Annotated in this window: 102 protein-coding genes and 7 pseudogenes (1 of these 109 only partly in view); 48 read left to right on the plus strand and 61 right to left on the minus strand. The window is 68.7% G+C overall.

Features of this window, described 5'->3' with window-relative positions; all coding sequences use genetic code 11:
- Together OG293_RS12290 and OG293_RS12295 are read right to left on the minus strand one after the other, a co-directional pair.
- Positions 1-316, minus strand: partial view of a glycosyltransferase gene (locus OG293_RS12290; protein WP_405998840.1) — the start only. The gene continues 878 nt to the left of window position 1, outside the view; the window shows 316 of its 1194 coding nt (coding positions 1-316); it begins with the start codon at positions 314-316; the stop codon falls past the left edge of the window.
- 62 nt (positions 317-378) lie between these two features.
- Positions 379-1473 carry a DUF3344 domain-containing protein gene (locus tag OG293_RS12295; RefSeq protein WP_405998841.1) on the minus strand — a complete coding sequence of 365 codons (1095 nt, stop codon included), beginning with the start codon at positions 1471-1473 and terminating at the stop codon, positions 379-381.
- 256 nt (positions 1474-1729) lie between these two features.
- On the opposite strand from OG293_RS12295, the gene OG293_RS12300 reads away from it, so the two are divergent.
- Both OG293_RS12300 and OG293_RS12305 read left to right on the plus strand, forming a co-directional pair.
- A complete protein-coding gene (locus OG293_RS12300) occupies positions 1730-1978 on the plus strand; it encodes a chaplin (RefSeq protein ID WP_405998842.1) in 249 nt (82 codons plus the stop codon).
- Between the two features lie 242 nt (positions 1979-2220).
- Positions 2221-2508 (plus strand): hypothetical protein, encoded by a 288-nt coding sequence (locus tag OG293_RS12305; protein ID WP_405998843.1) that lies wholly within the window; start codon positions 2221-2223, stop codon positions 2506-2508.
- Between the two features lie 180 nt (positions 2509-2688).
- On the opposite strand, the gene OG293_RS12310 is transcribed toward OG293_RS12305, so the two are convergent.
- A complete protein-coding gene (locus tag OG293_RS12310) occupies positions 2689-2928 on the minus strand; it encodes a chaplin (protein ID WP_405998844.1) in 240 nt (79 codons plus the stop codon).
- A gap of 233 nt (positions 2929-3161) precedes the next feature.
- On the opposite strand from OG293_RS12310, the gene OG293_RS12315 reads away from it, so the two are divergent.
- The gene (locus tag OG293_RS12315) at positions 3162-3572 is read left to right on the plus strand and encodes a rodlin (protein ID WP_405998845.1); all 411 of its coding nucleotides are present in this window, start codon (positions 3162-3164) and stop codon (positions 3570-3572) included.
- 117 nt (positions 3573-3689) lie between these two features.
- Here OG293_RS12315 and OG293_RS12320 read toward each other — a convergent pair whose 3' ends face one another.
- Complete coding sequence (locus tag OG293_RS12320) at positions 3690-4331, minus strand: vitamin K epoxide reductase family protein (protein ID WP_405998846.1); 642 nt, start codon at positions 4329-4331, stop codon at positions 3690-3692.
- Positions 4332-4742: 411 nt separating this feature from the next.
- Between OG293_RS12320 and OG293_RS12325 the strand changes: the two genes are divergently transcribed.
- The 3 genes from OG293_RS12325 to OG293_RS12335 all read left to right on the plus strand — a co-directional run bounded on the left by OG293_RS12325 (position 4743) and on the right by OG293_RS12335 (position 6703).
- The gene (locus OG293_RS12325; protein WP_405998847.1) at positions 4743-5153 is read left to right on the plus strand and encodes a rodlin; all 411 of its coding nucleotides are present in this window, start codon (positions 4743-4745) and stop codon (positions 5151-5153) included.
- 311 nt (positions 5154-5464) lie between these two features.
- Positions 5465-5698: a chaplin gene (locus tag OG293_RS12330; RefSeq protein WP_405998848.1), complete on the plus strand. Its 234-nt coding sequence runs from the start codon at positions 5465-5467 to the stop codon at positions 5696-5698.
- Positions 5699-6052: 354 nt separating this feature from the next.
- Positions 6053-6703, plus strand: a complete 651-nt coding sequence (locus tag OG293_RS12335; RefSeq protein WP_405998849.1) for a DUF4360 domain-containing protein — start codon at positions 6053-6055, stop codon at positions 6701-6703.
- A 181-nt stretch (positions 6704-6884) separates the two neighbouring features.
- Here the strand turns inward: OG293_RS12335 and OG293_RS12340 are convergent, their stop codons facing one another.
- Positions 6885-7340 carry a carboxymuconolactone decarboxylase family protein gene (locus OG293_RS12340; RefSeq protein ID WP_405998850.1) on the minus strand — a complete coding sequence of 152 codons (456 nt, stop codon included), beginning with the start codon at positions 7338-7340 and terminating at the stop codon, positions 6885-6887.
- Positions 7341-7492: 152 nt separating this feature from the next.
- Positions 7493-7696, minus strand: coding sequence for a hypothetical protein (locus OG293_RS12345; RefSeq protein ID WP_405998851.1), 204 nt, complete (start codon positions 7694-7696; stop codon positions 7493-7495).
- A gap of 241 nt (positions 7697-7937) precedes the next feature.
- Here OG293_RS12345 and OG293_RS12350 point away from each other — a divergent pair, with 241 nt between their 5' ends.
- The 4 genes and pseudogenes from OG293_RS12350 to OG293_RS12365 all read left to right on the plus strand — a co-directional run.
- A complete protein-coding gene (locus OG293_RS12350) occupies positions 7938-9149 on the plus strand; it encodes a pyridoxal phosphate-dependent aminotransferase (protein WP_405998852.1) in 1212 nt (403 codons plus the stop codon).
- 92 nt (positions 9150-9241) lie between these two features.
- Positions 9242-9637: a hypothetical protein gene (locus OG293_RS12355; protein ID WP_405998853.1), complete on the plus strand. Its 396-nt coding sequence runs from the start codon at positions 9242-9244 to the stop codon at positions 9635-9637.
- A 127-nt stretch (positions 9638-9764) separates the two neighbouring features.
- Positions 9765-10133: pseudogene (locus OG293_RS12360) on the plus strand (hypothetical protein); the annotation flags it as partial.
- Positions 10079-11184: pseudogene (locus OG293_RS12365) on the plus strand (substrate-binding domain-containing protein); the annotation flags it as partial. The pseudogenes OG293_RS12360 and OG293_RS12365, both read left to right, overlap by 55 nt.
- Positions 11185-11295: 111 nt before the next feature.
- Here the strand turns inward: OG293_RS12365 and OG293_RS12370 are convergent.
- Positions 11296-13119 (minus strand): phosphoenolpyruvate carboxykinase (GTP), encoded by a 1824-nt coding sequence (locus OG293_RS12370; RefSeq protein WP_405998854.1) that lies wholly within the window; start codon positions 13117-13119, stop codon positions 11296-11298.
- Positions 13120-13396: 277 nt separating this feature from the next.
- Between OG293_RS12370 and OG293_RS12375 the strand changes: the two genes are divergently transcribed.
- Together OG293_RS12375 and OG293_RS12380 are read left to right on the plus strand one after the other, a co-directional pair.
- Positions 13397-14074: a hemolysin III family protein gene (locus OG293_RS12375; protein WP_405998855.1), complete on the plus strand. Its 678-nt coding sequence runs from the start codon at positions 13397-13399 to the stop codon at positions 14072-14074.
- A gap of 252 nt (positions 14075-14326) precedes the next feature.
- The gene (locus OG293_RS12380; protein ID WP_405998856.1) at positions 14327-14962 is read left to right on the plus strand and encodes a TetR/AcrR family transcriptional regulator; all 636 of its coding nucleotides are present in this window, start codon (positions 14327-14329) and stop codon (positions 14960-14962) included.
- Between the two features lie 133 nt (positions 14963-15095).
- On the opposite strand, the gene OG293_RS12385 is transcribed toward OG293_RS12380, so the two are convergent.
- From OG293_RS12385 to OG293_RS12460, 16 genes are all read right to left on the minus strand, one after another.
- On the minus strand, positions 15096-17480 hold the full coding sequence (locus OG293_RS12385) for a galactose oxidase-like domain-containing protein (protein WP_406003572.1): 2385 nt from the start codon (positions 17478-17480) through the stop codon (positions 15096-15098).
- Between the two features lie 92 nt (positions 17481-17572).
- Complete coding sequence (locus OG293_RS12390) at positions 17573-18754, minus strand: glycosyltransferase (protein WP_405998857.1); 1182 nt, start codon at positions 18752-18754, stop codon at positions 17573-17575.
- Positions 18751-20430, minus strand: a complete 1680-nt coding sequence (locus OG293_RS12395) for an ArnT family glycosyltransferase (protein WP_405998858.1) — start codon at positions 20428-20430, stop codon at positions 18751-18753. The genes OG293_RS12390 and OG293_RS12395 overlap by 4 nt, the downstream gene beginning before the upstream one ends.
- Positions 20427-21689 carry a glycosyltransferase gene (locus OG293_RS12400; RefSeq protein ID WP_405998859.1) on the minus strand — a complete coding sequence of 421 codons (1263 nt, stop codon included), beginning with the start codon at positions 21687-21689 and terminating at the stop codon, positions 20427-20429. The genes OG293_RS12395 and OG293_RS12400 overlap by 4 nt, the downstream gene beginning before the upstream one ends.
- Positions 21690-21896: 207 nt before the next feature.
- A complete protein-coding gene (locus tag OG293_RS12405) occupies positions 21897-23906 on the minus strand; it encodes a thioredoxin domain-containing protein (protein WP_405998860.1) in 2010 nt (669 codons plus the stop codon).
- 157 nt (positions 23907-24063) lie between these two features.
- Positions 24064-24651 (minus strand): D-glycero-alpha-D-manno-heptose-1,7-bisphosphate 7-phosphatase, encoded by a 588-nt coding sequence (locus OG293_RS12410; RefSeq protein ID WP_405998861.1) that lies wholly within the window; start codon positions 24649-24651, stop codon positions 24064-24066.
- A gap of 135 nt (positions 24652-24786) precedes the next feature.
- A complete protein-coding gene (locus OG293_RS12415) occupies positions 24787-25665 on the minus strand; it encodes a sugar phosphate isomerase/epimerase family protein (RefSeq protein ID WP_405998862.1) in 879 nt (292 codons plus the stop codon).
- A gap of 47 nt (positions 25666-25712) precedes the next feature.
- Positions 25713-27158, minus strand: coding sequence for an FAD-dependent oxidoreductase (locus OG293_RS12420; RefSeq protein ID WP_405998863.1), 1446 nt, complete (start codon positions 27156-27158; stop codon positions 25713-25715).
- Positions 27159-27319: 161 nt separating this feature from the next.
- Positions 27320-28396 carry a GNAT family N-acetyltransferase gene (locus OG293_RS12425; RefSeq protein ID WP_405998864.1) on the minus strand — a complete coding sequence of 359 codons (1077 nt, stop codon included), beginning with the start codon at positions 28394-28396 and terminating at the stop codon, positions 27320-27322.
- A complete protein-coding gene (locus OG293_RS12430; RefSeq protein ID WP_405998865.1) occupies positions 28393-29640 on the minus strand; it encodes a DegT/DnrJ/EryC1/StrS family aminotransferase in 1248 nt (415 codons plus the stop codon). Before OG293_RS12430 ends, OG293_RS12425 begins: the two co-directional genes overlap by 4 nt.
- A gap of 32 nt (positions 29641-29672) precedes the next feature.
- The gene (locus OG293_RS12435) at positions 29673-30755 is read right to left on the minus strand and encodes a GNAT family N-acetyltransferase (protein WP_405998866.1); all 1083 of its coding nucleotides are present in this window, start codon (positions 30753-30755) and stop codon (positions 29673-29675) included.
- Positions 30752-31762, minus strand: coding sequence for a glycosyltransferase family 9 protein (locus OG293_RS12440; protein ID WP_405998867.1), 1011 nt, complete (start codon positions 31760-31762; stop codon positions 30752-30754). Before OG293_RS12440 ends, OG293_RS12435 begins: the two co-directional genes overlap by 4 nt.
- Before the next feature lie 326 nt (positions 31763-32088).
- Positions 32089-32655: a GNAT family N-acetyltransferase gene (locus tag OG293_RS12445; protein WP_405998868.1), complete on the minus strand. Its 567-nt coding sequence runs from the start codon at positions 32653-32655 to the stop codon at positions 32089-32091.
- Positions 32656-32720: 65 nt separating this feature from the next.
- Positions 32721-33686 carry an NAD-dependent epimerase/dehydratase family protein gene (locus OG293_RS12450; protein ID WP_405998869.1) on the minus strand — a complete coding sequence of 322 codons (966 nt, stop codon included), beginning with the start codon at positions 33684-33686 and terminating at the stop codon, positions 32721-32723.
- A 79-nt stretch (positions 33687-33765) separates the two neighbouring features.
- The gene (locus OG293_RS12455; protein WP_405998870.1) at positions 33766-35865 is read right to left on the minus strand and encodes a PfkB family carbohydrate kinase; all 2100 of its coding nucleotides are present in this window, start codon (positions 35863-35865) and stop codon (positions 33766-33768) included.
- Positions 35862-36293 (minus strand): VOC family protein, encoded by a 432-nt coding sequence (locus OG293_RS12460; RefSeq protein ID WP_405998871.1) that lies wholly within the window; start codon positions 36291-36293, stop codon positions 35862-35864. Before OG293_RS12460 ends, OG293_RS12455 begins: the two co-directional genes overlap by 4 nt.
- Before the next feature lie 1251 nt (positions 36294-37544).
- Here OG293_RS12460 and OG293_RS12465 point away from each other — a divergent pair.
- The 4 genes from OG293_RS12465 (at position 37545) to OG293_RS12480 (ending at position 41962) form a co-directional block, all read left to right on the plus strand.
- Positions 37545-39125: an FAD-dependent oxidoreductase gene (locus tag OG293_RS12465; RefSeq protein WP_405998872.1), complete on the plus strand. Its 1581-nt coding sequence runs from the start codon at positions 37545-37547 to the stop codon at positions 39123-39125.
- Positions 39125-39850 carry an SDR family NAD(P)-dependent oxidoreductase gene (locus tag OG293_RS12470; protein ID WP_405998873.1) on the plus strand — a complete coding sequence of 242 codons (726 nt, stop codon included), beginning with the start codon at positions 39125-39127 and terminating at the stop codon, positions 39848-39850. Before OG293_RS12465 ends, OG293_RS12470 begins: the two co-directional genes overlap by 1 nt.
- Before the next feature lie 908 nt (positions 39851-40758).
- Complete coding sequence (locus OG293_RS12475; RefSeq protein ID WP_405998874.1) at positions 40759-41598, plus strand: helix-turn-helix domain-containing protein; 840 nt, start codon at positions 40759-40761, stop codon at positions 41596-41598.
- Positions 41599-41779: 181 nt separating this feature from the next.
- A complete protein-coding gene (locus tag OG293_RS12480; RefSeq protein ID WP_405998875.1) occupies positions 41780-41962 on the plus strand; it encodes a hypothetical protein in 183 nt (60 codons plus the stop codon).
- Between the two features lie 115 nt (positions 41963-42077).
- Here OG293_RS12480 and OG293_RS12485 read toward each other — a convergent pair whose 3' ends face one another.
- Together OG293_RS12485 and OG293_RS12490 are read right to left on the minus strand one after the other, a co-directional pair.
- Positions 42078-42956, minus strand: coding sequence for a sterol desaturase family protein (locus tag OG293_RS12485; protein WP_406003573.1), 879 nt, complete (start codon positions 42954-42956; stop codon positions 42078-42080).
- A 493-nt stretch (positions 42957-43449) separates the two neighbouring features.
- Positions 43450-43578, minus strand: a complete 129-nt coding sequence (locus OG293_RS12490) for a hypothetical protein (protein ID WP_405998876.1) — start codon at positions 43576-43578, stop codon at positions 43450-43452.
- A gap of 83 nt (positions 43579-43661) precedes the next feature.
- Between OG293_RS12490 and OG293_RS12495 the strand changes: the two genes are divergently transcribed.
- The 3 genes and pseudogenes from OG293_RS12495 (at position 43662) to OG293_RS12505 (ending at position 46557) form a co-directional block, all read left to right on the plus strand.
- Entirely contained in the window at positions 43662-44858 is a 1197-nt protein-coding gene (locus OG293_RS12495; RefSeq protein WP_405998877.1) for a helix-turn-helix domain-containing protein, read from the plus strand.
- A gap of 282 nt (positions 44859-45140) precedes the next feature.
- Positions 45141-46114, plus strand: a pseudogene (locus OG293_RS12500) (IS5 family transposase).
- A gap of 68 nt (positions 46115-46182) precedes the next feature.
- Positions 46183-46557 (plus strand): hypothetical protein, encoded by a 375-nt coding sequence (locus tag OG293_RS12505; RefSeq protein WP_405998878.1) that lies wholly within the window; start codon positions 46183-46185, stop codon positions 46555-46557.
- A 502-nt stretch (positions 46558-47059) separates the two neighbouring features.
- Here OG293_RS12505 and OG293_RS12510 read toward each other — a convergent pair.
- Both OG293_RS12510 and OG293_RS12515 read right to left on the minus strand, forming a co-directional pair.
- Entirely contained in the window at positions 47060-47521 is a 462-nt protein-coding gene (locus tag OG293_RS12510) for a hypothetical protein (protein ID WP_234460750.1), read from the minus strand.
- Complete coding sequence (locus OG293_RS12515) at positions 47518-55104, minus strand: ricin-type beta-trefoil lectin domain protein (RefSeq protein ID WP_405998879.1); 7587 nt, start codon at positions 55102-55104, stop codon at positions 47518-47520. The genes OG293_RS12510 and OG293_RS12515 overlap by 4 nt, the downstream gene beginning before the upstream one ends.
- Positions 55105-55799: 695 nt before the next feature.
- Here OG293_RS12515 and OG293_RS12520 point away from each other — a divergent pair.
- Both OG293_RS12520 and OG293_RS12525 read left to right on the plus strand, forming a co-directional pair.
- A complete protein-coding gene (locus tag OG293_RS12520) occupies positions 55800-59273 on the plus strand; it encodes a hypothetical protein (protein ID WP_405998880.1) in 3474 nt (1157 codons plus the stop codon).
- Between the two features lie 284 nt (positions 59274-59557).
- Positions 59558-62791, plus strand: coding sequence for a tetratricopeptide repeat protein (locus tag OG293_RS12525; protein WP_405998881.1), 3234 nt, complete (start codon positions 59558-59560; stop codon positions 62789-62791).
- Between the two features lie 329 nt (positions 62792-63120).
- On the opposite strand, the gene OG293_RS12530 is transcribed toward OG293_RS12525, so the two are convergent.
- Together OG293_RS12530 and mca are read right to left on the minus strand one after the other, a co-directional pair.
- Complete coding sequence (locus OG293_RS12530; protein ID WP_405998882.1) at positions 63121-63378, minus strand: hypothetical protein; 258 nt, start codon at positions 63376-63378, stop codon at positions 63121-63123.
- On the minus strand, positions 63371-64252 hold the full coding sequence (mca, locus tag OG293_RS12535; protein ID WP_405998883.1) for a mycothiol conjugate amidase Mca: 882 nt from the start codon (positions 64250-64252) through the stop codon (positions 63371-63373). The genes OG293_RS12530 and mca overlap by 8 nt, the downstream gene beginning before the upstream one ends.
- 151 nt (positions 64253-64403) lie before the next feature.
- Between mca and OG293_RS12540 the strand changes: the two genes are divergently transcribed.
- Both OG293_RS12540 and greA read left to right on the plus strand, forming a co-directional pair.
- Positions 64404-64808, plus strand: coding sequence for a DUF4307 domain-containing protein (locus OG293_RS12540; protein ID WP_405998884.1), 405 nt, complete (start codon positions 64404-64406; stop codon positions 64806-64808).
- A 161-nt stretch (positions 64809-64969) separates the two neighbouring features.
- Positions 64970-65467, plus strand: a complete 498-nt coding sequence (gene greA / locus OG293_RS12545; protein ID WP_405998885.1) for a transcription elongation factor GreA — start codon at positions 64970-64972, stop codon at positions 65465-65467.
- Between the two features lie 120 nt (positions 65468-65587).
- On the opposite strand, the pseudogene OG293_RS12550 reads toward greA, so the two are convergent.
- Positions 65588-65725: pseudogene (locus OG293_RS12550) on the minus strand (ABC transporter permease); the annotation flags it as partial.
- A gap of 434 nt (positions 65726-66159) precedes the next feature.
- Here OG293_RS12550 and OG293_RS12555 point away from each other — a divergent pair.
- Positions 66160-66540: a hypothetical protein gene (locus OG293_RS12555; protein WP_405998886.1), complete on the plus strand. Its 381-nt coding sequence runs from the start codon at positions 66160-66162 to the stop codon at positions 66538-66540.
- A gap of 73 nt (positions 66541-66613) precedes the next feature.
- Here OG293_RS12555 and OG293_RS12560 read toward each other — a convergent pair.
- The 3 genes and pseudogenes from OG293_RS12560 to ilvA form a co-directional block, all read right to left on the minus strand.
- A pseudogene (locus OG293_RS12560) lies at positions 66614-66745 on the minus strand (ABC transporter permease); the annotation flags it as partial.
- Positions 66742-67119, minus strand: coding sequence for a hypothetical protein (locus OG293_RS12565; protein WP_405998887.1), 378 nt, complete (start codon positions 67117-67119; stop codon positions 66742-66744). The gene OG293_RS12565 and the pseudogene OG293_RS12560, both read right to left, overlap by 4 nt.
- A 173-nt stretch (positions 67120-67292) precedes the next feature.
- A complete protein-coding gene (gene ilvA / locus OG293_RS12570; protein WP_405998888.1) occupies positions 67293-68522 on the minus strand; it encodes a threonine ammonia-lyase in 1230 nt (409 codons plus the stop codon).
- Positions 68523-68669: 147 nt separating this feature from the next.
- Between ilvA and OG293_RS12575 the strand changes: the two genes are divergently transcribed.
- The 4 genes from OG293_RS12575 to OG293_RS12590 all read left to right on the plus strand — a co-directional run bounded on the left by OG293_RS12575 (position 68670) and on the right by OG293_RS12590 (position 70211).
- Positions 68670-69182 carry a MarR family winged helix-turn-helix transcriptional regulator gene (locus OG293_RS12575; RefSeq protein ID WP_405998889.1) on the plus strand — a complete coding sequence of 171 codons (513 nt, stop codon included), beginning with the start codon at positions 68670-68672 and terminating at the stop codon, positions 69180-69182.
- A 31-nt stretch (positions 69183-69213) separates the two neighbouring features.
- Complete coding sequence (locus OG293_RS12580; protein ID WP_405998890.1) at positions 69214-69687, plus strand: sigma factor-like helix-turn-helix DNA-binding protein; 474 nt, start codon at positions 69214-69216, stop codon at positions 69685-69687.
- Entirely contained in the window at positions 69684-69935 is a 252-nt protein-coding gene (locus OG293_RS12585; RefSeq protein ID WP_405998891.1) for a hypothetical protein, read from the plus strand. The genes OG293_RS12580 and OG293_RS12585 overlap by 4 nt, the downstream gene beginning before the upstream one ends.
- A gap of 84 nt (positions 69936-70019) precedes the next feature.
- The gene (locus tag OG293_RS12590) at positions 70020-70211 is read left to right on the plus strand and encodes a DUF1059 domain-containing protein (RefSeq protein WP_405998892.1); all 192 of its coding nucleotides are present in this window, start codon (positions 70020-70022) and stop codon (positions 70209-70211) included.
- Between the two features lie 216 nt (positions 70212-70427).
- Here OG293_RS12590 and OG293_RS12595 read toward each other — a convergent pair whose 3' ends face one another.
- Positions 70428-71582 (minus strand): cystathionine gamma-synthase, encoded by a 1155-nt coding sequence (locus OG293_RS12595; protein ID WP_405998893.1) that lies wholly within the window; start codon positions 71580-71582, stop codon positions 70428-70430.
- A gap of 407 nt (positions 71583-71989) precedes the next feature.
- On the opposite strand from OG293_RS12595, the gene OG293_RS12600 reads away from it, so the two are divergent.
- The 4 genes from OG293_RS12600 (at position 71990) to OG293_RS12615 (ending at position 77449) form a co-directional block, all read left to right on the plus strand.
- Positions 71990-73093 (plus strand): hypothetical protein, encoded by a 1104-nt coding sequence (locus OG293_RS12600; protein WP_405998894.1) that lies wholly within the window; start codon positions 71990-71992, stop codon positions 73091-73093.
- 297 nt (positions 73094-73390) lie between these two features.
- Positions 73391-74980: a M48 family metallopeptidase gene (locus OG293_RS12605; RefSeq protein WP_405998895.1), complete on the plus strand. Its 1590-nt coding sequence runs from the start codon at positions 73391-73393 to the stop codon at positions 74978-74980.
- A 491-nt stretch (positions 74981-75471) separates the two neighbouring features.
- Positions 75472-76137 carry a peptide-methionine (S)-S-oxide reductase MsrA gene (gene msrA / locus OG293_RS12610; RefSeq protein ID WP_405998896.1) on the plus strand — a complete coding sequence of 222 codons (666 nt, stop codon included), beginning with the start codon at positions 75472-75474 and terminating at the stop codon, positions 76135-76137.
- A gap of 385 nt (positions 76138-76522) precedes the next feature.
- Positions 76523-77449: a transposase family protein gene (locus OG293_RS12615; protein ID WP_405998897.1), complete on the plus strand. Its 927-nt coding sequence runs from the start codon at positions 76523-76525 to the stop codon at positions 77447-77449.
- Positions 77450-77524: 75 nt separating this feature from the next.
- Here OG293_RS12615 and OG293_RS12620 read toward each other — a convergent pair whose 3' ends face one another.
- Positions 77525-77851, minus strand: coding sequence for a GYD domain-containing protein (locus OG293_RS12620; RefSeq protein ID WP_406003574.1), 327 nt, complete (start codon positions 77849-77851; stop codon positions 77525-77527).
- Positions 77852-78343: 492 nt separating this feature from the next.
- Positions 78344-78901: a flavoprotein gene (locus tag OG293_RS12625; protein ID WP_405998898.1), complete on the minus strand. Its 558-nt coding sequence runs from the start codon at positions 78899-78901 to the stop codon at positions 78344-78346.
- Positions 78902-79032: 131 nt separating this feature from the next.
- Here OG293_RS12625 and OG293_RS12630 point away from each other — a divergent pair, with 131 nt between their 5' ends.
- Together OG293_RS12630 and OG293_RS12635 are read left to right on the plus strand one after the other, a co-directional pair.
- On the plus strand, positions 79033-80217 hold the full coding sequence (locus tag OG293_RS12630) for a helix-turn-helix domain-containing protein (RefSeq protein WP_405998899.1): 1185 nt from the start codon (positions 79033-79035) through the stop codon (positions 80215-80217).
- 113 nt (positions 80218-80330) lie between these two features.
- Complete coding sequence (locus OG293_RS12635) at positions 80331-80750, plus strand: ATP-binding protein (RefSeq protein ID WP_405998900.1); 420 nt, start codon at positions 80331-80333, stop codon at positions 80748-80750.
- 1151 nt (positions 80751-81901) lie between these two features.
- Here OG293_RS12635 and OG293_RS12640 read toward each other — a convergent pair.
- The 13 genes and pseudogenes from OG293_RS12640 to OG293_RS12700 all read right to left on the minus strand — a co-directional run bounded on the left by OG293_RS12640 (position 81902) and on the right by OG293_RS12700 (position 90298).
- Entirely contained in the window at positions 81902-83323 is a 1422-nt protein-coding gene (locus OG293_RS12640; protein ID WP_405998901.1) for a hypothetical protein, read from the minus strand.
- A gap of 356 nt (positions 83324-83679) precedes the next feature.
- Positions 83680-83925, minus strand: a pseudogene (locus OG293_RS12645) (gas vesicle protein K); the annotation flags it as partial.
- A gap of 74 nt (positions 83926-83999) precedes the next feature.
- Positions 84000-84269, minus strand: a complete 270-nt coding sequence (locus OG293_RS12650; protein ID WP_405998902.1) for a gas vesicle protein — start codon at positions 84267-84269, stop codon at positions 84000-84002.
- Positions 84266-85069 carry a GvpL/GvpF family gas vesicle protein gene (locus tag OG293_RS12655; protein ID WP_405998903.1) on the minus strand — a complete coding sequence of 268 codons (804 nt, stop codon included), beginning with the start codon at positions 85067-85069 and terminating at the stop codon, positions 84266-84268. The genes OG293_RS12650 and OG293_RS12655 overlap by 4 nt, the downstream gene beginning before the upstream one ends.
- Positions 85066-85470, minus strand: a complete 405-nt coding sequence (locus OG293_RS12660) for a gas vesicle protein (protein WP_405998904.1) — start codon at positions 85468-85470, stop codon at positions 85066-85068. The genes OG293_RS12655 and OG293_RS12660 overlap by 4 nt, the downstream gene beginning before the upstream one ends.
- Positions 85467-85871: a gas vesicle protein GvpO gene (gene gvpO / locus OG293_RS12665; RefSeq protein ID WP_405998905.1), complete on the minus strand. Its 405-nt coding sequence runs from the start codon at positions 85869-85871 to the stop codon at positions 85467-85469. The genes OG293_RS12660 and gvpO overlap by 4 nt, the downstream gene beginning before the upstream one ends.
- Positions 85872-85874: 3 nt before the next feature.
- On the minus strand, positions 85875-86126 hold the full coding sequence (locus OG293_RS12670; RefSeq protein ID WP_405998906.1) for a gas vesicle protein GvpG: 252 nt from the start codon (positions 86124-86126) through the stop codon (positions 85875-85877).
- Between the two features lie 2 nt (positions 86127-86128).
- A complete protein-coding gene (locus OG293_RS12675) occupies positions 86129-86935 on the minus strand; it encodes a GvpL/GvpF family gas vesicle protein (protein WP_405998907.1) in 807 nt (268 codons plus the stop codon).
- The gene (gvpJ, locus tag OG293_RS12680; RefSeq protein ID WP_405998908.1) at positions 86932-87381 is read right to left on the minus strand and encodes a gas vesicle protein GvpJ; all 450 of its coding nucleotides are present in this window, start codon (positions 87379-87381) and stop codon (positions 86932-86934) included. Before gvpJ ends, OG293_RS12675 begins: the two co-directional genes overlap by 4 nt.
- 6 nt (positions 87382-87387) lie before the next feature.
- Positions 87388-88476, minus strand: coding sequence for an SRPBCC family protein (locus OG293_RS12685; RefSeq protein WP_405998909.1), 1089 nt, complete (start codon positions 88474-88476; stop codon positions 87388-87390).
- A gap of 6 nt (positions 88477-88482) precedes the next feature.
- Positions 88483-88935 (minus strand): hypothetical protein, encoded by a 453-nt coding sequence (locus OG293_RS12690; RefSeq protein ID WP_405998910.1) that lies wholly within the window; start codon positions 88933-88935, stop codon positions 88483-88485.
- A gap of 629 nt (positions 88936-89564) precedes the next feature.
- Complete coding sequence (locus OG293_RS12695) at positions 89565-89867, minus strand: hypothetical protein (RefSeq protein WP_405998911.1); 303 nt, start codon at positions 89865-89867, stop codon at positions 89565-89567.
- Positions 89867-90298, minus strand: a complete 432-nt coding sequence (locus tag OG293_RS12700; RefSeq protein ID WP_405998912.1) for an ATP-binding protein — start codon at positions 90296-90298, stop codon at positions 89867-89869. The genes OG293_RS12695 and OG293_RS12700 overlap by 1 nt, the downstream gene beginning before the upstream one ends.
- A 121-nt stretch (positions 90299-90419) precedes the next feature.
- Here OG293_RS12700 and OG293_RS12705 point away from each other — a divergent pair, with 121 nt between their 5' ends.
- The gene (locus tag OG293_RS12705) at positions 90420-91799 is read left to right on the plus strand and encodes an XRE family transcriptional regulator (protein WP_405998913.1); all 1380 of its coding nucleotides are present in this window, start codon (positions 90420-90422) and stop codon (positions 91797-91799) included.
- On the opposite strand, the gene cutA is transcribed toward OG293_RS12705, so the two are convergent.
- The gene (gene cutA, locus OG293_RS12710; protein ID WP_405998914.1) at positions 91800-92120 is read right to left on the minus strand and encodes a divalent-cation tolerance protein CutA; all 321 of its coding nucleotides are present in this window, start codon (positions 92118-92120) and stop codon (positions 91800-91802) included.
- A 40-nt stretch (positions 92121-92160) separates the two neighbouring features.
- Here cutA and OG293_RS12715 point away from each other — a divergent pair.
- Positions 92161-92567, plus strand: a pseudogene (locus OG293_RS12715) (DUF4291 family protein); the annotation flags it as partial.
- Between the two features lie 248 nt (positions 92568-92815).
- The gene (locus tag OG293_RS12720) at positions 92816-94084 is read left to right on the plus strand and encodes a vanadium-dependent haloperoxidase (RefSeq protein WP_405998915.1); all 1269 of its coding nucleotides are present in this window, start codon (positions 92816-92818) and stop codon (positions 94082-94084) included.
- A gap of 232 nt (positions 94085-94316) precedes the next feature.
- On the opposite strand, the gene OG293_RS12725 is transcribed toward OG293_RS12720, so the two are convergent.
- Together OG293_RS12725 and OG293_RS12730 are read right to left on the minus strand one after the other, a co-directional pair.
- Positions 94317-94814 carry a hypothetical protein gene (locus OG293_RS12725; protein WP_405998916.1) on the minus strand — a complete coding sequence of 166 codons (498 nt, stop codon included), beginning with the start codon at positions 94812-94814 and terminating at the stop codon, positions 94317-94319.
- A 362-nt stretch (positions 94815-95176) separates the two neighbouring features.
- Positions 95177-95584 (minus strand): RidA family protein, encoded by a 408-nt coding sequence (locus OG293_RS12730; protein WP_405998917.1) that lies wholly within the window; start codon positions 95582-95584, stop codon positions 95177-95179.
- Positions 95585-95729: 145 nt separating this feature from the next.
- Here OG293_RS12730 and OG293_RS12735 point away from each other — a divergent pair, with 145 nt between their 5' ends.
- The gene (locus OG293_RS12735; protein WP_405998918.1) at positions 95730-96107 is read left to right on the plus strand and encodes a winged helix-turn-helix transcriptional regulator; all 378 of its coding nucleotides are present in this window, start codon (positions 95730-95732) and stop codon (positions 96105-96107) included.
- Between the two features lie 44 nt (positions 96108-96151).
- Here the strand turns inward: OG293_RS12735 and OG293_RS12740 are convergent, their stop codons facing one another.
- Positions 96152-96769, minus strand: coding sequence for a hypothetical protein (locus OG293_RS12740; protein WP_405998919.1), 618 nt, complete (start codon positions 96767-96769; stop codon positions 96152-96154).
- A 111-nt stretch (positions 96770-96880) separates the two neighbouring features.
- Here OG293_RS12740 and OG293_RS12745 point away from each other — a divergent pair, with 111 nt between their 5' ends.
- The 6 genes from OG293_RS12745 to OG293_RS12770 all read left to right on the plus strand — a co-directional run bounded on the left by OG293_RS12745 (position 96881) and on the right by OG293_RS12770 (position 101529).
- Positions 96881-97015 (plus strand): hypothetical protein, encoded by a 135-nt coding sequence (locus tag OG293_RS12745; RefSeq protein WP_405998920.1) that lies wholly within the window; start codon positions 96881-96883, stop codon positions 97013-97015.
- A 48-nt stretch (positions 97016-97063) separates the two neighbouring features.
- Entirely contained in the window at positions 97064-97669 is a 606-nt protein-coding gene (locus OG293_RS12750) for a toll/interleukin-1 receptor domain-containing protein (RefSeq protein WP_405998921.1), read from the plus strand.
- Between the two features lie 47 nt (positions 97670-97716).
- Positions 97717-98040 carry a hypothetical protein gene (locus OG293_RS12755; RefSeq protein WP_405998922.1) on the plus strand — a complete coding sequence of 108 codons (324 nt, stop codon included), beginning with the start codon at positions 97717-97719 and terminating at the stop codon, positions 98038-98040.
- 121 nt (positions 98041-98161) lie between these two features.
- Positions 98162-99580 carry a TIR domain-containing protein gene (locus tag OG293_RS12760; RefSeq protein ID WP_405998923.1) on the plus strand — a complete coding sequence of 473 codons (1419 nt, stop codon included), beginning with the start codon at positions 98162-98164 and terminating at the stop codon, positions 99578-99580.
- Between the two features lie 3 nt (positions 99581-99583).
- On the plus strand, positions 99584-100282 hold the full coding sequence (locus OG293_RS12765) for a hypothetical protein (RefSeq protein ID WP_405998924.1): 699 nt from the start codon (positions 99584-99586) through the stop codon (positions 100280-100282).
- The gene (locus OG293_RS12770; protein ID WP_405998925.1) at positions 100207-101529 is read left to right on the plus strand and encodes an SPFH domain-containing protein; all 1323 of its coding nucleotides are present in this window, start codon (positions 100207-100209) and stop codon (positions 101527-101529) included. Before OG293_RS12765 ends, OG293_RS12770 begins: the two co-directional genes overlap by 76 nt.
- A 243-nt stretch (positions 101530-101772) precedes the next feature.
- Here OG293_RS12770 and OG293_RS12775 read toward each other — a convergent pair whose 3' ends face one another.
- The gene (locus tag OG293_RS12775) at positions 101773-102243 is read right to left on the minus strand and encodes a hypothetical protein (RefSeq protein WP_405998926.1); all 471 of its coding nucleotides are present in this window, start codon (positions 102241-102243) and stop codon (positions 101773-101775) included.
- A gap of 689 nt (positions 102244-102932) precedes the next feature.
- Here OG293_RS12775 and OG293_RS12780 point away from each other — a divergent pair.
- From OG293_RS12780 to OG293_RS12790, 3 genes are all read left to right on the plus strand, one after another.
- Positions 102933-103745, plus strand: a complete 813-nt coding sequence (locus tag OG293_RS12780) for an intradiol ring-cleavage dioxygenase (RefSeq protein WP_405998927.1) — start codon at positions 102933-102935, stop codon at positions 103743-103745.
- 208 nt (positions 103746-103953) lie between these two features.
- Entirely contained in the window at positions 103954-104304 is a 351-nt protein-coding gene (locus OG293_RS12785; RefSeq protein WP_405998928.1) for a hypothetical protein, read from the plus strand.
- Positions 104305-104431: 127 nt separating this feature from the next.
- Positions 104432-105919, plus strand: a complete 1488-nt coding sequence (locus tag OG293_RS12790; protein WP_406003575.1) for a hypothetical protein — start codon at positions 104432-104434, stop codon at positions 105917-105919.
- A 144-nt stretch (positions 105920-106063) separates the two neighbouring features.
- Here OG293_RS12790 and OG293_RS12795 read toward each other — a convergent pair whose 3' ends face one another.
- From OG293_RS12795 to OG293_RS12805, 3 genes are all read right to left on the minus strand, one after another.
- Positions 106064-107068 carry a GNAT family N-acetyltransferase gene (locus OG293_RS12795; protein ID WP_405998929.1) on the minus strand — a complete coding sequence of 335 codons (1005 nt, stop codon included), beginning with the start codon at positions 107066-107068 and terminating at the stop codon, positions 106064-106066.
- A 219-nt stretch (positions 107069-107287) separates the two neighbouring features.
- On the minus strand, positions 107288-108550 hold the full coding sequence (locus tag OG293_RS12800) for an Ig-like domain-containing protein (RefSeq protein WP_405998930.1): 1263 nt from the start codon (positions 108548-108550) through the stop codon (positions 107288-107290).
- A gap of 215 nt (positions 108551-108765) precedes the next feature.
- Positions 108766-109128 carry a hypothetical protein gene (locus OG293_RS12805; protein WP_405998931.1) on the minus strand — a complete coding sequence of 121 codons (363 nt, stop codon included), beginning with the start codon at positions 109126-109128 and terminating at the stop codon, positions 108766-108768.
- A 107-nt stretch (positions 109129-109235) separates the two neighbouring features.
- Here OG293_RS12805 and OG293_RS12810 point away from each other — a divergent pair, with 107 nt between their 5' ends.
- The gene (locus OG293_RS12810) at positions 109236-109535 is read left to right on the plus strand and encodes a hypothetical protein (RefSeq protein WP_405998932.1); all 300 of its coding nucleotides are present in this window, start codon (positions 109236-109238) and stop codon (positions 109533-109535) included.
- A 75-nt stretch (positions 109536-109610) separates the two neighbouring features.
- On the opposite strand, the gene hutH is transcribed toward OG293_RS12810, so the two are convergent.
- The 4 genes from hutH to OG293_RS12830 form a co-directional block, all read right to left on the minus strand.
- A complete protein-coding gene (gene hutH, locus OG293_RS12815) occupies positions 109611-111152 on the minus strand; it encodes a histidine ammonia-lyase (protein ID WP_406003576.1) in 1542 nt (513 codons plus the stop codon).
- A gap of 340 nt (positions 111153-111492) precedes the next feature.
- Entirely contained in the window at positions 111493-112656 is a 1164-nt protein-coding gene (locus tag OG293_RS12820; RefSeq protein WP_405998933.1) for a diguanylate cyclase domain-containing protein, read from the minus strand.
- Positions 112657-112763: 107 nt separating this feature from the next.
- Positions 112764-113558, minus strand: a complete 795-nt coding sequence (locus OG293_RS12825) for an enoyl-CoA hydratase/isomerase family protein (RefSeq protein ID WP_405998934.1) — start codon at positions 113556-113558, stop codon at positions 112764-112766.
- A gap of 241 nt (positions 113559-113799) precedes the next feature.
- A complete protein-coding gene (locus OG293_RS12830) occupies positions 113800-114894 on the minus strand; it encodes an adenylate/guanylate cyclase domain-containing protein (protein WP_406003577.1) in 1095 nt (364 codons plus the stop codon).
- Positions 114895-115004 lie beyond the last annotated feature (110 nt).

Consider the following 115004-nt stretch of genomic DNA (forward strand, 5'->3'; position numbering starts at 1 on the left):
CGAGTCCGGCCTTGGCGCTGTGCGCATGTACGACATGGGGGCTGCTGCCGCGGATCAGCCGGGCGGCGGTGAGTGTCTCGGTGACCAGCCGGGGGCCCGGGGCCCGGCCCGCGTGCCAGGTGTGCACCGTGGCCCCGGCCGCCGCGGCGTCGGATGCGAGCACCCCGCCGGGCGGGCAGGCCACGACCGCACGGAAACCTTCGGCGACCTGGGCCCGGACCAGGTCGGTGACGACGCGTGCGACTCCCCCTTCCACCGGCTGGACCAGGTGAAAAACCGTCAGTTGGCTCGTCTCAGTCCAACTTCTTTGCAGCACGTGCGGCTCTCTTCGTACGTGGACTGTAGATCTGGCTCGGGCGAGCAGAGCGCCGTCGGAATTCAGCGGCGAGAGTCTGCCTGCATGAAGAGAACGCCGAGAAAGTATCCATGACTTTCGGCGTTGAACCGGAAGTTCAACGCACTGGCGCCGGCGGCCAGGGCGGGCTTGATGTCGAATACGTCGGAGTCGTATCCGAGCGTATTGAGATAGGCGGGTTGCCGTCTCATGGCCAGGCCTCCCGCGGTGGAAATGGTCGAATTCATCACGTCGTCGGCCGGGTTGACGCGGCCGGCGAGGGCGAGGGCTGTGCTGTTCCCGGCCCGCACGCTCACCGCGTCGCCCTGGGCGGCACGGTCGCCGTCGTACGACACCACTCCCGCACTGCCGGACGCGTTCGCGGGAATGCTGAGGCCTTTCAGGGTGATTTCCTGGCTCTTGCGCTTCGCGTCGAGGGTCTCGAAGCCGTCCCATACGGAGAGGTGCCGCAGGGGCTCTTCGCTGTTCTCGTACGCGACGACCAGGGTCCAGCCGCCCCACGAGCCAACCTTCGAATGCCCCTTCGCCACATTGACCTGGGCCACGGTGTAGAGGCCGGAACCGCTCCGGCGCACCAGCGGAGTGACATCGGCCGAGGCCTGGAAGGCATCGGCGCCGTCGGCGTTGCGATGGGCCACGAGCGTGTCGGCGAGGACCGCCTTGTACCGCCCGCGGGGCTCGGCGATCAGAACGCGGCCGTTGTCCTTGGGCGGCTTCTGCTCGCCGACGCGCAGATTGCCGCCCCAGTACAGACGGGCGTAGCGCACCGTTGAGTTCTTGGGCAGGACGAGCTCGGCACGGCTGGAGTTGTAGGTGTTGGGGTCGTGGTCGACGTCGACGTAGAGCATGTCGAAGTCGCTGTTGGCTCCCGCCGCGCCGGCGCGTACGGCGGAACACGTTCCGGCCGAGGCGGTTTTGGGGGACAGACAGGTGATCGCGGAGTTGGCGGCGCGGATGATCCCGCCGCGGTGGACAGCCTGATAGCGCTGGTTGAAGGGAATACGGGGCGACTCCGTGCGTCCCTGGGCGGCTGTGGCCACAAGTGGAGCGGCCGAAAGCGCCAGGCAGAACACAACTCCCAGGGCGCCCCGCGCAGCGAAGCCCGTCGACTTCGACATGTCTGGCTCTCCATGTTCGATCAACGTGACAAAACAGGAGTGCACTTTGTCAGAAAGCTAGTTGGAAATCACGTCAGACTCGCTTGTACCGCCATCCGGATGATGCGGTGCAGCCCCTGTGAGTGCTCTCGGTACGGCCCTTCGGACCATCGCGCGAGGCGTTAGGGGAATGACCCGACGAGTGACCGCGCACATCCATTGGGCCAACGGCTCGTTAAGCGAGTGCTCCAACTTTCCAACCGAAAGGAAAAGGCTGATGAAGAGCTTCGTCAAGGCCGGTGCCATTGCCGCCGCGGGCGCTGCCGCGATGATGAGTGCCGCGGGTGCGGCCTCCGCTCACGACAACGGCGCGTCGGCCGAGGGTGTCGCCGCGCACTCCCCTGGCGCCCTGAGCGGCAACGCCGTTCAGGTGCCGGTCAGCGTCCCGATCAACCTCTGTGGGAACAGCGTGGACATCGTCGGACTGCTCAACCCGGCCTTCGGCAACGTCTGCGTGAACCACTGAACTTCGCGTTGACTCCGTTCCGGTGCGGGGCCCGTCCCCGAGCGACGGACCCCGCACCGGACATCTCATATGTTCTTCACAAAGGCCGCTGGAACCAAGAGCAGCCGATATCGGAACCTCCGCTTGTACGCGCGGGCGTGGCGTGGAGATACGCCCGAAACCAGGGGTTTCTCCTGCGCTCAGGTCTCGTTACCCATGTCGAAGACGGCGAGAAACGCCGCCGGAGAAAGGGATGCGAAGAGATGAAGTACTCAAGGGTTGCTGCGATCGTTGCCGGCTCCGTGGTCGCGCTGGGGGCGGCGTCTCCCGCGATGGCCGCGCCGACGGCCATGGCTCCCATGAGCCTCAACGGGGGCCTGACCGACGCCCTCGGCTCGGCGCCGCTCCTCAACGGCAACCAGAACGTGGTGGGCGAGGCCACCCGCACCGCGACCGATCTGAACAACGTCAGGGGCGACGCACCGGAGGCGGTTCTGAAGACGGCGACCGGACTCACGCCCATGCTCGAGGGCGTCGAGTTCGGCGGCTGAACAGTCGGACCCGGGCAGCGCGGTAGGGAGAGGTGCGACCTCGTCGGTCGCGCCCCTCCCTTCCTCATGCCCTGCCGTGACGCTCCGCTTCCGGCGAGAAGACAAGGGAAACAAGGGAAGCCAAGAAGACAAAGGTGGCGCTGCCGGTGGGAACCGGCGGCGCCACCCGTACAGTCAATGTCAGGCGTTGACGCAGGCGTTGCCGAAGGTGGGGTTGAGCGCCGCGATGATGTTTACGGTGTTGCCGCAGAGGTTGACCGGCACGTGAACCGGGACCTGGACCAGGTTGCCCGACAGGAAGCCGGGGGAACCGACAGCGGCACCCTCGGCACCGGCGTCGGCGAACGCGGTACCAGCGGCGGACCCAGCAGCGAGACCAGCGGTGGCCAGGACCAGAGCGGCCTTCTTGGCAGTCTTCATGGGAAATAGCACCTTCTGTTCGATGTTCTGCCCAACGTTAGGGCTCACTCAGAGCGAAACGGATTTCCCGTGGAGATGACACGGGCGAGCTCGAAGGTGCCCCCCGTTCGGCTTAATAGCCCTACGAGCGGGCCGCTGTGGAGCCATCCGGGTGAACAGGGAGAACCAACCATCCGGCGCGACAGTTGTCCGGGCAGCCCTACCGCGGGCCTCCACAAACATAAGGACGGAACATGTTCAAGAAGGTTATGGCAACTGCGGCCCTTTCCCTGTCCGTCGCGGCCGCCGGCGCCGCCATGGCTCCGCAGGCTATGGCCATCGGCAACGACACGGACACGACCACGTTCAACGGCAACGGGTCCTCGCAGGTCTACGGCAACTCCCAGACCTTCGGCGACATGAGCCCGCAGATGGGTCTCGTCCAGGGCTCGCTGAACAAGCCCTGCATCGGCCTGCCCGCCAAGCTCAACGCCCAGTCCCTCGTGCACGGTTTGGCGATCGGCGTCCAGGACCTCCCGGTCCTGTCCGCCCCGCAGAACCAGCAGTGCGTCGAGAACTCGACCCAGGCCAAGGGCGACGAGCCGCTGTCGCACATCCTGAGCAACATCCCGGTGCTCTCGGGCAACGGTGCCGTCCGCAGCTGAGTATCGCCACCGGCCGGCGTAGCTCAGTCGGACAGCGAAGACCCCGGCGCCTCTCGCAGGCCGCCGGGGTCTTTGCGTGCACGGGACGCGTACGGAAGGCGTACGGACCGGGCCCGGTCAGCCGGTCCAGAAGTCCCACCAGCGGGTCAGGATCAGCATGCCGATGATGCCGATCCACAGCACCGGCGGCATCCAGTGGAACTCCATCAGGGTCCTGCGCAGACCCTCCGGGACCTTGATGGCCCGGTGCTTGATGTTGTGCCCCGTGACGTAACAGAACATGACGATGGTGGCGACCCAGGCCAGCGAACACCACAGGCACAGCGCGTTGATGTTGTACAGCGACTGGTACTGCAGCCAGGTACAGAACCCGACCCCGAACAGACAGCCCGCGTTCAGCCCCAGCCAGTACCAGCGCCGGTACCGCGCACCCGCGAGCAGCGCCACCCCGATCGCGATCACCATCGAGTACGCGACCAGACCCAGCAGCGGATTCGGGAACCCGAACGCCTGCGCCTGATCGCTCTTCATGATGTTCCCGCAGGACACCACCGGATTGAGACTGCACCCCGGAGTGAACGTCGGATCCTCGGCCAGCTTGATCTTGTCGATCGTGATCACCCACGAGGCCAGCAGCCCCGCCGCACCCGTGATCACCAGAAGGAACGCGAATGCGCGGTCGGCGCCGATTCCGCCCGGGATTGCCCTTCGACTTCTCTCCGGTGCGACGGACGCATGCCCGTTCGCCGTGATTGTCATATTGTTTTCACCGCTTCGATTGCGTGCTGGACTTTCCCATTGTGCACCTACTCGGAATTGCCCCGGACCTTCACTGTTCACTCGGCAGACGGGTGAATGCGGAGCCGGCCGGGTCAGGCCGAGTGGTGGAATGGAAACGCAGACCGTCCACGGGAACTGCCCCGGTTGCACGCCTCCAGCCGGCGGCGCATTGCGTCGTGGGGCAGTCGTGCTTCCTGTTGGCATGGCGCATCCGGGTGCGCTCGACGATCTGCTGTCGGCGGAGGGCCTCGAAGGCCCTCCGCCGAATGTGTGTATGGCCGCCCCGGAAACGGGTGCGGCATTCGGGTGAACGCGCGGAACCAAACCCGTCGGAAGGCAGTTGATCAGCCTGCTCCACGATCGATCGTTCACAGCGAAAAGGGACTTGAAGTGATCAAGAAGATTCTGGCGACTGCGGCCGTCACCGCTTCAATGGTGGGCGTCGGCGCCACCATGGCTCCCCAGGCCATGGCCATCGGGAACGACGAGGGCACGACGACGGTCAACGGCAACCACGCCGCCCAGATCTACGGCAACTCGTCGACCCACGGCAACATGAGCCCGCAGATGGCACTCGTCCAGGGCTCGCTGAACAAGCCCTGCATCGGCCTACCCGCCAAGGTCAACGCCCAGCACCTCCTGGGTCTCGCGGCGATCGGCGTCCAGGACGTCCCGATCCTGTCCGCCCCGCAGAACCAGCAGTGCGTCGAGAACTCGACCCAGGCCAAGGGCGACGAGCCGCTGTCGCACATCCTGAGCAACATCCCGGTGCTCTCGGGCAACGGCGCGGTCGGCAGCTGACCGAACCTGGCAGGCTCACCCCCGAGCGCGGCGCGCTCGGGGGTGAGCCCGTTCGGAGGGGGCCAAATGCCCACGAATTGAAAAGGGCGCCAGTACAGCAGGAAAAGATTTTTGGCAAGAAACTACTGGCGAGTTCAATAAAGCGACCGTGAGGCATCCGAGTGACTTCTCGAACGGGCGGCCATATTGAGGTTCCTTTGCGGGAATCACCTCGTTACTAGTCCCTGCAGAGGTGTTCTTGAACAGGAAACTGGCAGCGCAGGGCGACGGTCGCGCCTGCGTACGGCACCACTGCTGAAAGGATCACCAGAATGAAGCACATGAAGGCTGCAGCGATCATTGCCGGCGTCATCATGGCCCTGGGCAGCGCCGCCCCCGCCATGGCCGACGCGGAGGCGGAGGGTGCCGCCATCGGCTCCCCCGGCTTCTTGTCGGGCAACGTCGTCCAGGTCCCGATTAACGTGCCGATCAATGCCTGCGGCAACTCCATCAATGTGATCGCCCTGCTGAACCCGACCGGCGGCAACGCCTGCTACAACGACTGACTTCGGTTGCGAAACGGCCCCGAGGAGCACTCAAGTGCCCCTCGGGGCCGTTTTTGGCGTGAACTCGGCCATGCCCGGGCCCCGCTCGCGGAAGGCACCGGATGCCATCCGGCCATCGCCCTCCGGTTCGGGTGGAGCCCGCAGAAACGGGCCGCCGGAGCAAGTCGCAGTAATGAGCCGAGGTAAGCACGTAGGCCGATAACGGACCTAGCCAGCCTCTGAGTTGCTACCTACGATTCGAGTCGATCCGGCTCTTCGAACAGCCCGCGGAAATGTTTGAAGGGGTTGACCTGTCCAACGACAGCCATGACCTGTTGCCGGATGAACCCCTCACTTTTCCCCGATGGGAGAATCATGTCTCGTGCACTTTTCGCGGGCGGCGCGACAGTGGCAATTCTCGGTTCACTGCTGGCCGCTCAGAACGCCTCCGCCGGCATCGTCGCGCCGCCGGACAAAATCGTCATCGAGGTCGCGACCGTCAACGGTTCGGGCTGCCGTCCCGGATCCGCCGCGGTGGCCGTCTCCCCGGACAACACCGCCTTCACCGTGACCTACAGCGAGTACCTCGCGAAGGTAGGAGTGGGCGCGGGCCCCACCGACTACCGCAAGAACTGCCAGCTCAACCTGATCGTGCATGTCCCCCATGGCTTCACCTACGCGGTGGCCAGCGCCGACTACCGCGGCTTCGCGAGCCTGGTGAGCGGCGCCACCGCCATACAGAAAGCCTCGTACTACTTCCAGGGATCTCCGGACACCGCGTCCAGAAGTCATCCCTTCAGAGGTCCCATCGACGACAACTGGCAGGCGACGGACACCACCGACTGGGGCCAATTGGTATGGGCGCCGTGCGGTGTGAAGCGTAACTTCAACATCAACACCGAAGTACGCGTCAGTGCCGGGACCTCGGACCCGAAGAAGACCACCAGTTTCATGACGATGGACTCGACGGACACCGCCATCAACACGATCTACCGGCTCGCCTGGAAGGAATGCCCGGAGCCCTGAGCAAAGGCGGCCACCTGCCGCCGGCTCATTCCACAGCGGTCCGCCCGGTGCCCCCGCCGGGCGGACCGCGCCCTTCTGTCCCCGGACGCGTCCGCCGTCTCCTGGGACGCGTCCGCCCTCTCCTCGGACGCGTCCCGCGGGGCCCGACGACGCACGGCGCCGGGCCCCGCGAGCCGCCCGGCTACCAGCCCGCGCCCGCGAGCTGCCGGGTCGTGGCGTTGAGCCGGTTGAAGAGGTTGGTCGTCGCGATCATCAGGATCACGGCCGCGAGCTGCTGCTCGTCGTAGTGGTCGGCCGCGTCGTCCCAGATCTCGTCCGGGACCGCGTCCGGCCGGTCGGCCAGCCGGGTGGCCGCCTCCGTCAGCGCCAGCGCCGCGCGCTCGGCGTCGGTGAAGTACGGGCTCTCCCGCCAGGCAGCCACGGCGAACAGCCTCTCGTCACTCTCGCCGGACTTCCGGGCGCTGCGCACCCCGGAGTCGACACAGGAACTGCACCCGTTGATCTGGCTGGCCCGCAGATGGACCAGCTCCAGCGTGGACTCCGGAACTCCGCCCTTCCGGGTGGCCTTCAGGAGGTTGAGGATGGCGGGCATGGCGTCGGGAATGACGGTCGCGGGGTTGTTCATCCGTGCCTGCATGGCTGCTCTCCTTGGGATGTCGTCTTCACCGCTATGACTCATCCCGGCGCGAGAGTGTGACCGATCCGCGCCAACAAATCTGCGCCGTCCGCCAGTTCACCCGGAAACAGCAGGTCGGGCCCTCCTCGGCCGCCTTTCCTCGGCCGCCGTCCTCAGCCGAAGCTGACGAGGTTGAGCCAGACGTCGAGCAGCCGCCCGTCGCCGAGGATCCCGACGCCCTCGGCGCGCGGGTCCCGGCGTCCGTACACCACCAGCAGCAGATCGGTCAGTGGCCCGCGCACCGCGACCGCCGCCTTCTCGTGCGCGCGCCGCCAGCAGATCGGTCTGGGTGACGATTTCCGTGCAGTAGCGGCCATGGCTCAGCAGAGTCATACGGCTACGGTGGGCCGCGCCTTCGGCAAGGTGACGAGGACAACACCGGCCCGTTTCCTTCCGCGCCCGTCGCGCAATCCGCAGGCGTACGGACCGTCCCGGTGGCGCTTTCGAAGGGGAGAGGCGGCTCTCACCGGGCGAAGTCTCAAAACCGGACATATTTGCCAGGCTTCCGTGAAGGAAAAGACGAAGCGATCAGCGTTACACGCCCGTAAGCTCGCGGACATGCAGGTGATCCAGTCGACGAAGCTCGCCAACGTCTGTTACGAAATCCGGGGCCCGGTTCTCGAGGAGGCGATGCGGCTTGAGGCAGCGGGTCATCGCATCCTCAAGCTCAACACCGGCAACCCCGCCGCCTTCGGCTTCGAGTGCCCGCCCGAGATCCTGGAGGACATCCTCCGCAACCTCGGCGGCGCACACGGCTACGGCGACGCGAAGGGCCTGCTGTCGGCACGCCGTGCGGTGATGCAGCACTACCAGACCAAGGGCATCGACCTGGGCGTCGAGGACATCTACCTCGGCAACGGCGTCTCCGAGCTGATCCAGATGTCGATGCAGGCGCTGCTCGACGACGGCGACGAGGTGCTCGTACCGGCGCCGGACTATCCGCTGTGGACCGCGTCCGTGTCGCTCGCGGGCGGTACCGCCGTGCACTACCGGTGCGACGAGCAGTCCGACTGGATGCCGGACCTCACGGACATCGAGCGGAAGATCACCGATCGCACGAAGGCGATCGTGATCATCAATCCGAACAACCCCACGGGCGCGGTGTACGACGACGAGATGCTGCGCTCGCTCACCGAGATCGCCCGTCGGCACAATCTGATCGTCTGCTCCGACGAGATCTACGACAAGATCCTCTATGACGGCGCCACGCACACACCGACCGCCGCGATCGCCCCGGACCTGATGGTCCTCACCTTCAACGGGCTCTCCAAGAACTACCGCGTGGCGGGCTACCGCTCCGGCTGGATGGCCGTCTGCGGCCCCAAGGCGCACGCCACCTCGTACATCGAGGGTCTGACCATCCTGGCCAATATGCGCCTGTGCGCGAACATGCCCTCGCAGCACGCGGTCGCGACCGCCCTCGGCGGCCGGCAGTCGATCGAGGATCTGGTCCTGCCGGGCGGGCGGATCCTGGAGCAGCGGGACGTGGCGTACGACCTGCTGACCCGGATCCCGGGCGTGACCTGTGTGAAGCCGAAGGGCGCGCTGTATCTCTTCCCGCGGCTCGACCCGAAGGTCTACAAGGTCAAGGACGACCGGCAGATGGTGCTCGACCTGCTGCGCGCCGAGAAGATCATGGTCGTGCAGGGTACGGGCTTCAACTGGCCCGATCCCGATCACTTCCGGATCGTGACGCTGCCCGCGGCGAAGGACCTGGCGGACGCGGTGACCCGGATCGGGACGTTCCTGGACGGCTACAGCCAGCCGTGATCATTCCCCCTGGGAAGAGTCCCGACTTCACTCAACTTTAGACAGAATCTAAGCTAGGATGGTCTCCTGACGCACTGCAGGAGGCCATCCCCATGTACGAGCCGATCCGCACGCAACGCCGTGGGTCCGTCCACGCGGTGGCCGACGACGCCCAGTACCCGCACCGCAGCCGCGAGGAGGAGCTGGACATCCAGCTCGCCGGCCATCTGTCCGCACTGCTCGCCGTCACCGACGAGCTCGGCCTCGACGCCGCCGCCGAGCAGATCGCGGCCCAGGTAGCCCGGCTCCGCGGCGCCCCGCCGGCCCGGCACGCGGGCCTGAGCAGTGCCGCCCCCACCACCCTGCACCGCCGCGCGCACGCCCTCGCGGGCCGCGCCCTCGTCGTGGCGGCTTCCCGCGCCGATACGGCAGCCGCGATCCTCTCCGCCCAGCGGATGGACGCCCACACCGCCGCCCTGGCCGAACCGCGCCTGGTCGGCGCCCGCTGACGGCCCCGGTCCGCGGGCCGCACAGGCGCGCGGGCCGGGTGCCACCCACCTCGTCACCGAGTGGGTAATTCCGGTTGCGTTCTGGGATCACCCCTTCACCTTCCGTACATCCGACTCGGCCTGGAATGTGGGATTCCGCGAGCACGCTGCGCGTGTGAGACGCATCGTGGGAATCGTCCTGGCGGTGCTGCTGATCGGCGGAGTGGCAGCTGCCGTCGTCGCAGGCCGCGAGAGCCAGGACAAGAGCACGGCAACGAAGACCGTGCGAGGAGTGATCGGATCGGAGAAGGCGGAGTTCTTCGCCGATCCCGACGTGGTGAAGGCCCTTGCTGCCAAGGGATTCACCGTGAAGACGGAGACCTCCGGGTCCTGGGCCATGGAAGAACTGCCCCTGAAGGAGCAGGACTTCGCCTTTCCGTCGTCCAAGGCACCGGCCGACGAGCTGCGGCGGAAGTCGAAGTTCCAGGGCGGGCCCGTCCGCCCCTTCTGCTCGCCGACATGCGGCCCGTCCTCGACCGGGCGCACAAGGCCACCGGAGTCACCGTCAAGGCCACCTGGAGCGGCACGCTCGACGCCGTCGAACAGGTCGCGTCGGGGAAGGCCGACGGAAAGTACGACGCGGTGTGGCTGTCGTCCAACGACTATCTGCGGCTGCGGCCGGGCATCGCCAACAGGATCAGCAGCGAGACGCCCGTCATGACCTCGCCGGTCGCCATCGGTGTGAAGCCCCAGGCGGTCGCACGACTCGGCTGGAACCCCGGCCAGGTCACCTGGCCCCAGGTCCACCGGGCCGTCGCCGACAAGAAGCTCACCTACGGGATGACCGACCCGGCACGCTCCAACTCCGGCTTCTCCGCCCTGATCTCGGTCGCGTCCGGGCTCTCCGGCGCCCAGTCCGCCCTCACCGACGCCGATGTGAGCAGGGCGACCCCGAAGCTCAAGGAGTTCTTCGCCGGGCAGCGGCTCACGTCGGGCTCCTCCGGGTGGCTGGCCACCGCGTACACCCGGCGCGGCACCGTCGACGCGCTCGTCAACTACGAGTCCGTGCTGCTGTCCATGAACCGCGACAGTGGTGCCGGGCTCACCGTCATCCGCCCGCAGGACGGCGTCGTCACCGCCGACTACCCCTTCACGCTCCTCAACTCCGCTCCGCAGAGCGCCCGCGAGGCCGGGCGGACGCTCACCGAGTATCTGCGCACCCCGGCGGCGCAGCGGGCCATCACCGAGGGGACGCTGCGGCGGCCGGTGGTCGCGGGTGTGCGGCCCGCCGCGGTACTGGCCCCCGGCGTGCGGCGCGAACTGCCCTTCCCCGGCTCGCGGTCCGTCGCCGACGGACTGCTCGACGCGTACGAGAACAAGCTCCGCCGCCCCTCCCGCACCCGTCTATGTCCTCGACACCTCGGGCTCGATGAAGGGCGAGCGCCTCGAACGGCTCAAGGCCGCGCTCACCGAGCTGACCGAGGACTTCCCGGATGGCCGGCCCCGCCGCCGCTCTCGACGCCATCCGCGCCGACGCGGCAGCGCTGAGCGCCGACGGCGAGACCAGTCCGGCCCCGGAGCCGTGAGGGGGCTCCGGGGCCAAAGACGCGGCAGACCTCGGGTGACCCCACAGGTCAGGGCGGATGTCGTACGGGTCCGCCGCGACGTTTCTTCAGTGTTCAGCCGAGCCGGGCGACCAGCGCGCGGTACTCGTCCCACAGCTCCTTGGGCGTGTGCTCGCCGAAGGTGTTGAGGTGCTCGGGGACCAGCGCGGCCTCCTCGCGCCAGACGTCCTTGTCGACCTTGAGCAGGAAGTCGAGGTCCTCCTCGGACATCTCCAGCCCCTCGGTGTCGAGCGCCTCACGCGTCGGCAGGATGCCGATCGGCGTCTCGACGCCCTCGGCCCTGCCCGCCAGACGCTCCACGATCCACTTCAGGACTCGGCTGTTCTCGCCGAAGCCGGGCCACACGAACTTGCCCGCGTCGTTCTTGCGGAACCAGTTGACGTAGTAGATCTTCGGCAGCTTGGCCTGGTCGGCGTTCTTGCCGACCTTGATCCAGTGCGCCATGTAGTCGCCCATGTTGTAGCCGCAGAACGGCAGCATGGCGAACGGGTCGCGGCGCAGCTCGCCGACCTTGCCCTCGGCGGCGGCGGTCTTCTCGGAGGCGACGTTCGCGCCGAGGAAGACGCCGTGCTGCCAGTCGAAGGACTCGGTCACGAGCGGGACCGCGGAGGCGCGGCGCCCGCCGAAGAGGATCGCCGATATCGGCACGCCCTTCGGGTCCTCCCACTCCGGCGCGGCGATCGGGCACTGCGAGGCCGGGACGGTGAAGCGGGCGTTCGGGTGGGCCGCCGGGGTCTCGGACGCCGGGGTCCAGTCGTTGCCCTTCCAGTCCGTGAGGTGGGCCGGGGACTCCTCGGTCATGCCCTCCCACCAGATGTCGTTGTCGTCGGTGAGCGCGACATTGGTGAAGACGGCGTTGCCCCACAGGGTCTTCATGGCGTTGGCGTTGGTGTGCTCACCGGTGCCGGGCGCGACGCCGAAGAAGCCCGCCTCCGGGTTGATCGCGTACAGCCGGCCGTCCTCGCCGAAGCGCATCCAGGCGATGTCGTCGCCGATGGTCTCCACGGTCCAGCCGGAGATCGTGGGCTCCAGCATGGCGAGGTTGGTCTTGCCGCAGGCGGACGGGAAGGCCGCGGCGACGTACTTCGACTCGCCCTGCGGCGGGGTCAGCTTGAGGATCAGCATGTGCTCGGCGAGCCAGCCCTCGTCGCGGGCCATGACGGAGGCGATGCGCAGCGCGTAGCACTTCTTGCCGAGCAGGGCGTTGCCGCCGTAGCCGGAGCCGTACGACCAGATCTCGCGGGTCTCCGGGAAGTGCGAGATGTACTTGGTGCTGTTGCACGGCCACGGGACGTCCTGCTCGCCCTCGGCAAGCGGCGCGCCCAGGGTGTGCACGGCCTTGACGAAGAAGCCGTCGGAGCCGAGCTCGTCGAGGACGGGCTGTCCCATGCGCGTCATAGTGCGCATGGAGACGGCGACGTAGGCGGAGTCGGTGATCTCGACGCCGATCGCGGAGAGCGGCGAGCCCAGCGGGCCCATGCAGAACGGCACGACGTACATCGTGCGGCCGCGCATCGAGCCGCGGAAGATGCCCTGCTCACCGGCGAAGATCTCCTTCATCTCCGCGGGAGCCTTCCAGTGGTTCGTCGGGCCCGCGTCCTCCTCCTTCTCGGAGCAGATGAAGGTGCGGTCCTCGACACGGGCGACATCGCTCGGGTCGGACGCGGCGTAGTAGGAGTTCGGGCGCTTGATCGGGTCCAGCTTCTTGAACGTGCCCTTGGCGACGAGCTCCCCGCACAGGCGCTCGTACTCGGACTCTGATCCGTCACACCAGACGACGCTGTCCGGTTCCGTGATTGCTGCGATCTCGTCGACCCAGGAAACGAGCTCCTGGTGGTTGGTGGGGACGGTGCTGGGAGCCGCGATGTCGCGCGCCACGATCGCTCCTAAGTGAGGGATTTTGATGTTGTTGCCCCGTGGGGGCTGCGACCCGGATGCTTCGACTTTCTCTCTGGCGCTCATCCGGTGCCGACCACACTCATCTGATCATCCGTGCAGTATGCGCATATGTCCAGAGGGCCTCTCACGTGAGCATCGCCACTCACGGCCCGGTCCGCACCCCCGGGCACGCCCCCGGGCGCACTCCGGGTCGCGTCGGAGGGGGCGTGGGCAAGGACTCATCCGTTACCTACGGTTGCGTAGGTACCATCCCGTCATGACCTCTGCCGCGCCCGAAGCGACCGCCGAAGAACCCATGCCGCTGAAGCCGCGGCTGCGCGGTTGGCTGCATGCCGGAATGTTCCCTGCCGTACTGATCGCCGGGCTGGTCCTGACGGCCCTCGCACCCTCCGCGAAGGCCCGGATGGCCTGCGCCATCTACGTCCTGACGGCCTGCCTGCTCTTCGGCGTCAGCGGGCTTTACCACCGCGGCAACTGGGGCCCGCGCGGCGAAGCCGTGCTGCGCCGGCTCGATCACGCCAATATCTTTCTGATCATCGCGGGCACCTACACCCCGCTGACGATGCTCCTGCTCCCCGCCTCCACCGGCCGGACGCTGCTGTGGGCCGTGTGGGCCGCCGCCGTGGCGGGCATCGCCTTCCGGGTCTTCTGGGTGGGCGCGCCCCGCTGGCTCTACACCCCCTGCTACATCGCGATGGGCTGGGCGGCCGTCTTCTTCCTGCCCGACTTCATGCGCGCCGGCGGAATCGCGGTCCTCGTCCTGGTCATCGTCGGTGGGCTGCTCTACAGCGCCGGAGGCGTGATCTACGGAATGAAGCGCCCGAACCCCTCACCGCACTGGTTCGGCTTCCACGAGGTCTTCCACTCCCTGACGCTCGCGGCGTTCATCGTGCACTACGTGGGCATTTCCCTGGTGGCTTATCAGCACGCGTAACCCCTCCCCCGCACCCCAACCCGGCCGTGGCAACGACGCCACGGCCTTCTTCTTGAACGCCTCTACCTTTTGATTGTTACTGTCATTTAACACACACTATCGAATGAGGCTGCCATGACCGCCGCCGGTGAGCGGCGCGGTGGCCGTGCTGTCCGCGCTGCCCCTCGCGGCCCCGCTGCCGAACCCGCGCCCCACCGTCGGGGACGAGGTTGACGTGGCTGACGCCCCGGTCGATGCAGGACAATGACGCCCATGGCCGCCTCCGCACGCACCCCCTCGCGCGACGCCCTCACCGCGGCGCACCCCCAGCTCGGCCTGCGGGAGCGCAAGAAGCTCAGGACACGGATCGCGATCCGCCGGGCGACGTACGCGCTCATCGAGGAGCAGGGGTACGAGGCGACCACGATCGAGCAGATCGCAGAGGCGGCGGAGGTCTCGCCGTCCACGGTCTTCCGCTACTTCCCCACCAAGGAGGACATCGTCCTCACCGACGAGTACGACCCGGTCCTGGAGGCGGAGCTGCGGGCAAGGCCTGCCGACGAGCCGATGCTCGACTCCCTCAGGCATGTGGTGAAGACCGCGCTGAGCGAGCAGGCCGGCGAGGAGGGCGGACACGAGGAGATGCTGGTGCGCACCCGGCTGATGCTCGAAGTGCCCGCGGTGCGCTCGCGGATGATGGAGTCCATGTCGGTCACCGGCCGCCTGATGTGCCGGGCGATCGCCGAGCGCACCGGCCGGAACGAGGACGACCTCGAAGTGCGCGTGTACGCGATGGGAGTCATGGGCGCGCTGCTGGAGGCGACCATGTACTGGGCCGAGCGCGGCCACACGGACGATCTGGGCGCCTTGGTGGACCGGGCGCTGGCCATGTTCAAGGACACCCTCTGACGGCGGTGGGTGGGATGAGCGCGCGTACCCGGGCCGGTTGAGCCGCGGGACGAGCGGGTTCCGCGGTCACGGGCGCGGCCCTTCGGGTGCTGTCCTCGGCCGAGGGCGGCACCCGAAGGGCGGCGCACCCGCGTCACCTCGCCCCGTCGCCCTTTCCGCAGGCCACCCCGTCCCGGTTCGGATCCAGCCGCAGCGGATCGTCCCGCCCGTTCACCTTCAACCGCCCGTAGTCGTGCGCCGAGAGCCATCCGCACCGGGCGCCCGTCGTCGCCTTCACCGTCTTCGGGAAGACGGTCGGGACGCACACGCCCGCCGCGCCGTAGTGCCGGTCGCACCCCGCCACCGTCGGGCTCACCGGGGCCGAACTCCGCTTCTTCTGCGCCTTCTTCGGCGACGCGGCAGGCGCCTCGGAGAAGTCGTGGACGTGCGCCGACGGCGCGTCGGCCGCCATCGCCTCGGGCCCGCCCAGGTGCACCCACCGGGCCACCGAGGGAACCCCGTTCGCGTCGACGGCGAAGAGCATGTACCAGCCGGGCGGCGCGAGGTTCGGATTGCTGGTGACGTTGAGGTCGATCGTGTTGCCGTCGACGGTCATCGGCAGGTCCACGAAGCGCTGGTTGGGGTCGGAGGAGTGGGTGACCGCCGCCGGGCGGATCAGCTCCGCCTTCGCGACGGGCCGGTCGACGGTGATCCGCTGTGTGTCACCGTAGGTCCACCGCCCGTCGATCACCGAGGTGATGGACGGCCGGGCGCCCTTGAGGAGGTACGGCGGGGTGTAGACGGACACGTTGTGGTTGTACGTGCCGTTGCCCGGGTTGTCGCCGACGGACATCACGCGCCCGTCGGGCAGCAGGAACGACCCGGAGTGGTAGGTCCGCGGAATCGGGTCCGTCGCCAGGCCCTCCTGGTACGTATCGGTCACCGGGTCGAAGAACGACGCCTCGTACACCGGGTCGGCCCGGTCGTGCAGCCCGCCGCCCGTCTCCAGGACCTTGCCGTCCGGCAGCAGCACGGCGGAGACGAACATCTTCCCCTCGGCGCCCGTCTGCGGACGCCTGCCCTGGCCCTGGTCGACCTGGCCCTGCGGCAGCAACGGGCCGTGCACATAGGCCGGGTTGGGGGCCTTGAGGTCGATGATGTCGGTGAGGCGGTTCGCCGCCGGATTGGTCTCGTTGTTGCCGCCGCCCATCGTCAGCACCCGCTGGTCCTGCGCCGGCGGCAGCAGCACGCTCGCCGACTCGTCCCGCTGGTCCTTGTTCTGCAGTCCGGGCACATCGGTGATGGTGTTGGCGGTGTAGTCGTAGATCGAGGCACCGGAGCCCTGGGTGCCGTTGCCGAAGACATGGCTGCCGGAGTAGAAGAGGCGCCCGTCCTGCATCAGGATCATCGACGGATACAGGCCCCAGTACGACCAGGTCTGGTTGACCTCGTTCATCGGCAGCCACTTGTTCTGCGCCGCCGAGAACTTCTCGGCCGTCACATTGCCCGTCGAGTCCTCCTTCAGACCGCCGAAGGAGATGACATCGCCGTTGCCGAGGACCGTCGCGGACGGATACCAGTGGCCGCCGTTCATGTCGTTCGTCTTCGTGTACGCCTCGGTCGCCGGGTCGAAGATGTACGAGTCCTTCAGGCCCTGGTAGCCGATGCTGCCGTCCGCCGACGGATAGCCCTTGTTGCCGCTCATCACCAGGACCTTGCCGTCCTGGAGCTGCACATGGCCGGCGCAGAACATGTCCACGGGGGTGGGGATCGTACGGAAGTCGCCGGTCGCCGGGTCGTACACCGCCGAGGTGAAGGTGCCCGCCTCGAACTGCGCCTGGTCGTTGCCGGAGCCGGCGATGACGAGCACCTTCCCGTTGTGCAGCACCACGGAGTGCATGGAGCGCACCGGGTTCCGCACGGGCAGCACGTCCCAGCGGCCCTTGGCGCACTGCTCCGCGGTCGCCGTGCACTCGGGCTCGGGGGCGGGCGCGGTGACCTCTTCCATGACGTAGTCGTCGGTGGTCACGGAGCCTGTGCCGTAGACCGAGACTCCCCAGGTGATCCGGTCGGTACCGGGCGGAATCTCGGGTGTCCGCACCTCGACGCGCTCGTAACTCGCGCTCATCGGAAGAGTCTTGAGGTCCGTCCAGTACTGCCAGCCGGCTGTGGTGTCGTGCCGGAAGAGCGTGACGGACGTGTCGGGTGTGTCGCTCTTGTACCAGAGGGACAGGTCGTACTGACCGCCCGGCTTCACCTCGGGCGCACAGGTCGTGTCCTCGGTGATCATCGCCTTGCGGTCGCCGTCGACGCGACGGGTCAGGGAGACCTTCATCGCCGTACTGCCCGAATGGGCGTCGGCAACGGTCGCGAAGGTGAAGTCGTTGTCGCCCCAGCCGGACTTCTCCCAGCAGGCGGGCATGTCGCCCGTGGCGCCTGCCTGCTCGAAGCCCGGGTTGGTGATCAGGTTGGCACCCGCGGACGCGGGCTGGGGAGCCGCGACCAGCAGCGCCGCGGTCAGCGCGCCGACGGCGAGCATCGCGCGCCTGCGTCCGCGCCAGGTTCTCGGCGCCGCCACCGCCGGCGGTCCTTCGTCCGGTTCCAGGTCCCGTCCCACCGGTCTCATGGACATCAGACGGCTCCTTCCGCACGGGTCTTGCGACGCGGCAGATACACCAGCGCCTCCGTCGCAGCGAATCGCAGCACGAACGTGGTCAGCAGCGCCAGCGTGGTCGCGGGCAGCACCGCCATGTCCAGGCGGCCCACGAACAGCGCGATCAGCGGAATGCGCAGCAGCAGATCGGCATTGGCCAGCAGCGCGAAACGTCCCACCCGGTCCGCCCAGTGCCGGTGCCGGCGGCGGTCCCGGAAGAGCAGCGTCTCGATGAGCAGGAAGTTCCACACCACGCCGAACTGGTTGGCGAGGATCTCGGCCGGCAGATAGTGCATGCCGGCGCCGATCAGCAGATGCAGTCCGAGGAGGTTCGGCAGGAACCCGGTGAGACCGATGAGCCCGAAGGCGGCCATCCGCGCGAAGGGCGACGCCGTACGCAGCGAGGCCAGATGTGCCAGGAAGCGCAACCCCTCCTTCGCCGTCGACTTGGACTCGCCCGCGAACCGGTCCTGGAAGACGAACGGCACCTCCGCCACCGTCTCCGGGCGGCAGCGCACCGCCAGTTCAAGCAGGATCTTGTAGCCGAGCGGCTTCAGCGCCTTCGCCGTCACCGCACTGCGGCGGATCGCGAAGAAGCCGCTCATCGGGTCGCTGATACCCCGCAGCCGCAGCGGAAAGAGCGCCTTCGTCAGCCAGGTCGCCCCGCGTGAGACGGCGATGCGGTAGCCGCCGGCGAGGCCCGCCCGGCTGCCACCGCGTATGTAGCGGCTGGCGACGACGAGATCGGCGCCCGAACGCTCCCCCGCGGCGACCAGTTCGGGCACGAGCGCGGGCGGATGCTGGAGGTCGGCGTCCATGACGACGATCCAGTCGGAGCCCGCGCTGCGCAGGCCCTCGACGACCGCGCCGCCCAGTCCGCCGACCGGGGTCTCGCGGTGCAGTACGGCGACGGGGAACGGACAGTCCTGCGCGGCTCTGCGGATCACGTCCGGGGTGTCGTCCGTCGAGTCGTCGACGAAGACGACCTCACAGGGCAGCCGGGACGGCACGGACTCGGTGAGCCGGTGCAGCAGCTCACCCACGTTCTCGGACTCGTTGAAGGTCGGGATGATGATGGTGACGGCGCCCGGCTCGGCGAGCTGGGCGGTACTGAGTTCCGGGTCGCCGATTTCCTCGGCGCCGGTACGGGGTGTGGTCATCGCTGGCCTCCGGTGATCCGGCGTATCTCGATCCGGTCCTCGCCGCCGCCGAAGACGGCGACGGGCTTCGAATGCTCCAGCGCCGCCTTGACGTTGGGCAGGTCGACGGCGTCACGGCGGACGGTCGGGGACGAGACGACATAGTCGAGGTCCCGCCAGCCGCGCGGCATCGTCTTCGTCACGGCCGGGTCGAGGTCGGCCTTGTAGAACCAGATCGCACCGGTGCCGGGCTTGAAGCCGTCGTGCACGAGGTCCAGCCAGAGCGCGTCGTCGACAAGGACGCGGGTGGATGCGGGGTCCGCGACCTCGTTCTGCATCCAGGAGGCGGCGGCGCGATAGGGGGCGTTGGCGTCGACGGTGAGGGCGGCGCGATTGCCGTCGTACCAGTGCGGGACGACGTAGGCGGCTGCGCCGAGGGCGAGCAGCGCCGCGACTCCGTACCGAAGGCCCGTCGCGAGCTTCGGCCCCGCCCCCGGGACTCCGTCCCCTCCCCCGCGCCACCATCGCCGACCGGGCGACAAGGGGCGGCTCAACACCGCATGCGCGACGCTCGCCGCGCCCGCGGCCAGGACGATCGCCAGGAACGGAAGCGCCTGGATCACATACATCGCGGGCAGATACCCCGACGGGCGCATCGCCACCAGCGCCAGGATGGCCACCACCAGCGCCGGCCCGGCCAGTGCGCGGGCCGTGACCGACCAGCGCAGGGTCAGCAGGAGCAGGGCCGCGCCCGCGAGGCCGCCGAGCGGAAGCACCCGGTCGTAGTAGAGCCAGGACCGCAGGACACCGTGCGAACCGGAGCTCGTGTCGAAGATGGAGCCCGAGCCCTCGCGGCCCATCTGGAAGGTGATTCCGTCGATCAGCGACACATGGCCGGGACCCGGGAACAGCTCGTTGTTGAGGAGCGCGAACAGCGGATACGCCAGCCCGATCAGAGCGCACGCGGTGATCGCGCCGGTCACCGCGAACTTACGGGTGTCCCGATGGCTGTGCCGCCACATCGTCACCAGAAGCGCCGGCAGCACCACCAGCATCGTCTCCTTGGTGAGCACGGAGGTCGCCGCGGCAAGCCCGGCCCCGAAGTGGTGCCACAGATGACGGCTCGGCGACGCTGCCAGGCAGAACGCCAGCAGCATCCACATCACCGCGATGTTGTCGAGGAAGATCTCGCGCTGGAGCACGACCGACAGGGGCGAGAGCCCGAACAGCAGCATCGCGAGAGCGGCGGACCAGCGCGGCAGGAACAGCCTGCGGGCCAGGACATACAGCAGCACCGCGCACGCCGCGCCGACCAGCAGCATCGCGCAGCGCATCGTCGCCACGGTCATCGACTCGGGCACGATCAGGGACGGGAGCCAGGTGAGAGCGGCGATCTGGATCCAGCCGAGCGGCGGATGGTCGTACCAGTACGTGTAGTGCGCAAGGCCGTCGCCCTGCTGAACCGCCCAGGCCTGGGCGAGATAGGTGCCCTCGTCGTCGCTGAGCGTCGGGAAGTGGGTGATGTTCCAGCCCTGGACGACCAGGATCACCGCCAGCAGACCGAGGCAGAGCAGCAGATCAGGCCGGGAGCTGCGGAAACGCACGACGGGCCGGACATGGACGGCGGCCGGGACCACCGCGATGCGCGGTGCCGCCTCGGTGGCCGCCTCCTGCGCGGTGGGGAGTGTGGTGGTCACAGGTGGGCATCCTCTCGGGTCTCGGTGAGATGCGCGCCGACATGACTGGTCAGCTCCCACTCGTTGCGGCCCCGCTGCTCCCGCCAGACCGCGCGTATCGCCGCGCCCGCCAGGAGGACTTGGTAGAAGGGGCCGCCGACGATGAGCTTGAGGTAGTGCACGAAGCGGACCCGCATGCCGTACTGCTTGCCGAAGTCGTGCAGACCGACGATCTCGAAGACGAAGGTGACCATGGCCGTGATCAGCGGCAGGAAGGTCACGATGGCGATGCCGACCGGGACGTCGAGGAAGAGCGCGACGGCCGCGTTGAGCGGGATGATCACGCCCGAGAACGCCTGGAGGAAGGGCGTCATCAGGGTGTACCGCGCGAGCAACCGCTGTCCTCGGCCCGGGAGTTGCTTCCAGTCCTTCTTCCGGTAGACCTGGAGGAAGCCCTGGTTCCAGCGGGTGCGCTGTTTGAGCAGGCTCATCAGCGTGCCCGGGGTCTCCTCCCGGGTGACCATGTCGCTGTCGTATGCGACGACGACCTTCTTGCCGACGGACGAGAGGCGCACGCCCAGATCGCAGTCCTCGGCAAGGCAGTTCGGGTCCCAGCCGTCCGCGGCCCGCAGAACCGTCGTACGGACGAAGACGGTGTTGCCGCCGAGGGGGATGAAACCTTTCTGTGCGTGCAGATGCAGCCTGCTGCGGAACCAGAAGAAGTACTCCAGGCAGTTGCGCAGGCTGTACCAGCTGGAGTGGAAGTTGATCAGCTGCACGCCGCCCTGGACGACGTCCGCACCGGTGGAGGTGAAGGCATGGTCGACATGGGCGAGCAGTTCTGGGTGGACCTGGTCCTCGGCGTCGAAGACACCGACGATGTCACCGCGGCAGTGCGGCAGCGCGGTGTTGAGGGCCTTCGGCTTGTTCTTCACCTCGTGCGTGTCGGTGATGACCCGCACCCGGACCGGATCACGGGCCGCGGCGCGCTCGGCGACCGCCGCGGTCTCCGGATCGTCGTGCCCGACGATCACAATGATCTCGAAATTGGAGTGGCCGGACTCCAGCAGCCGCTCGATGGTGTGCTCCAGCACCGCCTGCTCGTGACGCGCGGGCAGCAACAGCGAGAACGACAGCCCGACACCGCCCTCGGGCCGGTCGAAACGGGTCGCCGCGAGCGTCTCCGGCGTCCGCCAGGCATGCATCTGCCACCACAGCGTGAAAGCCGCCATCCAGAACAGCGCCACGGAAATGGCAACGACAAACACCGATATCACCACGGACGGTCCCCCCTTGGACCCTGCGCCCCCGCGGCAGGACCCCCCTGGCCGGCAACGCGTTTGTGCAGCCCGGACAGCGCACTCCCCAGTGCCCGCGTCCGGCTGCTCCTCGTGCCGTGGACCATATATGCGGAAGATGAAATTCCGGTGCTCGCCCGATAAATGTGGCGTGTCACCGTCACTTGGCGCGTTTACCGCCCATGACCCTCACGTTCCGAGCTGCCGGGCGAGCTCCACCGGATCGGTCGTAGGCATCCGACAGGTGAAGTTGCGGCAGACGTACGCCGCCGGACGGTCGTCCACCGACGACCGCTCCCGCAGCAGCGGGAACTCCTCACCGTCCGGATCACCTACCGCGACCACCAGGCCTGGGGCCTGCGCCACCAGCGCCGTACGGTGCAGCTCCCGGGTCGCCGCGTCCCCCTCGGGCCCCACCACCGCCACCTCACGCGGCCCGTCGAGCAGCGCCTCGGCGACCGCCAGCCCCCAGCCGATGAAGCGCGGAGCCCGCGGGCCGAGCGCCTTGACCACACCCAACGCGCCCTCCGCGGCCGTCCGATGAGCCTGGGAACCCGTGTGCGCCGCATACGAAAGCAGCGCGCCGGCCGCCGCCGACCAGCCCGACGGCGTGGCGCTGTCCGTCGGATCCTGCGGACGCCGGATCAGCTGCTCGGCGTCGTGAGCGGTGTCGTACAGCGCGCCGCCCTCGGCGACGAACTGATCGAGGACGATGTCCAGCAGGAAGCCCGCGAACTCCAGCCACACCCCTTCGCCGGTCACCCCGGCGAGCGCCAGGAAACCCTCGGCGACATCCGCGTAGTCCTCAAGAACTCCCGCGTTGGCGCCGGCCTTGCCGTCCTTGGACGTACGGGCCAGCCGCGCACCGCTGTCCATGTGCAGCCGCACCAGCAGATCCGCGGCCTCGGTGGCCCGCTCGACGAGATCAGGACGGTCGAAGAACGCGCCGGTCTCCGCGAGCGCCGCAACGGCCAGACCGTTCCACGCGGCCACCACCTTGTCGTCCCGCCCCGGCCTGGGCCGCAGCGCCCGCGCGGCGAGCAGCCGCTCCTTGATCCCCGGATCGGCCTCGCCGTCCGGGAGTTGGAGCACCGAGGCGCCCTCCTCGAAGGTCCCCTCCTCGGTCACCCCGAACCACTCCGCGGCCCGCCGGCCGTCCTCCTCCCCGAGCACCTCACTCAGCTGCCCGGGCGTCCAGACGTAGAACGCGCCCTCGACGTGCCTGCCCGTACCGTCATCGCTGTCCGCATCGAGCGCCGAGGCGAACCCGCCCTCGGCCGTCCGCAGTTCGCGCACCATGAAGTCCGCGGTCTCCAGCGCGACCCGCCGGGCGAGCCCGGAGCCGGTGGCGCGCCACAGGTGCGCGTACACGCGGCAGAGCAGGGCGTTGTCGTAGAGCATCTTCTCGAAGTGGGGGACCACCCACGCACGGTCCACCGAGTACCGCGCGAATCCGCCGCCGAGCTGGTCGTAGATCCCGCCGCGGGCCATTGCCTCACAGGTGTCGGCGGCCATCTGCAGGGCTCCCTCGGCCCCCGTCCGCGCATGGTGGCGCAGCAGAAACTCGACGGCCATCGACGGCGGGAACTTGGGCGCGCCGCCGAATCCGCCGTGCCGCTCGTCGTACTCCCGGGTCAGCCCGAGCAGCGCTTGCGCGAGCTCCTCCTCACCGGGCACACCGACACCGCCGAAGGCGAGCGACCGTCCGGCCAGATCCCGGACGATCTTCCCCGCCACCTCGCCGACCTCGTCGCGCCGGTCGGCCCAGGCGCTGTGCACGCCTTCGAGCACCTGCCGGAAGGACGGCATGCCAGGGCGAGCCTCGGGCGGGAAGTAGGTGCCGAAGTAGAAGGGCTCCCCGTCCGGCGTCATGAACACGGACATGGGCCAGCCGCCCTGCCCAGTGGCGGCTTGCACGGCCTCCATGTAGACCGCGTCCACGTCGGGACGCTCCTCGCGGTCCACCTTGACGGACACGAAGTGCTCGTTCATGTACGCGGCGGTGTCGTCGTCCTCGAAGGACTCGTGCGCCATGACGTGACACCAGTGGCAGGCGCTGTAGCCGACGCTCAGGAGGACGGGCACGTCGCGCCGTCGGGCTTCTTCGAACGCGTCGGTCTCCCATGGCCACCAGTCAACGGGATTGTCCGCGTGCTGGAGGAGATACGGGGACGTGGCCTGCGCGAGTCGGTTGGGCATACCGCCATCCTTGCGTACCCACCTCCGCCCCGCCCATGCGCCACAGGGGCAGCACACAAACGGGGCTGAGGGGTGTCGGCTCAGTGCTCGCACGGCCGATACGGCAACTGGTTCGAAACGGCCTCATGCGGGACTCAGAGCCGACGACGAGGGCACCTCAATCCTCGTACGCGGGGATCTCGGAGCCCGCGATGGCGGTGAGTGCCTGGGCAGTCGTGGTCCGGTACAGGGTCGGCACGACACCGGCGAGGGGCTGTGGGCCGACGAGGGCGGTGCGGGTTCCGGCGCGGTGGCCGGCGTCGATGTCGCAGACGGAGTCGCCGACCATCCACGAGGAGGACAGGTCACAACCGAGATCACCGGCCGCCCGGTGGAGCATTCCCGGGGCGGGCTTGCGACACGAACAGGCGACGGAGAACCGCGGCAAAGTACCGCCCGGATAGTGCGGGCACAGGTAGATCCCGTCCAGCTGGACCTGGTGGCGGGCCAGGAGTTGCCGCAGCCTCTGGTGCATCGGCGCGATGGCGGCCTCGTCGATCAGGCCGTGGGCCAGTCCGCTCTGGTTGGTGACCACGATCAGGGCGAACCCATGGTGCTGGAGAGCGCGCAGCGGTGGCCCGATGCCCGCCTGGAGCGCCAGGTCCTCGGGGCGGGACGGATAGTGCCGGGGCTCGGTGAGGGTGCCATCGCGGTCGAGGAACACCGCTGGCCGCTGAACGGCGCCGGTGCGCTCCGGGCCGGTCATGCCGCTGCACGGGTGCCGACGGCGTGGAACGGTTCGGCCGCTCCCGATGAACGCGGTGGCTGGACGGAACGCACCCTCAGACCGCCTCCTTGGGTGCGCTGAGCGGTGGGGCATCGGTGAGGGGAATTCTCCGGTTCATCGGTGGGACGGCGCGTGAACTTTGATCATCTCGCGCAGGTACGCGGCTGCCCTGGCTGTCTCGGTCAGGAGAATCGACGGCACACAGTGTGGTTCGAGCGTCAGGTGCCCGTCGTACCCCGCGGTCGCAAGGCTTCCGATCAGCTCCGGCCAGTCCAGTTCCCCGGTGCCGAGAGGCGCCGTGTCATAGGCCCTGCCGTGATCGGTGTAGCGGATCCAGCCGTCGCGCGGGGTCTCCGCCACCGACGCTCGACGTACGTCTTTCACATGGGCGTAGCGCACCCACGGCAGGAGCAGGGGCAATGCGTCGCGGGCCGCGGAAACCGCAGCGCAGAGGAAGTTCGCGGCATCGAAGTTCAAGCCGAACCAGGGTGAGTCGACCCGAGCGAACAGCGCCGCCAGCGCTGCCGGCCGCCTGCTGATGTCGGACCCGGCCGGGTCCCATCCGAACGCGTCGAACTCGTTCTCCAGCACGATCACCACGTTCTCCGTCGCGGCGAGGTCGAGGACCGGTGCCAGCGCGCCGGCGTATGCCTCGATCGCACGCTCGTCGTCGACCAGCGGCGCGTGACCGAAGTAGGTGTTCACGCGGTTGCTACCGGTTCGTGCCGCTAGCGCGATCGCCTCGTGGAGGAGCGCGACGGAGTCCGCTTCGCCGGTACCGTAGAGCTGGCTGGGGGTCGACACGCAGGCTGTCCGCAGCCCGGCACGGTCCAGCTTGCGGAGTGCGGCGTCGACACCGTCGCGCAGGGCGTTTTTCGGGTACCAGAATTCCACCGCGTCGCACTGAGCGGACCTGGCCATTTCGATCAGTCCGTCCACGCCGTCGGTGTCCGTGAACTCGGTGCCGGAAACCGCGATCGACATTCCCTGCATCTGGATTCCCTCTCTGCTCGCTCTCTGCTCGCTGCCTCTGGTGCCTGTCACCCGGCGAGTGCCGCTCCCAACCGCTTGCTGAGCGCGAGCGTCGTCATCGACGGATTGGCCGCTCCGGTGCGTGGCATCACCGACGGCCCACACGCGTACAGACCCTTTACGGCGGTGAACTGGTGGTTCGCGTCGAGGACTTCACCGAAAGCCAGTGTCCCGGCTTCGTGTTGCTCGGAACCGAGCGGGAAGCTGTAGGTCAGTGGTGTCGGTCCGCGGAGCGCTGTCAGCCGATCGGCCAGGTCGGGCGAACCATGCCGCGTCGAGAACTGAAGCGGGTCGGCGGGAACGCCGAGGAGTCGCGCCGTTTCGGCCCACAGTTCGCCGAGCAGGTGTCGCTGCGTGGAGAGCACTGTCTCATCAGCCGCGTCGAACGGGGCGTGCACGGTCGTCGGCCAGGGCCATGCGCCGTGGCCGTCGCACCGCACCTGGCCGTACGGGCCGCGGCGCTGCTCGCCCATGGTCCAGCTGTCCAGGTTGATCGTGCCGTTCACCCCTTCGGTGAAGCGCACGAAGTGGTTGGACCGGGTACTGGCGGTACCGGTCCGGTGGTAGACGTGGCCCTGATGAGCGGCCACCCGGACGGCATCGGGAAGCCGTTCGGTAACGGTGAAGGCGACCGTGAAACCCTGTGAGATCTTGTCCACGAGTCCCGGCAGCTCACGCGGTGCGGCGGCGTCGGAGTCAGCCAGTGCCTGGATTGCCAGCCGGCTGTTGACGATCGTACCGGCGGCCAGCACCACCCGGTTCGCACGCAGGTCGCGCAGCTCACCGTCCTCGGTACGCACCAGCACGCCGGTCGCCCTGCCGTGCTCGACACGGACCCCCAGAACCTCATGGCCGGCGAGGATCGGCACGCGGCGCACCCTCGGGTCGCCGTCGTCGGCCCACCATGCCAACGGGCTGAAAGCGCTCCATTTTCCGGCGCGTTCCGTGCGGGTGGCGTGCGGCGTGCTGTCGAACTCCATTGCGCCAAGGGTCAGCCCGGGTGCTCCAGGGGGCTCGGCGCCCCAGCCGACCACGTCGTCGACGACCCGCTGGTACAGCGACGGCCCCCCGTCCCACGTCTCGGTCAGTTCGGTGACGATCGCTTCCGGCCAGTGCTCGCAGAGGGCCCAGCGCTCGATGGGCAGCAGTACGCCACCCCAGTAGAGCGAGCGGCCGCCGACCCGTCGACGCAGGCCGGCCAAGTCGCGGTAGACCCCGTCGGCTGTCCGATAGGGACGGCAGAAGTCGGGGTCGGTCTCCGGGCGCAGCCAGAGCTGGAGCGCTTCGGCCGATGAGTATTCGTTCTGGATGTGTGTGCGTCCCCGGTCAGGCCCGGCCTCCAGTACGGCCACCGAACCCCGGCCCCGTCGGCCGAGTTCCGCCGCCGTCGCGAGGCCGGCCATTCCAGCACCGACCACGAGTGTCTCGACATCGGCCAACGATTGCACTGACACCCCAAGGTTGTGTGTGGTCCGAGTGTTGTCATCCGGGAGTGAGGCGACCGCCTGGGCGGTGCGCATCGGGGCAGTTGGCGCGGTGCGCATCGGGGCAGTTGGTGCTCAAGGCGCGCCCACCGGCGACGCGGCCCGTGGCCGGGGTTGCGTGAGCGACGGGGTCACGCCCGGCACGGTTGCTCCCGACTCGCCGTCATGGTGGGCGCGCGGCTGCAGGGCAGTTCGAGCTTGTAGGCGTAGGCACCGCGCGTCAGATCGAAGGTGTCCGTCCCTTGGGCGGCGAGTTCGCTGACCATCGCGGCTGTCAGCAGGTGCCCCGGCGAGTCGCGACCGTGGCCCAGGTCGTAGGCCGCCCGGTAGGCGTAGTAGGTGCGGTCGTGCCAGAAGCCGAACCATCCGGCGAGCAGCGTTTCATCGAGCCACAGCTCGTGTAGTCGCGCGGTGCTGGACGGCTCGGCCGCGACGGCCGCGAACGTCCGGTCGACCACGCCGCCGTCGAATGGCGCCACTGCGTCAGGCCGGTCACCCCACTGCTGAGTATGCAGCTCGATGAACGTCGGCAGGCGGGCGGCGAGCTGCGCCGAGGTGTCCGCGCAGGTGAGCCGGAGCTTGCCGAGTCGCCCGATCCTGCGGCGTTTTCGCCGCATGTCCCGTCGCTCGCTGACGCGTCGGACGACCTCGGGGTCAGTGAGGTCGAGGCGGAATACCGTCTCTGACGGCCGGAGCGTGGCGCCCAGCTCGGACATGGCGCGCAGCAGCGGTCCATCGGCGATCAGGTTGCTCAGCTCCAACCGGGCGCCGAACTCCCGCTGACACCGGTCGATCGCCTCGGCCAGCCCCCCGATGTCGGGCTCGGGTCCGGTGGGCGGCCCGTCGCCCACCTCGGCGACCTCGTGATAGTCGGCCCACGGCCAGGACAACGGGCGCAGGAGCGTCGTGCTGTCGTCTTGGTGCAACTGCAGGCCGACAACCAGGGTGGGCCGGTCGGTACGTGCCATGCGGATCAGTACCGGGGTCGTTCCCTCGGCCTCCGCCGCCTCACGAATCCACGCCCGCCACCAACCGCGCGTCTGGAAAGGTGTCCGCACCGAGAGCCGGTGCGTGTCCAGGAAGTCCGTCGTCGCCCGTGCACCGTACTCGAACGCAACGGCATTCATCCGGCCACGCGGGGCGACGCCCGGTGGCGGGGGTATCGCGTCCGCTTCGGATGCGGAGCCGGGGTCCCGTGCCCCGCTCATGACGCTGCCTTGGCCACGTCCTCCACCGTGGTCCTGAAAAGCCGCGCCGCTGCCTCGATCGCGTCGTCCCCGGCCGTCACGTCGATGCCCACTGCGCTGCCGAGATAGGAGTCGACCACCCCCACGCTCAACGCGATGCTGCGGCTGAGCAGATCGTCCGTACGCGGCAGGCTGCCCGGGGGATACGACCGACGCAGGACGGCGCGATCCGGCCTGCGCGTCCCGGAGTCCGCCGGGGCCACCAGCTCCGGGCGCAGCTGGGACATGTTGGCGTAGTTGTGCTTGCCCGACCGGCTCAGGGTGATCGTGCCCAGTCGGGCTGCCACCTCGTCGGCCACGGCCGCGGACGCGAACGTGTACGCGAGCACCGTGGCACAGTCTCCGTCCGGATCGTGCAGTCGGCGCCGCGTCGCTCCGGGCAAGTCTCCGATCGCGTCCGCGAGCTTGTCCCGGTTGGCTCGCAACGTCCGCAGAATGTCCGGCAGTTTGCGCACCTGGGCGAGCGCGAACGCGCCGGTCAACTCGTGCATCCGCAGATTCAGGCCGAACAGCGGCGGCCCGTCGGTGACACCCTGCCGCAAGGGCGCGGCCCCATGGTCGTGAAGGGCGAACGCGGTCTCGTACAGATCATCGTCGTCGGTGAGCAGTATGCCGCCGTCGCCCGCCGTGAAGGTCTTGAAGACGTTGAGGCTGAACGCGCCGAATCCACCGACCGTCCCCAGGTGCCGGCCGCGGTATGTGCCACCACCGGACTGCGCGCAGTCCTCCACGAGCAGCACCCCGTGCTCACGTGTGACGGCGTCCAGGGCGTCGAGGTCGCACGGCGCCCCGAGCATGTGGACGGCGATCACCGCCTTCGTGCGCGAGGTGATCTTCGCGGCCACGTCCGCCGGATCGAGAAGCAGGCTCTCGTCGATCTCGGCGAGCACCGGCTCGGCGCCCGTATGGACGACCGCGGCGATCGAGGCGATGAAGGTATAGCCCGGCACGATCACCTCGTCGCCCGGACCGATACCGGCGGCCAGCAGCCCGGCGTACAGGGCACTGGTGCAGCTGTTCATGCCCAGGCAGTGGCGCGCACCGGTCAGGGCGCGGAATTCCTGCTCGAACCGCGAAACCTTCGACGGCAGCGCGGACCCGTCGTGGTCGTCGAAGCGGTACCGGCTCAGCTCTCGCTCACGTACGACGCTCAGCACCTCGGCCTCCTCTTCCGGGCCGATACGGGAAACTCCTGGTCCTGCCATGGCGATCCCTCCTCTCGTCCGGCTCTGTCCTGCTACCTGTGCCCGACCGCGGTCCCCGGTGGCTTGGACAACCTGCCGGCCAAGTCGCCCGGGACCAGATCCATCAGCAGCGCGTCCCGCCACGTGCCGCGGTGGCGTTCGTACGCCCTCATCCGGCCGACTTGCCGGAAACCCACCTTCTCCAGGCACCGCACGGCAGCCCGGTTGTCGGAATGGGGCGCCGCGGTGATGCGATGCCCGGCGCCGGTGAAGACCGACCCGGCGAACAACCTCAACGCCCGTGTCCCGATCTCCCGGCCCCGGTCCGCCGCGTCGGACACCGCCAGCGCCTCGATCTGGATGTGTTCGAACTCCGGATCGGCCTCTTTGCGGTACTCCAGGAAGCCGACGGGGCGATTCCGTTCGAGTATCACCAGGCAGCGTTCGTGCAGGAATCGGCTGAGGACGCCGTCGTTCGGTTCCAGCGCTCGCCACTCCAGCACGTCGGCGTCGTTGAACGTCCGGCGGAACAGCTGAATGTCCTCCGGTATCGCACGTCGCAGCCCGATACCGCTCTCGTCGACCTGGTCGTCCTCGACAACGGCGGCACCGGGCCGTACCGATGCCTGCTCGTCGGCCTCGATCAGGGCCTCCAGCAGGTCGACCAGCTCGGCGGCGTTCTCCGGCCGCGGGTCCGGCACGACGCGACACGTGGGCGCCGCGAACGCCTCGGCGGTCAGGAACGGGTGGCGGCCCAGAACCAGCAGCGGGCGTCCCGTGTCCAGGGCGAGACCGATCTCGGTGAGCGTGCCGTAACGGCCTTCGAACGCAATCATGCCGTCGCCGCACCAGTTGAGGATATTGCTCCGGGCCAGGTCCATCGACGTGGGCAGGGCCCAGGTGGTCCCGTCCTCGGCGTCGGACAGACGGTTCCACTTCAACAACGCGAGTGTGTCGCCGCCGATCGCCTGGCAGCCTTTGTTGGCCGCGGCCGCCACGCCGCCCTCGCCGCCGCTCACCAGGCCGTAGCCGCGCTGCGCGAGCTCCTTGCCGATCATCTCCGCCAGCCGGAGGACGTCGGCTCGCGCATTGCCGGGCCGGCCTCCGAGGACCGCGATCGCGCGCCGACGTGTCATTTGGCCAGCTCCCGGTGACCGACCTGCCGCATACTCCACTCCAGTTGGTCCAGTTCGATCAGCACATCAGCCGGTCGGACACCGGCTGCGCACGGCGCCGGACAGCCGGTGTAGTAGCGCCGGCAGGTGCCGTTCGGCTTCATGTAGGAACAAGACAGCGCGACCGCGCTCTGCACGACCCGCGAGACCTCAGGGGCCGCCATCGGTGACCAGATGTCACCGTCGGTCGCCAGGTACAGCGTGACCACCGGGCAGCCAAGTGCGGCCGCCAGGTGTGCCGCCAGCGTGTCGTTGCCGACCAGCACGTCCAGTCCGGCGATCCAGTCACGGAGGGCTTCCAGCGAGTGCAGGAACACCGTGCCGGTGACGCCCGGCGTCGACGACAGCCGCCGTGCCAGTGCCTGCTCGTCCTCTGCGAGGCCGACCGCGACTTCGACGTCGAGCCCTCGGTCGTCCAGCCGCCTGATCAGAGTCGACCACTCGTCCGTGGGCCAGCGTTTGACCGCGGCACTGGCACCGACGTAGCAACCGACCACGCCGGGACGTCGTTGTCGCCGGCCGGCGAGCCAGGCCGGGTTCAGGTCGACAGGGACGTTGTGCGCGCGCAGGAGTCCGGCGGCCTGTTCACCGAAGGGCCGCCGTTGCGGCCGCTCGCCGAGTTCGTGCAGATCCCAGCACTCGACTCCCCTTTTCGTGGCGTCCGCCCGGAACTCGAAGTAGTTTCCGTCCTCTTCGGCGGACTCCATTCTGAGGTTGACGACCAGTTCCACACCGTTGCGATCGAGGAAGTTCCACAGTTCCTCCCTATGAGCCGGCAGGAACCGTCGCCACAGTGCCGGGAAGGTCCCGGAAGCACCCTGCATGCCGACCGCCGTACGTACCCATTCGGTGTCGAGTGCGATGTTCGGTGCCATGAAGTAGGTCCAGCCCGGATGAGACCGCTCGAACGCCGCCAGCAGTGGCGCCGCAATGATTCCATTGCCCACGCCTTCGTTTATGACGACCATTGCCGTACGCATTCCTGCCCTTTCAAGTCAGCGTCCATGGACTGGACGATGGTCGGCCCAGCTGGCTCGTACGCGTACGCGTGCGCGTGCGTGTACGCGTCGAGGTGGCGCGGGCGCCGCTGTCGTCAGTCGAGTTCCGCCGGCGCGGCATGGATGACGTGCTAAGGGCTGTCCCGTATTCCCCGCCGGGCGCCCGACGCCAGCTACGGCACCTCGCTGCGTTGTCGGGCTCATCCGAATACGCCCAGTATGAGGACGACCCTCCGCCTTGCGATGCACCGCATCTGACGCCATGCGCTGACCCGCCGGGGATTACGGGACACCCCTTAGCCTCCGGCTCCCGGTCGAGCACTGAGACGGCTGAGGAGCCGGGGGGTGGCAAGTTGGTCGAGGTAGTCGGGCTCGTCGCGTACCCGCTCGATGCCGGGACGAAGGTCCAGGAGGTAACGCACCGAGTCCACTTCCTTGCAGCCGACTCCCAGTTTCCTCGCCATACGGTCGTAGAGTTTCCGCGCGGGATGGTTGTCCGGCTCGGTCTCGCCTTCGGCGAACTCGTAGCCGCGCCGCATCGCCTCAACGAACCCTGCGGCCACCAGAAGTGCTCCGATACCCCGGCTGCCACGAAGGGCCTCGGTCACATAGACGTCGTGCACATAGGCTACTTTGTCGGCGAATTGAAGGTTGGGAAGTGGATCGACCATCACCAGGCCCACAGCGACCTCCTCTTCGCACGCCATGATCTGGAAGCTCGCCTCCTGGTCGACAATGCCCTCGAGGAAGGTGCGGGTGCCGGCCAGGTCGACCTCCTTTCCGCAGTCGTGCTGCTGCTCGACAATCAGAGGCATGAGCGTGTCCAGTTGATCCTTGCTCACCACGACCGTTTCCAGACCCACGTGATCTCCATCCTCCAGCGGTGATTCCATCGATCGGCCGGCTCCGGACACCAGCTGACGTACCCTCAGCTGCGGTTGTCCATTTTTTTGAAATGCAGGTACAGCTCATGGGCAGCGCTCCGTAGATCGTCCGGGCCCGGCCGGGGCCGCGTCGGGAGCGCGGTGTCGAGAGCGGACATGTCAGCGCAGGTCCAGTACTGATAACGACCGATGTGGGGGTTCGGGACCAATCGCACGTTCAGCGGGGCCTTCGCGAAGTCCGCACACCAGCGGAGCAACTCGGCGAAGCTGGTCGCGTGGCCCGATCCGACGTTGAAGATGCCGCAGGGCGCTGCGGGTTCAGCCATGAGGACGCACGTCTGCGCGACGGTGGCGACGGGAACGTAGTCCCGGCACGCCTCCAAGGTGTCGGCGAAGAGCCTGAGCGGTTCCTGCCGCGCGGTTGCCAGGAGCAACTGCCCGATGATGGAAGCCATCGACTTCTTGTGCCGCTCCCCGGTGCCGAAGACGTTGGTGAACCGCAGGCCCGCCCATCCCGGTCCGCCGCCGACGTCGGACCGCGTGGTCATGTGCGCCTCGAACAAGGCCTTGGAACGGGCATAGGCGTTCAGCGGCCCGGAGCACGCGGAAGACTCCAACGCGGTTTCCGGCAGCGGCCGCCGGTCGTTGATCTCGCCGTAGACGCTTGAGGAGGAGGCGTAGACGAGACGAGTGCCGCTGCGCTCACAGCGCTCCGCCAGCACCGCCGGTCCGGTGATGTTCGTCTGCTCCAGCGCCTGCCAGTTGTCCTCGACAGTGCTGCTGATCGCGCCGAGGTGCACCACTGCCGTGAACTGGCCGGCGTCCACGGCATGGAGGATCGCCGGGTCGTCGAACGAACAGGTGTGGACGGTGGTGTCCCGGCACACGTCGGCTGGCGGGGTGGCGAGGTCCACCGTGGTCACCCGGTACCCGGCGTTCAGACAGGCCCGTACCACGTGCCTCCCGATGAATCCGGCCGCTCCGGTGACGAGCACGCTCTGTTGGCTCACGCCTGCCGCCCTGGTCGTCCGGTCCGCGTTGGCTGACGCGGAGAAGCCGTGCGGAAGTGAAGGGGATGGAGTGTCGTCATCACCGTGTCCGTGCCGAATCGATCAGCGACGACGTCGACCAGCCGGCGATGAAGGGGACGACCACGGTTCGTCCGCCCAGGGAGCTGACCAGCTTGTCTTCCGGAATCTGAATCCCCGAGTAGTCGCCGCCCTTGACCCAGATCGCGGGTCGCAGCGCGCGTATGGCCGCTTCGGGGGCATCCTCTTCGAACACCAGGACGGCGTCCACGGAAGCGAGTGCTTCGAGCACGAGAGCTCGTTGTGCCGCCGGCACGATCGGGCGCGACGGGCCTTTCAGCCGGGACAGCGAGTCGTCGCTGTTCAGGCAGACGATCAGGCAGTCACCCAGTTGGCGCGCCTGTTCGAGGAGCTGGACATGCCCTGCGTGCAACAGGTCGAAACAGCCACCGGCGGCGACCACGGTACCGCCCCTGGCGCGGACAGCGTCGGCGAGCTCGATCGCCCTTTGAGTGCCCGTGGCGGGCCCGGCGCTCGAAAGCCCTGGCCTGGGTGAGCCGTCGTCGGGTGGGTAGTCCACGGTCCTGGGACCACCCGCCGCGACGTACGCCGAGGCCGCCTCCACCGCCGATGCCACCGCTTCGCTGGGTAACTTGCCGCAGGCCAGCATGAGGGCGAGGTGACCGGCGAAGAAGTCGCCGGCACCGCAGGCGTCGGCCTTCACTCCCGCGGCAACCTTCGTGGGTACGACCAGCGGCGGCAGTTCCGCGTCGGCGAGCAGGACAGCGCCATGCTCGTGCCGGGTGAGCGCCACCTGGACCGGCCCCCACTCGCGCCCTACCGCACGCGCCGCTTCGACGTCGTCGGACAACGTGTCGCCGCCTGTGAAGGAGGCGATCACCCGGGCTTCCCGGCTATTCGGCGTCACGACCGCGGTATGGGCGACCGGCACCGTACCGCGCGGATGCGGATCCCAGACCAACGGGGTTCGCCTGGCCGCCTCAGCGAGTACGGCACGCAGGCCGGTGTGCGCGGCGACGCCTCGACCGTAGTCGGACACCAGGACGCCGCCGGCAGCGATCAGCACGCGCCGTGCGGCGGCGAGTGCTGCGACGCCCTCCCGCCCGACCGGCGGGCAGACGTCGTTCTCGTCCAGCATCATCACGGTGCGCCCGGCGGCGCGGATCCGCGTTTTTACCGCGGTCGAGCCGTCCAGCCCGAGGTCGACCACCGTGACGCGCGCTTCGTCCAGCAGTGTCCGCAGATGGTCGCCCACCGCGTCCTGGCCGAGCGCGGTGACAAGGGTGACCGGGTAGCCCTGTCTCGCGCTCAGTACAGCGGCCAGCGCGGCACCACCGGGGCGCGCGCGCGTGGTGCCGCCGGTCACGACCAGGGCCGGCTCGTCGGAAGCGACCCGCTCCACACGGCCGAGGTGGTCGCGGTCGAGGAAGGCGTCGCCGACCACCACAAGGTTCGTGCCGTCTGCGCGTGCCGCACCCGGCCGTCGTTCCCCTGCCGGCTCCGATGACGAGGCGGACGAGGGCGGCGGCACCGACGGGGTGGAACCGACGGCGTCCGTGGCGGTGTCGTCCTTGGCGGCGACGGCGGCGTCCATGGCAGCACACATCAGGTGAATCACCACGAGGTGGCATTCCTGCACCGTGGACGACGCCTCCGCGTCCACGGGCACCGCTTCGTCCGCCACCGTTGCCAGCGGGTTGGGCGCCGGTCCCGTCAGAGCCCAGGTCACCGCGCCGACCTCACGCGCGGCCTCCACGGCGCGCAACAGGTTTGCGCTGCGGCCGGAACCGGACATGAGCAGCACGATGTCGCCTGGCCGCGCGTGCGCCCGGACCTGCCGGGCGAAGACCTGCTCGTAGCCGTAGTCGTTGCTGATCGCGGTGACCGAAGACGTCTCGGCGTGCAGCGACAACGCGGACATCGGCTCGCGTTCCGTCTGGAATCGGCCCACGAGTTCAGCCGTCAGGTGTTGGGCTTGCGCCGCGGACCCGCCGTTGCCGGCCACCAGCAGACGCCGGCCGTCGCCGCCCAGCTGAGCCAGCCGTGCCCCCCAGTCGACGACCCGGGACAGGTTGAGCTCGGGCAGGGCCGTGGTGAGCTGTTTCAGGTAGTCCGTAGCAGTCGAGGTGTCGGCCGTCATGCCGGTGCTCCTACTGTTGGGCGCCCCATAAAGTCGTTGAGTTCGATGGTGTGGCAATCGGGGTCGGCCACGAACGCCACCGTCTCCTGCTCGATTCGGCGTGGCTCGGCGACCACTCGGTAGCCGAGCGCGCGAACGTGTTCCACGAGTGCCGGAACGTCGGCGACGCGAAACGCGACATGGTGAGTAGGGTGCGGCGCGGGCACGAGGTTTCGCTCTTTCCACAGCTCCACACCCGCTGGCCTGCCGCCCGGCGCCATCTGCAGGATGACCCGATCGGCCAGCTCATAGCGCACGACGACCGACAGTCCAAGCGCCTCGGCATAGAATCGTTCGGCGATGTCGATGTCCGCTACGTCCAGCCTGATGTGGTCGAAGGCCGTGACCGAGGTGACTGCGTGGGCACGGTCCAGCGGCTCGCTGCCCAAGTCGCGATCCTCCTTCAGAAGTGACGAATTCTCTCCATCTGATACGCCCGCATCCGATGTCACAGAGCCCAAGTCACCCTCCCGTTGCAGCTGGGCAGTCTGTGCGGTGTTGCGTGCTGTGCGGATGCATGGGTTGTCGCAGTGGTGTCCCTGGGGCACAAGGACGGCAGACCGTATTCGGCCGTGCACGTGCCCGATGGAAGAGATGGGTCTCTTTTTCGCCAGTCAGCGGGATATTCAGGCTGTGCCGTCTCGATACGGTGGGTAGACGAGCCAGAACTCCTGAAGAAAGCCGCCGGTAAGACCGCCGTATCCCCTTCCCTCGTGACGCAAAGGGCTCTTCGCCAACCATGGCGGGCGAGCCCATTGTTCGTTTGCCTGGGGACAACTCTAGGGATTCAAGTGGAAAGCAGTTGACCAGAGTTGCGCATTCCATGGCCGATGTTGCGAGTGATCGTATGGGCCGCCCGATCACACGGGCCGTGTACGCGCAGTTGAGGCGGCATGCGAGACGGCGTCCAGGCTGAGGCGCGCCGGTGCCGGTGAGGCTGCTCGCCGACGCGATCGGTGTGGAAGGCCACCCTGCGGACATCCCCGGGCACAGCGGCCGCACGCGGGGGGATACTCGCAATATCAGCCACGGACTGCGCAACTCCGGTCAACTTCCTTTCTCTTGAGTCCCTAGGGTTGGGCCTGACCGTCTACGGCAGTTGCCACGGCTGACGGATTTCATCAAGAATCCAGAGTGCGTGCCTCGTCGGCCGATCCGCACATGGGAGCCCCGGCTGACAGAGACGACGGAGGCCAATCGGAACCGCAAGAGACCCCGGGGTTGACAGGCACGGCGCCGAACCGGAAGATTCACCAACGCAACGCCGGATCCAGGCCTTTACGCAAACTCCGCCGCCTGGCGACTGACGCAGGAAAGCGACTCGCCTGCGGCAGGGCCGATCTCCAGCCCTTCGCAGCCGCCCGCAGGACGCAGGACGAGTCTGAGACACCAGCTCGATATTCATTCCACCCCCAGGTGGAGAAAACGCGTCGCCTCTGAAGAATTGGCACTGCCACCTCGGTTCACAGCATTCGACGTGCCCGCCTCATCACCCGGACGTTGCTTCGTGGAGACGGCGTGCGTCGAGCCCCGGGACACACTCGGCGGCGATCAGCCAGGCCTTTCGCGCCCGGTCACACCACGCCTCCGATCCGCAGGCCACATGCACGGACCCGACGAACTCAGTAGGGAGAACCACTGTGCCGACATCCGATCTCCCCGCAGACCTCGCCGCATGGCAGTGGCCCGCGGCACCGGACACCGATGACCCGCGTGGTCGGGTGGCGATCGTCGGAGGTGGGCTCGCCGGCCTCGAAGTGGCCCGGCACCTGGCCACTCTCGGTGTCGACGACGTCCTGGTCATCGAAGCTGGACCCGCGCGGGACCTGCTGCACATCAACTCTGCGCACAACCCTGATCAAGCGCTGCGCACCTTCCTGGATCCCGCCGACGACCCGCACTTCCAGCGTAGTTGGACATCGGAGTCCGCCCCGCACTACGCCGTCAACGCCGGTCTGCGCCAGCGCCTGGGCGGACGCTCGCTGTACTGGTACGGCGCGTCCCTGCCGGTCGAGGAGTGGGCGCTGGCCGACTGGCCGGAATCGGTCGTGACGGACCTGCGTGACTCTTGGCAGGGCGGTGGACCGCTCTACGAGCAGGTCGCGGCAGACCTCGGAGTGGATCCGAGCCGACTCGACTCGCAGGAACCGGTGCTGAAGGTCGGAGGGTTCCGCCTTGTCCGCACCCCGCAGGCCGAAACCCGGTTCGGTGACGATGGCCGCTGGTACGCCTACTCGCCGCTGGACCACTGGCGGCACCCGGTGACGGGCGCCGCGTTGGACGGCCCGCGCGGTATCCGGTTCCTGTGCGACACCGAAGTCCTCTCGGCTGACATCAGGGACGGGCGGGCCTGCGGCGTCCACGTCCGGGGAACCGGCCCGAACGCCAAGGGCCGCCGGATCGCCGCGGACTCGGTGGTCCTGGCCGCCGGAACCATCGAGAGCAGCAGACTGGCGATCCAGTCGCTTCGTGCGGTCGACCCCAGCCGCCCGCCCCGGCTGGACGGGCTCACCGACCACATCGTCCAGGGCTTCTTCCTGCGCGTGCGCGACTCGGGCGACGACAGGGCGTCTCGTGGCCTGTCGGATGTCGCACCCGGCTCGTATGTGACTGCGTGCGAGGACGGAGCCCGGTCGAACCTGTTCATCACGGTCGAACGGCCCGATCCCGGCGTCCTTCTGTTCGACGTGCGGCTCACCGGGGAGCAGGTGCCCGGCACCGGTAGCCACGTCACATGCGAGCCGAACGGCGCGTACCCGTGGCGCACAACCGTCACCGCGGACCTGGCCCACGCCGACCGGGGCGTCATCGAACGCCAGCGCGAGGTCCTGGACGAGGTCTGGAGCCAGCTGGCCGCCGGGTTCGGTCTCACCGCTACGCCCCTGGCTTTCGACGACTTCGACCACCCGGTTCGGACCAACGCGTTCGTGCTGCCGGAGTCGATCGGCGCGGAGACGTCCGAAGGGCCCTTCACCTGGTCAAGCCCGCTGGGTACCGAGGACCACGAGGGTTGCACCCTGCCGCTGGGGGGCGTACTCGACGATCGCCACGCGTTCGCCGCCGTCCCGGGCCTCTACGCCTGCGGGCCGGCGACCTTCCCCCGTATGGGCGCTGCCAACCCTTCGCTCACCACCCTGGCTCTCGCGCGGCGACTGGCCCATGTCCTGGCCGCCGCTCACGGCCGGCAGGCACACCTGGTGACATCGGAGCTGGACGCGTGATGCTCAAGGACAAGCGCGTCCTGGTCACCGGAGCCTCGAAGGACATCGGCCGGGGCATCGCGCTTGACCTGGCCAGGCACGGAGCAACCGTCGTAGGCACTTACAACACCGGCGCGTCCGACGCGGAGGAACTCCTTGCTCTCGGCATCAAGGAGATGGTCCATCTCAACCACCTGGACCGGGAGGAATCAGCGGCCACGCTCAGCCGACTGGCCGCCAGCGGCCCGTTCCACGGGATCGTGAACAACGCCGCAGTGATCGAGTTTGCTTCCTGGGAGTCCAGCCTGGACTCCTGGGACAGGGTGCTGGACGTCAACCTCCGGGGCCCACTGGCCACCGCGATCGCGCTCGCCCCCGGCATGCCGCCCGACAGCTCAATCGTCAACATCTCCAGCACGGCCGGGACGACAGGCTCATTCACTTCCCTCGCCTACTCGGCGAGCAAGGCCGCGCTCACCAACCTGACGAAGAGCCTCGCCAACGTGCTCGGGCCGTCCGGAATCCGCGTCAACGCCGTCTCGCCCTGCTATGTCGATGCCGACGCACCCGCGGAATCAGCCGGACTGACCCCCCTGCGGCGCAATGGGTTCCCGAACGACATCGCCTCGGTAGTGGCGTTTCTGCTCACCGACGGCGCTCGCTTTGTCACCGGAACGGAAATCACTGTGGATGGTGGCTACATGGCTGCGGACGCTCTCGCGAAACGTGCGTATGAGGCGGACTGAGGTCCGCTGCCGATAACCCGTGGATCTTCGAGCCGCATTTGACCCGGTCGACAGGATTCGGACCTTTCAGGTCCCTCTTTTCTGCCCCCGCATGTTCATGCTCGAAGCACTCGGACCGTGGTTGCTGTCGTCTCTCACCGTCCCGCGCCTGATACTCAACGGCACGGTGGCGGCTGTGAGTCTGGAGGCCGAGCCGGAGCCGGTGGTCGCCAGAACCTCGATCACTAACCGGCCATATCCAAAGGCTGGATGCCCTACGCATGTATGCCGTGGGAAGAAGGCCGCGACTTCGGGAAGGTGCGCGCACTGCTGGGAACAGAACCAGGGCTTGCGACGACCGGACGAGCGAGCGAACCTGAACACCCGTCAACCCTCTCTGACCAGCTGATCAGCGACTCCCGAGCATCAGGGGAGCCTCAACTGGGCACCGGACGGATCAGCTCCTGTCATATCGGCCGGGACACCAGGCGAACGCCGAGCCCGGCCAGGGCTCCTGGGGTATTCCGCTCCCATTCCACTGCCCGATCACCACATGCGAGCGCGCGCCCGCCACCACCGCGGAAGCAGAGATCAGCAGCACCTCCGCGACCTGGTGACACGTGCCACCGCGACAGCGTGGGGCCGAAAGCCGTCGCCCCCCGACCGGGCGACGACAGGCCTGAACTTAGCCCCAGTGCAGGCGACTTGACGAGACAGACAGTGGCAGACTGGCGGCACATCGAGGCTCCGATTCAAGGCGACGACTGGCAAGGTCATCCGTCTACGACGGGAGCCTCGATCCGTTCACACCACACCCACCCGCGATCGTCACCACTCGGTAACCAGCGATTTCACCCACTCAACCGGACCTTGAGAACGCTCTCAGGTGGTGGGTGCCCAGCAGTAGCTACCAGAAAAGGCGACCGGAAATGGCCGAACCCCGCGGCATCCCGCTTTGGAATTCCCTGACAATCGAGAGGCGTTTTATCCCTGATCAGGGGCGAATAACCTATCAGCCACGCCAAGACTGGTTCACTATCGTGGCTCTTCTGCACGGCTTATGCCAGTTTGAATACCCGGACGGTTCAGGCTGGCACCAGACCACACTCGCCTGCGGAGATACCTCTCGCCTCGTCGGCAAGAGCGCGGTTCGGCTCTGGCGGCCGCGGTCGGGAAAGCAGCAAGTCGAGGTGGCGTTCATCGCACTGCCCACGCAGCACATTCGGTACTACGCGGACAGACATCCGGAAGTCACCCTGCGTGACCTGTCGGCCCTGGAGACTCCGCGGGTTTTCGACCCCGTGGCCGCGGCCATGGCCCCCGGTTTGCTGGGCGCCCACGATGCGGGGGTGGGCGAGCACTACGCGTACAGAGCCGCGCATTACCTGACCGCCCATCTGCTCCACCCGCACCACGCCATACAGTCGGACGCTCCGGGCCTGAATCCGGAGCGACTTCTCGCGGTGACCAACTACATGCACGAGCACCTGGCGTCGCATATCGCACTCGAAGACATGGCCAAAGAGGCCCTGCTCAGCCGGTACCACTTCATACGCCAGTTCGCTGCCGCCACGGGAAAAACGCCCGTACAGTACCTGACCGAGTTACGTATCGATACCGCGTGTCGTCTCCTCACCACGAGCAACGAACTCATATCCCAGGTCGGCAGCCGCTGCGGCTTCCCTAATCCGGAGAATTTCGCCCGCGTCTTCAAAAAACACCTGGGCTGCTCACCGCTCCAGTACCGGCAGCGATCCCTTCCGGCCTGACGCTCCCGAGCCATGTCCCCAGGTCACGCCCGGTGGCAGTGAAGCACTCCGAGATGGGCGGATCCGCCATCGACCCCGGAGCGCTTCAGCGGAAGCTGACCGGAGAATCGAGATGCGGGAGGGGATGCGGCAGCATCCGGGCTGCTTGCGGACCGGATGTCGGTGGGGGCGCACAGGCAGGATGACGTCGGGAGTTGAGAGCGACCTGATGGCCGAGGGCCTGGAGCCGGCGGACCGGGCAGCGGGTCTTGCGGAGCGGACCTCGGCCGCGCTCTCCGTCCTGTGGCAGCGCAGCCGCCAGGGTACCTACCGTGAGTGCAGTGATACCTGGCCGAGGCGGCAAGCCCGCATCGTGGCGTCGTGACGACGGTGGTGGAGCGTCAGCGACTGTGCCGGGGGCCATCGGCCCTGAGGACATCGCCGCCCCACCCGAGACCGTAGCGGCTGGGTCTGCGGATCGAGGCCGACGCGCGCCGGTCTCACTCGGCGGGTTCCATGACCACGGACGCAGCCGAGATGGGTTTCCCGTCCTGCGGACTCCACCCGGGGTCGCGGAACACGCGACCGACACGCTCGCTCCAACTGTCGGCCATCTTGACGTCCTTGGCGATGGCCATGTACTCGTGCGAGGCCACCTTCAGCGGGTTGTACGTCCGGATGTTCTTGGTCAGCCCGTAAACGGGCCGCTCGGTTTCCGCGACGAACGTTCCGAACAGCCGGTCCCAGATGATGAGGACCCCGCCGTAATTGCGGTCCAGATAGCTGCCCTGGGACCCGTGGTGCACACGGTGGTGCGACGGCGTGTTGAAGACGAACTCAAACCACCGGGGCATCTTGTCGATGCGCTCGGTGTGAACCCAGAACTGGTAGATGAGGTTCAAGGAGGAACAGAATGCCAGCACCGCCGGGTGCACACCGACAGCGACCATGGGGAGGAAGAAGAACCCAACGGTGAACGTCATCCAGGGTTGGCGCAGCGCGGTGGTCAGATTGAACTTCCGGCTGGAGTGGTGGACGACATGGCAGGCCCACAGGATCCGGATGACGTGATGGCTTCGGTGGGACCAGTAGGAGATGAAGTCCTGCGCGATCAGCATCAGCGGAAGGGTCCACCACAGTAACGGCACCCGTAGCGGCGTCAGTTCGTAGATGACGCTGTAGATCGCGACATCCTGGAACTTCCACAGTAAGCCGAAGAAGAGACTGCCGAGCCCCATGCTGACACTGGTCACCGCGTCCTTGGCCGCATATCCGGCGTCCTCCTCGTCGGGGTGCAGCCGGACGAGGATAATTTCGACGACGGTGAGCAGAGCGAAGGCAGGTATGGACCAGAATACGACGTCGGGGAGGTTTGACATGGACAGGAATGATAGGCTGACCTCCCACCCGGGGGTTGACACATGTTGCCCGTTGAGCGCCTGGTATTGCTGCCGCAGTGTGGGCCTTCTGACGGCCCGCCAGACGGCGCCCACTGAGGTCGGGTTGCGGAATACGACGTGGCACAGTCCTGGTGGATGAGGCTGTCGACCTGGATCGGCCTTCCGCGCCAGGCGCTTCGCTTGCTTGTGTCCCCTCGGCGATCGCTCCACGCCGATGCACTCGACGTGCTGGGCGAGGATCTCCAGATCCCGGCCGGTGCCACACCCGAAGTTGACCAGGGTCCGGGCGTCCGGCCTGTGCAACTCGATCAGGGTTCGGCACATCCCGGCGCTCGTGCTGTCGGACTGGACCACGTCGTACAGGGCCGGATCGCGGTACAGGAGACCGCAAGACGGCCGCCCGGCCGCAGGGCCCGTCGCCGCGACCGGAGGTTTGTGGCTTCCACGTGCTCGGCTTCCGTGTTGGGGCTGGTCACATGAGGCTCCGCAGTCCGACCTCCAGGGCGAGCACATCGCACAGCGGATCGGGAACGGTCGGCGCAGCGTCAGCATCGCTCCGCGCCTCGGCGAGCGCCTTGCCGTCGACGTAACCGAGGTCCACCAGGACTGACTGCGATCACTGTTGATCTGATGGGGGGCCGATCACGGGTACCGTCTGAGTGTTGCCGCAGAACGGAGTTCATCGTGCCGCAGAGCACTGAGGAGCACACCGGCGCTCGGATCGCCCGCATCCGTAAGCAGCGGGGCCTGACGCAGCAGGGGCTGGCGATGCGCGCCAATGTCTCCAAGTCACTGTTGTCGAAGGCTGAATGCGGGCAGAAACCTACTTCCCCGGCTCTCGTCGCTGCCTGCGCCCGCGCGCTGGGTGTCTCCACCTCCGATCTGCTGGGGCAGCCGTACGCGGAAGAGTTGCGGCGCGACCGCATGGACGCTCTGATCCAGCCGATCCGTGAGGGTCTGGAGAACTGGGATGTCGCCCTGGACTGGGAGACGACACCCCGTCCGGTTGCGCTCATCCGCGCCGAGGTCCAGCGGGCCCTCGTGCAGCGCCGCCAGGCTCAGTACACGGACATGGTGCGCGACCTTCCCGCCTTGATCGACGAGTCGGTACAGGCCGTTCACACCACCACGGGGGAGGAACAGCGGCAGGCATACGAATGCCTGGCGGGAGCCTTCCGGTGCGTGTTCACCGTGGCGTGGAACTTCGGCTACATCGACCTCGCCACGGTCGCGCTGGACCGGTTGGCGTGGACCGCACCGCGCGCCGATGAGCCGGGCCTGGCTGCCATGCACGCCTACCTCCGCGCGCAGACGACTATGTCGTCCGGCCGGTACGACATCGGTGTACGGGTGATCGACCGGGCGCTACGGGATCTCGACGGCCAGGACGCCCGCCGCCCGGCGGGCATCGAGGCTATGCGTGGTGTGATGCATCTGCGGGTTGGGTTGATCGCGGGGCGGATGAAGGACCGGGAGCATTCGGATGCCCGGCTGGCAGAGGCTCGCGTGATCGCCCGGAGGACCGGTGAGCTGCCCGACTTCGGCGTTACCTGGGGGCCGGTGAACGTCGGGGTCCATGCGGTGGCCATCGCCTCGGAGATGGACGAGTTCGGCCTTGCCATCGAACTCGCCGAGGATGTACGGATTCCGCGCGGCTGGACCCGTTCGAGGGCCGGACACCACTGGATGGACCTCGGCCGCGCCCACGCCTGGACAGGCCACTCGGAGCAGGCTCTGGACTGCCTGCAACGGGCCCGGCGGACCGCGCCGCAGCAAACGCGCTACCACCCGACCGTACGGGAGACCGTGCTGGCGCTCAAGCGGCGCGAACGGGCCCGGAGCAGCTCGCTGGCGCAGTACGCGGAGTGGGTCGGGATCTAACACACGGCAACGCAAGGCAGTTGCACCGTCCGGTGCAACTGCCTTGCGTTGCCGGTCGGCAGGCTGACGTGCAGTCAGTACCCCCGGACCGGGCGAACGGTCCGGGGCGTGGCCAACGCCGATTGGATCGTCAACATGCCGCACTGTATGGCCCACTTCTTCGAGCTGTCGGTGCGGATTTCCAGGCCGACTCCGAGCCGCCGCCCTAGGGCGTGTGTGGAGTTGTGATCTCGTGGGTCCCCCGGCTTGGGAGGGTCGGGGCCCTTGGAGTAGAACGGTGGGGTGTCTCGACCTCAACTTTCGGATGCCGAGTGGGAGTTCATCTCTCCGTTTCTGCCGGTCGGTGAGTACGGGCCGTACCCGGAGAACCTGCGGGCACACTTCGAGGGTGTCGTGTGGCGGTTCAGGAACGGCGCGAAATGGCGGGAGTTGCCCGAACGATTCGGGCATTGGGCCACCGTTTACGGCCGGTTTCGGCAGTGGCGGGATGCCGGGGTGTTCACCGCGGTGTTCCAGGGCGCGATCGCCGAGGCGGCGAAGCGGGGCCTGGTGGACTTGTCGCTGGTCAGCGTGGACTCGACCACAGCCCGGGCCCATCATGACGCCGCAGGGATGATCATGAAGCCCGAGACCCTGGACGCGGTGGAGAAGGCCGCCGCGGAAAAAGGGGCACCAGCGAGGAACAAGACGGGCAACTGGACCCGGAGCGGGAAGAACGACGACGCGTGAGGCGTCGCCGCAGGGCCCGGCTCGCCGCTGCTGACCTGGGGCGTTCCCGCGGTGGACTGACCACCAAGACGCACCTTTCCTGTGTGCCGCAATGCTTGCCCCTGTCACTCAAGATCACCGCAGGGCAGGCGGGAGACAGTCCGCAGTTCATCCCCGTCCTGAACAAGATCCGCGTCCCCGGCCCGGCCGGCCGGCCCCGTACCCGGCCCGACGCGGTCGCGGGCGACAAGGCGTACTCGTCCCGCAAGAACCGTTCCCACCTGCGCAAGCGTGGGATCAAGGCGGTCATCCCCGAGAAGAAGGATCAGGCCGCCCATCGCAAGAACCGCGGCTCACGCGGCGGACGGCCCGTCACCTGGGACAAGCAGCTGTACAAGCTCCGCAACAGCGTCGAACGCACCATCAACAAGATCAAGGACTGGCGCGGCCTTGCCGTCCGCTACGACAAAAAGCCTGAAAGCTACCAGGCCGGACTCGAATTATGCGCCGGCCTCCTCTGGATCCGACACCTCGGATCACAGCATTGATCACAACTCCACACACGCCCTAGCGCCGACCACTCGTCCGTCGCTACAGACAGGGCAGGGGTGACGGCGTGAGCCTGACGGATACTGTGCGCCTGTTGCCATGGACGGGACCTGAGGGAAAGCCGTGCTACCTCGCGGGCGACGGGGCCGGATTCCTGTCACGCCTTGCCGACAACATGGAGGCAGCTCAGCTCGGCCTGGCCGGTGAGCTCATCGACGAAGCCCAGCAAGTTCTTGAGAGCCGCGCCTGGACGCCGGGAGAACTTCACTTGCTGACAGTCCAGTTGACCGAAGCTCTTGGCAACGTGCACCGGATCGCGGTGAGCCGAGGCGCGCGGCTGCCCGCACCGGCCTACGACGACCTCGATGCCCTCGACAAGCCGGACGAGGAGGACGAGGAGGACGACCGGCTTGACGCCGCGCAGCCTGTCCAGCGCGGCTGACCGCCTGTCGCGAACCCCAGTTCCGGGGATGCCTCTTCCAGTTCTTCGATACGTTTCCATGGCCCGCTCGAGCTTGTGGGCCGGGTCCGCGGGCCGTGCCGCGGCTGGAAAGTCCTGCGTAGTTGCGTCCGGGCCCACATCGGCGTCACCGCAAGCGTCTACGCCCACGTCCGACTCCGCCTCCAGCGCCAAGCCATCGATACCCTCGGCAACGCCCTTAGCCCCACCGGCGACGACCTCAACGACCCACCCGCCGCAGCCGTCGTCCGCTGACGTTGCCGTCAAACCCGTAACGCCCCCTCTTCAGGTTGCGCAGGAAGGGGCGTCACGAGGTCTCTCAGCTTGGTTCCCGATCGCAATTCTCGGACCGCATTCGGCTCCGCGTTACCTGCTCAGGCAATTCCGAATCTTGCCGCTTGGCCGCCTGGCTGCGAACAGCGATTGGAGACCAGCGAGAACGCCCCGCCGATTCCTCGGCGGGGCGTTCTCGCTGGTTCTGTACTTAGCTTGACGGAATCGTCACGACCGTCACTTGTCCATCCATTAGGCATTCGATGAGCACCGAACCGCCAAGCGGGTGGATCCAGAAGTGCGGCCCGGCGTCCAGGATGTCCCGCGCATGTCGCACCGCAACATCCGCAGGCATGGTCACGGCCGGCATCAGATAGTTGCCCCAGATGACGGCGATCCGCTCACCCCGCTGTACGTACGAGGAGAGCAGCTCCGCCGCCATCCTCGTCCAGTGCTCCTCATCGTCCCACCAGAGGCGGTCTTCGAACGGAGTGGACTCGAAGTCGATCACGTCGCCGGTAGCAGCCGGAAATCTGCTCAGCGTCGCTGCCGCCAGTGCGCGGTTCTCGGCGAGATCCAGCTTCATCACCTGCCGGCCGTCATCGTCACGGGGGTCATTCATGAAGTCCGGAAGGTATTCCGGATGACTCCCATAAGAACTACCGTCGGTCATACGTTCCGCCTCAACCACGTCGAAATGCTCCCGCCAGGGAACCTTATCGCCCATTTTCGAACCGACGCACCCTTACCCGTCATCACATTGATGTGCGGGCCGATTCTGTCGTCGGTATCCAGGCGGAACGACCTGTATTCCCCACCGCTGGTCGCGGTGAACCCGGTATCCCTACCGAAGGTGTCGACCGCGGACTCCATCGTCCCCTGCCGACGCTGCCACGAACCGGTGTCGATGGGCCCCACGGTGGCCAGGGCCTGGTTTCTGGCCTGTTCGAACGAGTCGGCGTCCAGGACAACCTCGCTGCGGGGCTTCTCCGGGTCGCACCTGCAAAGATCGGAGTGTCCGGGTTGCGATCCACCACAGTTGTGAACCAGGACCGGCGTGGCCCCCGCCACCACATAGTACGTGTGGTGGTTACTGACAGTGAGGTTGTGAACTGCCGCCTTGTGCGTGGTCCAGCGTCGGATCGCCGTGATCTGGACACGCGTCCCCGCCCCCGTCTGGAGCCAGTCGCCGGACGTGAGGTCGGTGGCATCGATCCACTTGCCCAGTGCGGGGACCCAGAACGGGTGCCCGTCCGTCGCCGTCACCGTGGCGGTCGCCGTGCCCTTGTCCCCGTCCGTGTCGATGGTGACCTTGACCAGGTGCTTCGTTCCCTGGCCGGCGATCTCGGCGGTGACGGTCTCGGTGCTGGACTCGTCCTGTTCCGGGTCCGTGGCCAGGACCTTGTCGCCGTTCTCGACGTCTTCGATCGGCTTGGACGAGCCGTCGGCCATCAGAACCCGGGTGCCCGGGACGAAGCTGTTGCACTCGCACCCGCAGTCACTCTTGCCGGTGGTCTTCGCCTTGACCTTCTGGTAGCCGGTCTTGACCGATTCCTTGGCCTTGGCGGCGGCCTTCTGTGTCTTCTGGATTCTGTTGCCGGTCTTGGCCGCGCCCTTCTTGACCTGCCTCGTCGCGGCTGCCAGCGCCTTCTTCCTCAGCTGGGCCGCCTTCGCCGCCGCGGCCTTCTTCGCTGCCGCCGCCTTGCGTGCCAGTTCCCTGGCGGCCTTGGCCAGCGCGATGATCTTCTTGGCCTGTTCCTTGGCCTTGATCCAGGCGCTGATCGCGCCGGCGATCCGGTTCACCGCCCTGAGAATGGCGGGGATCTTGCTGAGCTTGTACCACGGTATGGCTTCCGCGATCAGGCCGCCGCAGGCCCACAGGTCGCCGCGGGAGAAGCAGGAGACGACGGAGTTCCAGCCGACGAATTCCTTCAGCACCGCCCAGCCGACACTCAGAATGATGTCCGAGAGGCTGGTGTTGAGCTGCTTGTTCGCCCAGGCTTCCTCGCTCTTGGACGGGCCGCCGTAGCCACCGCCGCCCGAGGACTCCGACGCCATGCCGGTCGGGTCGGAGAAGGTGACCGGGTTGTTCTCGCAGTAGACGTATCCGTTCATCTGGATCGGATCGGCCAGGTCCAGGGCCGGGTCCGCCGAGAGGAAACGGCCTGTGAACGGGTCGTATTCGCGGGCACCGAGATGTACGAGTCCGCTCGCCGCGTCATCGTCGCCTCCGATGTATCCGCGGTGCGAGCGCAGCCCCGGATCCTCGGCGCGTTTCACTCCGAACGGATCGGTCTTGTTGAACCTGACCGCGTTCCCGGCGGCGAGGTTCACGTCGATGTAGGCGGTGCCGTTCTGGTCGGCGATCTGCGCGGACAGGACCGAGGCGCTGGTGCCGTAGGCGTGGCGCATCACCGTCGGCGCGCCCGGCTGCGGGTAGTACCGCTCGGTGGAGGAGAGTGAGCCGGTGGCCGTGGTGGTGACCGTCGAGTCGCCGAGGTAGAGCGTCTGCTCGGAGCCCGTCACAGCGAGGAGCCGCTCCCCGCTCGGACCGTAGATGTAACGGGTCTCGTCGGCGGGCGCCCACGACTGCCCCGTGCTGTCGCCATCGCAGGGGAGCAGTTGCAGGTCGGTGCCGTCGGCAGGGTTCGATCCGGGGACCGTCAGGCACTTGCCGGAGGCGATGTGCTTGAGCCGGTGCTTCTCGGACACGGCGGTCCACCGCTGGTCTGCGGCACCGGTGCAGGCGGCGATCACGACGGCAGTGCCGTCCGCGCCGGCACCGGCCTTGGGCATCACGCACCGGCCGAGGATCTTCAGCGCGCCCTGGGAGGAATCGGTCGCGGTGGCGCCTTCGATACGGAGCTTCTGTGCCTTGGAACTGTTGCAGGAGTACAGCTGGAGCGGGGTACCCACGGCGGTGGAACCGGCGGAGAGGTCGAGGCACCTGCCGCCCGGGCCCGTCCAGGCTCCCGCGCCCTGGTCACCGAAGCCTGTGATCGTTTCGACCTTGCCGTCCCAGGTCCAGGTCAGTGTCTGCTGGTCGCCGCCGTCGACCCGGGTGAGGGTGTTGCCGGACTTGTCGTAGGTGCGTGTGGACGCCTTGGTGACCTGGGCGCCCGCCTCCGTCTTCCGTGTGGAGGTCATGCCGGTGAGGGTGTGCGGTTGGCGGCCGCCGTCGCCGTACGTGTAGGTGGTTCTGGCGTTCTTCGTGGCGTCCAGCGCCGTGTTGTGGTCGACGAGTTCGGTGCGGTTGCCGACGGCGTCGTAGGTGTAGGACTTCCAGTAGCCGTCGTTCGCTGCCTCGACATTGGTCGTGCCGTCGTCGTACGTCGGCTGGGCCTTGTTCTTTCCGGCCGCGATGCAGGAACTCGGCGCGGTCCATGCCTCGGTCAGCTGACCGAGGATGTCGTAGCTGAAGCACTGCCGGTCGGTCGCGCCGCCCGAGGTGTCCGCGATCGCGGTGACGTTGCCTGCCGGGTCGTAGGCGTATTTGCGGGCATTGACCCGGTTTCCGGTCACGGTGGTGGTGTCGGTGGTCGACTCGCGGTCGACGATGGACTCGTTGAGCTCACCACCGGATTCGTCGAACAGGTTGGTGGTCCATACCCGGTTCGGGTGCTGGCCGGTGACGGAGCGCAGGACTTCGCCGTAGACGCTGTACTTGGTCTCGGCGGTGTACCAGTCCAGGCCGGAGGTGGAGACCGGCAGGCCGTCCTCGTTGTACCGGGTGATGACCTTTTCGCCGGAGAGCGAGCCGGCGGCCGGTAGGGAGGCGGACTTGAGCAGCCCGGTCCTGGTGTACTCGTAGGCGTAGCTGTAGCTCTCCCGCAGGCCGAAGGACTGGGCGATCGACTGCGGCAGGCTGAGCTTCTTGCCGGTGGGCTGGTACTCGGGCGTGTAGCCCGTCACTTCCATCGTGTAGGGCAGCTTGTCGGTGTACCGGGTGGCGGTGGCGGGCAGGCCGCGTCCGCCGGTGACGGAGTCGTACGTGTTGGCGGTCAGCAGAGCACCGTCGATGGCGCTGAGGTGCTGTTCGACGGGGCGCGAGAGCTCGTCGTATTTGGTCCAGACCGTCACGTCCCGCGCGTCGGTGGTGGTCACCGGACGGTCGAGCGCGTCATAGCCGGTGGTCGAGGTACCGGTGTCGGGGTCCGTTGCCGACGTCTGGCGACCGCGGGCGTCGTACGTCCAGGACCAGGTGTTTCCCTGCGAGTCCTGGGCCTTGCTCCGGTCGCCGCGTGCGTTGAACTCGTACGTCGTCGAGCGGGGCTTGGCCTCGTGGGCGGCGTCGGTGAAGGTGTCGACGCGCACCGTGCGGCCGAGTGCGTCGCTCCAGCTCCGCTGGGACGCGGCGCCGGTCGGTTCGACGACCGTGGAGTGGTCGAAGCCGTACAGGTGCCGGGTCGCCTTTTCCGGCTTGGCAGTGCCGGCCTCGTAGGGGGTTTCGGCGAGGAGGCGGCCGAGGCCGTCGTACTTGTAGAGGGTGGCGTTCGGGACCGAGTAGTCGAGGACGTCGTACATCTCGTCCGTCTGCGGTACCCCGGTCGCGTAGTACGCGTTGTTGCTCCGGCTGATGGTGCCGTTGGCGCCGTAGAAGGTGTCGGTGATCAGGCGGCCCTTGCCGACCGCCGACTCCTGGCGCTGCCGCTCCCGGCCCAGACCGTCGTAGAAGACGACCGAGTCGGCGAAGCTGCCGTTGTCCTTGAGCGTGGAGGTGACGACGGACACCGGCGCGCCGGGGGTGATGTGGTAGGCCATCTTGACCGAGGGGGTTTCGGTCGTGGGCCGGTTGGTGCCCCAGCCGGCGGTGGTGCGGCCCAGCGCGTCGTAGGCGTAGGCGGAGGTCCGGCCGTTGGCGTCGGTCTCCTTGAGCGTGGTGCCACGGCCCGGCTCGATGTCGGCGGTCGTGGTGTGTCCGAGCGCGTTCTTCGTCGCGATCGAGTAGACCTGTCCCGTCGGCGGGATGTAGGTGGTGATCTGCCCGTTGCCTGCCGGGTCGGTGGTGGACGTGGGCCGCCCGTAGTCGTCATACGTCAGTGAGCCGCTGCTCATCCAGCTGCCGCCGCGTCCGCTGACGTTCCAGGTGCTCGTGGCCAGCCCGACAGCCGGGACATCTCCGAAGCCGCCGCCGTCGTAGGCGACGCGGGCGCCGGATATCCAGTCCTCGGCGGTAGCGGTCGCCGCGCAGGTACCGGCCGTGGTCAGCGTTTCCTTGTCCAGACCGATGAGGTGCTTCTTGAGGTTGTGGGCGTAGGACATGACCGTGCAGGACTCGTCCCCCGTCCGCTCCGTGTCCCCCAGCGTCTCGACCTCGATGGGCAGTCCGTAGGTGTCTTCGTACGTGGTGTCGACCTTGGTGGTCCGCCAGGTGCGGTGGTCTCCGGTGGCGGTTCCCGAGGCGCGGGTCACCGTGGTGCTGCGGTCCTCGAGCACCCTGTACGCCTTCAGGGCCGGGATGCCGCCCCCGCGCTTGCGGGAGGCGAGTTCGACGGCCGCCGGGTAGTCGACGGATCGGGTGACAAGGTTTCCGCCGTAGGCGTCATAGGTGAGGGTTTCGGCGACGCGGCCCTGGAAGGCGTCCTTGTCGTCGGCGATCGCGGCGCCTGCGGCGTCCTTGACGGTGACGGCACGTGTGCCCCCGCCGGGCAGGGGATCGCCGTCCATTCCACGGAAGTAGCGGGTCTCGCTCATGGACCGCTTGCTGCCGGTGTACTCGTGGGAGGAGTCGGCTCCGGTGACGGTGCGGACCAGGCCGAACCCACGCCACTGGTCGTAGGTTCGTGTCTTCTTCTTGGAGAACTCCGCCTGGTTCAGCGCCCAGGCACCGCCCCCCTCGTACTCGTACGAGGTCAGGACGGGTTCCACGCCCACGATCGCGGGAAGTTCCTCGATGTGGTCGACGACGTACTTGTTGAACCAGTCGATGCTCTCGTCGGCCTTGTCCGGGTCCGGATGCCAGTAGGCCGGGAAGCACAGGCCCTTGTTGTCCTCCGGGTCGGGAAAGCCGCTGCCGCTCTTGCAGTGCCCCACGGGCTTGGCGTAGTCGACGACCGTCTCACCGCCGTATTCGTTGACGACACGCTGGATGCGCAGCCGGTCGAAGGTCGGGTTCGGGTCCTTCGCACCCTCCTTGACCCGGTTGGGCATGGACTCCGTGTTGGCGACGAAGGTCACCGGGCGCAGGGCTGTCCCCTCACCCGAGGGGTCGAAGCCGGTGCGGGTGATGGACTCAAGCCACAGCGCGGTGCCTTCGTCCGTCCGCTCCGCCGGAAGGGACTGCTGGAGTGCCCACGTGTCGACCGCCGACAGGGTCGCCGAGCCCTTGGTGCGCTGCGTTGAGGTGGTGACCTTCGCCAGGCGCTTGCGCGACCAGAAGGTCGGCAGGGGGACGTAGCACTCCTTGCCGCTCGCGCCGGAGCAGTTGAGGTCGGCGGGGGTATCGTACCAGATGCGGTTCTTGGAGGAGTCGCCGGAGGTGAAGTTGGCGTCCGTGCAGGCGATGCCGTCCTCGACATAGCAGCGCTCGTCGGTGGCGAAGGAGACTCTCGCCAGCGGGGCGGCGCTGAAGAGGGTCGAGTCGCGCTGTCCGTAGTCGATACGGGACAGGTAGCCGCCGCGATCGTATGGAACGGGCTTCTTGAACTTCAGGTTCTGCGCGAAGTAGTTGGTCTCCTTCTGCCACCACAGGGACATGGCGCTGCCACTGGCGTCGACGACGTAGTCGAGGTTCCAGCGCCAGGCCTGCTTGCAGAAGGACTTCGCGAAGGCCTCGTTGTAGCACGGCTCGTCGGGCTGGTTGCCGGAGACGGGGACGGAGAGGACGGAGTTGGTCACCGGGTCGTCGGCTTCGGCGCCGTTGTCGCTCCAGTGGGGCAGCTTGTGGCGGCCGAAGTAGTACTGGGTACCGTCGCGGGTGGTGACCCGCCAGTACTCACCGTCGGCGTCGCCGTTGCCGAGCGTCGTGTCCGTGAGCAGCTCGACGCGTGAGCCGTCGCCGTTGGCGGTGACCCACTTGTCGGACTCGGCGGTGGCGCCGTCGGGCAGGACCAGCTCGGTGGTGGTGCCGCCGAGCGTCAGTGTGGCGTTGTAGGAGCCCCAGCACAGGTCGGCGGTCTTGCGCTTGGTGTTGTTGCCACCGGTCACGTCGTCCCGGCAGGCGCGGTAGGTACGGGTGATGGAGCCGGGGTTGTACTCCCAGCCGTCACCGATCCAGGACGCCTGGTTGTTGGTGGCCGAGGTCCGGCCGTCGACACCCTGGGAGTTGTAGTTGAGTGCGAGGCTCGGTGTGGGACCGCCCGGAACGTTGGGGGCCTGCATCGCATAGGTGTAGGAGAACCCGCCCGAACTGGTGCCGGCCGACCAGGAACCGGCGCTCGGCAGGGGCGTCGCGGAGAAATCTCCCTTGGCGCCGCCGCCCGAGGAGGTCGCGACGAACACAGACTGGTTCGCCCCGGCGACGGCTGCCACCTGACCGGGGTTCCCCTCCGTCGGGGAACGGAAGGCGGCCCTGCTTGCCGTCGTGGGGGTGTCGCGGGCCGGTGCGGTCGACGCGCCGGCAGAACGGGTGGCGGGGGTGTCGGTCAGCTCCGCGATGCCGACCGTGGCGTTGATGCGCCGGGTGCCGTCCAGGACGCCGTCACCGGTCGTGTCTCCGTCTTTCGGCACGACGATGTTCTGGGTGTCGACTTCGGTCGGCTCCGAGCAGCCCTCGGTGTCGGGGCTGGTCAGAAAACAGGCGGGGAAGCGCATGAGCTGGAGCCGGTCCGCCCAGTTGGCCCCGTACAGCTCGGCGAACTCGGTGTAGTTCAGAGCGATGACGGCGTCGCCGGTGGCCGAGGAGGGCGGGGTCACGGTGAACGCCATGCCCTCGATGTCGGCCTCGGCCAGTTCCGACTGGTGGGCGAGTGCGACCCGCCAGTCACCTTCGAGCGCGGTGGCCTGTTCGGGTGTGGCACTCTTCGGCGCCCCGATTTCGATGGGCAGCGTCTTGACCGGCACTGTCTCGCCCGGCGCCAGGTCGGCCACCGTCTCGGTGAGAGGGGTCTTCAGACCCGAACCCGCGGGAACGGTGGTCTTGCTCGGTTCGTACTCCGGGACAGGCGGCACCTCGGACGTCGTGGTGTCGGCGAGTGCTCCACCGTCCTTCCCGGTCGCGGCGGACGGTTTGGGCAGAGCGACGAGGTCCACCCCGGCACGGTCACCGGGCAGCGGCAGCGCGGTCGCCGCGGGCAGCATGCCCACGGCCAGCGCCATGACCACTGCGAGGAGAACCCCGGCCCGCAGCCGTGCGCGCCTGCGCCGTGCCGCCCTTGTTCCGGGAAGTCGTCCCCGGCCGCTCCACGAAAGCGAACCCCACACGATGACCGAAGCCCTCCAGAGCTAATAGGGCCTCAGACATCGAACACAACTGCCTTGAGTCTGAAGCGATCTGACGCGGCGAATGTTTAGCCATGAATTCACAACTCGTCAAATTCACGATCAGACGGGTGTTTTGCCTCACACCGTAATTGGTGATGGTTGCACCGAAGTACCGGATACCGAGGAAATCCGGCCTTTGACGCATCGAAGGTTCAACAGCGGAAGGAAGAGGCATCGACGAACATCACATCCCCAAATAGCCGTTCCGGCGTACCGATTTGAGGGATTTCATCATGATCTTGCCTCCCGGGTCAGATCGAGCCGCACCCCCCGACGCGTCCTCACGCGCCGAGGACTGATCGATCCAGATCCGCCATGCTCACGTCAAACGGCGGTTCACGGAACGACCATGAACGTGGAGGGCCTGTGAACGATCCGTCATGCTTCTGCCCGGCCCCCCTCCCTGCCGCGGTGTGTCTCCGGTCAGGTCCGGCGAGCGGCGAGCAAGGTCCCCCGGGGCTCGACAAGAACGTCACGGCATGTGCCAGAGCGGTCCGGCGGCTGCCGTTCAGTGAGGAGAACCCAACATCGTGGAACGTCGTCGTCTCATGCGGGCCCTGCCGCCCCGGAGGTACGCGGCTGGAGTGGCCGCGCTCATCGCGGCTGCCCTCGGCGTGACCCTGCTGACCCCGGTGTGGGACGAGCCGGACACCGCGCCGACGCCGAAGCCCGCCGGAACGGCAGGTCCGCTGGACGAGGATGCCGCCCAGGACCAGGCCCGCAGGACAGGTCGGCGTGTGGAGGTCACCGCGCTGCGCAGCGCCACCTCCACGACCCACGCCCTGCCCAACGGAAGCTTCCAGCTCACCGCTCACGCCGCACCCGTCCGCGCCAAGGTGGGCACCGAGTGGAAGCCGATCGACACGACGCTCACACGCACCGACAGGGGCTGGGCACCCAACGCCGCGGTGGACCCCGTGGTCTTCTCCCCGGGCAGCGGCAGGGCCGGCACCACCGCCCCGGAACCGGGGCACCGGGCGTCCCACGCCCTGTACCGCGTCTCGCACAGCGTCGGCGCACCGGCCGCGACAGGACCCCTCCAGTACAGCCACCTGGTCACCTTCACCAGCGCGGGCCACGAGGTGAACGTCGAATGGCCCGGAGTGCTTCCCCGCCCGGTGATCAACGGTGCAAGCGCCCTCTACGAGGGCGTATTCGAGGGCGTGGACCTCATGCTGACCGCGCGGGACAGCGGCTTCGGTCACGTCCTGATCGTCCACGACGAGAAAGCCGCCGCAGACCCACGCCTCACCTCGCTGCCGTACCGGTTGAGCTCGCCGGACCTGACCTTCCATCTTGATCCGGTGACCCGCGTGGTGACGGGCAAGGACGCCGGAGGCAAGGAGATCGCCGTCTCCCCCACCCCGTTCATGTGGGACTCCGCCGGCACACCCGACACCACCCGCGGGGAGGACCCCCAGCCTCCCGAGCCCCCGCCGGCCCCACAGCCCTCCTACTCCGAGGAGCCCGGTGCGCCCGCGACCGACAATCCCCCCGGCGACGGCGAGGACACCCCCGCCCCTGCTCCCAGCCCGGCGCGCCCGTCCTCACCGCAAGCCTCGCCTTCCACGGCATCGCCGTCCTCAAGCCCCGCTTCGCCCGGCCCCGAGGAGAGTCCGCGCGGCGACAGGTCGTCACACCGCTCCGCCCACACAACGGTGACGAGCGCACAAGGGCGAACGGTGACCTCCGCCCTCGTAGCCCGGGCCGGTTCCTCCCCGGGGAACATCTTCGGCCTGCCGGCGCTGGGAAGCCCCCTGCCGGGGTCCCACGCCGTCGCCGGCGAAGCGAGCCTCGACGGCCAGGGCACACGGTCGGCCGTCCTGACCATCACCCCCGATCATCCGTTCCTGACCGGCAAGGACACGGTCTTTCCGGCCTTCATCGACCCCCCTCTCACCGGCAAGACGAAGAGCTGGACCACCGTCTACGAGAAGCACCCGGACTCAAGCTTCTACGACGGCGCCAACTACAACTCCGGTACCACAGAGGCCCGCGTCGGCTACGAGTCGGACACCTGGGGGCTGTCGCGCTCGTACTTCCGTCTCGGCTGGACCAGTTCCCTTCGGGGCGCCACCGTCACCGACGCGAAGGTCCGGCTCCTGGAGACCTATTCCTGGTCCTGCTCGGGCCGGCAGATGGAGCTCTGGCAGACCGACGGCATCACATCCCGCACCACCTGGAACAACAAGGCCGCCTTCAGGACCAGAATCGGCAGCCTGGACTTCGCCCACGGATACAGTTCTTCCTGCCCCGACGCCTATGTCACCTATGAAGCCGACGCCATCGCGAAGAAGGCCGCCGACGACGGCTGGACCAGCCTCACGATCGGACTGAAGGTCCCCACCGACAAGGAAGACCACACCTCCGACTCCGCCCACTCGTGGAAGAAGTTCAAGGCCGAAGGTGAGGCAGCCCCGAAAATCCTCATCACCTACAACCGCAAGCCCGAGCCGCCGTCCGGACTCACCATGACGCCCGGCCCTGACTGCGACTCGTTTCCGCCGTACACCTCCGTCGGCAAGAGCAACCTGACCTTCAGCGCCGCCAGCAGGGACGACGACGGCGACCTCAAGGCACTTGACTTCGAGGTGTGGGAGTCCGGCAAAGCCGAGAACAAGATGTTCGACGGCAACAGGACCGTCGACTCAACCGGCAGGGCGAGCGTCACCCTCCCCCTGCCGAACACCCGCTTCACCAATGGCAAGCAATACTTCTGGCGGGTTCGCGCCATCGACTCCACAGGAGCAGCATCCGCATACCCCTTCGCCATGAACTGCGGTTTCGTCTACGACGACACGGCCCCCAATTCCCCGCAGGTGACCTCCACGGACTTCCCCGAGGACGACGGAACCGGAAGCACCTGGAGCAGGTCCAAGTTCGGCACCGCCGGTAACTTCACCTTCGGTGCCGGTACGTCCGCCGACACGGTCAAGTACGTGTACTCCTTCAACAACGGGAGCTACGACAAGAGCGTCGCCGTCCGTGCCGGCGCATCCGCCACGGTCTCGCTCAAACCGCCCTTCGCCGGACCGAACGTGCTCTACGTCAAGGCCGTCGACGTCTCGGGCAACATGTCTCCCACACCCGCCAAGTACCTCCACTACGTCTCCCCGCGCGATACCGGCGACGCCGCGGGCGATGTCACCGGAGACACCTACCCCGACCTGCTCGCCATCGACGCCGCAGGCAGCCTCAGCACCTACCCCGGCGACAGCATCGGCGACGTGCACATCCATACGTCGGGCGCACACGACAACGGCAAGCCGCTGCCCAGCGGCTACTGGACCGGCTCCGACAAAACCCCGGCCCTCATCAGTCACATCACCGACTGGTACCCCGGTGACGGCCTCACCGACCTGCTGGCCAGAATGCCGGACGGCAAGCTGTACACCTACCCGGGCGACGGCTACGGCAGCTTCGACATCGAAAAGCGCCTCGAAGTGCAGCTCCCGGAAGGCTCCCCCGACCCCGCCGCACTGACCCAGCTCGTCACCACCCGCGACATCACGGGTGACAAACTCCCCGACGCCTTCGGCCTCGCCGGTGACCAGCTGTGGGCCTTCACCGGCTACACGGGAGCCACGTTCGCCCAGGCCCGCCTGCTCAGCAAGGGGGACTGGAGCGCGCGCGACATCGTCAACGTCGAGGACATCACCGGCGACGGCATCGCCGATCTGCTCTTCCGCACCGAAGACACCGGCCAGGGACTCCTGCTCCGCCACGGCAAGCGGGCCTCCACCGGCGGCGTCGATCTCGGCTCGCTCGCCTCGGCCTCCGCGTCGGACGGGGGCAAGGACACGGTCTACGGAACCAACGGCTGGGCGTCCGCCAAAGTCCCCATGCTCCGAGGCACCCCCGATGTGAACGGCGACGGCGTTCCTGACCTCTGGGCAGTCTTCAGCGATGGAGCTCTCTACGTCTACCCCGGCACACGCACCGGCCACGGCACCCCTTATCTCGTCGGGGAGCGCAGCTGGAACAACCTGCGCGCCCTCGGCTGACATCACGACAGGGCACGCCCGCTTCTGAGGAGTTCTCACTCCGGCGAACAGGGCACACGTCGACGGTCCCGTCCGACAGACCACCTCGGGCGGGACCTTCGCGCTCCGCGACGGGCCCGGACGGGAAGTGATGGGAGGTTGATCGGCAGAGTCCCTCGCGCCGAGACGCCCCAGACAGGACACTTGTAGCCGGAACGGAACCGGAATCGGAACCGAAACCGGTACGGAGGCGGAACGGAAGCCGGTACCGGGACGGAAGCCGGAGCTCTCGGAGGGGGACGCACATGCGGGACAGCCATCGGGCTGAAGCCGAGCGGCTGTTGGTACGCGCCGTCGAGGAAGAGGCACGGCGTACGGGCGGGCGGTCGGACTCGGGTGTGCTGTTGGCACGGGCCCGGGCCGCCCTCGACAGCATGGCGGCGGTCGCGGGAGAGGAATACGCCGCGTACGAACAGGCGCTGGCCGAGGCGGAGGCCGGGCAGGAGCCCCTGTCTTCGCAGTTCAGCCGAGGGAACATATCAACTCCCGTGCTGGTGACGGCCGTTGCCACCGCCGCTGCCATCGGGGCTGACGTGGCCCTGGGCACCGCCACGGGCACCGCGCTCGGTGCCGGGGCCGTGGTCGCCGTCGCCGGGGCCGCGACGACCGTCGCCAAGGTGACGGCCTCGCACTGGCCGGCCGCGCACCGCCGGGCGGGCGCGCTCGCGCAGCCGGGCGGGGCGGAGCAGTTGCGGCTGCAGTGGCTGACGGCGCTGGAAGTACGGGGCATCCGCCCCTTCCTGGACCAGCAGCGGATGCTGGCGTCCACCACCCGCACCGCGACGAAGAAGCCGGCCGTGGCGCCGCAGCTGCGGGGGTCGGACCGCAGCGCGGCGGCGCGCAGGCGGTCGGTGCTGGAGCAGTCCTTCGGTCATCTGCCGGAACCGGACGGGCCGTTCGCGGGCCGTCGCGAGGAGATGGCGCAGATCTCGCAGTGGGTGCATGCGGCGCGCGCGTCGACGGAGACGAAGCCGACGGTCGTGGTGCTGTACGGCTCGGCGGGCTCGGGGCGTACGACGCTGGCGGTGCGGGCCTCGCACCATCTCAAGGACCAGTTCCGGGGCGCGTGTGTCGTCGATCTGCAGGGAGAGGGCGACCGTCCGCTGTCCACGCGGGACGCGCTGCTGCATCTGCTGAACCGGCTGGGGGCGCCGCGGGAGCAGTTGCTGTTCCGGGGGTCCGGCTCGGGCTCCCGAAGTGAGCGGTCGTCCGCCGAGCAGCAGGTGCGGCGGCTGAGCGAGCTGTACCACCAGCATCTGACGGGGCTGCCGGTGACGGTGGTGCTGGACGACGCGAGCGATCCGGAGCAGGTGCGCACGCTGCTGCCGGAGCGTTCGGACAGCCTGGTGCTGGTGACCGCGCGCGGGCCGCTGGAGCTGCCGGACGACATTCCGGCGTGGGTGCATCAGCTGCCGGTGCGGGCGCTGGACGCGGCTGGCGCTGAGGAGTTGCTCCGGGCCGCAGCCGAGGAGCCGCCGTCCGGTCCGTACGACGCCCAGTCCGTCGATGCTGTGCGGGAGTTGTGCGGCGGGCTGCCGCTGGCGCTGCGTATCGCCGGTTCCGCCCTCGGCCCGCGGACCGCGGATCAGCTGGCGGCGGATCTGCGGGCGTACGGCCCGGTGGACGCGGTGGATCGGGCCCTGTGGCTGCGCTACACCGACCAGCCCGAGCAGGCGCGTCGGCTGCTGCGCCGGCTCGCGCTGGCCGGGCGGGCGTCGCTGGGCACGGCCGCGGCGGCGGCGCTGCTCGCCACGGACGAGCAGGAGTCGCAGCGGCTGCTGACGGGCCTGGCGTCGGCGGGTCTGATCGACCATGTGCGGGCCGGTCGCTACCGGCTGCACGATGTCGTTCGCTCCTTCGCGCGGGACCGGCTCCTTGACGAGGAGGAGGCGGCGGAGCGTACGGCCGCGCAGGAGCGGCTGATCCAGAACTACGCGGATCTGGCGGGGGCCGTGATCCGGATGGTGGACGGCAAGATGTCCACGCGGGCGGGCCAGTTCGGTGCGCACGGCTTCCCTTCGCTGGACGCGGCCCTGCGCTGGCTGGACGACGAGTCGAGCTTCATCACCTCGGCGCTGCGGCACGCGGAGGGCGTGAACCAGCAGACCGTGCTGAATCTGCTCGGCGCGCTGTGCGACTACTGCCTGCTGCGCGGCGATCTCTATCGGCTGGGCGAGATCAGCGAACTGTCACAGGCCGTGGACCAGGGGTTGCTGGAGCGGTCCGTGCGCTGGCGCACCGGCATCGCGGCAAGGCAGCTCGGCGAGCTCGACACGGCCCGTACGACGCTGTCGTCCGTCGTCGGTCTCTACCGCGAGGCGCAGAACGACTCGGGCACGGCGCTCGCGCTCTGCTCGCTCGGTATCACGCTGCATCACCAGGGCAATCTGAGCGAGGCCGCCGCGAAACTGCACGAGGCGATCGATCTGCAGTCCTCGGACGAGCAGTCGGAGGACCGGGCGTGGTCGCTGCACGCGCTGGCGGCGGTGGAGCGTGACCGGGCGAATCTGTCGGAGGCGCTGACGCTGCTGGCGGCGGCGCTGGAGCTGCACCGGGAGGGCGAGTCACTGCACGGTGAGGCGTGGTCGCACTTCCAGCTGGGCCAGGTGTGCCTGCGGATGGGCGACATCCCGCGCGCCGAGTCGGAGCTGGGGACGGCGCTCGATCTCTACGGCCGGACCGGCGACGTCCGCGGTGCGGCCTGGGCGCTGACCCAGCTGGCCCGGGGGCGTCTCGTGGACGGCGATCCGGCTCCGGCGGTGGATCAGCTGCGTCAGGCGCTGGCGCGCCATCGTGACAACGAGGACGCGCGCGGCGAGGCGTGGACGCTGTACTACCTGGGCCAGGCGCTGGAGGAGAGCGGCGACCGCGACCAGGCGGTACGGGAGCTGGAGCGGGCCCGGACGATGTTCTCGCGTATGCGTGACGTCTACGGTCTGGCGTGCGCCCGCCATCACTCGGGCCGTGTCACCCGGGACCAGCGCGCCGCGCAGACCGGCAACCTCCGCAATTCGGGCTTTGCCCGTCAGCTTCTGGTCGATGCCCGCGCGGACTTCCACCGCATCGGGGTGGCCCATGGCGAGGCCTGGACGTGTCTGGAGCTGGCGCTGATCGACGCGGGGAACAACCGCGTGGCGCAGGCGTTGGCGCTGTGCGACGAGGCGGTGCTGCTCTTCGCGTCGTACGAGGACGAGCGGGGCGGGGACTGGGCGCGCTTCCTGCGCTGCACGATGCTGCCGTACGCGTCCGCGGGCGGCATCGAGGTCGGCACGGTGGTGGCGCAGGAGGAGCTGGTCCGGCTGATGGAGAAGTCGCACCCGTCGCGCGACGGCAAGCTGGAGGACTGCGCGGAGGCGCTGGCGGTGATGCTGGAGCGGGGCGTGCGTCTGGAGGACGGCTGGCAGGCCTGGACGCTGGGGATGGTGCCGAACCGGCATGCGCGGGAGGTGATGGGCGTCCCCCTGCCCGCGACGGCGTAACGCCGGGGCGGCCCGGCGGCCGGGCCCGCGACGGCGTAACGCCCGGGAAGCCCGGCGGCCGGTTCGGTCCTCGGGTCGAACCGGGCGGGCTCGCTTCCTGGTCGCCGGACAGGCTCGCTTCCTGGTCGCCGACCGGCTCGGTCGCTGCCCGCCCGGCGCGCCGGAGGTCTTTCCGCAACCGGAGGTCTTTCCGCAGAGGTTCCGCCCCGGGCGCTCCTCGATCGCCGGGGGCTCAGATCCTGCCCGTCCGGCGCCCGGGGGCATCGTCCGACGGCCACTGCGCGCGCCGCCGCGTTACGCGGAGGCCGCCGGGTCACACGTCCGTGGCATCACGCGGAGGCCGGGCCCGGCCTCCGCGTACCGCCGTCCTTCGGGGACGCCTCCGCCTTCGGGTCGGGGGCCTCCTCGAAGTCGACCCGGCCCATGTGGCGGTTCATCGACTTCATCAGCAGCCATACGCCCACGGCCAGCGCCGCGAAGACGATGAAGCCGAGGATGCCGGGTGTCACCTTGTTGTTGTCGACCTCCTTGGCAAGAGGGACGAGGTGCGTCAGTGCGAGGTTTGCGCTTGCGCTCATATCAGGCATTCTCGCGGATGCCCGCGAAGAGGTCGTCCTCGGGGAGGGAGGTATCGACGAGAGACTTCGCCAGCTCGTACTCCTCGGTCGGCCAGACCTTCCGCTGGATGTCCATCGGGACGCGGAACCAGCCGCCGTCGGGGTCGATCTGTGTCGCGTGCGCGATCAGCGCCTTGTCGCGGATCTCGAAGAAGTCCGCACACGGAACATACGTGGTCAGCGTGCGCTCGGCCCGCTCGAACTCCTTCCAGCGCTCCAGCCACTCGCCGTACGGGGAGTCCATGCCGCGCTCCAGCAGCGCCTCGTGCAGCGCTACGGTCCGCGGCCGGTTGAAGCCCTGGTTGTAGTAGAGCTTCCGCGGCTGCCAGACCGGGCCGAACTCCGGCTCGGGGAACTTCTCCGCGTCCCCCGCGCCGTCGAAGGCCACCATCGAGATCTTGTGGGTCATGATGTGGTCGGGGTGGGGGTATCCGCCGTTCTCGTCGTACGTCGTGACGACCTGCGGGCGGAAGGTGCGGATGGACCTGACCAGCCGGCCGGCCGCCTCCTCGACGTCCTCCAGGGCGAAGCAGCCCTCGGGCAGCGGGGGCAGCGGGTCGCCCTCCGGCAGGCCGGAGTCGACGAAGCCGAGCCATTCCTGGCCGACGCCGAGGATCTCGCGCGCCTCGTCCATCTCCTTCCTGCGTACTTCGTGGATGTTCTCCTCGATGTACGCGTCCCCCTGGAGCTTGGGATTGAGGATGGAGCCACGCTCGCCTCCCGTGCAGGTCACGACCAGCACGTCCACCCCCTCGGACACATACTTGGCCATCGTGGCCGCGCCCTTGCTCGACTCGTCGTCGGGGTGGGCGTGAACGGCCATCAGTCGCAGCTGCTCAGTCAAGACTCGATCCTCAATGATTCGTCGCGATATACCCCTGCCGTCCCGCGGGGTCGTCCATGTGGTGCGGCGGTGGGTGACGGGCGGGAGGCTTCTATAGTGACCGAATCGGGGGGCTGAAAATTCCGGCTGCCGGTTCTTGAGAGGAAACAGCATGGCCGCGGTGCGCGAGCAGCTTCCGGAGGGCCGTTACGGCCGCTCCGCGAACGAGCGGGCCGACCGCAAGCTCAAGATCGTGGGCGCGGGGCTGGGTGTGCTGCTGCTCTCCGTGATCGGCTGGTTCGGTTATGACTACATCGCCGGTCAGAAGATCAGTGCCGAAGTGATCAAATTCAGCGTCACCTCCGACACCGAGGTGCAGGTGCACCTGGAGGTGCGCAAGGACGCGGACGCCACCGGCACCTGCACGCTGCGCTCCCGTTCCGCGGACGGGGCCGAGGTGGCGCGGCTGGACGTCCGGATCGGCCAACCGGGCGAGAAACGCGTCGACGAGGTCGTCAAGGTGCGTACGACGGCGCGCGCAACCAGTGCCGAGCTGGTGCAATGCACCGCCCGCTGACGGCGGGTCTCGACGCTGACCTGCGTTGATGTAATTCTGATGGCTTTCGTCCTCCCCCTTGGCCCGGGGAATTGTTAGGCTCGTGGTTTCGCCCATCCATGGAGGCACATCCTTCTGGGTAGGGCGATGCTTTGTATTCCCAGTACCTACGAGGAGCACCTGTGACCCAGACCAGCGAGAACGTCACCTGGCTCACCCAGGAGGCGTACAACCAGCTCAAGGCCGAGCTGGAGTACCTGTCTGGTCCCGCGCGCACCGAGATCGCCAAGAAGATCGAGGCGGCGCGCGAGGAGGGCGACCTGCGGGAGAACGGCGGGTACCACGCGGCCAAGGAGGAGCAGGGCAAGCAGGAGCTCCGTGTGCGCCAGCTGACCCAGCTCCTGGAGAACGCGAAGGTCGGCGAGGCCCCGGCGGACGACGGCATCGTCGAGCCCGGCATGGTCGTGACGATCGCCTTCGACGGCGACCCCGACGACACCCTGACCTTCCTGATGGCATCGCGGGAGTACGCGAGCTCGGACATCGAGACGTACTCCCCGCAGTCCCCGCTCGGGGTGGGCGTGAGCGGCAAGAAGGTCGGCGACGACGCCGAGTACGAGCTGCCCAACGGCAACAAGGCCTCGGTGACGATCATCGAGGCCAAGCCTTACACCGGCTGAGCATCGGACCGTAGAGCCCGATACGGGACGACCGGAGACGGACAACCGAGGGGCCGGACCGCGTGACGTGCGTGACGCGGTCCGGCCCTTCGCCGTGAGCTGAGTCGTGTCATGCGGAGGTCAGGCGGTCGCCGAGCGGTACTTGCGCACCGACAGCGTCCGGAAGACCACGATGATCAGGACGGACCACAGCAGCGAGGCCCATACCGGGTGCTCCATCTCATTTTTGCGGGTCGCGTTGGGGTTTGGGCCGAACAACAGGGCCGCCAGCCGCCTCTCTTGGGCCTCGGTCAACTGAACTGCCGTTCACCGAACGGTGATCGTTCGCGTCCGGTGCTCCCCTGCTGGTCACTCACTTCGCCCCCAAATCCAGCACCTTCTGCAACAGTGCCGGTCTCATTGCGTCATGACACTTCTGCGGTTCAGGAAGCTGCACGCATCCCTGAGCGGGGCAGAAATGGAACCTTCACATCCGAATGGGCTGCCCACCAACTGCGAGAGATATCCATCGATGCCATCAAGCCAAGGTGGGCCAATAACCCGTGGCGTGTTACCGCACTAATGCAGTTGACTGTCCTGAGTTCGAAAGATGATCTAGCTCCCGGCGACACTGGCCGCCTACGGGGTTCCGCGGAGTGTCGAGAATCCGAGAATTTGCCCATAAATCCCAATCCATACGGAGCTGAGTGACGATGAACACGAAGATGAAGGCTCTCCTAACTTCTGGCGCGGCTGTAGCTCTGACCATGGCCACAGCCTTTACGGCACAGGCTGCCGCTCAGGCTTCCGGCACGGTCAAGCCTCCCTACGTAAGCGGAGGGAAGCTTGTCGCAGAGGCGAACCTCAACGGTCCGGTTCCGGTTGGCACCGTGTTCTGCGTGCGCCTCCTGGCTGTCCACCCGATGACCCCCGATGTGGAGATCGCGACGACCTGCAAGAAGTCGAATGGCGGCACACTGAAGGCCACTGTCAAGACGCCTCCGTGCGGCATGTTCGCCACGTGGGCAGATGCCAGCTACAAAGGCAGGGCCACATGGACGGCGCAGACCAAGTATGTGGTCATATGCAAGTAACTGCCCAATAAGAAAAAGGCCCGCCAGGTAGTTGGCGGGCCTTTTCTGATGCGCAACCTAGTCGAGTTAAATAAACAGGATTCGGGATGCGCGTCATACGGATGAGATTGCGCTTGGCGACGACGAGCGAGTCGTTCACGGACTGGACGACCCCGCTGCGGGGCCTCGGGGCCGCGACCTTCACGGATTCTGTTGTGGCGGTCACTTCACGCTCTCCTTCCGGGACTTCCTGCCCTTGGCGCCGGTGGCGCCCGCCGGTTCCTGCGCCTCGTCGTTCACCTCGGCCTCCAGCTCAGCCACGTGGCCGGTCAGGGAGATGAAGACGTCGTCGAGGGTGGGGCGGCGCAGGCCGATGTCGTCGATCTCGACGCCCCGGGTGTCCAGTTCGCGGATGACTTCGGCGAGCAGCTTGGCCCCGCCGGCGACGGGGACGGTGAGCTTGCGGGTGTGCTCGACGACGGCGACCTCTCCCTTGCCGAGTCCGAGCAGCACCTCGCGGGCGGGGATGACGATCTCCCAAGGTACAGGTGGGTGGGTTGAAGTCTGGATGTGTACATCGCCCGCGCCCGGCGGGAGCATGTCAGGAGCATCACGGTAACGCGATACATCGCGACACTCAAGACTGTTCGCGCGTGAACGGCCCACGGACTTCCGTGAGCGTGTCAGCCTCCTGTCAGGCCGTGCTCAGCCCCCACGAAACCGGACCGGACGGACCCGGGCCGCACAACCGGTCGTACGAAACCGACCGGGGCTCAGCCCATGACCGTGTAACCCGCCTCGCGGAGCGTAGTCGCCACCTGCTCGCAGTGCTCCGGGCCCTTCGTCTCCAGCTGCAACTCCACCTCCGCCTCCGTGAGCCCGAGCCGAGGATCGGTCCGTACGTGACTCACATCAAGGACGTTAACGTCGACCACTGACAACGAGCCCAGAAGAGCGGCCAGCGCCCCCGGCCGGTCCGTCAGGCGCAGCCGCAGCGAGAGATACCGGCCCGCCGCCGCCATACCGTGCCGCAGGATGCGCTGCATCAGCAGAGGGTCGACATTTCCGCCGGACAGAAGGGCGACGACAGGCCCCTTGAACGACCGGGGATCGCTCAGCAGCGCCGCCACCGGGCTCGCCCCGGCGGGCTCGACCACGAGCTTCGCCCGCTCCAGGCAGAGCAGCAGCGCGCTGGAGAGCGCGTCCTCGGAAACCGTACGGACGTCGTCCACGAGATCGCCAATGATTTTGAACGGGACGTCTCCGGGACGGCCCACCTTGATGCCGTCGGCCATGGTCGTCGGCTCGTCGATGGAGACGGGATGCCCGGCCCTCAGCGAGGGCGGATAGGCGGCCGCCCCCTCCGCCTGCACGCCGATCAGCCTCACATCGGGCCGCAAGGCCTTCACCGCCACCGCGATGCCCGCCGCCAGTCCGCCGCCGCCGAGACCGACGACGATCGTCCGCACCTCCGGGCACTGCTCCAGGATCTCCAGGCCGACCGTGCCCTGACCGGCGATGATGTCGGGGTGGTCGAAGGGGTGGATGAAGACCGCCCCCGTTTCGTGCGCGTACTCCTGCGCGGCGGCCAGGGTCTCGTCGATGACCTGGCCCTCCAGCCGCACATCCGCGCCGTACTCCCTGGTCGCCGCGACCTTCGGCAGCGGCGCCCCCGCCGGCATGAAGACGGTCGAGTGCACTCCGAGCAGCGAGGACGCCAGCGCCACACCCTGCGCGTGGTTGCCCGCGGAGGCCGCGACCACACCGGCCGCGCGCTCCACCTGCGTCAGACCGGCGATCCGGACGTAGGCGCCGCGGAGCTTGAAGGACCCCGTCCGCTGGAGGTTCTCGCACTTGAAATGGACCGGCGCACCGACCAGATGCGACAGATGCCTGCTGCCCTCCATCGGGGTGGCTCTGGCAACCCCGGAGAGCATCTTCTGTGCCCCTCGGACATCGTCGAGTATGACGGGGTGAAAGGGGCCAGGCGTACTGATGCTCATGACGCCAAGTCTCGCAGCTCATCGGCCGGACAGCCGCCCGGATCCCGGGCATCCCCACTGGTTTGTGCAGCGCTGGTACACACCGGGTTTTTGCCGCGTACTCTGTCCCCCACCAACCGACCACCGCACGAGAGAGCCCCCCTAGCCATGCCCACTTCTCAGGACATGACGACCCATCTCGACCCCGGCCTCCTCGATGCCCTCCAGCACCAGGTCGCCGTCTTCGCCCGCCGCGCGGAGCAGACCCGGCTCGGCGGGGTCGGCCAGGTCCGAAACTCGATGGACCGTGCCGCATATCTGCTGCTCAACCGGCTCGACAGGGAAGGCCCGATGGGCGTCAAGGCGCTCGCGGCAGGGATGGGCATCGACTCGTCGACCGTCACCCGCCAGGTCGCGCCGCTCGTCGACACCGGTCTGGTCAAGCGCACCTCCCACCCGGAGGACGGCCGTGCCGTCGTGCTCCAGCTCTCCCCGCGCGGGCAGGCCAGGCTCGAAGAGGTCCGCTCGTCGCGGCGCGAGCTGATGGCTCAGGTGACGGACGGCTGGAGCGAGACGGAGCGCGAGTCCTTCTGCACTCTGCTCACTCGTTTCAACTCCGCTCTCTCCGCCCGGCAGGCCGGCCTGCCGGGCGTGGAAACGGAGACGTCGCAGACCTCTTGACCCGGTGGCGGATCTGCTCCTAGATGAGGACGTGAGCGAGCGGCAGATCGCACAGAGGCGTCGCCGTGCCCGGGAGTTCGAGGCATTCGTCGCGGGCGCGGCGCCCCGGCTGCTGCATGCCGCCACCCTGCTTACCGCCGAGCCCGCCGGAGTGAACCCGCACGCCCAACAGCTGCTGACCTCCGCGCTCGCCCACACCTACGCCGAGTGGGACCGGCTGCGCGGCGAGGACCCGTACGACCGTACCCGCCAGGAGCTCGCGTCCCGCTTCGCGCGCGGCGCCTGGCGCCATCACAAGGGGCGCGGCGGGGTCCTGGGCCGGCTCACACCGCAAGAACGCCTGATTCTGGTGCTGCGCCTGTACGAGGGGGTGGCCGAGGAGCAGACGGCGGCGCTGATCGGGCTCCCCGTCGACCGGGTACGCGCGATCTGCCACCGGGCAGTGGCGACCATGCGCAGCGCCCCGCCCGGGCCGCCGCGCGCGCCGGCCGAGGCGGCGTCATGAGCCACGCGGACCGCAAGGAGGACGAAGTCCGCCGGATGCTGGAGACCCGCCCTCCGCTGGTGCCCCCGGATCTGGCCGCGCGGGCCGCGGAACACGGCACCCGGCTGCTGCGCCGCCATCAGGCGCTGCGCCGAGCGGCTTGGCTGCTCCTGGTGGCCGCGGCGATCGCCTTCGCGGTCTGGGCCTCGCTGGCGGAGCCCTGGGTGACGCCGCCTTCGGACACCACACCTCCGCTGGAAGGCTGGTAGACCGCTCCTCTTACCGGAATACCACCGGAGATGTCCGGATCTATCCTGGAGTGAGCGGCGCACCGTCGAGCCAAGGAGGCTGTCATGACCAGGAAAGTCGCCGATTGCCGCAAGTTCCCGAGCGTGATGGACTGCTCGCTCACCATCTCCGGTGAGGAAGAGGAAGTCGTACGGGCCGCATCCGAGCACGCGGTCTCGGTCCATGGACACACGGACAGCCTGGAGCTGCGCGCCCAGGTCCGTGAATCGCTCGAGGACGAGAAGGTCAGCGCCTGACGTCCTTCCGCCGGACGGGCACGGGGGGCGCGACGCGCATGATGCGCGCGACGCCCATGATTCGCGTGGTGCGCATGATTCGCGTGGTGCGCATGGTTTGCAAGGCCCATGTGCGCGTGGTGCGCGAGGTGTGCACGGTGCGCGAGCTGCCAAGCCCTCCCGGCGTCCGAATCGGCCGGTCCGGCAGCCGCCGACGGCAGCCGGACCGGCACCGGATCAGCCCAGCGCCTGCTGGAGGTCGGCGAGCAGATCGTCGCCGGACTCGATACCCACCGAGACCCGCACCAGGTCCGCCGGCACCTCCAGGGCCGAACCCGCCACGGACGCGTGCGTCATCCGGCCCGGGTGCTCGATCAGGGACTCGACACCGCCCAGCGACTCGCCCAGCGTGAAGAGCCTGGCACGGTTGCAGACCTCGACCGCCGCCTCCTCGCCGCCCTCGACCCGGAAGGAGACCATGCCGCCGAAGGCCTTCATCTGCTTGGCGGCGATCTCGTGGCCCGGGTGGTCGGGCAGGCCGGGGTAGAGGACCTGGGTGATCTTGGGGTGGCGGGTGAGCATCTCGGCGACACGGCCCGCGTTCTCGCTGTGCCGGTCCATACGGACGGGCAGGGTCTTGATGCCGCGCAGCACCAGCCAGGCGTCGAAGGGGCCCGCGACCGCGCCCATCGCGTTCTGGTGGTACGCCAGCTCCTCGCCGACGGCCGCGTCGGCCGCGATCAGCGCACCGCCGACGACGTCCGAGTGGCCGCCCATGTACTTGGTCAGGGAGTGCACGACGATGTCCGCGCCGAGAGAGATCGGCTGCTGGAGGTAGGGACTCGCGAAGGTGTTGTCGACGACGAGCCGCGCGCCCGCCGCCCGCGCGACCTCGGCGACCGCCGCGATGTCGGTGATGCCGAGCAGCGGGTTCGACGGGGTCTCGACCCAGATCACCTTCGTCCTGGGGGTGACCGCGGCCCGTACCGCCGCCGGGTCGGAGGTGTCGGCGACCGACCACTCGACGCCCCAGCGGGACACGACCTTCGCGAAGAGCCGGAAGGTGCCGCCGTACGCGTCGTTCGGGATCACCACATGGTCACCCGGCTCCAGCAGCGTACGCAGCAGGCAGTCCTCCGCCGCGAGCCCGGACGCGAAGGCGAGCCCACGGCGCCCGCCCTCGAGCGCCGCGAGGTTCTCCTCCAGCGCGGTGCGCGTCGGGTTGGCGCTGCGGCTGTACTCGTAGCCGCCGCGCAGTCCGCCCACGCCGTCCTGCTTGTAGGTGGACACCTGGTAGATGGGCGGGACGACCGCGCCGGTCAGCGGGTCGGCTGTGTTGCCCGCGTGGATGGCGAGGGTTTCGAAGTTGTGGAAGCTGTGCTGGTCGCTCATGAGGCCCGAGCGTAGTCCCGAGAGGGCCGTGGGCGCGGCCCGGTCCCGGACGCTGTCCGGACATGGCCCGTACCGGGAGCAGTGTGGCCGACGGCCGGGGCGGGGAGCCGGAGGGCGGGACGCATGTGGTCAGGGGGCCGTGCGATCAGAGGCGTGCGGTTGGGGCCCGTGTCGTCGGTGTCCGTGGGGTTGGGGCCCGTGTCGTCGGTGTCCGTGGGGTTGGGGCCCGTGTGGTCGGGGCCCGTGTGGTCGGGGCCCTGCCGTCATGCCGGCGCCGAGGCGCCTGCGCCAAGGGCCTGCGGCTTTCGCCCGCGCCATGGAGCCTGCGGATGCCGCCCGCGCCGGGGGTCCGGTGACTGCGCAGCCCGGCGCACCGGGTGCCCAGTGGCGTCCGGGACAATGGCGTCATGGAGATTCTCTGGTTCCTGCTCGCGATGTGCATGCTGGCCGCGGTCATCGGTCCCTCGATGCTGCGTCGGCGTTCCGGCATCCGCCAGGTCGCGCCCGGCTCGCCCGACGCCGCCGACCCGGACACGTACGGCTTCGTACGCCAGGAAGGGCTGGACATCCGCCTGCCGGGGCCCGACGAGGACCTCCTCGACGTACTCGACGTCGTCCAGCGCACCCAGGACTGGCGGGCCGCGTCCCAGCTGCTCGCCGGCACCCCGAAGGAGGGCGAGGTGCGCTGGCAGCGCGTCCAGGCCTTCGCCGGGGCCGCGTCCCTTGAGCTCCGGCAGCAGCCGGGCGTCGGCGGGGCGTGGCTGCGCGCGTGGCGGCTCGACTCCCCGAAGGACGCGGGTGGCGCACAGGTGCACGCGGAGTTCCTGGTGCAGCAGGCGTGGCGTTCGTCGACGGCAGGGACGGACGACTTCCGGATCATCCTGGAGGAGGCCCGTACGGTCTGCGGCGAGGCGGCCCTGCTGGCGCCCGGCGACCCGATTCCGTACATCATCGAGCTCGCGGCCGGACGCGGACTCGGCTACACGCACGAGCAGTTCGACCAGGCGTGGGCGAAGGTCATCGACCGCGCGCCGGAGCACATGGGCGCGTATCTGGCCGCGCTGCACTACTGGTGCGAGAAGTGGCACGGTTCGCGCGAGGAGGCCGACCACTTCGCCACGACGGCCGCGGCACGCGCCCCGCAGGGATCACTGCTGGCCGCGCTGCCCCTGTTCGCGGTGTACGAGCATCTGCCCGAGGTCAACCTGGTGCAGAGCTTCTACCGCAGCGCGGTCGTCACGAAGGCGATGGAGGGCGCGCTCTTCGCGGTGCACGCGGCCCGCGCGGACGACCCGATGCTCGCGCACGTACGGCATCTGCTGGTCCTCTTCCTCGTCCGCTCCGAGAGGTGGGCGGAGGCGATGAACCAGCTGGTGCACGTGGACGGTCACATCGGCGCGCTGCCGTGGACGCTGAGCGGCGACCCGGCGGCGGAGTACACGGTGTACCGGAACCTGGCGGTGGCGGGATACGAGGCGAACGGCGGGAGCCCGGCGACGCTGCTGCGGTGAGGCCGGGCGCTCGGTTCGCGAGAGGCGGCGCCCGGTGCACGAGCGACGGGTGCCCGGTTCGCGAGAGAGGGGCACCCGGTTCGCGAGAGGCGGCGCCCGGTGCACAAGAGACGGGCACCCGGTGCACGAGAGGCAGGTGCCCGGTGCACGAGAGAGGGGCACCCTGGCCCGCCACCGGTGCCGGCCACCGGCGGTGACGCGCAACCTTGCCGACCGCCCGACCGGTAGGTGATACTCCGCTTCCCCCCACGTCACGCCGTACATCGCCCTGTCCGTTTCCTGTGGGGGATCTGCCCGATGGGCCCAGCTCTGCGCGCGCTGCGCGCCCTCGTCCTGCTCGCCGGCTTCTATCTGCTCGGCCTGCTGCTCCTGGCTCTGCTCGCCGCCGCCGACTGGGCGGCGACGCTCTGGACCCCGGGTCCGGTCTCCTCCAAGCTCTACATCCTCACCGCGGTGCTGGCGATCCCGATCGTGCGGGGCATGTTCATGCTCCGCACGCCCAAGGAGTACCGCGGCGGGCTGTACATCGCCCGTGAGCACGAGCCGCGGCTGTGGCAGACGGTCCGGGGCATCGCTTCCCAGGTCGGCACACGCGCCCCCGACGAGATCCGGCTGACGGCCGACATGAACGCCGCTGTCGCCGAGGACGCGCGCCTCCTCGGCCTCATCGGCGGCCGACGCCGCCTCTACCTCGGCCTTCCGCTGATGGCGGGGCTGAGCGAGGCCCAGCTGCGGTCCGTGCTCGCCCACGAGATGAGCCACTACAGCCACGCGGACACCCGGCTGGCCTCGATCACCGTCCGCGGGCGCACCCAGGTCCTGCGAACGATCACCCACTTCGAGGAGCGGGCGAACAGGACGGAGGCGATGCAACGGGCACGACAGGAGAAGCGGGCGGCGAAGCAGGCGGCCAAGGGCCGGAAGGCGAAGGCCGTCGACACCGCGGGCGCGGGCGTCACGTACCGCGTGATGGCCGCGATCTACACGGCGTACGCCGGCCTCTACCTGCGCGCCACCCAGTCCGCCTCGCGCCGCCAGGAACTGGCCGCGGACCTCGCGGCGGCCCGTATCGCGGGCCGCGACGCGACGGCATCCGCGCTGCGCGAGATCCCGGTGCTCGACGCGGCTCACGACTCCTACATGACGTCGTACGCGACGCTCGGTGTCGAGGCGGGTCTGCTGCCGCCGCGGGGCGAGGTCTTCGGCGGCGTACGGCGTCTGCTGACGGCCCGGTCCGCGGAGCTGGAGGTGCTGCGGCGCAACCTGCCGACGAAGCCGTCGTCGCCGTACGACTCACACCCGCCGGTCGCCGAGCGGGTGACCAGGATCGAGGCGCTGCCGGACGACGGACGGTCGGCGGAGGGGACGCGCCCGGCGCTGGAACTCCTCCGCTTCCCCGCGGAGACCCTCGCGGCGATCGAGGACGTCGCCCTCACCCCTGAGGTGCTGGGGCTGCGCCGGGCAGCGTGGCCGAGGCTGGTGCACGAGTCGATGACGGCGTACCTCGCGCGGGACGCGGAGCCGTTGCGGCGGGCGACGGAGGCGGTGACGGGGGGCGCCTCGCTCGCCTCGCTGCTGTCCGCGATGGACTGCGGAACGGTATGGCAGATCGCGGACCGCCTGCCCGCCTCGGCCGAGGCAAAGGGGGCGGCCTCGAACCGCGAGGCCCGCGAGTTCGCCCGCCCCGAGCTGCGACGGGGTCTCTCACTGCTGGTGACGGGGGAACTCATCGCGGCGGGCCGGGCGCGCTGGCAGCTGTCGTGGTCCGAGGCGGCAAAGCTCCAACTACCTTCCGGTTACGAGGAGTTGCTTCCGGCGGCGCTGGACGCGGCGGTCGCTGACCGGCCCGACACGGAGCCGCTGCGCAAGCTGCTGCCCCCGGCATAACCCCCTCCCCCGGCCGCCGGCTGTCGGCGCGCTCCGCCGAGCTGGGCTCACGCGCCTCCGCACTCGGCCCGCGGGCCGCCGTCGACACCACCGACTGCTGCCCCGGATTGCCGTCGGCCGCCGCACTGCGAGAAGGAGTCCCCGGACGGCCCCGCACGCGGCGGCGATCCGGTGCCGGAGCACCGCCGGGCCGACGGGAGAGGCGCGCGGCGGCACCCGACCGCGCTCTCGTCGGCCCGCGGAGCACGAATCTCCTTCGCCCAGGCCACGCGCGGCTGCCGCACCCCCGAGGTGTCGGCCCTGGTCGATGCGTCGGCGCCGGACGCTCCAGCTGCGCCGGGTGCCGCCCCCTGCCACCGGCTCCGACCCACTCCGACCCGGCGAAGGCGTACCCGCGGCTCGCGAGGCGACGGTCCGCAAGACCGGCCGCGGAATGTCCGACGGGGTCCCTACGTTGACCGATACGGACCCGATCCCCAGAGGAGCCCCGCATGTTCCTGTCCCGCCGCACCCCCGAGCTCCCCACCCCCGACCAGGCCCTCCGCGGCCGCCCGGAACCCGAATTCACGGTCCCCTCCCGCCACACGGTCCTCGGCAACCCCCTGCTGGGCCCGTACCCCGAGGGGCTTGAGATCGCGGACTTCGGCCTGGGCTGTTTCTGGGGAGCGGAGCGGAAGTTCTGGCAGACGGAGGGCGTCTGGACGACCCTGGTCGGCTACCAGGGCGGCCACACCCCGAACCCGGCTTACGAAGAGGTCTGCTCGGGCCTGACGGGTCACACGGAGGCGGTGCGCGTCGTCTTCGACCCGAAGATCGTCTCCTACGAGTCGCTGCTGAAGCTGTTCTGGGAGTCCCACGACCCGACGCAGGGCTTCCGCCAGGGCAATGACGCGGGTACGCAGTACCGCTCGGCGATCTACACCCACTCGGAAGCCCAGGCGAAGACGGCCACGGCGTCCCGGGAGGCATACCAGGCGGTGCTGACGGGCTCGGGCTACGGCACGATCACGACGGAACTGCTGCCGGCGGAGGGCCGCCCGTTCTACCCGGCGGAGGGATATCACCAGCAGTACTTGGACAAGAATCCGGCCGGGTACTGCGGGATCGGCGGCACCGGCGTCAGCTGTCCGATCGGCGTGGCGAAGGCCGAAGGCTGACATCACCGGAACATACGCGCGCAGAGTGCGTGACGAGCGGTTGCCCCGCACCGACGGCACACAGCACTGAGATGTGCCGTCGGGCACTACTGCCCGCTCGGCTTCAACGCCACCTGGGCGTATCTGGTCGGGATCGGTCGGGATCGCATGCCCCTCTCCCGATCTGCGCAGAGATCCGGCGGATCTGCTGCGTGCGCTGGACACGTTGGAGGAGAGCCGAGCAGTCCAACTCATTGAGGTGGAGAGCTTCGCCACCCGCCAGCTGTAACGAGTTCCCCCGCGATTGATCGGGGCGGGGCCGTGACATGACGAGGGCCGCGCGGGTTCTTCGAGTGTGATCAAGAAGTGGGCCCGCGCGGCCTTGTCTCATCCTGCCTTCTGCGGCGTGAGCCGCCAACACTTCGGCGAGTTGCTCGACGAGGTCGAACCCCGGTGGGAATCACGGTGCGAGGGCGAACGCCATGACCGGCGCGGGCACGACCGCCGTCGGCAGGCCGGGGCGGGGCCGAAGTACGAACTCGCCTTCCGCGACAGGCTGGTGATCACTTTGGCCTACCTGCGCACCGGCCTGCCCCAGGATGCCCTCGCCGTGGTCTACGACGTCGGCTCGTCGACGGTCGGCCGGGCCATCCAGGAGATCAGGCCCGTGCTCGCGGCCCGCGGCTTCGCGGTCCCCGACCGGCCCGGCCTGCGCTTGCGCACCTTGGAGGACGTGTTCGCCTACGCGGACGCCGAGAATATCGAGCTGCGGCTCGACGGTGCGGAGACCCAGGTGCGCCGTCCGAAGGCCGACCGCCCCGGGCGCCGGGCATTCGTCTCGGGCAAGCGCAGGCAGAACACCATCAAGACCACCACGTTCAGCGACGGCCAGGGCCGCCTGCTCTACTCCGGGGCGGAACGGCCCGGCCGGATGCACGACCAGACCGCAGTACGCACCGAGGGCATCGCCGAGCAGTTCAGGACCCGTCCCGGCGTGAAGGCGAAAGTCGACTCCGGCTACCAGGGCCTGGCCAAGGAGTTCCCCCACCAGGTCACTGCGCCGCCGAAGAAACCGAAGGAAGACGCCTGCGACGGCGACAAATACGCCTGGCGCGAGGCGAGGCGACGGCAGTCCTCTGCCCGGATCTGCGTCGAGCACACCAACGCCGAACTGCGCCAATGGGCCCCACTGCGGCGGTTCACCGGACGCCGCGAAACCTTCCCCGAGACCCAGCAGGCCATCGCCGCCCTGATCTCCGACCGTGCTGCCAAGCGGCCCACCCGCCGCGAGCACAGCACCGCACTCGTCCTCGCCGACGACGCCGCCTGCTGATCACCCATCAGCCGAACCGCCAGGCCGACACGCCTCAAACTCAATCGCGGGCGAGGTCGTAAGTGATCCGGGCGGTTACGCGCCAGGAGCCCGGTACCGGACTTGCTCAGCTTTGCGCAGGGCATCCATTGTTTCATCAACGGTCAGGAGGACTGTCGTCTCGAACGAGCTCAGCGCGCCGCCTCCACTGATCGCGAGCGCAACCGCGGCCATGGACACGTTGTCAGGGGCCTCCCAGAGGTTGTAGCCGTCGTGCGTGCCGAAGGCATACCAGAAGCCATGGAGCTTCCCGCCGACGGATTCGATATACGACTGAGCTGCCCGTGCGCGGTCCTCGGGATGGCCGATCAGCCTCCCCCACGTCTCCGGCGTGTAGCTGAACCTCGATAGATAGAGCGGCATCATCTCTCCCTTTCGCTCCGTCAAGGGATGCCCCCACAGGGGGGAAACGCGCCAGAAGCGGCCCGCGTATCCCCCGAACGGCCGTGGACGGTGACAGGTACGGCCACCAGCCGTCCGGCGAGCGACGCACTCGGGCGGTGTAGAGAGCGTCGTGCTCACGCCCAATGCTTCGACGTGCGCGGCGAGGGCAGCGAGCGCCAGCTGGCAGCTGGTCGCCGTACGTCGATACCTCCGTTCGGCGGGTGCACTCTCGTAGGCACCGGCGTCTCCTGCCCCATCGGCGTCGCCAAGCCAGATGGCTGAGCCCCTCTCGCTCTTGGAGATCTACTCGGCGTCCAGCGAGCCGATCACCGCTTGGCCGCGGCCTCGCTTCGTCGAGCGCGAGCACCGGACAGACCCATGCGAGAACGCCCGCCCAGCCGCTCCTGCCCGACTGGCATCGCGCCATCGGAGGACTGACCCCAATGGGGTGCGTCGGGGGCTATGGTCACGTCACGGCGTGTCGCGTCGGATGAAGGCTGACTCTGCGGCGGCGAGGGTGAGGTGCCATGGGTACGCGTCCGGTCGGCCTTGCCCCGGCTCGTTCGGAACGAACCCTCGCTCCCCATAGAGCACGTGAACGCCCATGGCCCGGAGGGTCGCAATGCTCTCGTCGAACTGGGTGTGCTGCACGTACGCAGCGTTGACGCAGGGCATCGTGATCACGGGGATGCCCTTACCGGTTCCCTCAGCCACGAATCCGACCACGAACTTTTCTGTGATCCCCAGAGCCCATTGATTGATCGTGTTGAACGTCGCGGGGGCCAGGACGGCAACATCCGCCGGGGGCCACACGTCGGGATCCTGGGGCAGCTTGTACCGGCTGCGCACCGGGTGCCCGGTCAGCTCCTGAAGGGCGGGCAGCTGATCGTCCAGCCAGCGGGCGGCGGTGGGCGTCAGCCCCAGACAGACGTCCCACCCTGCCGTCCGTGCCTTCTCAATAACACCGGCGACGTTGAGCACCGGAGGGGCCGCGCTGCCCAGCAGGTACAGGACTCGGTTCGCAGTCATGTCCGCAGTTCATCTTGGATATTCGGGCTTGCGCAACCGCAGTTGGCTGAGGCCTTGGGGACGGTTCGCCGTTCCCTGCAGTGGTGGACGGGTAGCGTTTCCGTGAGCGCGCCACGAAATGGAGCCCCGTCATGACTCTCACCGACGGTGAGCACACAGGCACCCGGATCGCGTACCACCGCAAGCGGGCCGGGCTGACCCAGCGCGGGCTGGCTCAGAAGATCCCGTACTCGTACAGCCTGCTCACTCAGGTCGAGAGCGGCCACAAGCCCGCCAGCCCGGACCTGGTCGCCACGGTCGCCAAGGTGCTGTGCGTCGACGTCACGTCGCTGACCGGTCAGCCGTACGTGACCGAACTTCAGCAGGATCGCCTGGCAGAACTGGTTCGGCCCATCAGGGAAGCACTGGATCTCTACGACCTGGGGGAAGATCCTTCGGTCACGCCCCGCCCCACGCCTCAGCTCGTGGCGGCGGCCGAGAACCTGTGCCGCCTGGTGCGGGCGACGAAACTCCATGACGCTGCGCTCGAACTTCCCGAGGTCATCGCGGAGATCACCACTGCCGCCTACCGTGCGCCGTCGTCAGAAATCTGGGCGGCCCTGTCCAGCACGTATCGCACTGCTCACGACGTGACCGTGAAACTCGGCTATTACGACCTGTCCACCGTGGCGCTCGACCGAATGGACTGGGCCGCATCACGTGCCTCTGATCCCTTGCTGGCGGCGGTCCGGCAGTACATGCGGGCCCTGGTGTACTTCCGGGAAGGCGAGTACACCATCGGCCAGCGCCTCATCGTGGCCGGCCAGAACACCTTGGGTCAGGCTCAGTCATCTCGGGAGCGCTTCGCCGTGGCGGGTCAGCTCCACCTCGGAGCTTCGATCATCGCCGCTCGCGCTCATGACCACAGTGAGCTCACAGCACATCTGGCGGAAGCACGCGCGTACGCGTCCCGGGTGGGCGAAGCTTCGGATGTGCTGTGGCTGTCGTTCGGTCCGACCAACGTGAGGGTTCACGCGGTGTCGGCCCATATCGAGATGGGCGAATTCGGCGAAGCGCTGCGTCAGGCCGAAGAGGTGCGCATCCCGAATGACTGGGCGGTGTCCCGGGCTTCCCACTTCCACGTGGACCGCGCTCGCGTCCAGATGGAGGCCGGCCGCACCGAGGCTGCGCTGAAGTCGCTCATCACGGCGCGGCGGTTGGCTCCGCAGCAGACCCGGTATCACGCGGGAGCTCGGGAGACCATCCGTGGTCTGGTGCATATGGCTCGGCGCACTCCCGACACTCTTGATCACTTGGCCGCCTGGGTAGGGCTGTAGGACTCTCACACCTGGCCCCCGACTTTCACTGAACTGTGAAAGTCGGGGGCCTTGTGCGTCGCCAGCATGGTTGAACAGCCGGTTTACCGATCACCGGAACCGAGGTGGGCGACATGCAGGCGAAAGAGCCGCCAGTGGTGCGGCGTTGGACTCGCCATCCTGCAAGCGTTGGAAGAGCGCGCGCCGAGTTACAGAAGGCGCTGGCCAATTGGTGCCTCAACGCGGTCGAGGACGCGGCACTGGTGGTGCTGTCCGAGCTGGTCACCAATGCGGTTCAGCATGCACGTGTTTCGCCCGGGCGCGAGATCGAGACCCGGTACCTGCGTGAGGCAGGCGGTGTCCGCATTGAGGTTCACGACGCCTCGGACGAACGCCCCACGGCCCGCGTGCCCGGGGAGTCCGGCGGCTGGGGCCTGGGCCTCGTCGACGAGCTGTCCGACCGGTGGGGCGTCGACGACCGGGATGGGGTCGGCAAATCGGTCTGGGCCGTGCTGACTGTTCCAGCCGGGGATGATGCGCGATGGCTCGGGTGATGGCGCTACGGGTGCGGCGTGGGGACTGGGTGAGCGCGGACGGACAGTGGCGGGAGGTAAAGGCGGTGCGCTCCGACCGGTACACCTCGGGCGGCCCGCAGGTGGTCCTGGTTTCAAGGCGGGTCCCGCACTGCGGGTGAATGCGGCATGCGCTGACGGTGGATCGCCGTGGCCGGGCTGAGCGAATCAAACCAAGAGGAAGGCGAACGTGATGGCGGCAAGGACGGTACTGCGTTTCGTGGACTGGGTGCTGCATCCCGATGCTTCTGGAAGCGGGCCGGTCTACGAGGCCGAGTGCACGACGTGTCAGGAGTCCTCAGAAGCCGCTGACGGCAAAGAGCAGCCAGAGGTGTGGTGCCTGCGGCATGCGGGCCTTTCCGGGCACACGGGCTTCCGGGCCGTAATGACCACGTTCTTCCGAGCGACGCGGGCTGAGAGCGGCGGTGCCGACTTATGAAACAGCAATTATTCGCGTTCGGGAGTCGTCTTCTGGATCGCCGTGTACGTGCGGTTGGCGGTGATCAGCGTACCTGCTCGGCAGGACCTCCAACTTCCGCTTCTCATAAGCCGGTTGCGGGCCGGACCGCCCCTCACGCCTGGACAGCATGCGGGGCGCTCCGGTTCGGGACGCAGACGCAACCCCGGTACCGATGGGTGGACTTGAGACAGATGCACGACCCAGAGGGCGCGGGTTTCGAGGACGAGGCGTTCGACCCTGACGCCGTGGTGTGGGTGCGTGGGGTGGACTACGTGGCGGGCTGGCGGGACGCGACGGAAGCGGGTGTGACCGCTCGCGGTCCACAACACGCTGTGCACATACTGCGCCGGTCCGTGACGCTGGAGCACGAAACAATCTGTCGCCTGAGCAGGGTGGTCATGTCCAGCATGGTGGCCATGACCACGGCGGAAGCCAGCGCGCGTAGGCTCTCCCCTCCCCCCGCCCGCGCGACGCATCGGGCCAAAGGATCACGTGGGGGCCTGGCCTCGGCTGCCTGAGAGCCGCTCCGCTGGCCGCCCACACCAGCCGTCGGCCATCACCCCGGCACCGCCGGAGACCGTCGCTGCAGGCCAAAGAGGCCCATCCACTGACACGCCTCACGTACCTCCCCCGCTCTGGCCGAGCGTGTCGAGCCGCTCGCGTACAGGACAGGTCATCTGCGCGACGCAAGGGACAGGGCGCCGCCGCGTTGACCCGGTGGGCCGGGGTTTTCGCCGGGCTCTCCCTTGCTGTCGCAGCAGCGTCGCATCTGTAAGCGTTTCTCCGCTCCGTCCGCGGCGGCAAGGACGCCCAGGATCACCAGGACAACCACGACGAGCAGGAGCAGGAGGGCCACGGAGGCGGGCGTGGGGTAGTTCCACAGGAAGAGGGTCAGGCCCGCGGCGCCGATGACGGCGCCTGTGGTCAGGGGCCGGTTCGTGCGCAGCCACTGTCCGACGGCACCTGTCGTCAACCCCGTCCGGGCGAGCGCGTGCCCGGCGGTCTCGGTGCTTCGGGCCGCGGCTGAGCGCACGGCGGCGGCGCCGCGGCCTTGTCCGTACAGATACCCCCCGATCACGGTGAGCAGGGCCGTGAGGAGCACGGTGAGGATGGCCTGCCGGAGGAACCTCACCAGGGTGTCGTAGACGGCTGCCGCGGCATCCTGCGACTGGGTTACCGGAGTCACGGCATCCAGATAGATCTGGCGCATGACGGCGAGTCCGACGAGAAGCCCGCACATCATGACGCCGATGCCGATGCCGCCGGCCATCAGCGCAATCCGGCGGGAAGGCGCAGCCCAGATGCCCAGCCCGGCGAGCACCACCACCGCCACGGGCAACCACGGGCCGACAACGCCGAGCCAGCGGGCAGCATCACGCGCCTCACTCAGATTTTGGTTCCGAACCAGCACGATCGACTTGTCGGCCCCGGGAATGTCTGCTGCCTCGACAAGCGTCACGCCGAGCAGCTGCTTCTGCAACTCGTCAATCACAGTGCCGACGTTCAGCGTGATGGTGTCGCCCTTGACCTCGAGCGCTCCGCCTCCCTCCCCCGTGAGGACATTCGTCGCGGCGGTGTGCGCGCCGCGGTTGATGCTGTCCCACGCCTTGGCGAAGGCGTCGCTCGTCACCACCTTCTCGACCGCGAAGCGCACGCCGGTCGTCAGTCCGCCCTTGAGCTCTTCATCCAGCGACCTGGCCGCGTCGACAAGGAAGCGGGGTGCGTCACGGTCGGCCAGAGTGTCGGCGAGCGCGTCGCTGATCTTGCGAACGTCGATGTTCTCGACCAGGCCGTCAGTGACACGATTAATCATCACATCCTGGACGGCGGGGTCCCTGGCGAGAGGTGAGACGGTCTGCTCATACCGATCAACATCGGTGACCTCGGAATTTACCCAGGTGGCGACGGTGCTGACAGGTGCGAGCAGAACGGCCAGGGTGAGAAGCAGGGAAGCTCCACAGAGTCGCAGACGACGGTGTCGCGTGCCGCGAGTGTGCCGGAGTCGCTCGTACTCCGCTCGTTCGGCATCGTCCAACGGGCCGCTCGGCCCATGCCGGCCATGGTCCTCCGGGCCGGAGGCGACGGGTGGGTCCACGGCGAACTCCCTCCGCCGCGGTCCTCGGCGCACTACGGCGGTATGCGCCCTGGGGGCGGAAGCTACAGAACCGGCCAGCCCCTGCCTCTCCATCGTCGTTCATCGGCCACCGGCACGCAGCTTGCCCAGGCAGTCAAGGGTGACGGCGCCAACCCCCGCAGAGGGCCGTCCGACCCCGCTCGGTGACGCGATCGCGCAGGTCGGACCGCGAAGAGGATGCAATCCCCTCCTGTGCAGCGGTCACGACGATGTTCCCCATGGGGAGAGTCAGGCCTCCTTCATGCTCCTTCCGTCGCGCTGTCGCGGCGTGAGCGCTCCGAGCGGGACGCATCGCGAGCCCCGGATGGTTCAGGAGACAGCAGAGGACCCAGCGGGCCCAGGTCTATGTTCAAATCGTCCGGTGAGAGGCCGAAGTGCTCCCGCAGCTCCTCCACGCGCTTCTCCAGTGCCATCAACGTCAGCCCGAGCTGTTCGATCTGCTCCTCGCTCAGGCCTCCGCCTTCGATACGGCGCAATGCCTGCCGTTCCATCAACTGGCGCAGCAGTTCAACGATGGTCAGCACCAGACCGGCCAGACCTCGCTCCACCGACTCGGGGTCCATCTCTACGCGTTCGGGGAATCGACGCGCCGCGTCCCTTGGTGTGCCGCCGGCGCGGTCTTCGCCGCGTTGACGGTTCATCGCGGCCGCTCCTCAGCACGTGCGTCTGCCTTCGTGGCACGGGAGTCCTCCATGCCGGGACGGATCGAGGCGATCAGTGCGCGCAGCGAGATCCTGACGAGGTCGATGTCCGCGATACTCAGGGTGATCTCCCCGGCGATGACCACACCTCCGGCCAGCACCCGGTCAAGCAGGTCGACGAGCGCTATCTGCTGTCCCTCGAAGGCGTACGGCACTTGGGACTGCTGCCGTGCGGGAGACTGCCGGTGGTCGGCCACGGCGCTCACACCCGCTCCGGTCCCACGTTGTCACCGGCGAAGGAGTACGCGGGCCACGGGCCGACGAGCTCGATCCGCACATCGGGAAAGCGGGCTCGGATGTCCTCGACCGAGGTGACGAACTCCTCGGTAAGGGCGTTCGGCACGAGATACGAGGTGTTGAGGATCATCGAGCCCTCGTACCGAGCCAGGCGGGGGTCCTGAGGGGGATGGCGGGCCGACTCCACCGCGAGTTCCTGGAGCGCGACATGGATCTGCTCCGCCCGGTCCTGAGCTTCCCGCTGCGCCGTCTCCTGCCCCTGTCGCTGCGCTCGACGACGCAGGAGGTAGGCCGTGCCGGGGCTGCCGTCGTCCACGGGGCTCGCATCGGGGGGTTCTTGGCGCTCGGGCGTCCGTGGGTCGACGTACGCCTTGATGCCCCACTCCGTCCGCCCGGCCACCCGGTTCAGCGCCGAGGCGAAGTCCGCCCGGCGCTCCTCCAGGAGAGAGCGCACACGATCGTCATCGTGGTAGATCGTCGCGAAACGGAGAGGGACGATGTCCCCCTCGCGGGCCACCGTGGAAATCACCTTGTGGTGGGCCCGGGCAGCTGTTTCGAGCCAGTCGACGTCCTGGAGGCGTTCGCGCAGTTCCTCTTCACCGAAGTCCCTGACAGGCACTGAACCGACGATGGCGAGCAGGCCCGACTCCTCGACCACATGTACAGGCTCACCGGCCACACCCATCAACGCGGGCGGTCCTCCGACTCCGGTGACCGGGTGGGCCTCGAATGCGATGGCATAGAGCCAGGTGACCCAGGACTCGCTCATCGCCGCCTCTCCTCGTCCTCCGACCGGTCGGCCTCCTCATCGGCCTCATTGGCCTCATCGGCCCCACTGCTCCGGTCTGCTGCCTCCAGTTCACCGATACGGCGGCGCAGGCGGCGGTTCTCCTCGACGACGTCACGTTGACCGGAGGAAAGGGTGGGATCGTGTTCCCACCAGTCGATGCCCATTTCGCGCGCACGGTCGACGGACGCCACCAGAAGACGGATCCTTATGGTGAGCAGCTCGATGTCCAGCAGATCGATCCGGATGTCACCGGCGATGACGATGCCCTTGTCGAGCACGCGCTCCAGTATGTCGGCCAGGTTCGCCGGTTCGGGCCGGGAGGGCACAAGCGAGGGGTCTCCTCGTCGGCTTGCGCGACTCCAGCCCTGCGCCTGGCTCATGCGTCGCTCTTCTCTGCCCTGCCCCGGTAATGGCGCTTTGCGCGGCGGAAGGAGATCAGCTCTCCCGCGTCGTCCACCTCGACGAGGTAGACGGCGAGGATGTCGGTGGAGTCGGGTATCCGATGCGTTTCCACGACCTCGATGCCCACCATCCAGCCCTGCTCCGTCTCCTCCAGAGAGGTCACGGCCTCAAGGTCCTTGCCGGCGAGATCGGAGACATGGTGTGCCGCCCGTGCGGCGGCCCGGCGGCCACTGAGGCGGTGCGAGGACGACGACTTCGTTGTCTTGCGCCTCGTGCCGTCGTGCGAGCCGCTCTCAGACGCGGACGCGTCTGTCGCCGACTCCCGTTTCGGCCGGGCCGGCCTCTTCCGCTCCGACACAGCGCGTTCTGACTCGGGCACTGTTCACACCTCCATGCCGCCGTCGGGGAACCGGGAGTCCATGAGGCGGCGCACCAGCACTGCTTCCTGTTCGGCCGCTTCCTCATCTGTGATCTCCCCGGCGTCCCGTGCGATCTCCACTTCCTCCAGGCGCTGCCGGATGACCTCCGGGTCACTGAAATCGCGCTCTGCCACGTCCTCGACTCGCTCTGCGATCCACACCACTCCGCGGACCGGCGCGAGCGGCCAGGTGAAGAGTCCGCTGAGGAGTCCCACGGCTACCGGCCCTCCTCGATCTCGCTGGCCGCCTCGTCCACGAAGTCGTAGGGCGCGAGCGGCCCGAGCAGACGCAACCGAATCCGGCCGTGCCAGTGGACGGCGAGTTCTTCGGCTGCCTGCTCGAACGTGGCCCACTTGTCTTGCGGGACGAGGAAGGAGGCACTCACCACCCCCTCCGCGACGGACGGTTCGGCATGGACCGTGGCGACGGCGAAGGGAGCGAGACGGCGTTGTATCTCGGCCGTATCCGTTTGGCGTTTGCAGGAGATGGCGTCGGTGATGGCTCTGCCGAGCTCGATACGCAGGTAGTAGCTCGCATCCTCGTCCTTGGTCGCCACGTTCTCCCGCAGTCGGGCTACAGCCGGACTTTCACCAAGCACCTCGCGCAACACGGCGTCCTGGACGTACCGGGCTCGCAAGGTGAACTGCGCCTGGCCGTGCAGCCGTTTCAGGATCTCGGCGAAGTCGTCGCGGCCTTCTTCCAACAACTCCTCGACCACCGTCCGTACATCCGGCAGTACGGTGCCGAAGCGGAAAGGGACAACCGCAGTGGTCGAGGCGGCCAGCGTGTCCAGCACCCGTGCGTGGGCGTGCAGATCCTCCGGGGAGCCCAGCGGGCGATCGGTGGGGACTGTACTGATGACGGCCGCAATTCCCCGGTGCCGTACGAATGTGGCCTGTGCTTCCGGGTCGCCGAGCCCGGGCAGGTCCAGTGCGGGGACCCGGTCTGTGGGCTCGGGGACAATGCCGTAGACATAGCAGGCGCCCTCCACCGGCGGAGCCGTCCCCACCTCGTCGGCAGTCACCGCTCCCGCTCCTTGCGCCCTTCGGACCTGGGCCTGGACCGCCTGGCACGGGGCCGCTCCTCGGACTGCTTCTCGTCCTCGTCCTCCTCGTCTTCCTCCTCGCCACCGAAGGCCTCACCCACCTTCTCTTTGACACCCTCAAGGGCACCGCGGGTCTTTTTCTTCGCGCCGCCTTCCCGGAGGTCGTCCATGAGCTCCGGCAGCCCGCGTTCGGTTCCGGTGCGGGCGAGGTCGAGACGATTCACGGCTTCCGCGAAGCGGAGGTAGGTGTCGACACTCGCGATGACGATGCGTGCGTCGATCGTCAGAAGTTCGATACCGACGAGTGAGACACGAACGTAGATATCGATGACCAGACCCTTGTCCAGGATGAGGTCGACCACCTCGGCGAGACCGCCGGAGGAAGGCCGGTCCAAATAACGGCTGCCCGGGCTGGCTACGGTCATCACACTTCACCTCGGCTTTGCCCTGCTGGACCGCCGACGAGCGGACGGTGCGGGCTTTTCCTCGAGATCTTCTTCGGGCTCTTCCTCTTCCTCCTCTTCATCCTCCGGACGAGAACCCTGGTCCTCGGCTTCGTAGTCCTCGGCTTCGTCCTCGCCCTCGCCCTCGCCCTCGTCTTCGTACTCATCCTCGTACTGGGCGTCCTCCGGTTCCGCGGCCTCGACCTCTTCGCGTTCGCGCTCCTCCTCCTCGCGTACTTCCTCGTCGGTGCGGACGACTTCGCCGTCACGGACCTCGCCACGCCAGCCCCTGACCTCGTCCGGGTTGAGAATGGCCTCGGTCATGGCATGCCGCCGGAAGTGCTTGAGTTCCAGCCGGACGCGGCGCCCCTGCGCCCGGAAGAGGTTGCCGGTCCCCTCGAAAAAGCCTTGCGGGTGGTACATCAGCACCAGCAGGATCCTGGTGAGGTTCGGCGCGACCTCGTGGAAGGTCACGACACCGTCCACATGGCCCCTCTCGGCCTTGGACCGCCAGACGATCTTCTCGTCCGGCACCTGCTCGATGACGGTCGAATGCCACTCGCGGTGCGAGAAGAAGATCTGGGCCTTCCATTCGAGTTCCGTTTCGGACTCCTGCTCAACGCGCTCGACCTTCTTCATGAAGCTCGGGTAGTCCGCGAACTGGGTCCACTGGTTGTACGCGACCGACACGGGGACTCCCACGTCGATTTCTTCGACGATATTGACGACCTTGATCTTCTTGTCCCCGTCCTTGTCGCCACCGCCTCCACCAGGCAGCGCCTCTTTCGCCTTGTCCTTCACCTTTGACAATCCGGCGCCGGCAACTGCCTTGAGGGGTACGTGTTCCACCAGCTGCCGGCCTCCCGCGGCCACCGCTTCCTTCAAACCGCCGCCGTCCCCGCCGGGATGGGCCAGGCGCTTGACACCCCCGCTCGCCCTTTCCGTGACCGCCGACAAAGCCCGTTCACCGAGCGCGGCAATGAAGTTCTCGAGCTCCTGAATCAAGCGGTCCGTCGGTAGACCTTCCAGCAGGGACTGGTGGCCACTCCCGCGCTTCTCGTCCGATCGCTCAGCCATTGCTCATCACCCCCGGCTCCGTTGCGAGGAACGACTGGAGGTCTTCCGCGGCGCATGACTTGAGGTCTTCTTTGCCGGAGCCCGTTTCCTGGGCGCCCGCTCCCCTTCCGCCTCCGCTTCCTCGTCCGTGTCCCTGTCGTCGGTGTCTTCCTCGTCTTCGGTGTCTTCCTCGTCTTCCGTCTCCTCGCGGTCCTCGGGTTCCTCAGGTTCCTCTGTCTCCTCCGCGTCGGGTTCCGCGCGAAGCGACTCAGCACGGGATTGCAGCCGGTCACTGAGCGAGTCCATCCGGTTGCTCGCCGTCGCCGCAATGGCCTTCCGGCCCGCCGACATCAATTGGCCCCGCACGTCTTGCGTCAACCGCGCCAATTCCGGGGACTTGGCCGCTCCTGCCGCAAGGCGGCCGGCGCCCAGCCCCTTGCCGGCCGCCGTAACACCGGCAAGAGCGAGCGCCCAGCGCATCTTGTGTGTGCGTCCGAGGGCGTAGCCAGCGGTCAAGGCGAGGGCCACCTGGCCATTTTTCATGATCCAAAACCGCCTCGAATGGTGGAGTCCGTCTCGCCACCTGCATGTGTCGCTTTCGCGCGGTCGGGGTGGAGTATCCGAGAACCCCACTCCCCCATGAGCGGGCGCCGAGACAATCGTTATGTACAAGTATGAGGCATATGTTCGTAGTGCAAACCTGGGGCGGGAGTCGGCAAACGCAAACTCGCGCGGTACCGAGCCTCCAGGCCACTGCGGTCGGCTCGCTACCGCGAGTGGAGCCCGGACGACGGCCGTGCGCCTCCTGGACCAACACATGGCCGCGTGCTGCTGGGCTACTCGGTGGGGCGCCCAGCTCCCACCGAGGCCGCCGCGACCAGGGCATCGATCATGGACACGACGATGCCCCCGGTACCTCGGCACCGGGGTTGCAACTGCGCCCCCCGGACCCCCCGAATGCTTCCAGGCCAAGGGGGCGGTCCGGCCTGCGTCAGGCCGGTGAAGGCCGGACGCTAAACGGCCTCAAGAGCAGCGATCGCTGATCACCGCCAACGGCACGTAGACCGCGATCCGGGAGACGACGATTCCCCAGCCGCATAATCGCTGCCTCATGCGTCCGCACCGCCACTTCGCGTATTGACCAGAGCAGCGCGGAAGAAGGCAGTGGTGATGCCGCGAAATCCGGTGTGCCCGAGAGCGCCCGCGTGCCGCAAGCACCAGAGCTCGGGCTCGTCCTTGCGTTCCGCAGCGTCGGAGGACTCGCCGCATGTCGTGCACTCGGCCTCGTAGACCGGTCCGCTGCCTTGCTTGTCCGTGCTCAACATCCAGTCGGCGAACCGCATCACGGTGCGAGGTCTCGCGGACGGGCTTTCCGTCCCGTCGGCGTCAACAGGCTTCTGAGTACCGTCCATCAGCTGTCTCCGTCCCGAGGCGGCACCGACATCAGCGCCCATACGGACTTTCCGACTCCACCGCGCTCGCTCACGCCCCACTGATCCGCGAGCACTCCGACCAGGGCAAGTCCTCGGCCGCACTCCGAATCACTGGAAGCGGCACGCTTGTGAGGCCGCACGTCGGAGGCGTCATGAACTTCGATGCGGAGATCTCCGCCGGCCAGTTGAAAGCGGGTCTCGATCTCACGTCCCGGCGAAACGTGCGCATGCCGGACGGCGTTCGTGAGCAGTTCGGAGAGCACGACCAGGGCCGTGTCCTCAATCGTTGCCAGGCCCCAGGCTGCGAGCGACTTACGCAGCTCGACACGGGCCAGGCCGACGCACCGCGGATTGCGGGCCCATCGGCACACCGTCTCCGGGCGGTTCAGCGGATCCTGTCGCTCCTGCATGCCTCAGAGGATGAACGGCTCAACGCCCGCTCGATTCCCAGTGATGGGGGTACCCATGATGGGTAAACTCCGCGACGAGAATCACTGATATTCCTTGTGCCCAGGCAGATTCGAGGAAGCGTTGTCAGGAGACCTCTCACTCACGGCGTTACCGGCCCACATCCTTGACCGGGCCGACGTTCAGGCTGCGCTGAGGCTGCACGACTTCGGACAGGTCTTCAGGCTCACCCGGCAGTGGGGCGGGATCAGCTTCCTGAGAATCGCCGACGCGTGCGACATCAAGCCGGAGCGGGTGGGGAAGCTGGCGCGCGGCGAAGGCGCGATCACCACCTACGAGAAGATCGCGTACATCGCTGATGCTCTGGGCATCCCCGGCCACATGATCGGGATGGCTCCGCGTCCATGGGAGCAGGCATCAACGCCCAGGTCGCCAAGCCGCCCGGAACTGATCTCTCGCCTCTCGACTGTCGCAATTGCGGATGTTCCCGAGTCCGATGATCTGGGAACCGTCGACCTCGAAGGAGACGAAGTGCAGCGCAGGAGGTTCCTAGCAGCTTCCATAGGCATCGCCACCGCTGCGGCCGTGATCCCGGGAGGCTCGGCCGCCGGCCGACGCATCGGGCATCGCCAAGTGGAGCACCTTCAGCGGCGTACAGCTCGTCTCCGTACCCTCGATGACGTACTCGGTGGAGCCGATACCCGGCACATCTATCGTGCCGAACTCGGCAGCACGCTCAGCCTGCTGCGCAACGCCTCATACACCGAGACCACAGGCCGACAGCTCCTCAGCCTGGTGGCCGAGCAGGCACAGCAGGCAGGCTGGGCAGCGTTCGACGCAGGACGGCAGGCCGAGGCGTCCGCCCTCTACGAGAAGGCGTTTCAGGCAGCGACCGAGGCAGGAGATGCAGCGCTCGCCGGCAACTCCCTCGCCTTCCTCGCCTACCAGCAGGTCAGCACCGGAACCTCTGGAGTGGCGACCGCCGCCGCATCCTGCGAGACAGCCAGCGACGACGCGCCCGCGACCGTCCGGGCCCTCCTCTTCGAGCGTCGCGCTTGGGCGCATGCCAAAGCAGGCCAGGCAAAGGAGACGGAGCAGGCACTCGGCCAGGCCGAAGAGGCATTGGCGGGGAGCGGCAGCGACCGTCCTGGGCCCGACTGGTCGTCATGGGTGGACACCCGCGAACTCCAGATCATGAAGGGCCGCTGCTGGACCGAACTGCACCGACCCCTACGAGCCGTCCCCGCTCTCGAAGCTGCCTTGGCCGATTTCGCCGATGCCCACGCCCGCGACAAGTCGCTGTATCTCACCTGGCTGGCACACGCCTACCTGGATGCCGGGGAGACCGAGCAGTCAGCAACAGTGATCACCGAGGCGATGGATCTCTCCGCCGGAATCGGTTCTGTCCGGCCGCAGCAGCGCGCGAATGAGTTCCTGCTCAGGCTTCAGCCGCACCGAACGATCGCGCCCGTTGCCGAGCTCCTGGACCGCGCAGCCCTGTAATCACTCAGCGACGCTGCGGGCGATCCAATCCAGGCCGGCCGCAGAGCCCGCCACGATGGGCACCGCATTGATCTCGGGGTTCTTCCACGCGTGGTGCTCCAGCAGATGCGCCTCAAGTTCGGGGTATCGAGCCGCCGTTGTCTTGAAGATCACCTGCCATTCCTCGCCCTCACCGAATTCGCCCAGGTGCCAGAACACCGAGGTGACAGGGCCGACCACCTGCGCCCCCGCGGCCAGACGCGCCTCTGTCGCACCCCTGGCCAGTGCTACCGCCGCCTCACGGCTCTCCGTCGCTGTGTACACCTGCACGCACTCAGTCATGGGCCAGAGCCTAGGCCGGACCACGGTCTGCCAACCAGGCGCCACGAAGGCAGGTCAGGAGACCGTCCTCGCTGTGGAGATCACCCGCGACGGCTTCGAGTGGGCGCTGCGCAACGCGTGTCTGTCGAGCTACGTCCGCGGGGTACACCCCGACCGCGCCACCTGGCAACGTCAGCTGAAGCGCGCGCCCACTCGCATCCAGTGGGACCCCGAGCGGGACCTGCACCTGCAACCCCTGCCGTACCGCTCCCTTCAACTCGGCCTCTCCGGCGAGGCCGCACGTCGCTACGCCGACGAATGGACGGTCACCATCCGCGACGTGACCCCACTCGCCCACGAGATCCACACGCTCGTCCGCAGTGGCAACCTCGACTTGGCAGCCCGCCTGCTGCCCCAGGAGCGTCCCTACCCTGCGCAACCGATCTGCTGACCCACCTGCGTCCCTGATCGAGCAGTTCCACACACACAACAGGCCGTGCCATTGGGTCACATGACAGCACAGGCTCGCCAGGACGGGCGTCTCGTGACCGAAAGGCTCCCGCCTTCCCCGAAAGATCTGGACCTTACGGTCTGTAACCCTGGCCATGGGCCGGGACGCGCTGGTGGGATCGGACCAATCGCTTCTGTGAACGCCGAGGTCGCAGGCATCCGCACTCCTTCGGCGTTCGGAGCGGACGATCCGTGAAGGAGTACGAGTGAATCCAGCAAAGGCCCGCCGTAGGGCCCGTCCCCTCCTCGCCACCGCGGTGGCCTTGGGCTCGGCCGCGTTCTTGGCCGCGTCCGCCACCGCGTCCCCCGGCGTGGCGGCCAAAAAACAGCCGCGACCGTCCGTGGCGCTCGACTGGTACGACACAACGGCCGCGACCGTCGCGGCCGGTGGCGCCCAGACCCAGAGCACCAACAACCGTACTTGGGCGATCAGTTGGCTTGCGGCGGCGCGGGCCACCCGAACGGTGCCGTCCAGCGTCGCCCGACGCGACTTCCAGGACGCCGCCCTGGCCTCCGCCGTGCACAACGCGCTGGTCAGCCTCGTCCCTTCCCGGACCAAGGAGTTGGACGCCGCACTCGCCACGACACTGGGCGGCATTCCCGACGGTCCGGCCGAGACCCGCGGTGTGGCGGCCGGTGCCCGCGAGGCGCGGCTGGTGCTCGCGTCCCGGAAGGACGACGGCCTGGACCCGGCCTCGGTGAACAAGCCGTTCACCGTGCCGCCCGCGACTGCGGGAGTGTGGCAGCCGACCCCGCCCGCCCTCGCAGCCGCCCAGCAGAACGGCAATCGCTTTGCCAAGCCCTTCCTGCTGGAGAGGGCGGGCCAGTTCCGGGTGCCCGCGCCGCCTGCCCTGGGCTCCGCGCGCTACCGCACCGACCTGGCCGAGGTCCGTGCCTACGGTGCCGAGAACAGCACCCGACGCACCCCGCGACAGACCGAGACCGCCAACTTCTGGTTCGGCGGCTCGCTGCCGATGTTCACCAAGCCGCTGCGGGTGGCCATGTCCAAGTCGTCTTCCACGGCAGAGAAGGCCAAGCTGGTGGCGCTGTTCCACGTCGCCTTGGTGGACACGCAGATCGCCACGTCCGAGAGCAAGTACACCTACCTGCGCTGGCGCCCGGTCACGGCCATCCGAACCGGGACGATCGACCCCGACCCCCAGTGGACGTCGCTTCACGCCGCGCCGTCCCACCCCGAATACCCCAGCGGCCACAACACCTACGCCGGTGCGGCGGAGACGATCCTCTCGGTGCTCACCGGGCCGCGTACGGCGCCGTTCACGATGACCAGCCCCACCGCCCCGGGGGTGACCCGCACCTACACCTCCTGGCACCAACTGTCCGAGGAGAACCTGGACGCGCGCGTGTTCTCGGGCATCCACACCCGCTCGGCCGACGAGGTCGGCCTGGTCCTCGGCAAGCAGGTCGCGGCCCACTCCCTGCGCAACGCGGAACGGCTGTTCTGCCGGCTGTGAGCACCGCCGGCACCTGACGACGGCCCCGGGACGGCCCGCACCGGCAGGCTGTCCCGGACACCGCTCGCGGCCGGGGGTCAACTCGCGGGCAAGGCCGACTCCGGGCGCCAATGCGCGACCCCGAAGCGGACGTGACACGCACGCGGTGGCCTGGCCGCGAGAGTGCCCGCTCTCCTGCTGCTGCGTGAACGTGCATGGGGCGCAGGGGGCCACCATCGCGCTCCGGCCCCGGTCACGTGCCCCGGCGCTGCTCGTGGACGGCCTTCATGAGGTCCTCGATGGCGGACTGGGTGTCGCGGTCACGCGCGTCGTCGATCGCTTCGAGAGCGGCGGCCGCGGCCTCACGAATGGGGTGCGGCAGCCCGTCGGCTGCCGTGAGTTGGTAGGCGGCCTTACGGCGCGCCGTGCGCTCGGTGGGGTCTACCGCGTCGGGGCCGGACAGCGGAAAGACGGAGGCCCTGTACGCGGATATCCCCAGCACCATCATGTCCGCGAGTCCGTCGGCGTACCCGAGCGCGGCGGCCTTCCCCTGTCCTTCCCTCATGGTGGCGATCATTTGACGGCGGGACAGCACCGTGGCCAGGGCGCCGCCGCCTCCCAGGGAAAGCGCGCAGGTGACGGCGAGGAACGGCCCGCTCCAGGCGAAGCCGGCGAGTGCTCCGAGAGCCGCGACCGCGATGGTCCATCCGGCCGCTGTCCGGGAGCTCATTTGCTCAGGTGTGGTGTCCATGGTGGGAGTGTCCCAGCCGGTGCCGACAGCACCAGTGCTGGGCGGACCGCCGGCCTCAAATCTCGGGCAGCTACTGCCAGAAGGCCGGCCGCACAGGCCGGTGTCGGAGAAGACTGACTGACTGACTGACTGGAAGCGACGTCTGCGCATGCCCAAGCAGAGTCCGGTCGCGGTCCGCCCGGGTCGACAGCCGCCGCGTCTGTGAGCCTCAACGACCAGGCAGCCCCTGGCACTTGTTCAAGACCTAACAAGCACATCAACACGCCCCCGCTCCAGGACATCCTGTCCGAGGAGCCCGGCCCTCGTGCCGCAACGGGCGCCGGGCCCAGGCAACCCCAGGGCGCAGGACGACGAACGCCCGTTCAGTCGATGACGGCGGTGGCTTCGATCTCGACCAGGTGCTCGGGGACGTCCAGTGCCGCGACGCCCAGCAGTGTGGCCGGCGGTACCGGGGTGACCCCGAGCTTCGCGGTCGCCCGGGTGATCCCTTCCATGAGCTGGGGCATCTTGTCGGGGGTCCAGTCGACGACGTAGACGGTCAGTTTCGCCACGTCGTCGAAGGAGCTGCCGATCTCGGCCAGGGCGGTGGCGATGTTGACGTAGCACCGCTCGACCTGGGCGGCGAGGTCGCCTTCGCCGACCGTGACCCCGTCGACGTCCCAGGCGACCTGCCCGGCGATGAAGACGAGCTTCGACCCCGTCGAGATCGACACCTGCCGGTAGACATCGATGTCGGGCAATCCGCTGGGGTTCACCAGGGTGATGGCCATGCTGTCCGCCTCCATTGCATGAGAGCGCGTGGGCTCGCTTCCACCGAGCCACGACGCATGTGCTCTCTTGTGGTTACTCAGGAACCGTAGGAGAGTGGCTGCTGACATGGAAGAACGCACTTTTCAGTGACTGGGGAACCTTAAGGTGACCAAGCAGTTCACGGGCTCGCCCGACGAAGCGGACCTGAGGCGCGCGGACTCTCTGGCGCGGGAGATCTTCTCGGACGTCGCCAACAAGTGGGCGCTCCTGATCATCGAGGCTCTGGGGGAGCACACCCTGCGCTTCAGCGAGCTGCGCAACGAGATCGAGGGCATCAGCCACAAGATGCTCACCCAGAACCTGCGCATGCTGGAGCGCAATGGCCTGGTCGAGCGGACAGTGCACCCGGTCGTGCCGCCGCGGGTCGAGTACACCCTCACCGAGCCGGGCCAGGCACTGCGGGTGACCATCGACGGACTGTGCGACTGGACCCACCGGTACCTCGGTCACATCGAGGCCTCCCGCCACCGCTTCGGCACCTGACGGGTTGAGCGCTCGCCGGCCGCCCCGAGTGGCTTTGCGGCCGCTCAGAGGTACGGGCCTGCGAGAAGCATCCACGGAACGCCCACGGCGAACGGCATCAGGCCCAGGACCCACCACATCTGGTGCCGGGGCCGTCGGGAGAAGGAGAACGACAGCACCGCCGCCCCCGCGACCAACGCCGCATATCCCACGTACCACCCGCGCTCCATGGCGTCGCGCCCCCACAGACTGATACCGGCGCTTTCGAGTTCCTCGCCGATCGCCACCCCGGTGTACTGGTCGCCCCACGCAGCCGTCACGGACGCCACCTGACAGATCGCCAAGCCCACCAGGGAAAGGAGCAGGAGCGTGGGCAGGCGCTCCTCCATCGCATGGCGCGTGCGCCACAGCAGGTACATCCCGACGGAGACGATCGCCGGTGAGATCGAACCGAGATAGGCCGCCGTGTAGAGCTTCGTGTACGCCGTATCTCCGGCCGATGCGGAAGGCGTGCCGCTGGTGGCCGCCGCACCGAGCATTTCGGCGCGGTCAAGGAGCTTCCAGGTCTCGGGGATCACCACGAACAGGAGTAGCAGCCATATTCCGCTCGCCCCACCGACGAGCCACCGTTTCCACTTGACAGTGAAACGGTGGAGATCGAGCACCTGGCCAGGCGTGTCCATGAGCGGATGATAGCCAGGGCTTCGGGCGGCGATCCGAGTCCGGACCGCCGGCCTTACGTTCCGGGCGAACCGCGCGGCCTGTGCGAAGCCGGGACGTCGTACGGGCGGCCTGTGCGAAGCCGGGACGTCGTGCGGGTCGACGACACCGCCGTGCGCGACTTGGTGTACGTGCCCGCGCCCCCGTCCGCCGTCCGCCTCCGCGGCATGCTCGTCGAGGGGGTGGACGGGTTGAACCGAGTCCACTGAGGGCAAACCACGTCCCTCCGCCGGGTCACCGCCCCTACACTCCTGGTCATGACGGGGGTTGAGACGGTCAACCTGGTAATCGGGATCGTGAGCGTGATCGCCGCGGTGGCGGGCGTCTACTTCGCCTATCACGAGTACCGCGAGCGGCGATCGGGTGCAGGTCCGGGCTCCGGCGACGGTGGTGGAGGCGGAGCGTCCGAGCCGCCGGATCCAGCGGATCCACCACATCGGCAGGGGCCGTACGACGTCCTCGTGTTGTACGCGTCCGGCGACGCCGACGCGGCGGAACTCCTTGCCGGTCGGCTCCGCGAGGAGAACCTGCGCGTGTTCCTGGTGCGCTGGGTCGCGCCAGGGCTGATCCCGTTGCTGGAAACCGAACAGGCGCTCACTGAGGCCGCTTGGGGCGTGTTGGTGTTCGGCTCCGGCACGATGGTCGACCTCCGCGCCCGGGACGAGTACGCGGCGCTGCTCCACCGCAAGTACGAGGGTGGCTTGCGGTTCGTGCCGGCGCGGACCACGGACGACCCGCTCCCCCCGCTCGCCGCCATCCACCAGCCGCTCGACCTCACCCGCCCCGGTACCGCCCACTACGACCGCGCGGTCACCGGCCTGGTCCGGCTCATTCGCGCACCACGGCGCTCGGCGGGCGCCTGAGATGGGGGTCACCCGGCCGTGGCGACTGCCTCGGTGGACCGAGGTGCGTGAGCTGCACCGGGGGCGGTGCGGGCGGATCGTACGGGCGTGGCCGGCCACCGGAGCTCTGGCGGGGCACCGGGGCCCCGGCGTACCTGGCCGACGTGTACGCCGCCGCATGTCTGCCGCACCTCTGCCTGACCGGTCAACTGCCCTTCTCCGTACCGCAGTTGTTCAGCGTGATGGCCCGGCACACCACGGCGCCGGTACCACTGGCGGGTGTCGCCGAGCCACTGCGGGTGCCGTCGGCCTCCGTGCTGACCAAGGGCCACGGAGCTGCCCTTGCGGCACCCTCCCGCCGTAAGGTGCCGTACGCAAAAGAACTGGGTTAGTACGACATATTCAACGGCCGGTGTGGGATGGGGAGTTCCCCCTAGTCTGGTGTCCGGCAGCCGACGGCTCGGTCCAATAGCCGTACGGCCCCGTGCGACCATGCCCAGGAGGTCCAGGCCGTTGAACGACCGGTCGAACGACGTTTTCCTCTCCTACACGGCCGACGACGCCGCCTGGACCGAACGGCTGGCCGAAGAGCTCGTCGCGCACGGGGTGAAGCCCTTCTTCGCCGAGTGGAGCATCGAGCCGAGCGACGTGATCGTCCACCGCCTGGACAGCGCACTGCTCGCCTCCATCAACGGCATCGCCGTGATCAGCCCGGCCTCCGTGCGTTCCTCCCGTGCCATGGACGAGTACGCGGCGCTGGCCACCGCTTCGGCCGAGCGCGGACTGCGTTTCATCCCGGTGCTGCTCGGCCACGTCGCCTTACCGCCGTTCGCCGCGAACCGCGTCTGGCGGGACTTCAGCGACGTGACCGACGAGGAGTTCGCGGAGAAGGCCGCCGAACTCGCCGCCGTCGTCGCGGGCGGCCCGGCCCAGGCAGGCGCCGCGGCCGCCCGGGACAACCTCACTGCCGCCCACCGCTCCCCGCCCCGGCCGGTCACCCCACCGGGCCGCCCCGCCTTCGTCGTGTGCTACGCCCCGGCCGACGCCGAGTACGGGACGGCGCTGGCCGGTCAACTGCGCGAGGCCGGGCTGCCGGTCTGGTCGATCGGCGACCTGCGGCCCGGGGACGCCCACTTCTGGACGATCCGGCAACAGCTGCGCAGCGCCCTTGCGGTCGTCGTCGTGATGACTCCTCAGTCGCAGGACTCCGACGACATCACCCGCATGATCCTTGAAGGCCAGGTGCACGGACGGCCGTTCGTCCCCGTGCGGTTGGACGGACAGGTCAACTACCACCTCGCCACCGCCTGGCACATCGACGCCCGCGACGGGGCCCTGCTCGACGCCGCCGCCCTCGGCCTGCTGAGCCGCCTGCACGAGGACATGACCGGGGGCCGGCCACCCCGGCTGCCCGAACCACCCCGCCACGGCACACCCCCGGCCGCGCGGATGACGCCCTCCGTCGGCCTGGAACGGCTCCGCGCCCACCTGGCCGAGGGCGAGTACGAGCACGCCGATCTGCTCACCACGCGGCTCGTCATGGAGTCGGCCGGCCGGCTCACGGAGGGCTGGCTGAGCGCACGGCACGCCGCCGCCGTACCGCGCGAACTGCCTGCCGGCATCAACGCGTTGTGGGCCCACCACTCCCACGGCCGGCAGGGCTTCCGGCGCCAGCTCGCCCTCACCCCTGCCGGGGGACCGCGTGGCCCGCGCTTTCCCGAACTCGGCGCCGCGCTGGGCTGGCGCGACTCGGCCGAGGCTGCCGTACCCCGGCTCTACCGCGACTTCGCACGACGGGCGGGACCCGGAAGACGGACCGGGTTCTACCCCACGCTGCGTGACCCGGGCCAGGAGAACGCCTCGGACTGGTACGACCGTTGGAGCTCGACCGTGCTGGCGCTGCACGCACAGCTGCGGGAATGGGGGGACTGACCCGTGATCGTTCTGGTACTGCTGATCCTGCTCGCCATCGCCGTGGCGGTGGCCTGGAAGGGGCGGGTCGTGGTGCCCGCCGACCACGTCGGCATCATCACCCGGCGATACGTCCCCCAGCATCCGGACCGCGCGTACAAGCAGGTCAACCCGCACAACGCGCGCGGAGTACTGGCCCGCACACTGCTGCCAGGCGTCCATTGGATGTGGCCGGTGATCAACTCGGTGGACTGGGTGCCGAGGGTGCACGTGCCGACGGGCATGTTGGGCGTGGTGACGGCGCTGGAGGGACACAACCGGTCCCAGCGGGGCAGACTGGCACGGCATCTCGACTGCGACGACTTCCAGGACGGCGAGCGGTTCCTGCTCGGCGACGGCACCAGGAAGGGCGAGCAGGGCATCCAGGTGACGACCTTGAGCGGCGGCCAGTCGTACTACCTCAACACCCGTCTGTTCAGCGTCGAGATGAGGCCGCGCACCCATGTACTGCCGGGCACGGTCGGCCTGGTCCAGGCGAAGGAGGGCAGCGTCCGGCCGCCGGACCGGCGGTTCGGTCGGCACATCGAGTGCGACAGCTTCCAGGACGGGGAGGCCTTCCTCGCGGGCGGCGGCGAGCAGGGACGGCAGTGGCCATCCTCGGCGGCGGGGCGTACTACGACATCAACCCCGAACTCTTCGACGTCCTCACGGTCGACAACGTGACGGACTCCCGGGACGGACTGACCGAGGCGCATCTCCGGGAGATCTCCATCGAGGAGGACTACACCGGAGTGGTCATCGCGCTGGACGGCGCCGAGCCCGACCTGGAGCTGCACGGCGCCGTGGCACCGCGAGTGGCCGGGCACAGCAACTTCCGCCTGCCCTGGGTCTTCCTGGCGAACGGCGGGCAGCGCGGCGTCCAGGAGGAGACCCTGGGCAAGGGCCCTTCCTACGCGCTCAACCCGTGGTTCGTGCGGGTGATGGTGATCCCGACACGGGTGCTGATCCTCAAGTGGCACAACAAGCAGACGTCCGAGGCTGACAACTACGACTCGGACCTCGGGCAGATCACCGTCAAGGTCCAGGGCCGCTTCGAGCTGTCCGTGGACCTCTGGCAGAACCTCCAGATCCCCCAGCATGTGGCACCGACGCTGGTCAGCCAGTTCGGCGGCGCCAGCACCGCCGGACTGGGCGGTCTCGTCGAAGACGCCGCCCCCATGAAGCGATTCGTGCGGGACGTGCTCGGCGTGGCCGTCACCGGCTACTTCAACGAGATCGCCATGACGAACTCCGTCTTCGAGTTTCTCGGCAGCTACGAGGACGTCCGCAAGAACCTCACGGACCGGGTCAAGCACGCGCTGGGCAAGTGGGGCGTGGAGACACTGGAGACCAACCTCGGCGATTTCGAGCCCACCGACACGTCCATGCTCGACGCCCTGAAGGCGGAGCTCATTGAGGAGATGCGGGGCAAGACGCTCGACGAGGCCGTCAAGAACGCCAAGCGGCAGGACACCATCGACGTGTACCTGGCGCGCGCGGAGGCCCGCCGCGTCGGCCTCGAACTCAAGGCGGAAGTGGAAGCCCTGGGCCGGGACAACGTGGCCATGATCCGCATCGTCCGTGAGTTCGCCGGCTTCGACGTCCCGCAGTACATCGGCGGGGGCGGTGACATCTCGGCCTACCTCTCGACGCTGCCGCTGCCCGCGGTGCAGGACCTCCTGGCCCGCCTGCGACAGCTGCGGACCGACCAGCAGCTCACCGAGGGACCGGCACCGCAGGAACTGACGATGGACACGAGCGGGAAGCCAGCGGAGACGGGAGGCCCGGCCGAAGCTCAGGACGGGGCCGATACGGCGAACCTCGCCGGCGCGCACGACGCGGTGGGCATCGAGGCCGCGGCCGGTACGGAGGCGGCGATCGGGAGCGGCAGCGAGGTGTGGACGGAGCGCACCCGGGACGACGACCGTTAGGTCTTTCGTTTGGATCCGGCCTGATCCAAACGAGAGGCCCTGAGAGGCCCTCCGGGGTGCCGTGTCCGTCCACTTCACGGTACGAGCAGCGTCGGGCATCACGCATCGAGATACGGAACCGAGTCATCAACCCGCGGTCGGTGGAGGGGCTTGGGGAGGGAACTGCCCTGGGCACGAGAGCGGGGCCCGAATGCTTCCCGTCACGCGGGCAGCCTCTGGACCTGCCCGCAATTGCCCGTCCGCCTAGGAGCGGCCCCGTTCGACCACTGGACCCGCCACGGCCGCGGCGTCACCCGCCCCGGGCGATGCCGTAACCCGTCGGCGCCTGATCTCCGCCACCACGTTCCACACCCCGACCAGCAGGCAGAACAGGCCCGTCGCGCCCGGGAGCAGCCAGGCTCCCAGGCGGTGTTCGACCGCCACGGTCGATGAGGGACTGTCGACGGTGGCCGCCAGGGGTTCGGCCGGCTTCTCGTCGAAGGCGGTCTCGACGTCCACCTTCGCGATACGGAACGAGCCGTCGTCGGCCTCGAACGAGCCGGAGCACAGCACACCGTCGTCGCCGTGCCGGGACTCCGAGATCTCGCAGTGTTCGGCGCGGAACTGTCCGCTCTCCCCCGTCAGCCGTGTCTCCAACCGCATGAGGCCGCTGCCCAGGAGAAAGACACCCGCGCCCAGGCCCAACAGTGTGACAAGTACCCGTCTTGGCCCCATGCGTTGCATCCCCACCCTGTTCCTTTTGATCCGTGACCGTGTCATCGGCCGGCGCAGCCTACCGCCCCCGTGGGGCCGGGCTGCGGTCGGGATGCCCGCCCCCACCTGGACACACCGGCCCGGCCCGCGCCGCCCGGCCCCGCTCCTCTGCCGTCGGCGAATCTGCTGCGGGCCAAGAAACCTGACGGAGCGGCGCGCACCGGCCAAGAGTGGTGGGACAGCGGCTACCGCAGCCGTGCCACGACCAGGAGGGCCGATGTCAGCACCCATCACCGGCTGGGACCCCGTCATGAATCCCCGCGCCGAGGAAGGCGACACGCCGCCCGGCCGCGGTCGCCGAGTCTCGGTCATGATCCGGCCCCTGGCGGGGCACCAGGGTCCTTTGGTTCGTCTGATTCATCTGGTTCGTGGGCGTTTCTGGTGTGCCCAACCCTCGTGCGTGGTGGCCGTGTTGTGGCCGGCTCCCGGTGGACCTGAACTCCCCAATTATTTGGATGCAAATGAGTCACGGCGGGAATCCGGCCGCATCTCCCCCGCTGGAGGGGGTCACGGTCGCACCCGCACCTCGCACACGGGAACACGCACCACACCCCTTCCAGGGTCGGAGCAAAGCCCTGACCTCGAAGAATCAAGAACTATGGCCCATTCGATACTTGGCGTGGCCACGTCAGGATCTCTAACGTCGAGCCATGACAGATTCCCCCCACCCCGACCCCGCCGGAACGTCCGGCAGCCCTGAGCCCGCCGACGACCGCGGCCATGCCACCCGCAGGTCCGTGATCACCGCCCTGGGCGGCACGGCTCTGGGCCTGACCGCCATAGGCCTCGCGGCCCCCACATCCGCGCAGGCGACCGCCGCGGCCCCCCGGGGCGCCGCGGCACACACCCCCACCCGGCTCGCCGCCGCCTGCGTCCTGACCCCCGAACAGACCGAAGGCCCCTACTACCTGGACCTGGAGACGGTCCGCAAGAACATCACCGAGTCGAAGCCCGGCGTCCCGCTCACCCTGCGGGTCACCGTCGTCGATGCCGCGACCTGCGCACCACTGCCCGCCACGGCCGTCGACATCTGGCAGTGCGACGCGGTCGGGGTCTACTCCGGCTACGTGGCGGGCGGCTCGACCCCCGACACCACGTTCCTTCGCGGCGTACAGCTCAGCGACTCCGCCGGCGTCGCCGAGTTCACCACCGTCTACCCCGGCTGGTACGTCGGCCGCGCCATCCACATCCACGTCAAAACCCACGTCGGCGGCACCGTCTCCAACGGGAAGTACCACGGGGGCCATGTCTCCCACACGGGCCAGCTCTACTTCCCCGAGACGTACAACGGCCGCGTCGCGACCCTGACGCCGTACCGGAGCAACAGCGCCGGCCGCACACTCAACGCCCGGGACAGCATCTACCGCCAGGGCGGATCCTCGACGCTGCTCACCCTGACCCAGGTGGGAAGCGACCTGGGCAGCGGAGTGATCGGCACGGTCGTCCTCGGCATCCACCCCTAGGCCACGCCCCGACGGACCGGCCCCCGCGCACCGGCCCCGCGCTTCCTCCCGCGGCGGGGCCGGTGCGGCCACCACGTTCGGTGGGCATGCACACCGGTCGTCCCGGTGCCGACGCACGGCCCTACGGAGCGGTCCCTTCCTCAAGGCCCGGGTTCCGGCCCGGTGTCCCGGGCTGACAGCCATGCGAACGATCAGGAATGATCGTTTCATGGTCAAGCTTGCGCCTCAAAACGCCATCGTCTCCACAGCGTTAGTCATCGCCGGTCTGCTCGCCACCGTCGGCTACTTCGCCGCCGCCGACGCGCACCTGGACGCACAGTGGGCCGCGTGCGACAGCCTGCCGGCCACCTGGCAGATGTACACAACGGCGTACGGCGGACTGGCCTGCGGGCTCGGCGGGCTCGTCGTCGCCGACCGGCTCGTGCGGCACACCGGCACGATGACCTGGGTCGTCGGCGCGAGCGCGGTGGCCGCGGCGGTGCTGCTGCTGGTGCACGGCTTCCTTGTGTACCTGCTCTACCAGCCCGACCCCGGCGGGGTGTTCAGCTGCGCCGGATGACGGGTCCCCCGCCGTTAAGGTGTGCGCCGTGGGGATCAGCGAACGGGCAGAGGCCGTACCGGCGGCCGCAGGCGAGCGGGACGCACCACCGTGGTGGCGCGTCCCGCTCGTCGCGACGGCCGTCGTCGTGCCCCTCTACGCCCTGTGGGCCATCTGGCTCGCGACCGGCGGCGGCGATCTGGCCGCACAGCTCGCCTGGGCGGGCTTCATGGAGCGCCACCCCGGCTCCGCGTACAACCTCTCCTGGTACGGCGGCACCCACACCGCCAACTACAGCCTCCTCGCTCCCCCGCTGATGGCCGTCCTCGGTGTACGGACCGTGTCCGTCGCCGCCGGTCTCGCCGGGACCTGGGTGCTGGCCCTGCTGTTCGCGCGCGCCCGGGTCGCCCGCCCGGTGTGGCCCGCGGTCCTCGGTGCGCTGGCGCTGTGGTGCAACGTCGCCTCGGGGCGTACGACCTTCGCGCTGGGCGTCGCGATCGGGCTGCTCGCCCTGCTGTACGTCCACAGAACCGCGCTCGCCGCGCTGTTCGTGGCGCTCGCGACCACGGCCAGTCCCGTCGCGGGGCTCTTCCTGCTGGTGGCGGGGGCCGCCTGGCTGCTGGACCGGCAGTGGCACAAGGGGGCCGCGCTCGTGCTGCCGCCCATCGTCGTGGTGGGGGCGGTGACGCTGCTCTTCCCTTTTCAGGGCGAACAGCCCATGGCCACCGGCAAGCTGTGGATGCCGCTGACGGTCTCGGCCGCCGTGGCCCTCGCCGCGCCGCGCGACTGGCGGGTGGTGCGGTACGGGGCCGGGGTGTACGGCTTCGGCGTGGTGCTGACGTATCTCATCGCCTCGCCGATCGGCACGAACGTCGAACGGCTCGTCGGTCTCGCCGGTCCCCCGGTCCTGCTCGCAGCCGTGCTCACGGGCGGGGTCGCCCCGCTGCTCCGGGCCGTCCTGGCGGCCGCCCTCGCCCTGAACACCTACTGGCTGATCGACAAGACCGACGACGACCTGATCGTCTCCAACGACGTGCCCGCGTGGGCCTCCCACACCAAAGGCGTCGTACGGGAGCTGAAGCGACTGGGCGCCGACCGCACCCGGGTCGAGGTCGTCCCGGCCCGCAACCACCGTGAGGCGGCGGTCCTCGCCCCGCACGTCACCATGGCACGCGGCTGGAACCGTCAGCTCGACGTGGAGCGCGGGCGGCTCTTCTACGACGGGTCACTGACCCCGGCGACCTACCGCGCCTGGCTCGACCGCTGGGCGGTCGGTCTGGTGGTGCTGCACCACGGACGGCCCGACGGGCCCGCGGAGGCCGAGGCTGCGATCGTCAGAAGCGGCCCCGGCTGGCTGGAGCAGGTGTGGCAGGACGAGGGCTGGACGGTCTACCGGGTGCGGGACGCTGTCCCGCTCGTGTCCTCGCCCGCGACGGTGGTGCGCGGGGACGACGCACAACTGGTGGTACGGATGCCGTCGGCCGGGTCGGTGACGGTACGGGTGGCGTACTCGCCGTGGCTGCGGGCGCAGGGGGCTTGCCTGCGGCAGCAGGGCCGGTGGACGCGGCTGACGGTGCCGCGGGCGGGAGAGTACCGGCTGGACTCCCCCTATCGCCTGCCGCGTTCGCCCTGCTGAGCACAGACCACCCGAAAGGGCCGGTCGCCGCCACCGAGGCTCGGGCATGGCCGCGAGGTCAGAACGCCGCGGCCTGCTCCTGCCTCAGGCGGTTCCCGGTGGCCGAGGCGTCGTAGCCGGGGGCGACGCCCTCGACGCGTCGGCCTACCCCCTGCCGGGCTGCCGGAGTTCCGCCTGGAAGACAGCGGCGGGGCGCTCGCGCCGGTAGCCGAGCCGTTCGTTGACCGCCAGCATCGGGCCGTTGTCGTCGGCGACCGTCGTCGCGATCTCCCGTACGCCGGGCCGCTCCGCACGCACCGTCCCCAGCATGTGCCGCTTGACCGCGCGGCCCAGTCCACGGCCCCGGTGGGCCGGGGTGACCACTGTGTCGTACTGGAGGGCGCGGGCGTCCGACGGGTCGCGGAGCACGAGTTCGGTGTACGCGGCCACGGAACCGTCCGCCGTGTGGAGCACCGCCGAGGACAGGAGTACTCCGCCCCGGTCCACGATCACCTGTGCGGCGGCCCGTATCCGGTCCGCGTCCCAGCTCGGGGCCTGTTCGTCCGTATCGCCGGCCGGGGCGTCCGCCATGGCGTTGTGCGCCTGGGCGAACGCGTCGGCGAGAGCGTCGGGCACGACGCCCGCCCACCCGCGGTACGCGTAGCCCTCGGGGAGCTGTGGTGCCGGCGGGTGCGCCGCGCTCGCCTCGCGCACGTTCTGTACGTACCAGCCGAGCGCCAGCACGTTCTCGAAGCCGAGTCCGGCGGCGAACTTCTCGCCCGCACCGCCCGGTTCGAGCACGGTGGAGACCGAGGTCCGCCCGTCGGCGGTCAGTTCGGCCCGCACGGCGGACCACAGGGCGGCGCCGATCCCGCGCCGCCGGGCCCGGGGGTGTACGGCCAGCACGTCGAGGAAGGCCGTGTGCCGGTTGCCCTCCTCGGCGAACAGCAGCAGCGAGGCCACCCCGTCGTACGAGCCGTCGAGCGCCGTCGCCGCGAGGTGGACGGTACGCCCGCTCACCGAGGACCGCCTCAGCTTCCCCTCGGTCTCGACGCGGCCGGGCTCCGGAACCCGGGGCGGAAGGTCATGCGCATGGGCCGCGGTGATCACGGTGTGCCAGGCGTCGACGGCGGATGCGGTGGGCGGGTCCGGGAGCCGGGTGATCGTCATGTCCTGGACGGTACGGGCCGTTTCCGGCCGTCGCAGGCCAGTTCCTCCGCTCGGCCCCACGGCCGGATGCGCCCTGCACGGGGTGGTCGCCGGGCTGTCGGAACGGGCCCCGGACGTACGAGGGCGGCGGCACCCACCGGGGTACCGCCGCCCTCTGTGTCCGTTGAGCGTGCCACGTCGTGCGCGGCCCGCCTCAGGCATGCCCGCGTCAGGCGTGGCTCAGACCGCGGAGCCGGACTTCCAGGCGCTCCAGCTCAGGTTCCAGCCGTTCAGGCCGTTGTCGGGCTGGATCGTCTTGTCCTTGGAGTTCTTCACGATCACGACGTCGCCGACGAGCGAGTGCTCGAACAGCCAGGCCGCGGGCTGGTTCGGGTCGCCCGCGCCCTTGACGTCGTTCAGGCCGACACAGCCGTGGCTGGTGTTGACGCTGCCGAAGACACCGTCGGAGCCCCAGTAGTTGCCGTGGATGAACGTCCCCGACGAGGACAGCCGCATGGCGTGCGGGACGTCCTTGATGTCGTACTCGCCCTTGCCGTCGTCATCCGTGAAGCCGACCGTGGCACCGTCCATCCGGGTCTCCTTGAACTTCTCGGAGATCACCATCTGGCCGTTGTACGTCGGGTTCTCGGGCGAGCCCGCGGAGATCGGGATGGTCTTGATCGTCTTGCCGTCCTGCGTGATCGTCATCTGCTTGGACGACGCGTCGACGGTCGAGACCTGGTTGCGGCCGATCTTGAAGGTGACCGTCTTCTGCTGGACGCCGAAGACTCCCTGGGCGCCCTCGACTCCGTCGAGGTTCAGCTTCAGGGTGACGGTCGAGCCCCCCTGCCAGTACTGGTCGGGGCGGAAGTCGAGACGCTGACCGCTGAACCAGTGGCCGACGACCTCCTGGCCGCTGCTCGACGTCACGTTGATCGCGGACTGGACGGCCTTCTTGTTGGTGATCGCCTTGTTGAAGTTGATCGAGACCGGCATGCCGACGCCGACGGTGGAGCCGTCCTCGGGTGTGAAGTTGCCGATGAAGCTGTTGGCGGGCGAGACGGTCGTGAAGGAGGAGTTCTCGTGGGCCTCCCGGCCCTCCCCGTCCTTGGCCGTCGCGGAGATCTTGTACGTGGTCGAGCGCTCCAGCTGCCCGTCCGGCTTCCAGCTCTTGCCGTCGCCGGCGAGCGTGCCCTTGACGGCCTTACCGGCCGCGGTGGTCATCGCCACCTGGGTCAGCTTGCCGTCGCTGACGGTGACCTTCGCCGCATTGTTGATGCTGGCGTTGGTGGTGCCGTTCTTCGGCGCGATGGCTATTCGGGCCTTCGAGGTGTCCTTCGCGGCCGCCTCGTCGACCTGGGCCTGCGACTTCTTCGAGCTGTCGGCGCCGCCCTTGTCCCCGTCGCCGCTGCAGGCAGTCATCACCAGCAGGCCGCCGAGCACCGCGGACGCGGCCACAAGGCCCCTGCGCCGCTTGCTGTCCGTCATCACACGCTTCTCCATCGTCGCCGATTCCCCTGACCAACTGCCCAGGAGAACACTCAGTCAGGTTCTCCGGTTCCACATCCACCACGGATGTGGGAAACGCCACTCACCGACGCTCACGACGCGGATGTGGCCTCGCCGGTTACCGACGCAACCGTGGCCCCGCCGGTTGCAGTACGGCACAAATGCGGCCGATTTCCGGTTCAGCGCCGGAGGTGCCTTCGGACGCGGCCTCAGGGCCGGCTGTCGCCGTCCTCGCGGTCCTCGCCGTCCTCCTCGTCATCTCCATCTTCCTCGTCGAGATCCCACTCCTCCGCTTCGGGGTCGTAATCGATCTGTTCGCTGCTCCAGGACGCCTGGGCGAGCTCGATGCCCGGCACCTCGCTGACGACGTCGAAGGGGTCCACGAGATACGCGATGGCCTCGGCCTCGTCCTCGCGCACCGCCGACCGGGCGTGCGCGCGCTCCTCGTCGGGCATGAACTCGTCCGCCGCGATGCGCTCCAGCGCCGCGCCGGTCAGTGCCTCCGGGTCCCCGATCTCCAGCACCAATTCCACCCGCAGGCGCACATACCGTGATGTCTCAGAAGTGGTCATACGACGGAGCGTAGAGCCCGGGTCCGCCCGGCTTTCCCACGACCCGCTGCTTTCACTAGCATCAGCGCACCGGCCAATTCGAGGATGCCTCAAGGGGGATCGAGTCCGTGTCCGTCGCACGTCGACCGCTTCTTACCGCCACCGCCGCAGGGACCCTGCTCTGCGCCATGTGGTTCGTTCCCTCGGCGAAGGCCACTGCCGAGCGGGAAGCGGCCGTCAGACAGCACACCGGCACACCTGCGATGCCCGCGACCCCGCAGGCGGCTGCGGGGTCGCGGGAACCGGCGCTGGCCGACACGGGCACCGTGGACACCACGCCGTATCTGATCGGCGGCACGGCGTTCCTGGGCATGGGCATGGGCTTTGTGACGTACTCCGTGCGGCGCCGCGGCATGCCGGCCCGGTAGACGGCATGCCTGCTCGGTAACGGCAGGAGCCCCCGCCCCGAGGGCGACCCGGAGTCCGGGGGCAGCGCCATGGGGTCAGGCCAGCGGGCCCGTCACCGGCTCGACGGCGGCGATGAGCTTTCCGGCCTTGACGAACGCGTCAGCCGCCTCGAGGTCCGGAGCGAGGAAACGATCCGGCCCGGGCCCCTCGACACCGGCGGCGCGCAGTGCCTCGATGGCGGCCTGCGAGGCCGGCGCGGGGGTCAGGCCCCGGCGCAGCTCGATGGCCCGGGTCGCGGCGTAGAGCTCCACGGCGAGGATCCGGCCCAGGTTGGCGACGGCGCTACGCAGCTTGCGCGCGGCCGACCAGCCCATCGAGACGTGGTCCTCCTGCATCGCCGAGGACGGGATGGAGTCCGCGGAGGCGGGCACGGCGAGCCGCTTCATCTCGCTGACCAGCGCCGCCTGGGTGTACTGGGCGATCATGAGGCCCGAGTCCACACCGGCGTCGTCGGCGAGGAAGGGCGGGAGCCCGTGCGAGCGGTTCTTGTCCAGGAGCCGGTCCGTGCGGCGCTCGGCGATGGAGCCGAGGTCGGCGGCGGCGATGGCCAGGAAGTCCAGGACGTACGCGACGGGCGCGCCGTGGAAGTTGCCGTTGGACTCCACCCGGCCGTCGGGCAGGACCACCGGGTTGTCGACGGCGGAGGCGAGCTCGCGGTCGGCGACGAGGCGGGCGTGGGCGAGGGTGTCGCGCCCGGCACCGGCGACCTGCGGGGCGCAGCGCACGGAGTACGCGTCCTGGACGCGGGGCGCCTCCTCCTCCTGGAAGTGGCCGGTGAGCCCGGAGCCCTTGAGCACGGCGCTCATGTTGGCGGCGGCGGTGCCCTGACCGGGGTGCGGGCGGATGGCGTGCAGTTCGGGCGCGAGGACCTTGTCGGTGCCGAGCAGTGCCTCCAGGGACAGCGCGGCGGTGATGTCGGCGGTCGTGTAGAGGCGCTGGAGGTCGGCGAGGGCCATGACCAGCATGCCGAGCATGCCGTCGGTGCCGTTGAGGAGGGCGAGGCCCTCCTTCTCGCGGAGCACGACGGGGGCGATGCCGTGCTCGGCCAGCAGCTCTCCGGCGGGCCTGACGGTGCCGTCGGGGCCCTCGGCGTCGCCCTCGCCCATGAGGGTCAGCGCGCAGTGGGAGAGGGGTGCGAGGTCGCCGGAGCAGCCGAGGGAGCCGTACTCGTGGACGACGGGCGTGATGCCCGCGTTCAGTACGTCGGCCATGGTCTGGGCGACCTCGGGGCGTACGCCGGTGTGGCCGGAGGCCACGGTCTTCAGACGGAGGAACATCAGTGCGCGGACGACCTCGCGCTCGACGCGCGGGCCCATGCCCGCCGCGTGCGAGCGGACGATGTTGCGCTGGAGCTGGGCGCGGAGTTCGGGGCTGATGTGCCGGCTGGCGAGGGCGCCGAATCCGGTCGAGACCCCGTAGACGGGCTCGGGCTTGGCGGCCAGGGCGTCCACGATCCCGCGGGCCGCGGCGAGGGCGGCGACTGCCTCCTCGGAGAGCTCGATGCGGGCGCCCTCGCGGGCCACGGCGATGACGTCTTCGGCGGTGGTACCGGACGTCCCCACCACGACTGTATGCATATCCATATTCAGGAGCGTACGGACTGAATTCGAAACTGTCACTAGTGACGGTCCGGTCAGCCCCTTACGCGTGCCGCGACAGCCGCGGCGCCGCCGGCGGAGCCCTGCGGGCCATCCGGCGGCCCGCCGCGGCTGTCGAACTCGCGCCCCATGCTCCGGCTCGCGCCGCGTGCTCCAGGACCAAAGAGTCGGCCGTCAAGGCTCGTGGGCCAGGGCTGGCCCCCTGCGAAGGCCCTCAGGACTCCCGGACCAGGCCCGACTCCCGAACGAAGGCCCTCAGGACTCCCGGACCAGGCCCGACTCCCGAACGAAGGCCCTCAGGACTCCCGGCCAGAGCCTGTCAGGGCTCGCTCCACGGCTCCGGGGCGCCCTCCGGCCGCACGCCGCGGAAGCTGCGGCGCTCGTGCGGGGCGCGCGGCGGCGCGTCCGCGAGCCGCATCACCGTCCCGTCGCGTCCCGCGACCACGGGCTTCGGGGAGCGGGCCGCCTTCGCGCGGTACTGGGCCGCGTCCGCGAGCCGGAACAGCCGGCGCGCCGTACGCACCTGCCCGATCGGGTCACCGGTCGACGCGACCCCGCACGCCACGCCCTCGCCCAGCTCCAACTCCCCTGCCCGGACGCAGAGTTCATCGGCCGTACGAACCACCTCGTCGGCGGACGGGCCGACCGTCACCAGACAGAACTCGTCCCCGCCGAGACGGGCCGCCAACGCGCCCGGAAGCATCGCCCCGCACAGCGACAGGACCGAGCCGAAGCGTTCGAGCAGCCGGTCGCCGACCGCATGGCCATGGGTGTCGTTGACCTGCTTGAGGCCGTTGAGATCGCATACGACAAGGCTGACCACCGAGCCGTCGGCGCGGTACCGCTCCAGCGCCTCGTCCAGCCTTATGTCGACGGCGCGGCGATTGGCCAGGCCGGTCAGCGGGTCGGTGAAGGCCAGCCTGCGGACCTCTTCGAGCCGCTCGGTCTGGGCGATCCCGGCGGCCACCACGGAGGCGAGGACGGTCGCGAAGTCCGCGTCGTCCCGGTCGAAGAGAGGCGCGCCGAGCGGCCTCGCCACATACAGCTCTCCCCAGGCACGGCCGTGCAGCACTATCGGCGCGACGACACAGCAGCCACGGCGGCGCCGGCGCAGAGCGGCGACGCGCTGGTGGCAGTAGCCGTGCGCACCGGACGCGGGGCCGCCGGCGGTCTCCACCCAGGCGTCCGGTTCGCCGCCGCCGGCCCACTGCTCGTGCAGGAATTCCGTGATCTCCGGGAAGCGGTTGACGGGGTACGTCTCGGACTCGGGGAACTCCTCCTCCCCGGCGGCGCGTTCGCCGGCGTTGACGAGCACCTTGAGGCGTCCGAGCTCGCGCTCCCATACGGACAGCGCCGCGAAGGAGCCGGCGAGCGCGTCGCACGCGCCGAGCGCCGCTGCCCGCCAGGACTCCCGCGGGGTGTGCGCCGCAGCCATCGCCTGCGCCAGCGCCACCACGGCCCGCAACCGCCGATCCTCAGCCATCACCCCAGCTTAGGGAGGTTTCGCCCGATTTGATCAGTCAGCGTAACCCGTCCTTCGTGCGACCGCCCACCAGGCCACCGTCCACCGGGCCGCTACTCACTGGGCCACTACTCGCCGGGCCACTTCGGCGTGCGCTTCTCGTTGAAGGCGGCAACACCCTCGGCCCGGTCGCCGGAGAAGGCCACAGAGCGCCAGGCGGCGTCCTCGACCTCCAGACCGGCCCGCAGATCGAGGCCATGGCCGAGCCGCAGTGCGCGCTTGGAGGCGCGCAGCCCGACCGGGGAGTTCACGGCGATCCGCGAGGCGAGGGCGAGGGCCTCGGTCCTGGCGTCGTCGGCGAGGATGTCGACGAGCCCCAACTCCCGTGCCTCGTCGGCCTGGACGCGCCGTGCCGTGAAGATGAGCTCGGCGGCCCGCGCGGCACCGACACGGCGGGGCAGCAGCTGTGTTCCGCCGCCGCCGGGGATGACACCGACGGACACCTCGGGCAGCCCCACCACGGCGGTGGCATCGGCGACGATCAGATCGCAGGCCAGCGCCAGCTCGAACCCGCCGCCGAGGGCGAATCCGTGCACGGCCGCGACGGTGGGCATGGGCAGCTCCAGGACCCCGGTGTAAGCGGCCCTGGCGGTCGGCCGCTGCCGCACCAACTCGGCGTCGGAGAAGGAGTTCCGCTCCTTCAGGTCGGCGCCGACGCAGAAGGCCCGGTCATGGGTGGAGGTGACGACGGTGACCCGTACGTCCCGGTCGGCGGCGAGGGCGTCGCAGGCCGCGGCGATGGAACGGGCCATCTCGGTCGAGACGGCGTTCATGGCCTTGGGCCGGTCGAGCACGAGCTCGGCGACGTGCTCCCGCCTGCGTACGACGACGAATTCCCCGAACCGCTGCTCGGACTCGGACATGACGGCACCCTCCCGGTTAACGATGGTTCACCGGATCATAGGCGCGCGGGTCAAGGGCGTCTCCCCCACCGCCTGCCCGCGGTTTCCCCCACCGCCTGCCCGCGGTTTCCGCCACCGCCTGCCCGTGGTTTCCGCCACCGCCTGCCCGCGGATCGACGAGCAGGGCACCGGGGCGGAACGGGTGCCGGCCCGACGGGCGGGGCACCGCCCGCGAAGACCCGCGGCGGCACCCGCGGGCAGGTCAGCTGCTGCGGCGGGAGAGAAGCCAGGGCTCGACCACACCGAGGCCGCGGACCGGGCGCTGCCACATCGGCTGGAGGGCGCAGCGGTACGAGGGGGGCTCCTCGCCCTCCTTCTCGGCCCTCGCCGCCTCCTCGGCCGCCTGGGCCTCCGAGGCGGGCGCGTCGCCGGTGCGCACAAGCTCTTCGGCGAACGCCCCGTCCACCAGCACCGCGTCCTTCGGCGCTATCGACGTGAGGCGGCTCGCCAGGTTCACCGTCGTGCCGAAGACGTCGCCCATGCGGGTCGTGACCGTCCCGAAGGCGATTCCGACGCGCAGCGCCGGCATCGACTCGTCGTGCGTCATCGTCTCTATCAACCGCAGCGCGATCTCCGCCGCCGTGCCGGCGTCGTCCGCCGCGTACAGCACCTCGTCGCCGAGCGTCTTGATCAGACGGCCGCCGTGCGCGGCCACGAGGTCCGCGGACGTGGTCTCGAACGCCTCGACCAGCTCGCCCAGTTCCTCTTCCTCCAGCCGCCGTGTCAGCCGCGTGAAACCGACCAGGTCCGCGAACCCGACCGCGAGGCGGCGGTCCACCATCTCCTCGTCGTCCGCCGCCTGGACCACGCGCCCGGTCGCCGCGGCCAGCTGGCGGCGCCAGACGTAGACCAGAAACTCCTCCAGCTCGGGCAGGAGCAGCTCGACCAGCGGGTACGTGACCTCCGTGCGGGTCATCCCGGGCTCGGGCGGCTCGGTCAGACCCTCCAGGAAAGAATCGATCTGCCATTCCGCCAGCCGGGCGGTGGTCTGCCCGGTCGAGCGGGCGACCTGGACCGCCATCGGCTCGCTGAGCAGGCCCGCCTCGACCAGACCGGCGAGCCGTCGCAGGGCCAGGACGTCCGCCTCGGTGAGCGCCTTCGCCTGGCCGATGTCCGCGAAGCCCATGGCCCGCCAGAAGCGGGAGGCGAGCTCCATCGAGACACCTGCGGTACGGGCCGCCTGGAAGGGGGTGTAGCGCCGGTCGGCGCCCAGAATCAGCTGTTCGAGGCGGATCGCCAGCGGGTCGTCGGTCGGCTCCGCGGTGTGATCGACCTCGTGGTGCGGCGTCGGATGCACCGACGAGGACGCGGAGGACGAAGAGGCGGAGGAGTCCGCGGACTTCGCCCCGTCAGCGGACTTCGCCGCGGACGCCGGGTCCGACGCGGACGTGCCGGTGCCCGACGAGG

This window comes from Streptomyces sp. NBC_00829, from assembly GCF_045161795.1.
Taxonomy (GTDB): Bacteria; Actinomycetota; Actinomycetes; order Streptomycetales; family Streptomycetaceae; genus Streptomyces.

Excerpts from the sequence above, each read along its gene's own strand:
- OG293_RS12295 (WP_405998841.1), bottom strand. The coding sequence starts at position 1,473 with ATGTCGAAGTCGACGGGCTTCGCTGCGCGGGGCGCCCTGGGAGTTGTG.
- OG293_RS12300 (WP_405998842.1), top strand. The coding sequence starts at position 1,730 with ATGAAGAGCTTCGTCAAGGCCGGTGCCATTGCCGCCGCGGGCGCTGCC.
- OG293_RS12305 (WP_405998843.1), top strand. The coding sequence starts at position 2,221 with ATGAAGTACTCAAGGGTTGCTGCGATCGTTGCCGGCTCCGTGGTCGCG.
- OG293_RS12310 (WP_405998844.1), bottom strand. The coding sequence starts at position 2,928 with ATGAAGACTGCCAAGAAGGCCGCTCTGGTCCTGGCCACCGCTGGTCTC.
- OG293_RS12315 (WP_405998845.1), top strand. The coding sequence starts at position 3,162 with ATGTTCAAGAAGGTTATGGCAACTGCGGCCCTTTCCCTGTCCGTCGCG.
- OG293_RS12320 (WP_405998846.1), bottom strand. The coding sequence starts at position 4,331 with ATGACAATCACGGCGAACGGGCATGCGTCCGTCGCACCGGAGAGAAGT.
- OG293_RS12330 (WP_405998848.1), top strand. The coding sequence starts at position 5,465 with ATGAAGCACATGAAGGCTGCAGCGATCATTGCCGGCGTCATCATGGCC.
- OG293_RS12335 (WP_405998849.1), top strand. The coding sequence starts at position 6,053 with ATGTCTCGTGCACTTTTCGCGGGCGGCGCGACAGTGGCAATTCTCGGT.
- OG293_RS12340 (WP_405998850.1), bottom strand. The coding sequence starts at position 7,340 with ATGCAGGCACGGATGAACAACCCCGCGACCGTCATTCCCGACGCCATG.
- OG293_RS12345 (WP_405998851.1), bottom strand. The coding sequence starts at position 7,696 with ATGGCCGCTACTGCACGGAAATCGTCACCCAGACCGATCTGCTGGCGG.
- OG293_RS12350 (WP_405998852.1), top strand. The coding sequence starts at position 7,938 with ATGCAGGTGATCCAGTCGACGAAGCTCGCCAACGTCTGTTACGAAATC.
- OG293_RS12355 (WP_405998853.1), top strand. The coding sequence starts at position 9,242 with ATGTACGAGCCGATCCGCACGCAACGCCGTGGGTCCGTCCACGCGGTG.
- OG293_RS12375 (WP_405998855.1), top strand. The coding sequence starts at position 13,397 with ATGACCTCTGCCGCGCCCGAAGCGACCGCCGAAGAACCCATGCCGCTG.
- OG293_RS12380 (WP_405998856.1), top strand. The coding sequence starts at position 14,327 with ATGGCCGCCTCCGCACGCACCCCCTCGCGCGACGCCCTCACCGCGGCG.
- OG293_RS12385 (WP_406003572.1), bottom strand. The coding sequence starts at position 17,480 with ATGCTCGCCGTCGGCGCGCTGACCGCGGCGCTGCTGGTCGCGGCTCCC.
- OG293_RS12390 (WP_405998857.1), bottom strand. The coding sequence starts at position 18,754 with ATGACCACACCCCGTACCGGCGCCGAGGAAATCGGCGACCCGGAACTC.
- OG293_RS12405 (WP_405998860.1), bottom strand. The coding sequence starts at position 23,906 with ATGCCCAACCGACTCGCGCAGGCCACGTCCCCGTATCTCCTCCAGCAC.
- OG293_RS12410 (WP_405998861.1), bottom strand. The coding sequence starts at position 24,651 with ATGACCGGCCCGGAGCGCACCGGCGCCGTTCAGCGGCCAGCGGTGTTC.
- OG293_RS12415 (WP_405998862.1), bottom strand. The coding sequence starts at position 25,665 with ATGCAGGGAATGTCGATCGCGGTTTCCGGCACCGAGTTCACGGACACC.
- OG293_RS12425 (WP_405998864.1), bottom strand. The coding sequence starts at position 28,396 with ATGAGCGGGGCACGGGACCCCGGCTCCGCATCCGAAGCGGACGCGATA.
- OG293_RS12430 (WP_405998865.1), bottom strand. The coding sequence starts at position 29,640 with ATGGCAGGACCAGGAGTTTCCCGTATCGGCCCGGAAGAGGAGGCCGAG.
- OG293_RS12435 (WP_405998866.1), bottom strand. The coding sequence starts at position 30,755 with ATGACACGTCGGCGCGCGATCGCGGTCCTCGGAGGCCGGCCCGGCAAT.
- OG293_RS12440 (WP_405998867.1), bottom strand. The coding sequence starts at position 31,762 with ATGGTCGTCATAAACGAAGGCGTGGGCAATGGAATCATTGCGGCGCCA.
- OG293_RS12455 (WP_405998870.1), bottom strand. The coding sequence starts at position 35,865 with ATGACGGCCGACACCTCGACTGCTACGGACTACCTGAAACAGCTCACC.
- OG293_RS12470 (WP_405998873.1), top strand. The coding sequence starts at position 39,125 with ATGCTCAAGGACAAGCGCGTCCTGGTCACCGGAGCCTCGAAGGACATC.
- OG293_RS12475 (WP_405998874.1), top strand. The coding sequence starts at position 40,759 with ATGGCCGAACCCCGCGGCATCCCGCTTTGGAATTCCCTGACAATCGAG.
- OG293_RS12480 (WP_405998875.1), top strand. The coding sequence starts at position 41,780 with ATGACGTCGGGAGTTGAGAGCGACCTGATGGCCGAGGGCCTGGAGCCG.
- OG293_RS12485 (WP_406003573.1), bottom strand. The coding sequence starts at position 42,956 with ATGTCAAACCTCCCCGACGTCGTATTCTGGTCCATACCTGCCTTCGCT.
- OG293_RS12510 (WP_234460750.1), bottom strand. The coding sequence starts at position 47,521 with ATGACCGACGGTAGTTCTTATGGGAGTCATCCGGAATACCTTCCGGAC.
- OG293_RS12515 (WP_405998879.1), bottom strand. The coding sequence starts at position 55,104 with ATGGCGCTGGCCGTGGGCATGCTGCCCGCGGCGACCGCGCTGCCGCTG.
- OG293_RS12525 (WP_405998881.1), top strand. The coding sequence starts at position 59,558 with ATGCGGGACAGCCATCGGGCTGAAGCCGAGCGGCTGTTGGTACGCGCC.
- OG293_RS12530 (WP_405998882.1), bottom strand. The coding sequence starts at position 63,378 with ATGCCTGATATGAGCGCAAGCGCAAACCTCGCACTGACGCACCTCGTC.
- OG293_RS12540 (WP_405998884.1), top strand. The coding sequence starts at position 64,404 with ATGGCCGCGGTGCGCGAGCAGCTTCCGGAGGGCCGTTACGGCCGCTCC.
- OG293_RS12555 (WP_405998886.1), top strand. The coding sequence starts at position 66,160 with ATGAACACGAAGATGAAGGCTCTCCTAACTTCTGGCGCGGCTGTAGCT.
- OG293_RS12565 (WP_405998887.1), bottom strand. The coding sequence starts at position 67,119 with ATGCTCCCGCCGGGCGCGGGCGATGTACACATCCAGACTTCAACCCAC.
- ilvA (WP_405998888.1), bottom strand. The coding sequence starts at position 68,522 with ATGAGCATCAGTACGCCTGGCCCCTTTCACCCCGTCATACTCGACGAT.
- OG293_RS12575 (WP_405998889.1), top strand. The coding sequence starts at position 68,670 with ATGCCCACTTCTCAGGACATGACGACCCATCTCGACCCCGGCCTCCTC.
- OG293_RS12585 (WP_405998891.1), top strand. The coding sequence starts at position 69,684 with ATGAGCCACGCGGACCGCAAGGAGGACGAAGTCCGCCGGATGCTGGAG.
- OG293_RS12590 (WP_405998892.1), top strand. The coding sequence starts at position 70,020 with ATGACCAGGAAAGTCGCCGATTGCCGCAAGTTCCCGAGCGTGATGGAC.
- OG293_RS12595 (WP_405998893.1), bottom strand. The coding sequence starts at position 71,582 with ATGAGCGACCAGCACAGCTTCCACAACTTCGAAACCCTCGCCATCCAC.
- OG293_RS12600 (WP_405998894.1), top strand. The coding sequence starts at position 71,990 with ATGGAGATTCTCTGGTTCCTGCTCGCGATGTGCATGCTGGCCGCGGTC.
- OG293_RS12605 (WP_405998895.1), top strand. The coding sequence starts at position 73,391 with ATGGGCCCAGCTCTGCGCGCGCTGCGCGCCCTCGTCCTGCTCGCCGGC.
- msrA (WP_405998896.1), top strand. The coding sequence starts at position 75,472 with ATGTTCCTGTCCCGCCGCACCCCCGAGCTCCCCACCCCCGACCAGGCC.
- OG293_RS12620 (WP_406003574.1), bottom strand. The coding sequence starts at position 77,851 with ATGCCGCTCTATCTATCGAGGTTCAGCTACACGCCGGAGACGTGGGGG.
- OG293_RS12625 (WP_405998898.1), bottom strand. The coding sequence starts at position 78,901 with ATGACTGCGAACCGAGTCCTGTACCTGCTGGGCAGCGCGGCCCCTCCG.
- OG293_RS12630 (WP_405998899.1), top strand. The coding sequence starts at position 79,033 with ATGACTCTCACCGACGGTGAGCACACAGGCACCCGGATCGCGTACCAC.
- OG293_RS12635 (WP_405998900.1), top strand. The coding sequence starts at position 80,331 with ATGCAGGCGAAAGAGCCGCCAGTGGTGCGGCGTTGGACTCGCCATCCT.
- OG293_RS12655 (WP_405998903.1), bottom strand. The coding sequence starts at position 85,069 with ATGAGCGAGTCCTGGGTCACCTGGCTCTATGCCATCGCATTCGAGGCC.
- OG293_RS12660 (WP_405998904.1), bottom strand. The coding sequence starts at position 85,470 with ATGAGCCAGGCGCAGGGCTGGAGTCGCGCAAGCCGACGAGGAGACCCC.
- gvpJ (WP_405998908.1), bottom strand. The coding sequence starts at position 87,381 with ATGACCGTAGCCAGCCCGGGCAGCCGTTATTTGGACCGGCCTTCCTCC.
- OG293_RS12685 (WP_405998909.1), bottom strand. The coding sequence starts at position 88,476 with ATGGCTGAGCGATCGGACGAGAAGCGCGGGAGTGGCCACCAGTCCCTG.
- OG293_RS12690 (WP_405998910.1), bottom strand. The coding sequence starts at position 88,935 with ATGCGCTGGGCGCTCGCTCTTGCCGGTGTTACGGCGGCCGGCAAGGGG.
- OG293_RS12695 (WP_405998911.1), bottom strand. The coding sequence starts at position 89,867 with ATGGACGGTACTCAGAAGCCTGTTGACGCCGACGGGACGGAAAGCCCG.
- OG293_RS12700 (WP_405998912.1), bottom strand. The coding sequence starts at position 90,298 with ATGCAGGAGCGACAGGATCCGCTGAACCGCCCGGAGACGGTGTGCCGA.
- cutA (WP_405998914.1), bottom strand. The coding sequence starts at position 92,120 with ATGACTGAGTGCGTGCAGGTGTACACAGCGACGGAGAGCCGTGAGGCG.
- OG293_RS12725 (WP_405998916.1), bottom strand. The coding sequence starts at position 94,814 with ATGGACACCACACCTGAGCAAATGAGCTCCCGGACAGCGGCCGGATGG.
- OG293_RS12730 (WP_405998917.1), bottom strand. The coding sequence starts at position 95,584 with ATGGCCATCACCCTGGTGAACCCCAGCGGATTGCCCGACATCGATGTC.
- OG293_RS12740 (WP_405998919.1), bottom strand. The coding sequence starts at position 96,769 with ATGGACACGCCTGGCCAGGTGCTCGATCTCCACCGTTTCACTGTCAAG.
- OG293_RS12750 (WP_405998921.1), top strand. The coding sequence starts at position 97,064 with ATGACGGGGGTTGAGACGGTCAACCTGGTAATCGGGATCGTGAGCGTG.
- OG293_RS12775 (WP_405998926.1), bottom strand. The coding sequence starts at position 102,243 with ATGGGGCCAAGACGGGTACTTGTCACACTGTTGGGCCTGGGCGCGGGT.
- OG293_RS12780 (WP_405998927.1), top strand. The coding sequence starts at position 102,933 with ATGACAGATTCCCCCCACCCCGACCCCGCCGGAACGTCCGGCAGCCCT.
- OG293_RS12785 (WP_405998928.1), top strand. The coding sequence starts at position 103,954 with ATGGTCAAGCTTGCGCCTCAAAACGCCATCGTCTCCACAGCGTTAGTC.
- OG293_RS12795 (WP_405998929.1), bottom strand. The coding sequence starts at position 107,068 with ATGACGATCACCCGGCTCCCGGACCCGCCCACCGCATCCGCCGTCGAC.
- OG293_RS12800 (WP_405998930.1), bottom strand. The coding sequence starts at position 108,550 with ATGGAGAAGCGTGTGATGACGGACAGCAAGCGGCGCAGGGGCCTTGTG.
- OG293_RS12805 (WP_405998931.1), bottom strand. The coding sequence starts at position 109,128 with ATGACCACTTCTGAGACATCACGGTATGTGCGCCTGCGGGTGGAATTG.
- hutH (WP_406003576.1), bottom strand. The coding sequence starts at position 111,152 with ATGCATACAGTCGTGGTGGGGACGTCCGGTACCACCGCCGAAGACGTC.
- OG293_RS12820 (WP_405998933.1), bottom strand. The coding sequence starts at position 112,656 with ATGGCTGAGGATCGGCGGTTGCGGGCCGTGGTGGCGCTGGCGCAGGCG.
- OG293_RS12825 (WP_405998934.1), bottom strand. The coding sequence starts at position 113,558 with ATGTCCGAGTCCGAGCAGCGGTTCGGGGAATTCGTCGTCGTACGCAGG.